The sequence below is a fragment of the Rhizobium leguminosarum genome (assembly GCF_010668065.1).
GTDB classification, from domain to species: domain Bacteria; phylum Pseudomonadota; class Alphaproteobacteria; order Rhizobiales; family Rhizobiaceae; genus Rhizobium; species Rhizobium leguminosarum_S.
In genome coordinates this window covers 1-114381 of sequence record NZ_WUEN01000010.1, presented here as the reverse complement: position 1 = coordinate 114381, position 114381 = coordinate 1, and the positions used below count along the sequence as shown (strand labels likewise).

Genomic DNA, 114381 nt, shown 5'->3' with positions numbered 1-114381 from the left:
TCCCGCCAATTCACGTCTCAACGGCGACAAGCTCGCCAGAATCTATGGAATCCGGCTGCCGGACTGGAAGCAGTCGATGAAGATTGTCATGCAGGACCTTTTGAATAAAGGTCTTTAGGGAGTTGGGCATGAAGGGGATTATTCTCGCCGGCGGCACAGGCACGCGTCTGCATCCGATCACGCAGGCCGTCTCGAAACAGTTGATGCCGGTCTACGACAAGCCGATGATCTACTATCCGCTGACGACGCTGATGCTCGCCGGCATCAGGGATTTTCTGATCATCACCACGCCTCACGACGTCGAAGCCTTCAAGCGCCTTCTCGGCGACGGCTCGCAATGGGGAATTTCGCTGACCTATGCCGTACAGCCGAGCCCGGACGGCCTCGCCCAGGCCTTCATCATCGGCGCCGACTTCCTGCACGGCGAAAGCTCGGCACTCGTTCTCGGCGACAACATCTTCTACGGGCACGGACTGCCGGAAATCATGAAATCCGGCACGAGTCGTGAGGAAGGCGCGACGGTGTTCGCCTATCACGTCACCGATCCGGAACGCTATGGCGTTGTCGGCTTTGACAAAAAGATGAATGCGCTGTCGATCGAGGAGAAGCCGAAGAAGCCAAAATCGAACTGGGCGGTGACCGGCCTCTATTTCTACGACCAGCAGGTGGTCGATATCGCCGCCAACCTGAAGCCATCACCGCGCGGTGAATTGGAAATCACCGATGTCAACCGCACCTATCTCGAGCGCGGGCAGCTTTTCGTGGAGCTGATGGGCCGCGGCTATGCCTGGCTCGACACTGGCACGCCGGACAGCCTGCTCGATGCCGCAGGTTTCGTCAGCACGCTGGAGAAACGCCAGGGCTTCAAGATCGCCTGCCCCGAAGAAGTCGCCTGGCGCATGGGTTACATCTCGCAGAACGACCTCGCCAAGCTCGCGGAGAAGCTCGGCAAGAGCGCCTACGGCCAGTATCTGACGAAGCTGTCCCCGGATTGGTGAGCTATCGGACCGGCGCCGCGTCGCAGACGTGCAGTTGGATGCGTCGACGAGAGCCTGATGTTGTTCCGCGCCCAGCATGACAGTCGTGGTGTGACCCTGGAAACCGTTACAGGTTTTTGATTCAGGTGCTCGGGAATTCCGCCAGCCGGGCGGCGTAACGCGCCATGGTGTCGACTTCGAAATTGACGAAATCGCCGGCCTTGCGATCGCCCCAGGTGGTGACCTCGAGCGTGTGGCGGATGAGCAGCACGTCGAAATCCGTGCCGTCGACGGCATTGACCGTCAGCGAGGTGCCGTCGAGTGCAATCGAACCCTTGGGCGCGACGAATTTCGCCAGATGTTCGGGCGCGCGCAGGCGGTAGCGCGTGGCGTCGCCCTCTGCTGTCACCGAGAGGATTTCCGCCTTGCCGTCGACATGGCCGGACACGATGTGGCCGCCGAGTTCATCACCGATCTTCAGCGACCGTTCGAGATTGATGCGGCTGCCCTCCTGCCAGGCGCCGATCGTCGTCAGCCGCAACGCCTCTTCCCAGGCCTCGACCTCGAACCAGCGACCATTGCTGCCTTCCTGCGGCAGGCCGGTGACGGTGAGGCAGATGCCGGAGTGAGAGATGGATGCGCCCATATCGATGGTCGCCGGGTCGTAACTCGTCGCAACGCGGAGCTTTATGCCCTCCTTCAGCGGCGAAACGGATTCGATCGTACCGATATCGGTGACTATTCCGGTGAACATCAAAGCCCTCTTTCGTATTCGTCCAGGCGATCTTCGCCGAACATCAGCGTGCCCTTATGGGCAAAACCCGATGGTATGTCGGTTGCATCAAGCGGGGATTCAATACCGCGCTCGCCGATGACAACAGGCGCCCGATAAAGCTGGATGCGGTCGACGAGGCCAGCCTCAAGGAAAAGCCGCGCCGTTTTTGCGCCACCCTCGACCAGCAGCGAGGAAATACCGCGCGTCGCGAGTGCCGGCAACAGGACTTCCGGATGATAGGGATTGCAGTAGAGCACCTCGACGCCGGCGGCCTCGAGGGCTGCGCGGCGGGAGTCCATGTCAGCGGGTGAGGCACCCCCCTCTGCCCTGCCGGGCATCTCCCCCACAAGGGGGGAGATCGGATCGGAGCCAGCGCCCTGCGCTACATTTACCGAAGGCGATTTATTGCTAACAGAAACGGGGGAATTCGGACCGCGCCTCTTGCCGATCTCCCCCACTGTGGGGGGTCCGAAGGACGGGTCGAGACCGGTGGCTCGACCCCGGTAGTCCGGCAGGGCAGAGGGGGGTAACCCCTCCGCCTCTAACAACGATGTTTCCTCGCTCGCCACCACGATGACCGGCACTTGCCGCGCCGTCGCGACGAGCTTGCTTGTCAGCGGCAAAGCCAGCGAGGGATCGAGGACGATGCGGATCGGCGATTGCGATTCGAGACCAGATGTCCGCACAGTCAGCAGCGGATCATCCGCAATCGCGGTACCGATGCCGACCAGGATTGCATCGGTTTCGGCGCGCAGCGCCTGCACCTGGGCGCGGGCCTCCGAGCCTGTTATCGCTACCTGCCCCTCCCCTTCGCGGCCGATCATGCCGTCGGCGGAAACGGCAAGCTTGAGAGTCACATAGGGGCGATTCTTCGTCTGGCGGGTGAGATAGGCGGCAAGCGACTTCTGGCCCTCCGCCTCCAGCACGCCGGCATCCACCTCTATGCCGGCTTCGCGCAGCATCGCGATGCCGCGGCCGGAGACACGCGGATCGGGATCGGTGACGCTGATGACGACGCGGGCGACGCCATAGGCGATCAGCGCCTCGGAACAGGGCGGCGTCCTGCCGTGGTGCGAGCAGGGTTCGAGCGTCACATAGGCGGTGGCGCCGCGGGCGAGCGCGCCGGCTTCAGCGAGCGCCTGAGTCTCGGCATGCGGGCGACCACCAAGAGCGGTCACGGCACGGCCGACGATGACACCGCCCCTGACGATCAGGCAGCCGACGGAGGGGTTGGTGGCGCTGCGGCCGAGATGCCAGCGCGACAGGCGGATCGCCGCCGCCATGAAACGTTCGTCATGCGGCGTGATGCTCATGGCTCACCTGTCCAGCGGGTCGCGGGCGATCTTGGCGTTGATTTCGGAAATGACTTTCTCGAAATCCTCGGCAAGCGAGAAATCCCGATAGACGGAGGCGTAGCGCACGAAGCCGACATCATCGAGGCTTTTCATGGCTTCCAGCACCTGCAGGCCGATCTGCTCGGAGGAGATCTCGGTTTCGCCGGAGCTTTCAAGCCGCCGGACGATGCCGGAGACGGCGCGCTCGATACGATCCCGCTCGACCGGGCGTTTGCGCAGCGCCACTTCGAAGGAGCGCACCAGCTTGTCGCGGTCGAAGGGCACCTTGCGGCCGGTCTTCTTGATGACCATCAGCTCGCGTAGCTGCACGCGCTCGAACGTGGTGAAGCGGCCACCGCAATCCGGGCAGATGCGCCGTCGGCGGATGGACGTGTTGTCCTCCGCCGGGCGCGAATCCTTGACCTGAGTATCTTCCGAACCGCAATAGGGGCAGCGCATCCCTACTCCTATCCCATGTAGCCGTACAGGGGGAAGCGGTCGGTGAGGCTGACCACCTTGCCGCGCACAGCGGCTTCGACGGCGGCGTTGCCTTCATCGGAATTGGCGACCTTCAGACCGTCGAGGACCTCGACGATGAGATTGCCGATCTCGCGGAATTCCGCTTCCTTGAAGCCGCGGGTGGTGCCGGCCGGCGCGCCGAGCCGTACACCCGAAGTGACGAAGGGCTTTTCCGGATCGAAGGGAATGCCGTTCTTGTTGCAGGTGACGTAGGCGCGGCCAAGCGCTGCCTCAGCGCGCTTGCCGGTGGCATTCTTCTTGCGCAGGTCGACCAGCATCAGGTGGTTGTCGGTGCCGCCGGAGACGACATCGAGGCCGCCGGCGACAAGCGTTTCAGCCAGTGCCTTGGCATTCTTGACGACCTGTGCGGCGTATTCCTTGAATTCCGGCTGCAGCGCCTCGCCGAAGGCAACAGCCTTGGCAGCGATAATGTGCATCAGCGGGCCGCCCTGCAGACCGGGGAAGACAGCCGAATTGAACTTCTTCGCCAGATCCTCGTCATTGGTGAGGATGACGCCGCCGCGCGGGCCGCGCAGCGACTTGTGGGTCGTCGTCGTCGCGACATGGCAATGCGGGAACGGTGACGGATGAACGCCACCGGCGACAAGGCCGGCGATGTGGGCCATGTCGACCATCAGGTAGGCGCCAACCGAGTCGGCGATCTCGCGGAAGCGCTTCCAGTCCCAGATGCGGGAATAGGCAGTGCCGCCGGCGATGATGAGCTTCGGCTTGGTTTCCTCGGCCTTGCGGGCGACTTCATCCATGTCGAGGAGGTTATCGCCTTCGCGCACGCCGTAGGAGACGACATTGAACCACTTGCCGGACATGTTGACCGGCGAACCATGCGTAAGGTGGCCGCCCGAATTCAGGTCGAGCCCCATGAAGGTATCGCCGGGCTGCAGCAGCGCCAGGAATACGGCCTGGTTCATCTGCGAGCCGGAATTCGGCTGGACGTTGGCGAAATTGACGCCGAACAGCTTCTTGGCGCGCTCGATCGCCAGTTCCTCAGCGATATCGACGAACTGGCAGCCGCCGTAATAACGCTTGCCGGGATAACCCTCGGCATATTTGTTGGTCATGATGGAGCCCTGGGCTTCCAGCACGGCGCGGGAGACGATGTTCTCAGAAGCGATCAGTTCGATCTCGTGCCGTTGGCGACCGAGTTCCTTTCCGATCGCGCCGAAAATGTCCGGATCGACGTCCGCAAGCGAGCGATTGAAGAAGGATTCGGTGGAAGCATTGGTCATCGGCGGGCTCCTCAACTGGAATGCGCTGAGGTATTAGCCTTCCGCCGTGGCGAGGGCAATACGGAGAACGACATTTGCTGAGCAAAGCGCGCGCGCCCGCTCTTTTACGGTCGTACGACGCCGAAGCCTGGCGCCTATACCAGGTAGCGCCTGTCTGAACATAAAAAACCGCGCCGGAAAGCGCGGTTTTCAATCACGATGCAAAAGTCGCCGCTTATTACTGAACCGGCTGTTCCATGCCGGCCGTGGTGTCGAGCGCCAGCTCGGCATTGCCGTCCATCTGATAGATGTCGTCGCGGAACTGGACAATGCCGTCGGGCATGCCCCAAGCGGAAATGTAGACGAAATAGACCGGAACTTCCGTGGCGAGTTTGACCGGCGTGTTGACGCCGGTTGCGATCACCTGCTCCATCTGCTGGCGGTTCCAGCCGGGAGTCTCGCGCAGCAGCCAGTTCGACAAGTCGCGCACGTTCTGAACGCGGACGCAGCCCGAAGATTCAAAGCGCATGAGCTTGTTGAACAGGCCCTGCTGCGGCGTGTCGTGCATATACTCGCCGTTCTTGTTGTAGAAGTTGATCTTCGTCGATGCCATGGCGTTGGTCTTGCCGGGGTCCTGACGGAACATCAGGTTCGGCGCCTCGCCGTTCCAGTCGATGGTCTCGGGGGCGACTTCGTTGCCCTTGCCGTCGAGCAGACGAATGGCATTCTTTTCGAGATAGGTCGGATCCTTGCGCATCAACGGCATGATGTCTTTCTCGACGATCGAGCGCGGTGCCGTCCAATAGGGATTGAGGATGACCTCGTAGATCTTCGAATTGACGAGATGCGTCGGGCGGCTCAAGCGACCGACAACCGCGGTATGACGCGTCGCGACACTGCCGTCTTCGACAGCCTCCACATAGGCGGCCGGGATGTTGACCATCAGGTGACGGCGGCCCAAGTCTTCAGGGAAGGTCTGCAAACGGACGACATTGGTGTTCAGCTGCTGCAGGCGGACATCGGCGGGGATGTTCATCGCCTTCAGCGTGAATTCGCCGAGAACGCCATCGGCCGGCAGGCCGTGACGCGCCTGGAAGCGCTTGACGGCGCCGTCGACATAGGAATCGAAAGCGTTGGACAGGCCGGCCTCGCGCGGCAGATCGCCGGTGATCGCAAGGCGCTGGCGCAGCGCCTGGACGGCGGGAGAGCTGACGCCGAGCTGCAGGCGCTGGTCACCGGGATTGACCTCAGGCCAGCCGCCGGCTGCCGCGATCTGCTGATACTGCATGATCGCCTGCTGGGCGCTCGCGACCGATTGGGGCCCGAGGATCGGCGTGTTGGAAACCATGGCGGTCGCCGTGCGCGAAGCCGCCTTGGCGTCGAACTGGTCGTCCCAGTTGCCGCGGCGCGGCGCATTGATCAGCGTATCGAGCGCCGATTGCGCGAATGCCGGCGCGGCAAGCGCGCTGGCGCCAACCGTTGCCGCGGACGCAAGGAAGGCGCGACGCGAGAGAGCTTCAATTCCGTTTTTCTTCGACATAGTCCCAACCACTGAATGCCGCTATAAGGAGAATCTGCGGCCTTTTGCGATATCACTGCGCTTTAACGCAGATCCCAGTCCATTCGTTGTCCCGGCGCACCGAAAAATTCTGCTTGCCCCATCACAAGATTGCGATGCGGCAGCCTGAACAGTCCTGATCGGTCTATTGAAAGCGCCGGTTGTTAGCCTTCCGCTGCCACACCAATATGGCCAATTCGTGTTGCCGGGCCCGAAGACGGACTTGCCGACTGCCGGAAACAGGACGCAACGAACCATATGACGGGGTAAAGCGTGCCGGTTAATAACGGCTAAAAAACGGCTTGAATACACGCGAGAACGCTTGGCCTGCCCTGCGTTGCAAAGATGCCACGCGAGGGCAAACGGCAAATCGGACGTGCAGGGACACGTCCGATTTTCTGCAACCCTGGAAGGAGGTCAGGGGTCTTAGAGGCGATACAGGATCTGGTCGTTCCAGAAACGGTCCAGGCGCTGGAGCAGTTTGTTCATCTGGGTGAACTCGTCGGTGCCGATGCCGCCGACCTTATCGATCGAGGCGATGTGGCGTTCGTAGAGTTTGGCCACCGTTTCGGCGATGTCCTGGCCGGTTTCGGTCAGGCTGATGCGGACCGAGCGGCGGTCGATGCGTGAGCGCTGGTGGTTGATGAAACCGAGATCGACCAGCTTCTTGACGTTGTAGGAGACGTTGGAGCCGAGATAGTAGCCACGCGAGCGCAGCTCGCCGGCGGTCAGCTCGGAATTGCCGATGTTGAAAAGGAGCAGCGCCTGGATGGCGTTGACATCGCTGCGACCCTGGCGGTCGAATTCGTCCTTGATGACGTCGAGAAGACGACGGTGCAGACGTTCAACGAGATGAAGGGATTCCATGTAAAGATCACGGATGTCGTGGTCCTGCTGGTCACGGAAGGTCGATACCGCCTGCGGCTTGATTTTCGTGTTCATATTAACTGCCTCACTGTTTGTTTGGCGGTGTGTTTTCTTCCCGCCTTGAGTGAGACCCTATCGAATACATATAAAATTCGACTTAAACCGCAGGCTTAACGGAGCCTTACCGGTAACTCCACGTTGTCTCAGGGTAAATCAACACTTACCTGGCGGCGATGCCGGCGCTTTTCCAGCCAGAGCAGCAGGCGGAAAATCAGGTAAACCACGGCGACGATGACATGCAGCAGGATGATCAGCTGGTTGGGGCCGAAAATATCCGGCAGCAGGCCATACATGAGGATTTGTCCGCCGGCGGCCAACACCCAGATGACCGGTCCCCAGGAGACGGTGAGCCAGAGGCCGAGGGAGGCGACGGGGAAGAGCACGGCGAGGCTGGTGCTCGCCACCTTCCACGGCAGGCTCAAAAGATCGAAGCGGCCGGCGCCGACCAACGAATAGCCGACGAGCATCGCCCAATATTGCAGGCCGAACCAGAAGCAGGATAAGGCAACCAGTCTCAGGAAGAGAATGAAGAGGATATCCGCCAGTGTGCGTTTCGGTATCGTCGGGGATTCGGTTTCCATAGCGCAGACATCGGTTTGGGGTTGCATCTTCATAAAGAACGCTGCGTGTCTGACAAGACGCGCTGAAGAACGCTTTATCACTTTGAGTTTGCGCATACCCCCGAAAAATCGATTCCGATTGTCGGCATCATGCGCCAGAGGTTCTTCCGCCGCGGCCAATCGTCCGGTTTGGATTTTCCAGGCGCCATGATAATGAGCGCTCCGATAAATGGAATGGGCCAGGGATAGATATCATGCAGGACAGGACGCATCTCGTCGACGACATCACCGGCCATCGCCGCATGCGGCGCAACCGCAAGGCGGATTGGACCCGCCGGCTGGTGCAGGAGAACCGGCTGACGGTCGATGACCTGATCTGGCCGATCTTCATCGTGCCGGGTTCAGGCATCGTCGATCCGATCCCGGCCATGCCCGGCGTCAACCGGATGAGCATCGACAAGGCCGTCGAGGCCGCGCGCGAAGCGGCCGGCCTCGGCATTCCGGCCCTTGCCACCTTTCCGAATATCGAGATGGAGCTGCGCGACGAGACCGGCTCGAACAGCCTCGAGGCTAACAACCTGATCAATCAGGCGACGGCGGCGATCAAGAAGGCGGTGCCTAATATCGGCATCATTACCGATGTCGCGCTCGATCCCTTCACCAGCCACGGCCATGACGGCATTCTGAGGGGCGGCGAGATCGTCAATGACGAGACGGTCGACCAGGTGGCGCGCGCCGCCGTGATGCAGGCAGATGCCGGCGCCGACATCATCGCGCCGTCGGAAATGATGGACGGACGCATCGGCGCGATCCGCATGGCGCTCGATGCAGCCGGCCACCAGAGCGTCGGCATCATGAGCTATGCGACGAAATTCGCCTCCGCCTTCTACGGTCCCTATCGCGAGGCGATCTCGACGGGCGGGCTGCTGAAAGGCGACAAGAAGACCTATTATATCGACCCCGCCAACGGCACCGAGGCGATCCGCGACGCTGCCCTCGACGTCGAGGAAGGCGCCGACATGCTGATGGTCAAGCCCGGCCTGCCCTATCTCGATATCTGCTGGCGGATGAAGGAGGCCTTTGGCCTGCCGACCTTCGCCTACCAGGTTTCCGGCGAATATACGCAGATCAAGGCGGCGGCGATGAATGGCTGGATCGATGGCGAGCGAGCGATGCTCGAAACGCTGCTGTCGTTCAAGCGGGCGGGATGCGACGGTGTCCTCACCTATTTCGCGGTCGAAGTGGCGAAAACTCTCGCAAAGCAGTGATCGGCCGAACCGGCCCAAAATCATCCGAATCTAGAGCAAATATTGCATTTTGCCCTGCCGATACCATATCAGCGGCATCGTTTTTCCGCAGGAGATTGAGATGAGCTACAACCCCAATCCGCTTTATGCCGCACCGGAGGACTGGCGCGCCTATAGCGGCGTGTTGAGCCGCCGGGTCTTCGCCTTCATTCTCGACTATGTCATCGTGGCGCTGCTCTGCATTCCCGCGGCGATCGTGCTGTTCTTCCTGTCGATCGTCACGCTGGGGCTCGGCTTCTTTCTCTACCCTGCCCTCTTCGTCATCGTCGCCGGCATTTACTTCGGCCTGACGGTGGGCGGGCCGAGCCAGGCCTCGCTCGGCATGCGCGCCATGGGGATCGCGATCGTGCGCGTCGATGGACGGCCGATGGATTTCATGACGGCGATCGTGCATCTGGCACTATTCTGGATCCTCAACTCGGTGCTGACGCCGCTCATCCTGCTTGCCGGTCTGTTCATCGAACGCAGCCGTCTCGTTCACGACCTGCTGGTCGGCACGGCGACGGTGCGTACAGCCTGAGACTTTAGCTGAGAGGCTCAAACTGACGTGGCGGAGACCAAATAAAGTCTCCGCCTTCTCTTTGCCGACGGGCGCCGGTGCTCCATATCTAAAATTAGAAGACTGATATGAAGGGCGAAAAGCGCCCCGCTGTTGACGTTTTTTATTCTTAGGTCATGCTGTCAGGAAACGGCACGGTCTCGACAAGGAAATTTCCGCGACAAATGAATACGCAGACGACGCCATCACCGCAGTTTTATCTGACGGCTCCGGCTGCGTGTCCGTACCTGCCGCATGAGATGGAGCGCAAGGTGTTCACCCATCTGGTCGGCCCGCGCGCCGCCGAGATGAACGACATCCTGACGCAGGGCGGTTTCCGCCGCTCGCAGAACATCGCCTATCGCCCGGCCTGCGAATCTTGTCGCGCCTGCGTTTCCGTGCGAATTCTCGCCCAGGAATTCGAGCCGGCGAAATCGATGAAACGGGTGCTTGCCGCCAATTCGGACGTCATCGCCACCGAATTCGCAGCCCAGCCTTCCAGCGAGCAATATTCGCTCTTCCGACGCTATCTCGATTTTCGCCACCAGCAGGGCGGCATGTCCGACATGACCGTGCTCGATTATGCCATCATGGTGGAAGACACGCATGTGAATACGAGAATCATCGAATACCGCCGGCGTGAGGAAGGCTCGGGACTGGAGCAGCGTCCGAAGGGCGAACTGCTTGCCGCCGCCCTCACCGACACGATGAGCGACGGGCTGTCGATGGTCTATTCCTATTTCAATCCGGCCCTGGAGCGGCGTTCGCTCGGCACCTTCATGATTCTCGACCATGTCCGGCGCACGAAAGCGCTGGGACTGCCGCATGTCTACCTCGGCTACTGGGTTCAAGGGTCGCGGAAAATGGACTACAAGACGCGCTTCCAGCCGCAGGAGCATCTGACCCCGCGCGGCTGGGAACGCTTCGATCCCTCATCCATGCCCGAGAGCACCCACGACTGAATGTTCCCCACCGCTCTTTCCGACCATCGGAAGGGCCTGCTGCTGACGGCGATCGGCGGGCTGGCGCTTTCCGTGGATATCCCGCTGATGAGGCTCGCCGACGGCGAGCTGTGGTCGATCCTGGCCGCGAGAAGCATCGCGACCCTTATCGTGACGCTTCTGGTCGCCACAGTGCTCAGGATCGCCAATGGGCGCTGGCCGCTGCTGGTGCCGGGTTGGCCGGGCCTCGTCACCGGTCTGCTTTACGGCCTGACGACGGTGGTCTTCCTTCTCGCCGTTTTCAACACGTCGACGGCCAATGTCGTTTTCATCGTCGCTTTCAATCCGATGTTCGCCGCGCTTCTTTCCTGGATTTTCCTCAAGGAGCGGCCGGCGCCGGCAACGCTGATCGCCATGGCGGCGATGATCTTCGGCGTCGGCCTGATCGTGCGGGACGGGCTTTCGGGCGGCCATCTCTTCGGCGATACGATGGCGCTTCTCACCGCCTTCATCATTGCCGCCGCCATCACCATCAGTCGCGCATCCCGCCGGGAGATGGGCTTCGTCTCGCTGCTTTCGACGGTGCTGCCGGCGGCGGTCGGCCTGATCTCGGTCATGCCGGCAGGCGGCTTTTCGATCGAGCATCCGGCCTGGATCCTCTTCAACGGCGCGGTGATGATGCCGCTTGCCTTCTGGTGCCTGGCAACCGGGCCGCGTTACCTCTCCGCGCCGGAGGTGGGCATGTTCTACCTGCTCGAAACCGTGCTCGCGCCGATCTGGGTGTGGCTGATCTTTGCGGAAACGCCGGCGCCGATGACGCTGGTCGGCGGCGGCATCCTGGTGGCGGCGATCGCAGGCCATTCCGTCTGGATCGTGCGGAGGAAAAGCATCGTTCAAATGGCAGGCTAGGACGTCGTCGCCTGCTCTACCTCATGTTATAACTCCGTTACCACACAGAGGATGAAGCGATGAACGTCACAATCCGCAAGATCGGCAATTCCGAGGGTATTTTCGTTCCCAAGGGAGTTCTCGACCGTCTTGGATTGAAGGCTGGCGATTCACTGGAGTTGCAGATCGAAAACGGCGGCATCACTTTGAAGCCGGCCGATGAGGATTTGTCTCGTCAGCTCGAGGCGGCGCGATATTTCATGGACAAGTATAAGGTCGCCTTGAAAAAGCTGGCCGAATAATGGCCTTCAAATTCCTGACGAGACCATTGGCGGAGAGCCTGCAAAAAATGCAGATCGAGCGCTTCGGCGGTCTCGCAGGACTGCGTGACGAAGGCGCGTTGGAATCTGCTCTCGGCCGGCCTGTACACAAGGCAAATTACGGCTGCGACGGCGTCATCGAACTCGCCGCCGCCTATCTTTTCGGTCTTGCCCGCAACCGTGCATTCGTCGACGGCAACAAGCGGATCGCGATCGTAATCGCCGCTGTGTTCCTTCTCGAAAATGGCTACGAGATCGAAACGACCGATGCCAATCTCTACGCTTTCGTTCTTGCGGTAGCCGCCGGCGAGATCGACGAAGAAGGTGCGACCCGCTTCCTGCGGGATTTCAGCCTACCGCTCAACCCGTCGCCTTGAACTGCTGCTGCTCCAGTTCCCTGCCAAGCCCCTCGACCACATGCGCCCAGCCTTGCCGGGTCTTTTCCTCGTGCTCGGCCCATTCGGCGCACATTTCGTGGGTCAGCGTCAAACGGCTGCCGCCGCCAAGAGGCTCGATGTTGATTTCGACACGGTCGCAATTGTGGTCGTGCTCCTCGACGGAAAAGCTGAAGACCATGCGTTGCGGGCGCTTCAGCTCCAGGAAAACGCCCTGATGAAAGGCGTCGCCGGTCGGGCGGCGGTCGACGACGAAGAAACGGCCGCCGACACGCGGATCGATATCGGCGCGGATGACGTGACCGTCATCGGTCGCAAACAGGAAGCGGCGGGCGATTTCGGGGTTGAGCCAGGCGTCGTAGACGACGGCGGGCGGCATCCTATAGGTGTGGCTGACATGCAGTTTGATGGTGCTGGCGGGCATCGATTTTCCTCCGGTAACGGCGCGCACACTCCTCCCGTGCGCGGCCTGCGGCCATTCCGTCCGCCTCCGGAGCCGGCCTGCTCATATTTTTGCTAACAGGATTGAGATAGAGGAATTGTCGCGCCCGCCAAGAGTCGGGCGCGGAATTTACTGCATCTAAGTTTTACAATGCCCCTTGCGCGTCTGAAAAGACGCGCGGCGCTGTCGTGCCTCAGAGCATGATGCCGAAAAGTGTGAACGGTTTTCGGACGACATCATGCTCTAACTATTTAAATTAGAACAGGATTCAGATTTTAGGCCGAACAGGCCTAAAATCATCCTGTTCTAGCCGGCGAATTTGCCGCTACGCGGGAAACCCTTCGGCACGGTGCGACCGGCGGTGGCGCGATCGGCCAGCCACTCGGCGAGCTCGTCCTTGTTCTTCGTGAAGGTGCGGCCGGCGCTGTCTTCCCAGACGAGGCCGTCTGATATCGCGAAGCAGCGGACGTCGGAAATGCCACCATCCTTGTAACGCTGCAGACGCACGCCCTTGCCGCGCGACATTTCCGGCACCTGCGCCAGCGGGAAGACCAGCAGCTTCCGGTTTTCGCCGACGACGGCGACATGGTCGCCGCTGACGGGCACGAGCAGCTGCGTTTCCTCGGGCAGCCCGACATTCATGATCTGCTTGCCCTTGCGGGTATTGGCGACCAGCTCGGCCTCCGGAACGACGAAGCCGTTGCCGGCGGTCGAGACGATCAGCTGCTTGCGCGAGGGATCATGGACGAAAGCGGTCAGCACCGCCTGGTCGTTATCCATATCGACGATGATACGCAGCGGCTCGCCGTGGCCGCGGCCGCCCGGCAGCTTGTCGCCGCCGAGCGTGAAGGCCTTGCCGCCGGTGGTGACGATCAGGATCTTCTCCGTGGTTTGCGCCGGGAAGGCGATCTTCAAGCCGTCGCCTTCCTTGAAGGTCAGCGCCGCCGTATCGGCGATATGGCCCTTCAGCGCGCGGATCCAGCCCTTTTCGGAAATGACGACGGTGATCGGTTCCTTCTCGATCATCGCCTGCTGGATCGCTTCCTCGTCGGTCTCGGGCGCGTCGGCAAACTGGGTGCGGCGGCGGCCGATCTCGGTCGCCTTGGCGAATTTCTTCTTCACTTCGCCGATTTCCCAGGCGACCGTCTGCCACTGCTTGTCGTCGGAGGAAAGCAGCGTCTCGATCTCGCCCTTTTCCTTCGTGAGTTCGTCGAATTCCTTGCGGATCTCGAACTCTTCCAGCTTGCGCAAGGCGCGCAACCGCATATTGAGGATCGCCTCGACCTGATTGTCGGTGAGATCCCAGCGCGCCATCATCACCGGCTTCGGCTCGTCCTCTTCGCGGATGATGCGGATGACCTCATCGATGTTGAGGTAGGCGACCAGCAAGCCGCTGAGGATTTCGAGGCGTCTGTCGATCGCCGCCAGACGGAAGCGCGAGCGGCGCTGCAGAACTTCGCGGCGGTGGTCCAGCCACTCCTTCAACACCTCGTTCAGCGCCATGACCCGCGGGATGCGGCCCATGGAGAGCACGTTCATGTTGAGCGGGAAGCGGCTTTCGAGCTCCGTCAACTTGAACATCGATTCCATCAGGATCGTCGGATCGACGCTGCGGGTCTTCGGCACCAGCACGACACGAATGTCTTCGGCCGATTCGTCGCGGATATCTTCCAGCAGCGGCAGCTTGCGGGCGATCAGCAGCTCGGCGATCTTCTCGATCAGCCGCGATTTCTGCACCTGGAAGGGAATTTCGGTGATGACGATCTGGTAACCGCCGCGGCCAAGATCTTCCGTCTGCCATTTCGCCCGCACGCGGAAACCGCCGCGGCCGGTGCGGTAGCTCTCTATGATGCTTTCGCGGTTGTCGATGATGATGCCGCCGGTGGGGAAATCCGGGCCGGGAATGAATTCGACGAGCTTTTCGACGGTCGCATCTGGATGTTTGATCAGATGCAGGGCGGCATCGCAAAGCTCGTGGGCATTGTGCGACGGGATTGAGGTCGCCATGCCGACGGCGATGCCGGAGGAGCCGTTGGCGAGCAGGTTCGGGAAGGCGCCGGGGAGGACGACCGGCTCGGAATTCGATTCGTCGTAAGTGTCGCGGAAATCGACGGCATCCTGATCGATGCCTTCGAGCAGCAGTTCGGAGACCGCCGTCATCTTCGATTCGGTGTAACGCATGGCGGCGGGGCTATCGCCGTCGATATTGCCGAAATTGCCCTGGCCGTTGACCAGCGTGTAGCGCTGCGAGAAATCCTGGGCGAGACGGGCAAGCGCGTCGTAGATCGATTGGTCGCCGTGCGGATGGTAGTTACCCATCACCTCGCCGACGATCTTGGCGCATTTCCTGAAGGCCGAGTTCGGCCTCAGCCCCATCTCGTTCATCGCGTAGACGATGCGGCGATGGACGGGCTTCAGCCCGTCGCGCACATCAGGCAGGGCGCGGTGCATGATGGTCGACAGCGCATAGGCAAGGTAACGCTGCTCGAGCGCCGCCTTGAGGTCGACCGGTTGGATGTGATCGTCGTCTCCGCCTGAAGGCGGCAAAATCTCTTGTCCCATAGGTTCTGACTAGCTCAGAAGAGGCCGGCGGGCAAGGAATCGGGGCCATTGCAGCTGTGGATGAAGTCTTCGGACCGACATCAAAGGATGAGACAAACGCTCCGCCGCAATTTGGACTTCGTTTGCCGTTCCTCTCAACAAAAATTTAGCGGTCGGCAAATATAAAGCAGGCCCAATCCGTAGTAGCGTCACTGCAGATTTCCAACCGCCACCACGCCACCAGAGGAATCACCCCATGAACTTTTACCGGACAACGCGGCTGATGCTGTCGAGCGCAGCCTTTCTCTCGCTCGCCGGCTCGGCTTTCGCTCTCGACGGCGCCGATCTGCTGAAGAAGCTCAATGCCGCCTATGCCGCACAAGGCGGAACGATTTCGGCTGACAGCGTCGATATCGACGGCACGACTGCGACGCTGAAGAATGTCAGCGTCAAATCTGCCGGCGGCGAAAGCCTGGCCGTTGGCGAAGTCACCCTTTCCGGCGTCGAAGAAGACGAGGATGGCGGCTATTACATCGAAGAGGCCGCCTTCCCCGATATCAACACCACGAAGGACGGCGTCACGGTCACGGCGCAGGAGCTGACGCTCGGCGGCATCTCGATCCCGGCAACGCCGGGCGGCGACACGCTCGATACCATGATGCTCTACGAAACTGCCCATACCGGCCCACTGAAGGTGGTCAAGGATGGGGCGGAATTGTTCTCGGTGCTCGAAAGCGACGTCAACCTGACGCTGCGCGAAGACGAATCCGGCTTCGATTTCGACGGCGCCTTCAAAAGCATGAAGGCCGATCTCAGCAAGGCTGAGGATCCGCAGAGCAAGGACGCGATCGAGAAGCTGGCCCTGCAGCACATCCAGGGCGACATCACCATGAAGGGCGCCTGGGAACTGGCCCCCGGCACGATCGATATTTCGGAGTTCGCCTTCGACTTCACCAACATCGGCAAGCTGAACCTTGGCTTCAAGATCTCGGGCTACACGATGGCCTTCGTGAAGTCGCTGCAGGATGCGATGAAGCAATCCGAAGCCAACCCGAACAAGGAAGAATCGCAGCAGGCGCTCGGTCTTGCCATGCTCGGCCTGATGCAGCAGCTGTCCTTCGAGGCCGCACAGGTGCGCTTCGAAGATGCCTCGATCACCAAGCGCGCGCTCGATTATGCCGGCGCACAGCAGAACATATCCGGCAAGCAGATGGCGGATTCGCTGAAGGCGATGACGCCGATCATGCTGGCGCAGCTCAATATCCCGGAACTGCAGAACGCCGTTTCGGCTGCCGTCAACACCTTCCTCGACGATCCGAAGAGCCTGACCGTCAAGGCCGCTCCTGAAAAGCCGGTACCGTTCCCGACGATCGTCGGCGCTGCCATGGGCGCTCCGAACACGCTGCCGCAAGTGCTTGGCGTCAAGGTTACCGCCAACGACTGATTGCGTCGATCTTGAGATCAAGGGCCCGGCAGTCGTGAACTGTCGGGCCCTTTCGTTTTCAGGCGCGATGACGGGCGACCTCGGCGATGGCGAGGACTGCGATATCAAGCAATTCCTCTAGCGATGCGCCGTCCCTCGCCTGCACCGACATGCCCTGGATGATGGCACCGAGGAACCGTGCCAGCGCGCGGGGGTTTGTCTCTGGCTTCATGTCGCCCTCGCGGATGCCACGCTCGATCCTCGCCGTGAAAGCGTCCAGTGACCGACGGCGCATCGCTGCAACATGGTCGGCGATCACGGCGTTCTCGCTGGCGCAGTTCAGCACGGCCGTCGAGATCATGCAGCCTTTCGGATGCTCCGGCGCCGAGAAAATCGCCGCCGAGCCCCGCAATATGCGCTCGAAGGCGGAGACGGTGTCGATCGGCTCGCCGAGCGCGGAAAACGTATCGGCGCCCAGCCCTCGGTATTGCTCCAGCGCGGCGCGGTAAAGATCGGCCTTCGAGTTGAAGGCGGCATAGAGGCTTTGCGGGGTGATGCCCATGGCGGCGGTGAGATCGGCGATCGAGGCGCCCTCATATCCATGCGCCCAGAAGGTCTCGCGCGCCGCCGACAGCACGGTCTCGCGGTCGAAAGCCGGTGGGCGGCCGCGGCGGCGAGCGGTAGAATTTTTCACGTCGGTAGTATTTTTCACAATGATCACTCTAGAAATTCGAAGCGGCTTTCTATATTCAGGAACGGTCATTGTGATTATAGAAGGTTTAATCTGATGAGTCTTCCCCTCGAAATGCCAGACGCCGACAGGAATTCATCGCTGACAGCAGCGGTCGATGCGGCCATCACAAGCGCGCTCGACGACAAACGGCTTGTGGGAACGGTGGTGTTCGTCGCCCGCAACGGAGAGATCGTCCATCGCCGTGCCGCCGGTCTTGCCGACCGCGAGAACGGTCTGGCAATGCACGAGAACACTATCTTCCGGCTTGCCTCCATCACCAAGCCGATCGTCACCATCACCGCGATGCGGCTCGTCGAGCAGGGAAGAATCGGGCTCGACGACCCGGTGACGAGATGGCTGCCGGACTTCCGGCCGAGGCTGCCTGACGGCGGCGAAGCAACCATTCGCATCCGCCACCTGCTGACCCATACGTCCGGCCTCAGCTACAGTTTCTTCGAAGAGGACGATGCCTATGCCCGCGCCGGCGTTTCCGACGGCCTCGCTGAACCCGGACTGCCGCTGGCCGAGAACCTGCGGCGGATCGCCAGCGCACCGCTGCGCTTCGCGCCAGGCAGCGACTGGCAATATTCCGTCGCCATGGATGTTCTGGGCGGCATCATCGAGGCGGAAACCGGCGTGCCGCTGGGCGAGGCCGTCGCTGATCTGGTGAAGAAACCGCTTGGCCTTGCCGACACGGCGTTTTCGGTTCGCGATCGCAGCCGGCTGGCAGCGGCCTATATGAACGCTTCACCGGAACCAGCGCTGATGGGCGAGAATGCGCTGGTGATGTCGGAGATGGGTCCCATCCGCTTCGCGCCGAACCGCATCTTCGACCCCGCCTCCTATCATTCGGGCGGCGCCGGCATGGCGGGAACGGCGGGTGAAATCCTGGCCATACTCGATATCATCCGTAGGGGTGGGGCACCGCTACTCTCGACCGAAACCGTACAGATGATGATGACGGACCAGGCCGGCGGGCGCCGCCAGCAGCACGAACCCGGCTCCGGCTTTGGCTTCGGCTGGTCTGTTATCACCAATCCGGCCGAGGCAGGCGTCCCCTTCCCCAAGGGCACGCTGAAGTGGGGCGGCGTCTACGGCCATAGCTGGTTCATCGACCCGGTCAACGGGTTGACCGTCGTTGCGCTGACCAACACGACGCTGGAGGGCATGTGGGGCAAGTTCACAGTCGATCTTCGCGAAGCAATCTACGCGGCATTGTGAGCGACCGAACCAACAGAAAAGCCCGGCGATTTGCCGGGCTTTTGCATTCGGGATCAGACGATCTCAGTCTTTCTTGACCGGCGGGATCGGCCGGATCGAGAGTTCGCGCAGCTGTGTCGGCGCTGCCGGGCTCGGCGCGCCCATCAGCAGGTCCTGGGCCTGCTGGTTCATCGGGAACAGCGAGATTTCGCGCAGGTTCTTCGCGCCGACGAGCAGCATGACGATACGGTCGATACCGAAGGCGGCGCCACCATGCGGAGGCGCGCCGTACTGGAAGGCGCGGTAGAGGCCGCCGAAACGGTCTTCGACATCCTGCTGGCTGAGGCCGACCTTCTCGAAGGCGGCGACCATGGTTTCCGGCGACTGGTTACGGATCGAGCCCGAGGCGATTTCGAAACCGTTGCAGACAGCGTCGTACTGGAACGCCTTGATGGTCAGCGGATCCTGGTTCTGAAGCGCATCGAGGCCGCCCTGCGGCATGGAGAACGGGTTGTGGGCGAAATCGACCTTCTTTTCTTCCTCGCTCCATTCGAAGAACGGGAAGTCGACGATCCAGCAGAGTTCGAAACGGTCGCGATCGACAAGGTTCAGCTCTTCGCCGGCCTTGGTGCGGGCTTCACCGGCAAACTTGTAGAACTTCGCCGGATCGCCGGCAACGAAGAAGCAGGCGTCACCGTCATCGAGGCCGAGCTGGGTACGGATCGCGTCGGTGCGCTCCTCGCCGATGTTCTTTGCAAGCGGGCCTGCGCCCTCGAGCTTGTCACCTTCCTTGCGCCAGAAGATGTAGCCGAGGCCAGGCTGACCGGTCGACTGCGCCCAGGCATTCATGCGATCGCAGAACGCTCTTGAACCGCCGGTCTTGGCCGGAATAGCCCAGATCTCGACCTTCGGGTTGGAGGCGATCATGCCGGCGAAAACTTTGAAGCCCGAGCCGGCAAAATGCTCGGTCACGGCCTGCATGACGATCGGGTTGCGCAGATCGGGCTTGTCGGAGCCATATTTGCGGATCGCTTCGTCATAGGGGATGCGCGGCCATTCCTTGGTGACCGGCTTGCCTTCGGCGAATTCCTCGAAGATCGAGGTCATCAGCGGGCCCATCGTGTTCCAGACGTCTTCCTGGGTGACGAAGCTCATTTCGAGGTCGAGCTGGTAGAATTCGCCCGGCAGGCGATCGGCGCGCGGGTCTTCATCGCGGAAGCACGGCGCGATCTGGAAATAGCGGTCGAAACCCGCCACCATCAGCAACTGCTTGTACTGCTGCGGCGCCTGCGGCAGCGCATAGAAAGTGCCGGGATGGATGCGCGACGGCACGAGGAAGTCGCGCGCGCCTTCCGGCGAGGAGGCCGTCAGGATCGGCGTCGTGTACTCCGTAAAGCCGACATTGCCCATTTCGCGGCGCATGGCCGAGATGACCTGGGTGCGCTTGACAATATTCCGGTGCAGCGTTTCGCGGCGAAGATCGAGGAAACGATACTTCAGGCGGACGTCTTCGGGATAGTCCGGCTCGCCGAAGACCGGCAGCGGCAATTCCTTGGCGGCGGAGAGGACTTCGAGCTCCTGTGCGTAGAGCTCGATCTCGCCGGTTGCCATGGTCTTGTTGACGGTGTCTTCGGTGCGGGCCTTGACGAGGCCGTCGATACGGATGACCCACTCGCCGCGCACGGTTTCCGCCATCTTGAAGGCCGGGCTGTCGGGATCTGCAACGACCTGGGTGATGCCGTAATGGTCGCGAAGATCGATGAAGAGAACGCCGCCATGGTCGCGAACGCGGTGAACCCAGCCGGAGATACGGACGGTCGAGCCGACATCCGACTTGCGGAGGGCGGCGCATGTGTGGCTGCGATAGCGATGCATGATCTCAAATCCTGGCATGTGGCTTAAGACGGCAGCAAGGGTTCCAAGACCCTCAAGCGCCGACAAGAAAATCGGGCGGAAAAGCGCATGGACGCTCCGATTTGTCAAGGCTTGGCGCGCGCGGCCGAGCGTTTGACACGCGTTTATGGCGAGGCTGCGACCGGCATGCTGCGGCAGTTTGGCTACGCTTCCTGTATTGATGAAGATGCCGGTCAACTTTAAAAGGATCGGCATTCTCACCGTGGAGCATCCGCATGCCTCTCCTTAGCCGACGCAACCTTCTCAAGGCATCCGCTGTGGCGGGCGCCTATGGCGTCGGCATCGGCATTGCCGGTAAATTCGGATTCGCCGAGGCGGCTCCCGAGCCGCAGCTGCTGACGGCGGTGAAGACCGAAGCCATGCTGACCGAGGCGGGACCGACCAGGGATATCATGAGCTGGGGCCATGACGGCATGCCGCCGATTCTCAGGATGAGGAAGGGGCGACCCTATGCGGCGCGGCTGAAAAACGGGCTCGACGAGCCGACGACGATCCACTGGCACGGGCTTCGCATCGAAAACCGCATGGACGGCGTGCCGTTCATGACGCAGCCCTACGTCTATACCGGCGACAGCTTCGACTATGCCTTCACACCGCCCGATGCCGGCACCTTCTGGTATCATCCGCATTGCAACACGCTGACGCAGATGGGGCACGGGATGACCGGCGTCATCGTCGTCGAAGATCCGGCCGATCCGGAATTCGATGCCGAGGTGGTGCTGAACCTGCGCGACTGGCGGCTCGGCGGCAACGGACAATTTATTGCCCCCTTCCGGCCGCGCGACGCTGCCAAGACCGGCACCTACGGCACGGTGCGCACCGCCAACTGGGACCAAGAGCCGCGATATGACGCGCCGGCCGGCGGGCTGGTGCGGCTGCGCATTGCCGTCACCGACGTGACGCGGATTTTCTCGCTGAAGATGGAAGGCGCCGAGGCCATCGTCATCGCGATCGACGGCAATCCGGTGCCGAAGCGTTTTTCCCTCGACCTCCTGCAGATCGGACCGGGTCAACGGCTCGATCTTGCCGTGCGCATGCCTGATGGTGAAGGCGCGGTCGCGACGCTCGAGGATATCCGCGGCACGGCGCCGAAGACGATCGCCAGCCTGCGCGCGGTCGGATCATCGTTGAAGCGCGCCATCGGCGATCTTCGGCCGCTTGTCGACAATCCCGTCCCGAAGGCCGATCTAACCGCTGCCGAGCAGATCCCGCTGGTGCTGAGCGCCACGGCCGAGAATGCCGCCGTCGAAAGCATCTGCGGCACGCTCGGCTACAGTTTCTGGGCCATCAACAAGGTACCGTGGCCAGGCGACACGCCCGATCCGACGGCGCCGCTTGCGGAATTGAAGCTCGGCAAGAGCTATGTCTTCAATCTGGAGAATACCACGCCGCATGCGCATCCGATCCATCTGCATGGGATGAGCTTCACGGTGATCTCCTCCTCGACGCGGGCGGTGATGCCGCTGGTCTCCGATACCTATCTCATCCAGCCGGACGAGAAGGTGCAGCTTGCCTTCGTCGCCGATAATCCCGGTGACTGGCTGCTGCATTGCCACATCATCGAGCACCAGAAGACGGGCATGACGAGCTATCTCAGGGTCAGCTGAGGCCGCCAGCACTTTCGCCGCGATTGCCGCCGTGCATCGCGCCGTGCCTCAGTTTGGACGTGATTCTTAGCCAACAATGCTCGAAGCGTATGCTGTTGTATTGACATATCGAACCGAAAGGAGAAGGAAGGTTTAACCGACCTTTTCCTTGCGAATGAAATGATATGATCGAAACCACCGCCGATTTGGCGGCCGCCTGCAAAGAGCTGGCCAAGTCCGACTTCATCACCATCGACACCGAATTCCTGCGTGAAACGACCTTCTGGCCGGAGCTCTGCCTGATCCAGATGGCAAGCCCGACGACGGAAGTTCTCGTCGATCCGCTGGCCAAGGGCATCGATCTCGCCCCCTTCTTCGAGCTGATGGCCGATACGAAGGTGCTGAAGGTCTTTCATGCGGCGCGCCAGGACATCGAAATCATCTTCAATCGCGGCAATCTCATTCCGCATCCGATCTTCGACACGCAGGTCGCCGCCATGGTCTGCGGCTTTGGCGACAGCGTCTCCTATGACCAGTTGGTCAGCCGCATCAAGAACGTCCATATCGATAAGTCGTCGCGCTTCACCGACTGGAGCCGCCGGCCGCTCTCGGACAAACAGCTGGATTATGCGCTGGCCGACGTCACCCACCTGCGCGACGTCTACCTGTCGCTGAAGGCGGAACTTGATCGCGAAGGCCGCACCTCCTGGCTCTCCGAGGAAATGGACATTCTCGAGTCGCGCGAAACCTACGACATGCATCCCGACGATGCCTGGCAGCGGCTGAAGATGCGCCTGCGCAAACCGCAGGAGCTGGCGATCCTGAAATATGTCGCCGCCTGGCGCGAACGCGAGGCGCGCGCCCGCAACGTGCCGCGTTCGCGGGTGCTGAAGGATGATGCGATCTACGAGATCGCCCAGCAGCAGCCCAAGGACACCGAGGCGCTCGGCCGTCTGCGCACCGTTCCGAAGGGTTGGGAGCGCTCAACTTCCGGCGCCGCGGTCATCGAGGCCGTCAACACGGCGCTTGCTCTACCGAAGGCCGATATGCCGCATGTACCACGCCAGGCGCAGGCGCCCGAAGGGGCCGCTGCTGCCGTCGAATTGCTGAAGGTGCTGCTGAAGCTGATTTCGGAAAAACACGGCGTGGCGCCGAAGGTGATCGCCAATAGCGAAGATCTCGACAAGATCGCCGCCGAGGGCGAGAAGGCCGAAGTCGCTGCCCTGCACGGCTGGCGGCGCGATCTTTTCGGCGAGCCGGCACTGCAACTGATCCAGGGCGCGATCGCTCTGCGCTTCGTCGACCGGAAGGTCGAAACCGTCAGCCTCTGAGGCGACTGCATCACGCCTTAAATCGGCATCGATTTAAGGATAATTATGCAGTCATTCAAAGTGCTGCAGCGCCGCGCGTCTGAAAAAGCCGCGCAGCGCTGTAATTTCGAATTCGCTTGACGGTTTTTTCCGGCCTGAAACAATGGAGGGAAGAAACATCACGGCGCAGAGGCGGCATGCGGGAAATAACTCCGACACAGAATTGGATCCTGATCACGATCGTCCTTGCGGCCAGCGGCGTCGTCTATGATCTGATGTTCTACTCCAATCAGACGCCGATCATCGGGGCGATCTTCGCGCTCTTCATCGGCATGCCGATCCTCGCCTTCGAGCGCAAGGTGCTGTTTCGGACGCTTTATAGACGCATCCAGAAGCTGCCGACCTTCGCCTTCATCATCACCGAGCTGCTGATCTACGAAATCCTGATGAGCATCGGCTTTGCCTGCGCCGGCCTGCTGCTCTGGTCGCTCGGCATGGTGAAGCCGGTGTCGCTCCTCGACCTCGTCATCATGCCGTTCGAAGTCTTCGTCTATGCGTTGGCAGTCTGCACGATGCTGATCTTCGTCTTGCGCGTGCGAGAACTGCTTGGTCGTGAAGTTTTCCTCAGCATGCTCATCAGCCGCTACCGCAATCCGGTCCGGGAAGAGCGCGTCTTCCTGTTCATCGACCTCGTCGATTCGACGGCTTTTGCCGAAAAGCACGGCGACCTCAGGGCGCAACAGCTGCTGAGCTCGCTGTTTGCGACCTTCGCCGAGCCCGTCAGGCGCCACAAGGGCATGATCAATGACTATGTCGGCGATGCAGCGATCATCACCTGGCCGCTTGCCCGCGGCGTCAAGAATGCGCGCTGCGTGCGCTGCATCTTCGATATCCTTGCCGATATCGAAGCCAATGCCGCCGGCTGGCGGAAAAATTACGGGCAGGTGCCGAAGCTCCGCGCCGCCCTTCACGGCGGCGAGATCATCACCGCCGAAATCGGCGTCGACCATCACAAGATCAGCTATTTCGGCGATACGGTGAACACCACCGCCCGGCTGGAGACGCTCTGCCGCAGTCTGAACCGATCGATTCTGATCTCCAGCGAGCTTGCCCGGCGCATGAAATTTCCCGATGACATATCCTGCGAGGATCTCGGCACCCATGCCGTGAAGGGGCGCGGCCAGGCGCTCGGCGTGATGGCGCTTTCCTCGCGCGCGGTCACCGTGCTGAACACGCCGGCGGTCATTCTGCACGGCTGAGCACCGTCTGACCTTACGTCACCAAAGCTTCACCCAACCGTCAATTCGCTGACACGGAAGCCCTGCTAAGCGGAAGGCCTTTGCAATCCGCTCCACGGGGATATTATGAAGAACGTCCTTTTTGCTTCCGTATCGCTTTTCATCCTGGTCGCGGGCTCCGCTTCGGCCGACCAGCAGCAGTTCCCGGCCAAGCTCGCCGGCCAGGCGATCCTGCCTGCCAACACCATGGTTCCGGCACCGGCCGATGCCCCCGAATTCCTCAAGCATTCCGGCAAGTTTACGACGCCGGACCGTAAGCGCACCGAAGCGCTCGGCACCGTTCCCGGCAAGGACGGAGCCCGCATCACCGATCTGAAGCTTCCCTTCGACGGCCAGCCGATCCAGGGTTTCTCGGGGGTCAAGACGATGGCCGACGGCACCTTCTGGACGCTCTCCGACAACGGCTTCGGCTCGAAGTCCAATTCGTCGGACTCCATGCTCTTCCTGCACCAGATGAAGTTCGACTGGGCCGGCAACAAGGCCGAAGTCGTCAAGAACCTCTTCCTCTCCGATCCGAACAAGATCGCTCCGTTCCCGATCGTTCTCGAAGGCACCGATACGCGTTATCTTACCGGCGCCGACTTCGACATCGAATCGATCCAGCCGGTTGCCGACGGCTTCTGGATCGGCGACGAATTCGGTCCCTACATCCTGAAGTTCGACACGTCAGGCCGCCTCACCGACGTCATCCCGACGACGCTCGACGGCAAACCGGTGCTTTCGCCCGACAATCCGCTTCTCTCGGTTCCGGCCAACCCGGCCGCCAAGATGCCGGTCTTCAATCTGAAGCGCTCCGGCGGCTTCGAAGGCCTTGCCATGTCGAAGGACGGCGCCAAGCTCTACGGCCTGCTCGAAGGCGCCATCTACAAGGATGACGGCACGGTGGAAACCCTCGATGGCCACACCGCCATCCGCGTCATCGAGTTCGATGTCGCCTCCAAGAAGTGGACCGGCCGCAGCTGGCTCTATCCGTTCGAAGACAAGGGTGTCTCGATCGGCGACTTCAACATGCTCGACGAAACGACCGCTCTCGTCATCGAGCGCGACAACGGCGCCGGCACGACCGACAAGGCCTGCGCCGATCCGAAGCAGCCGAAGCCGGATTGCTTCGAAGCTCCGGCCGTGTTGAAGCGCGTCTACAAGATCGAGTTCAACGACGCCAATGTCGGCAAGGCCGTCCGTAAGATCGGTTATATCGACCTGCTGAACATCCAGGACCCCGACAACAAGAAGAAGGCCGGCAGCAAGGACGGCGTCTACGACATGCCGTTCGTGACGATCGAAAACGTCGACCGCGTCGACGCCACGCACATCATCATCGGCAACGACAACAACCTGCCCTTCTCGGCCGGCCGCGCCGTCGACAAGGCTGACAATAACGAGTTCAGCCTGCTTGAGGTTGGCGAGTTTTTGAACGCGAAGTAATTCGAGCGTGATGTGAGATAGAGAGGGCGGTGCGCAGGTGCCGCCTTTTTTCGTTGACGCTGTGCCGTGTGTGCCCCCCCTCTGCCCTGCCGGGCATCTCCCCCACAGGTGGGGAGATTGGCTGGGCGTAACGGCTTCCCCAAACAATCAGCGTCCAGCACGGCGAAACGATAGATGGGCAGGACGTTCAAGCCACTTGTGATCTCCCCACCTGTGGGGGAGATGCCCGGCAGGGCAGAGGGGGGCTGGTACGGCACAACGGCCGCAAATCAAACCTATTCGAACCGAAACGCCAACCGCTTGTTCGTGAGCCTCGACAGCTGTTGCAAGCGGCCGTCCAGGCGTTCGCCGGCGAAATCGCGGTATTCGGGAGGCACGACGAATTCGAGGTCGAGGTCCGGGCTCGAGGATTTGCGGAAGGTCAGGTTCTTGACGATGCCGGGCATCGAGGCCGAGAAGAGGTAGACGACGCGCAGCATGCCGCCGAGCAGCTTGGCGCGCTCGATGAGCTGCGGCGTGGCGATCTGCGCCAGTTGACCGGTGGCGCCGTCGTCATGCAGGCCTTCGAAACGGTAATAGTTGGAAAGCGCGATAAAGGCGCGGCCGGGATGACTGATGCCGACGAAGGAAGAGTGGGCGATGACGTTCAGCGCCTGCAGGCCGCGATAGTCCGGATGGGCGCGCCAGCTGATATCGGCCAGCAGACAGGCCGCCTGACGGTAGCGGCTTTCCTCTTGGGTTTCCTGGATGCCGAAGAGGGGCATCATGCGGCCGGTCCATTCCGCCAGCTCGCGGGCATGCTCCGGCGAACGGGCACGCAGGATCGCCAGTTCGCCGGCGGCGGCAAGCAGCGGATCCAGGCGGCGCTCGGACTCCGACAGCAGCGAATAGAGATATCCCTCGCGCACACCCTGCGCCGAGAAGGAAATCACCGACGGCTTCATCGCGCTCAACACTTCCTTCATGGCGATAGCGCCGAAGGGCAGCAGTGAACGGCGGTGCTTGGAAACGGCCTGCAGCGCCGGCTCCCTGGAATCGCGCGCGGTCACCTGTTCGAGGAACAGCATCATCGCTTCGAAAGACACCTCATAGCCCTGCATCATGTGCAGCGGATAATGGGTGATTTCCATGTGCAGCTTGGCAATGTTTCGCCAGGTGCCGCCGACGGCGTAGAAGGTGCGGCCCTCGCCTTTCGACAGCAGCTTTGCCGTCTTCAGCTGCTTTCGGGCAAAAGTCTGAGCCTTGGAGAGCGAACCGCCGGCATATTCCGACAGGCGCAGGCCGCCGAGCGGCAGCGTGATGCCCTTGCCGAACTCCTTGCCCTTGATATCGATCAGCTCCAGCGAACCGCCACCGAGGTCGCCGGCAATGCCGTCAGGATTATAGAAACCGCTGATGATGCCGAGCGAGGCGAATTTTGCCTCTTCCTCGCCCGAGAGCACGCGAACCTTGCGGTTAAGGATGGTTTCTGCCTGATGGATGAAATCAGGACCGTTGCTCGCCTCGCGCGCGGCCGCCGTCGCCAGCACATACATGGTGGCAGCGCGCGCCTGGTCGGACAGAGCCTTGAAACGGTGCAGCGCCGCCAAAGCCCGAGCCACGCTGTCTTCATCCATCTTGCCGGTAAGGGCTACGCCCTTGCCGAGGCCGCAGAGGACCTTTTCGTTGAAGAGGACGGTCGGCGAACGGGACATGCCTTCGTAGACGACAAGACGAATGGAATTCGATCCAATATCGACGACGGAGACCGGGGCGATCCCCGGAAGGCGCCCCTGGGCTTCAGATTCAACCATTTAGGTCCAGTATTACTTGTTGTTGCGGCCTTCGAGCAGGCCGGCGATCAGCTTCGGCGCACTGGACTTCAGAGCTTCACCACGGCCTGATAGGCTCGGATTGGTCATGAAATACTGCTGCGCATTGAACGGTTCTTCGCCCCTGCGCACTTCCATGCGACGCGACGTACCGTCGGGCAATATCTCGTAGCTTTGTTGATTGTCAATCACGTTGCCGAGCATAATCTGTGACAAGACCTGCTCGTGAACGGTGGGATTCGTCAGCGGAACCATGGTTTCGACGCGGCGATCGAGGTTTCTCGGCATCATGTCAGCCGAGCCGATGTAAACCAGCGCCTTGTCGGACGGCAGGCCGTGGCCGTTGCCGAAGCAGAAGATGCGGCTGTGTTCGAGGAAGCGGCCGACGATCGACTTGACGCGGATCTTTTCCGAAAGGCCGGCCACCTGCGGACGCAGGCAGCAGATGCCGCGCACGACGAGATCGATCTCGACGCCGGCATGGCTGGCGCGATAGAGCGCGTCGATGATGTCGGGGTCGACAAGCGAATTCATCTTCATCCAGATCGCCGCCGGCGCGCCGTCCCTGGCGTGCTGGACCTCTTCCTCGATGTGACGCAGGATGCGCGAGCGCATCGTATAGGGCGAGATGGCAAGCTGCATGCCCTCTTCCGGCTCGCCGTAGCCGGTGATGAAGTTAAAGATGTTCGCCATGTCGTGGGCGATGACGGGATTGCAGGTGAAGTAGGAGAGATCGGTATAGATCTTCGCGGTGATCGGGTGGTAGTTGCCCGTTCCGAGGTGGCAATAGGTTCGCAGCTTGCCTTCCTCGCGCCGGACGACCATCGACATCTTGGCGTGGGTCTTGAGCTCGATGAAGCCGAAGACGACCTGCACGCCAGCGCGCTCGAGATCGCGCGCCCAGCGGATGTTCGCCTCTTCGTCGAAGCGGGCCTTGAGCTCGACCAGCGCCGTCACCGACTTGCCGGCTTCGGCGGCGTCGATCAACGCGCGGACGATCGGGCTGTCGTTGGAGGTGCGGTAGAGCGTCTGCTTTATCGCCAGGACGTCAGGATCGCGCGCAGCCTGGAGAAGAAACTGGACCACCACGTCGAAAGATTCGTAGGGGTGGTGGACGACCATGTCCTTTTCGCGAATGGCGGCGAAGCAGTCGCCGGCATGCTCGCGGACGCGCTCGGGAAATCGCGCATTATAGGGCGCATACCTGAGATCCTCGCGCGGCGCCTTGGTGATCTCGGACAGGGTGTTCAATGCCAGAAGGCCCGGCAAAACGGCGACGCGATTATCAGGGATATTGAGCGCCTGAACGACGAACTGACGCAGCGAGGCCGGCATTTCCGAGTCGGTCTCGATGCGGATGACCTTACCGCGGCGGCGGCGCTTCAGCGCCGTTTCGAAGAAGCGGACGAGATCCTCGGCCTCTTCCTCGACTTCGATATCGCTGTCGCGGATGACGCGGAACGTACCGGAGCCCTGCACCTCGTAACCCGGGTAGAGCCGATGGATGAAGATGTTGGCGACATCTTCCAGCGTGATGTAGCGGATGGTGCTTCCATCATCCGGCAGACGAACGAAGCGGTCGAGCGCCACCGGCAGGCGCAGCAGCGCCGTCATCGGCTCGCGGCCATTCTTGCTGACCAGTTGCAGACCGATCGAGAAGCCGAGATTCGGAATGAACGGGAACGGATGGGCGGGATCGATCGATAGCGGCGTCAGCACCGGGAAGATCGCTTGTTCGAATTCGGCGGCCAGCCATTGGCGGTCGGCATCGCTCAAGGCGCCGGGACGCACGATCAAGATGTCTTCCTTGGCGAGATATTGCTGCAGCACGGCGAGCGAGGCCTGCTGCTCCATCTGCAGATGGTCGATCTCCTGCAGGATCGAGTCGAGCTGCTCGGCCGGCGTCTTGCCGTCGGGGCTGCGGATGACGATGTTCTGACGCACCTGACCCTCGAGGCCGGCGACACGCACCATGAAGAATTCATCGAGGTTGGCGGCGGAGATCGACAGGAAGCGGACGCGCTCGAGCAGCGGATGCTCGGTATTCAGCGTCTCTTCCAGAACACGGCGGTTGAACTGCAGCCAGGAGAATTCCCGGTTGATGAAGCGTTCGGGGCTCTTGAGCAGCTCTTCCAGCGGGGGGACGTTATCGTTGATCTCAGGAGTAAGTTCCTGCTGTTCTGCGACTGCACTATCCATGGTCCGCTTACCCCGTTATCAACCGCAAAGGCAATTATATCAGTTTGACGACGGAACTGTGACAGTCAATCGGCCGGTTCCGAATTTCCCAATTCATTCAATACTTCGGCAGCAAGAGACCGGGTGATTTTCGTGCCCCGCGACAGGGCCAGCCGGTCAAGCCTTTCGACGATTGTCTGGGCCGCGTTCAGCGACCGCTCCATCCTGACAACGATATAGAGCACGAGTTTGTCATCTATATAAAGCTGCCGGTCGGCGAAGAGCTTGACGATCACCTGCGACAACAGCGCCTCATCGGGTTCGCCGATCTCGACGACGGTTGCCGCTTTCAGGCGCGAGCGCAGATCGGGCAGCAAAACCGGCCACGACATCGGCCAGAGACGGCTGGTGATCAACAGGCTGGTGCCGTTTTCGCGGACGCTGTTGATGACGTGGAAGAGCGCATTGTCGTCGAAGCCGAGGCGGTCGGCGTCCTCGAACAGCACCGGGCCGGCAGCGGCGGCAACCGCAGCGTCCGAGCCAAGCTCGGGATGGATATCGACGGCGCCGCTCAATTCCCGCCAGATGCGGGCGAGATGCGATTTTCCCGAACCGACGGGGCCGGCGAGCACGACGACCGGCGATGGCCATGCCGGCCAGGCATCGACGATCGAAACGGCGGCGGCGAGACGCTCCGAGATCAGGAGGTCGTCGCGCCCGCTTGCGGCATCGTGCGAAAAGACCAGCGGCAGCTGCTCTCCGGCCTTGCGCTTCGGATCGGCGTTTTTCACGTCATTCATTGGGAACTGATTTCGTCTTCCGGGCGCGGCCACTGGGCGACCCGCCAAAATAAAGATCGCTCTGAAGGTAGCGTGAAAGCGCGAAACGGACAAGGACGCCGACGGCCGCCGCCGCCGGCACGGCAACCAGAAGCCCGACGAAACCGAAGAGCGCGCCGAAGGCAAAGAGCGCAAACATCAGCCAGACCGGATGCAGGCCGACGCTGGAGCCGACGAGCTTCGGCTGCAGAATGTTGCCTTCCAGGAACTGACCGCTGAAGAAGACGACGAGCACCAGGCCGATCCAGGGATAATCGGGCCAGAACTGCACAAGCGCCACGCCGACGGCCAGCACGAGGCCAACCATCGAGCCGACATAGGGAATGAAGCTGATCATGCCGGCGAAGAGGCCGATCAGCAGGCCGAAATTCAGCCCGACGAGAGAGAGGCCGGCGGCATAATAGATGCCGAGGATAAGGCAGAGCGAGCCCTGGCCACGGATGAAGCCGGCAATCGCCTGGTCGATCTCCTTGGCGATCTGGCGAACATCGCTGACATAATCGCGCGGGATCCACTGATCGACCTTGGCGACCATGCGGTCCCAATCGAGCAGGATGTAGAAGGCGACGACGGGGGTGACGACGAGAAGCGATATGACGTCGACGATCGCCTTTCCGGAATTCCAGATCTGCGCAAAGAGCCCGGTTAGGAACCCCATCCCCTCCGACAGGATGCCCGAGAGATTGTCCTTGATCGTGCCCATCTGGTTCTCGACCCAGTCCGGCAGCAGCGAATTCTGCGCCTGCGCGATGAACTGCTGTAATTGGCTGATATAACCCGGCAGACGTTGAGCGAAATCGTTGAACTGGCTGATCAGCACCGGAATGAGGATCATCAGCGCCAGCGCGAAGACGATGACGAAGGCAACGAGAATGCCGATGGTCGCCATCATGCGGCTCAGACCCAGGCGCTCCAGCCGGTCGGCCACCGGATCGAGGAAATAGGCGATCGCCATGCCGGCGATGAAGGGCAACAGGATCGAGCTGAAGACATAAAGGAAGGCGATAAAAAAGACGAGCGCCGCCAGCCAGAAGAAGATCTGACGCTTGAGAATGTTCCCACTGACTTGCTGTGGCATTGCCTTCCCCGCTGATCGCTCGCCGCCGCCGAACGCCGCATGCGATCCGAAGCGGCCATTCAGCACATAGGATGCAGGCGCAAAGATGGTCAACCCTGTCGCGCCAAATCCCGGAAAGGCCGGAAGAAGACGCGGGAAATTGGGGGCTTTCGCCATGCGGCGCTTGCATAAAAGCCCCTGTCATGCAATTGCGACCGGCAGATGACGCGGCACGTTTGCCGCCTGAAATAGCCATCGGAGACCAGCATGAGCCAGTCTGGGAAAAACGGCCTGACATATAGCGATGCGGGCGTCGATATCGATGCCGGCAACCTCCTCGTCGAGAAGATCAAGCCGGCGGTGCGCTCGACCCGCCGTCCCGGCGCCGACGGCGAGATCGGCGGCTTCGGCGGGCTTTTCGACCTCAAGGCGGCAGGCTTTACTGATCCGGTTCTCGTCGCTGCCAATGACGGCGTCGGCACCAAGCTGAAGATCGCGATCGATGCCGACTATCACGACACCGTCGGCATCGACCTCGTCGCCATGTGCGTCAACGATCTCGTGGTACAGGGCGCAGAGCCGCTGTTCTTCCTCGATTATTTCGCGACCGGCAAGCTCGACCCCGACCAGGGTGCGGCCATCGTCGGCGGCATTGCCGCCGGTTGCCGCGAGGCGGGCTGCGCGCTGATCGGCGGCGAGACGGCCGAAATGCCCGGCATGTATTCCTCCGGCGATTACGATCTCGCGGGCTTTGCCGTCGGTGCTGCCGAACGCGGCAAGCTCCTGCCATCAGGCGATATTGCCGAGGGTGACGTGATCCTCGGCCTCGCCTCCTCCGGCGTCCATTCCAATGGCTTCTCGCTGGTGCGCAAGATCGTCGAATTGTCCGGCCTCGACTGGGATGCACCGGCGCCGTTTGCCGAAGACAAGAAGCTTGGCGAAGCCCTGCTCGAGCCGACCCGCATCTATGTGAAGCCGCTTCTGAAGGCGATCCGCGAGACCGGCGCCATCAAGGCGCTGGCGCACATCACCGGCGGCGGCTTCCCCGAAAATATTCCGCGCGTGCTGCCGAAGCATCTGGCGGCCGAGATCGATCTTGCCGCCGTCAAGGTACCGGCGGTATTCTCCTGGCTCGCCAAGACGGGCGGCGTCGAAGCCAAGGAAATGCTGCGCACCTTCAACTGCGGCGTCGGCATGATCGCCGTCGTTGCCGGTGAGGATGTCGCGACGGTTTCCGCGGCACTCGAAGCCGAGGGCGAGAAGGTTATCACGCTCGGCCGCATGATCGCCCGCGAAGAAGGCGCTGCCGGCACGGTCTACAAGGGCACGCTTACCATATGAGCTCGCCGCGCAAACGCGCCGTCGTCTTCATATCAGGCAGCGGCTCCAACATGATGGCGCTGGTTGCGGCGGCAAAGGCAGCCGACTATCCGGCCGAGATCGTCGGGGTGATCTCCGACAAGGCGGATGCCGGCGGGCTTGCCAAGGCCGCCGCCGAAGGCATCGCCACCTTCGCTTTTCCCCGCAAGGACTACGCCAGCAAGGATGCGCATGAGGCGGCGATCTTTTCGGCGCTCGACGAGCTTAAACCCGATATTCTTTGCCTGGCAGGCTACATGCGGCTGCTGACGGCGACATTCATCCAGCGTTACGAAGGCCGGATGCTCAACATCCACCCTTCCCTGCTGCCGCTGTTTCCCGGCCTGCATACGCATCAGCGGGCCATCGACGCCGGCATGCGGATCGCCGGCTGCACCGTGCATTTCGTCACCGAAGGCATGGATGAGGGGCCGGTGATCGGCCAGGCGGCCGTGCCGGTTCTTTCCGGTGACACGGCCGAAAGCCTTGCCGCGCGTGTGCTCACCATCGAACACCAGATCTATCCACAAGCGCTGCGGCTCTTTGCCGAAGGCCGTGTGACGATGGAAGGCGGCAAGGCCGTCGGCGCGGAGGCTTCGACCGCCGCACCCAAGACCCAGCTTATTTCGCTGATCGGCGACCGCGCTTAAGCTGCCAGCGCCCGCAAAGGATGCAGCGTGCCGTCGCTGTAGACGAAGCGGCCGGCGCGGAAGGTGGCGCGGATGCGATTGATATCACCCGGCTCGACCACGACCAGATCGGCGCGCTGGCCGATGGCGATCTCGCCGCGATCCGACAGACCGGCCGAGCGGGCCGCATTGCCGGTCGCCATGGCAACGGCTGCCGGCAGGCCGCCTTCCAGCATATCGGCAAGCTTGAAGATGCCGGGCACGAAGGCAGCCGGATGATAATCGGCGGCGATGATGCTCAGTAGGCCGGCCCTTGCGGCATCGAGCGCGCTGAGATTACCCGACATCGACTGGCCGCGCAGTGCATTCGGCGCGCCCATCAGCGTCCAGAGGCCACGACGGCGCGCCTCCTCCGCCGCAGGTGCGGTGACCGGAAACTCGCTGATGGTGACGCCGAGATCGTGCATTTCGGCGACTTTTTCGACGCTGTCATCGTCATGCGAGGCAAGCGACAGCCTGTGCTTCAGCGACAGCGCAACGATCTCCTTCAGCTTGGCGTCGATGTCAGGATTGCTGCGCATGGCGATGCGCTTGGCGACGATCTCCGCCGCCATTTCCTCGGAGATGGCGCGGCGCTCGGAAATGCTGAGAATATAGCTCTGCAGATTGTTGTACTGGCCCTGGCCCGGCGTGTGGTCGGTGAGCGAGACCATGTCGATCTGGTCGGCATTCAGCAGGCGTTCGAGTGCGGGCGCTGCGCCGACATTGGTGATCTCGTAGCGGGCGTGGATGCGGTGGTCGATCAGCAGGTCGTCGCGCAGGCGGTTGATACCCTCGATCACCGCAGACGTCGTCTCCAGCGAGCGGACGTGGCCGTAGACGCTTTCGGTCGCGAAGGAGACGGCGGCAAACGCCGTCGTGACACCGGCGGCGGCAAGCTTCTTGTCGAGTTCGTGGATGCCGAAATCGATCGGCATCGTCGCGTTCGGCCGCGGGGCGATTTCGCGCTCGATCATATCGCCGTGCAGATCGACGAAGCCCGGCATCAGCAGCCGTCCGCCGCCGTCGATGGCAGCACCGGCGACCGGCTCCGGCCTGATCTCGGCGATGGCGCCATCCTCAACACGCACGGAACCTTCACTCACCACCTCGTTTGGGAGAACGAGGGTGAAATTGCTGAGCCACATGGGCTTTCTCCTGACCGCATCCGATGATTGACAAACCGCAGCGGATAGAACCGCTTCGTGACAGTCGTATGAAATTTTGCGCCGTATCACCTTGAAGCGGAAACTTGCGCTTTGGAAATGATCCGACGCGCCCGCCTCGCAGATTCACGCCGTCAGATTTGCCCTGTTCAACAAAGCCCATTGCAGAAGCACGATCGTCTTGACGTCGAAGATCTCGCCGGTTTCGATCATCGTCGCCGCATCGTCGAGCGGGATCTCGAGAACTTCGATATCCTCGTGTTCCTCGTCCAAGCCGCCACCTTCAGCCACGCGATCGGCGGTGTCGATGAGGGCTGCGAAGAAATGCACGACTTCGGTGACGGCACCCGGCGAAGTATAGGATTTGAACAGGAAGCGCGCATCGCGCAGGCGATAGCCGGTCTCCTCCATCGCCTCGCGACGGATTGCCGCTTCTGGATGGTCGTCATCGAGAAGGCCGGCCGGCACCTCGATCATCCAGGCGGGATCGCCGTTGAGATGAACGGCGAGGCGGAATTGGCGGACGAGAACGACGAGGTCGCGCTTGGGATCATAAAGCAGGATGCAGGCGGCCGGCGTGCGGTGGTAGACTTCCCGCTTCAACCGTTGGGTTGCGCCCTTGCGGTCGATATAGTCGAGGAGGTAGCTGCTCAACCGCGTCCACCCATTCGACAGGGTTTCCTCGCTGGCGATCTTCACGCGTGATTTCGGCTGCATCATGCTGCGTCCCTGCGAAGCCAGACCTTGTTGTCGTGCACGGCCGCCCCGCCATAAGGCGCGACGGGGTCGGCGCCGGTCAAGATGTTGATGCCCTCGCCGTCGACATGCGCCTTGTTCGGCCAAAGCCCCTCGGCAATCAGCACGCCGGATTTCACTTCGGTCGTGATGCGGGCGTGGATGCGCAGATCGCCGCGGCTATTGCCGATGCGGACGAGATCGCCATGGCCGATGCCGTTGGCTTCGGCATCGGCCGGATTGATCATCACCTCGGGGCGGCCTTCCTTCTGGCGAGAGGTCTTGGTCTCGGAGAAGCTCGAATTCAGGAAGTTGCGCGCCGGCGACGTGGCGAGGCGGAAGGGATGCTCGATATCGGCGACTTCGATGACATCGACCTGATCGGGGAAGGCCGGAAGCGCGGCGTGCGGCCCAAGCGCGCCGATCGCCGCCGGCGGCTTGTTCGGCGCCGGCTGATTGATCCAGTCCGGGCGGAAATGGAATTTGCCATCCGGATGGGCAAAGCCGTTCAGGTAATGCGCTTCCTCAAAAGCAGGCTGGCGATCGAACCATTTATGTTCGAGGAAATGATCGTAATCCGGTAGGCCGCTCGATTCGAGGATGCGATCGACCATCTCGCGGGCGGTGAAGCCGAAGCCGGGGCGATCGGCGACCCCGAGGCGTTTGGCCAGTTCCTCGATGACGAAGAGATTGGTGCGCACGGTTGGCGGCGGCTCGACCAGTTTCGGTCCCAGCAGGATATGGTTCTGGCCGCCGGCGCGGTAGATGTCGTCGTGCTCGACGAACATCGTCGCGGGAATGACGATATCGGCGATCTCGGCCGTTTCGGTCATGAACTGCTCGTGCACGGCGACGAAGAGGTCGTCACGGGCAAAGCCGCGTCTGACGAGGCGCTGCTCGGGGGCGATGTTTGCTGGATTGGTGTTCTGGATCAGCATTGCCGTCACCGGACCGCGGTGGCGCAGCGCCACGGCATCGCCGGTCAGCACGCGGCCGAGCTGCGACTGGTCGAGCATGCGGATATGGGCATCCTTCATCGACCGGCCGGTCAGTTCGGCACTGTTCATGCGGAAGATATCGCTGTTCGAATGGAAGGCGCCGCCGCCCTCATATTGCCAGGAGCCGAGAACGGTGGCGATCGAGGCGGCCGCATGCATGGCGACCGCGCCGTTGCGCTGGCGGGTGAAGCCGTAACCCAGGCGGAAGAAGGTCTTCTTCGTCGTGCCGACGAGGCTGGCGAAGGCTTCGATCTCCTCGACCGAAAGGCCGGTGATAGCGGCGGCCCATTGCGGCGTCTTGGTTTTCAGATGCGCTTCGAGACCGGCGGGATCATCGGCGTATCTCGCCATGTATTCGCGGTCGGCGTAACCGTCGCGGAAGGCGATGTGCATGACGGCGCAGGCGAGCGCGGCGTCGGTGCCCGGCCTGACGATCAGCGCCATGTCGGCCTGCTTCATCGTCGGATTGTCGTAAATGTCGATGACGACGATCTTCGCGCCGCGCTCCTTGCGCGACCTGATGGCGTGGGTCATCACGTTGATCTGGGTCGACACCGCGTTGGTGCCCCAGATGACGACGCAATCGGTGCGGCCCATTTCGCGCGGATCGGGACCGCGCAGCGTGCCGGTCGCCATGGTGAAGCCGGTCCAGGCGGGGTTGGTGCAGATCGAGGAGAAGAAGCCGGAGTAACGCTTGGCATGACGCAGGCGATCGATGGAATCGCGCTGCACCCAGCCCATGGTACCGGCGTAGAAATAGGGCCAGATCGCCTCGCTGCCGTCCCTTGCCTCGGACTTCACAAAGGCTTCGGCGATCTCATCCAGCGCATCGTCCCAGGAAATCTGCTGCCACTGCCCTGCCCCCTTGGCACCGGCGCGGCGTAGAGGATGCATCAGACGGTCGGGATGGTAGAGCCGCTCGGCATAACGGGCGACCTTGGCGCAGATGACACCCGACGTGTAGGAATGGTCATTGGCGCCGCGCACACGGCCTATGCGGCCATCCTCCGATATCTCGACCTCCAGCGCGCAGGTGGAGGGACAGTCATGCGGACAGGCGGTGTGGCCTACCCTATTCTCCGGCTTCGATGATTTGGCGTGGATGGGGGTCGCAATGTTCATGGCATTTGTATATTCCAAGGCTTGCACGGCCAAAAGCCACAAAAATTTCCCATGACGCGAATTCATACGGACATCAGCGAAAATGAACTACCGCCACATCTATCACGCGGGCAACTTTGCCGATGTGCTGAAACATGTCGTGCTGACGCGGCTGATCCGTTACATGCAGAAAAAGGATGGCGGGTTCCGCGTGCTCGATACGCATGCCGGCATCGGGCTCTACGACCTTTCCTTGGAAGAAGCGCAGAAAACCGGCGAATGGCTCGATGGCATCGGCAAGCTGATGGAGGCAGACCTCGGCCCTCAGGTTTCCGAACTGCTGGAGCCCTATCTCGCGGCAATCCGCGAACTCAATCCTCAGGGCGGCATCCGCTTCTATCCGGGATCGCCGAAACTTGCGCGCATGCTGTTCCGGCCGCAGGACCGGCTGTCGGCGATGGAACTGCACCCCGAGGATTATGTCAGGCTGCACCGGCTGTTCGAGGGCGATCACCATGCCCGCATCACCGAACTCGACGGCTGGCTGGCGCTCGGCGCGCATCTGCCGCCGAAGGAGAAGCGCGGCATCGTCCTCGTCGATCCGCCCTTCGAGGAGGACGACGAATATCAGCGGCTGGCCGAGGGACTGGAAAAAGCCTACCGCCGCTTTCCCGGCGGCACCTATTGCCTGTGGTATCCGCTGAAAAAGGGCGCGCCGATCAAGGAATTCCACGAGACGCTGCAGGCGCTCGACATCCCGAAAATGCTCTGCGCCGAACTCGCCGTTCGCAGCGACCGCGGCATTACGGGACTGACGGGCTCAGGCCTCGTCATCGTCAACCCGCCCTTCACGCTGAAGGATGAGTTGCACCAATTGCTGCCCGCATTGAAGGACCATCTGGCGCAAGACCGTTTTGCCTCGCACCGCGCCTTCTGGCTGCGCGGCGAGAACAAGGCGGTCAAGGACGATTGACCGGGCAACTACAGCGCCGCGCGTCCTTTCAGACGCGCAAAGGACGCTGTAGCACTTTGAATTTGCGCATAATACTTTCCGAAAATCGATTCCGATTTTCGGGGTTATGCGCTAGCTTCGGGAATAGTCCGCGCCGCAGCTCCACAATCTCATCAGGTGTCCCATGAAGCTCCTTTGTTCGCCCGCCTCACCCTATTCCAACAAGGTGCGGATGGCCGCGCATTTTCTAGGCCTGGAGTTGAACGCCATCCGGGTCGACACCAATACCGGACCTGCGATCCTGGTGGACAACAATCCGCTCGGCAAGATCCCGACGCTGCTGACCGATGACGAGGTCTCGATATACGATAGCGTGGCGATCATGCATTATTTCGACCGGCTGACGAAGGGCGGGCTCTACCCTTCCAAGAAGGGCAAGCGCACGGATGTGGAAATCCTCGAGGCGCTCTGCGACGGCATCTGCGATTGCCTGCTGGCGATCGTCTACGAGCGGCGCTTCCGCGACAAGGAAAAGGTCCATCAGCCGTGGATAGACCGGCAGTGGAAGAAGGCGACGAGCGGGCTCGCTCATCTCAGCGCCAATCCGCCGAAAACAGGCAAGAAGCTCAATGGCGGACATTTCGCGCTGGCGGCGACGCTCGATTATCTCGAACTGCGCTTCAAGGACCAGTGGGAAGCCGATCATGCGCCGCTGATCGACTGGCAGCGGCAGTTCGACAAGAAATTCCCGGCCCACGGCGAGCTCAAGTCTGAGGGCTGAGCGGGCTCAGCGTCTGGAGCAACGAGCGGACAGCAAAAAGCCGGGCGACGTGCCCGGCTTTTCCATGTTCGGATATTCAACCCGCTTAGAACTTGACGCCGATACCGAGCTTGACGCTGTTCTCGTCGTAACCGCGCGAGAAGCTGCCGGAGTCGAGGTCGTAATCCTTGCTCTGGTAGTCGGTGTAGCGATATTCGAGGCGCGTCGTGATGTTGTTGGTCACGAAGGCTTCGACGCCGGCGCCGACCGTATAGCCGAAGTTCGTCTTGCTTTCGTCCGAAGTGTCGTCGGAAACCTTGACGTCGCCGATGGCAAGACCGGCCGTGCCGTAGAGCAGGAAGGGGTTCATGTCGTAGCCGACGCGGCCACGGACGGAGCCGTTCCAACCATACTTGTTCTTGACGCCGCCCGAGGAAACGTCGTCGCCGCTGTAGCCGAGATCGGATTCAACGCCGTAGACGATCTGGCCCGCCTGCCAGTTGTAGCCGGTGAAGACCTGACCACCGAAACCATAGGTGTGACGGTCGGAACCGAAGTCACCCATGTTGTAGGTGCCGGCGCCGCCGAGGTAGAAACCTTCCCAGTTGCCTGCCGGCTTGACTGGAGCGTCCTGGGCGACCGGTGCTTCCGGAACCTGGTCGACGGCATCAGCCGCCTGAGCTGCCGAGACGCCCGCAATTGCAAAAACGGAGGCCATGAGGCCAGCAATGAGTACACGCATACTTAGTCTCCTTTCAGTCCCGCGCCGCTTGTCATCTGTCTATCAGTGAAGCATTGGCGGGATATTGCCAGATGTCCCTTCCGGATCGAGACTGAAATTGGAACTCAAATGCGGATTTGAAAGAGCCAAATTGTGATATCATTGTGGCTGCCGCATGGCTGAAATTCGATGTTGCTTTAACGCAACATACACTTCATTAACCCTACTGAAGTGTTAAATCCACAATACTTATTTTAAGAAATCGCATTCTTAAATAATACATAGAATATCCAGCTCCCGGACGCAACCGCAACGGCCTATTTATATAATCTCCGTCGGCGCCTATATAGTCTGCAGACAGACTCGCGGGATCAGAAGGCAAGATTTTGAAGCACAAAGGACTTCGCTCGGCCCTTATAACAGGGGCGGCTAAAAGAATAGGCCGGGCAATTGCCGAAGACCTTGCTGCAAATGGCTTTTCCGTTGCGATCCACGCGAACGGCTCCATCGGCGAGGCCGAAGAGCTGGTGGCGGAATTGCGGCGGAAGGGATATCGAGCGACCGCCCTGCAGGCAGACCTCACCGATATCGGCGAAACGGGCGAGCTCATTACAAGGGCGTCGGAAGCGCTCGGGCCGCTCGATCTGCTCGTCAATAATGCGTCGGTCTTCCAGCATGATTCAGCGCGTAGTTTCAATGCCGCCACCTGGGCATTGCACTTCGACCTGCATGTCCGTGCGCCCTCTATCCTTGCGGCGGCCTTCGCGCAGCAGATGCCCGCTGAGGCAGCGGGGCTGATCGTCAATATCATCGACCAGCGGGTCTGGGCGCTGAGACCCAGCTTCTATTCCTATACCCTCTCCAAATCCGCGCTGTGGACGGCAACGCAGACGCTTGCACAGGCATTGGCGCCACGCATCCGCGTCAATGCAATCGGCCCCGGCCCCTCAATGCCGAGCGAGCGGCAGGCGATGGAGGACTTCCAAGCGCAGGTCTCAGCCCTTATCTTGCAGCGAGGGCCGGCGCTGGAGGAATTCGGACAAACGATTCGCTTCCTTTACGACACGCCCTCGATCACCGGCCAGATGATTGCCCTCGACGGCGGCCAGCACCTCGCCTGGCAGACGCCCGATGTGGCGGAGATTACGGAATGAACGGACGAAAGCTGCCGGATGGCGGCGTTCTCTACGACGATACGGAAGAGAGCGAAGACGATATCGAAGTTGAAGGCGACGCTTCCGTCGCCGCGCCGCTTGCGGCTGCAGTCGACTGGAATGCGGGCAGCCTCAATGAAACCGGGCTTCTCGGCGCGGAACTGATCGGCGAATTCGTCAAGCGGCTGCCGAACAGCCCCGGCGTCTACCGCATGTTCAATGCCGAGGGCGATGTGCTCTATGTCGGCAAGGCGCGCAGCCTGAAGAAACGCGTCAACAACTACGCCGTCGGCCGTGTGCATTCCAACCGCATCGCCCAGATGGTGCGCCAGACGGCGAATATGGAATTCGTGACGACGCGCACGGAAACCGAAGCGCTGCTGCTGGAAGCGAATCTGATCAAGCGCTTGCGGCCGCGCTTTAACGTGCTTTTGCGCGACGACAAGTCCTTTCCCTATATCCTCATCACCGGCGACCACCGGGCGCCTGCCATTTTCAAGCATCGCGGTGCGAGAGCGCGAAAGGGCGACTATTTCGGACCCTTCGCTTCGGCCGGCGCGGTCGGGCGGACGATCAACTCGCTGCAGCGCGCCTTCCTGATCCGCACCTGCACCGACAGCGTCTTCGAAACGCGCACGCGGCCCTGCCTGCTCTACCAGATCAAGCGCTGTTCCGGGCCGTGCACCCACGAGGTCAGCGATGGGGGGTACGGCGAACTGGTGCAGGAGGCGAAGGACTTCCTGTCCGGCAAGAGCCAGAAGGTGAAGTCGCATATGGCCGAGGCGATGAACCAGGCGGCCGAGGACCTCGATTTCGAGCGGGCGGCGATCTATCGTGATCGCCTGGCCGCACTTTCGCATGTGCAGAGCCATCAGGGCATCAATCCGGCCGGCGTCGAGGAGGCTGACGTTTTCGCCATCCACCATGAGGGCGGCATCTCCTGCATCCAGGTGTTTTTCTTCCGCACCGGCCAGAACTGGGGCAACCGCGCCTATTTCCCGAAGGCCGATCCGCAGCTTTCGAGCGCCGAAGTGCTGAATTCCTTCCTCGCGCAGTTCTACGACGACAAGCCGGTGCCGAAGCAGATCATGCTGTCGCAGACGGTGGAGGAGCTGGAGTTGCTCGCCGCAGCACTCAGCGAAAAGGCCGGCCACAAGGTTTCCATCCTGGTGCCGCAACGCGGCGAGAAGCGGGATCTGGTCGACCATGTCGTCGGCAATGCACGCGAGGCGCATGGGCGAAAGCTTGCCGAGACGGCGTCGCAGTCGCGGCTGCTCGAAGGTTTCAAGGAAACGTTCGGGCTTGCCTATGCACCGCAGCGCATCGAGATCTACGACAACTCGCATATCATGGGCACCAATGCCGTCGGCGGCATGGTGGTCGCGGGGCCGGAAGGTTTCGTCAAGAACCAGTACCGCAAGTTCAACATCAAATCGACCGACATCACCCCCGGCGACGACTTCGGCATGATGAAGGAGGTGATGACGCGGCGTTTCTCGCGGCTGATCAAGGAGGACGGCATTCCTGACCGGACGGCGCAGGTGGCCACGCCCGACGCTGCCGACATGCCCTTCCCGACCTGGCCCGATGTGATCCTCATCGACGGCGGCCAGGGGCAGATGACGGCGGTGCGCGCCATCCTTGCCGAACTCGGCATCACCGACAGCGTGACGGCGATCGGCATCGCCAAGGGCGTCGACCGCGATGCCGGGCGCGAGCGCTTCTTCCCGCCGGGGCGCGAGAGCTTCACGCTGCCGCCGCGCGATCCGGTGCTCTACTTCGTCCAGCGCATGCGTGACGAGGCGCATCGTTTCGCGATCGGCTCGCACCGGGCACGCCGCAAGAAGGAAATGATCAAGAACCCGCTCGACGAGATCGGCGGCATCGGCCCGTCGCGCAAACGCGCGCTGCTCCAGCATTTCGGAACGGCGAAGGCGGTTTCGCGCGCCGCCCTGTCCGACCTGATGGCGGTGGAAGGCATATCGGAAGCCGTCGCCAGGCAGGTCTATAACCATTTCCATGACGACGCCGCGAAATAACCGGCGTCCGTCGCAAATTCCACGCAAAGGCGGTGAAAAGACAGAAAGAATGTTGACGGTCCGCAGCCAAAGCCGTCATCTACCGCATCGGCCCGAGCATGATGCGGAGGTTCTAAAGTGTTACAGTGTCCTTGGCTCGTCCGAAAAGGCGCGCGGCGCTGTAGCGGTGCATCAATTCAGAGAAACGATCCCATGGCATCGCGTGCGTACAGCATTCCCAATCTTCTGACCTACGGCCGCATCCTCGCCGTACCGCTGATCGTTCTCTGCTTCTTCATCGAGGGCAGGCTGTCGATCAGCAATACGGCGCGTTGGGTGGCGCTGTGGATCTTCGTCATCGCCTCGCTCACCGATTTCCTCGACGGTTATCTCGCGCGCATCTGGAACCAGACGTCGAATATCGGCCGCATGCTCGATCCGATCGCCGACAAGCTGCTGGTCGCCTCGATCCTTCTCCTGGTCGCGGCCGACCAGACGATCGCCGGCTGGTCGATCTGGGCGGCGATCACCATTCTCTGCCGCGAGATCCTGGTGTCGGGACTGCGCGAATATCTGGCGGCGCTGAAGGTCAGCGTACCGGTGACGCGGATCGCCAAATGGAAGACGACACTGCAGCTCGTCGCTATTGCCTTCCTGCTCGCCGGCCCGGCCGGCGACGAGATTTTCCCCTATACGACGCAGACCGGCATCGCGCTGCTGTGGATCGCGGCGCTGCTGACCATCTATACCGGCTACGACTATTTCCGCGCCGGGGTGAAACATATCGTGGATGACGAGGAATGACGCGGCTTGTCTATTTTGCCTGGGTGCGCGAGCGCATCGGCAAAGGCGAGGAGGAGATCGACCTCCCCTCCTCCGTCGTCACCGTCGCCGATCTCTTGAATCATTTGAAGACGCTGGGCGAAGAATATGAGACCGCACTTCAATATCCCGAGGTGATCCGCGTGGCGCTCGACATGGAGCATGTCGAGCATGACGAGCCGATATCGGGGGCGAAAGAGATCGGTATATTTCCGCCGATGACGGGGGGATGAGGCGGTGATGGTGGTGCCGTGTCGCTACCCCCCTCTGCCCTGCCGGGCATCTCCCCCACAAGGAGGGAGATTGGCTGGGCGCACCGGCTTCCCCAAACAATCGGCGTTTCAGCCCGGCGAAACGATAAGTGGGCATGAAGAGCGTGCCATTTGTGATCTCACCACCTGTGGGGGAGATGGCCGGCAGGCCAGAGGGGGGCTTCCACGGCACAGCCTTTCCGCACTCTTTACATCGACATCAAAGCAGCGGAGGATTTCGCTGTGACAGTCATCCCCACCATCCGCGTCCAGCATGAGGACTTCGACCTGCAAGCCGAGGTCGATCGTCTCTCCAAGGGCAAAGCCGGCATCGGCGCCGTCGTCACCTTTTCCGGCCTCTGCCGCGATGAAGGCGGGACGCTTGCGGCACTCGAGCTCGAGCATTATCCCGGCATGGCGGAGGCTGAGATGCGGCGCATCGGCGATCTTGCCATCGCGCGTTTCGGACTTCTCGGCCTCACCGCCATCCACCGCTACGGGAAGATCGCAGCCGGCGAGACTATCGTGCTCGTCGTCGCAGCCGCGCCGCACCGGCAGGCGGCATTCGACGGCGCCAATTTCGTCATGGACTTCCTGAAGACGGCAGCCCCCTTCTGGAAGAAGGAGCACGCCAGGGATGGCGCCACCGGCGACTGGGTCTCGGCGAAGGACGCCGACGACGCAGCCCGCGACAAGTGGAAATAAGTTAGAGCACCACTCGCTCCCTGCGGCTCATCACCAAAAGCAGAACGAGCAGCGAGAAGACGACCAGATCCCGCCAGACGAAGGGGCCGTAGGCGCCCCACATGGTTTCGACGACGGCAAGCCCGGCAGCGCCGCCTGCCGAGCGCAGCGGATCGGAATGGCCGCCGACGGCGGCGATCAGCAGCACCTTCAGCCCGAACATCAGGCCGGCGCCGAAATCCATCGAGCCGTAGTAGAAAGTCGCGAGGATGCCGCAGATGGTGGCGACGAGTGCTGCGGCCCCATAGGCGACGAGAAAGACGCGGTTGGCGCTTGTGCCGCAGAGTTCGGCTGCCAGCGGATCATCGGTGACGGCGCGCCAGACGCGGCCCCAGGCCGTGCGCCTGAGGATCAGCGTACCCACCGCGACGATGGCGCACATCAGTGCCGTGTCGATCAACTGGATATGGGTGAGCGTCACCTTGAACGGGCCGTCGCTCCAAAAGACGACCGTGTCGTTCAGGAACGGCGGCAGCCAGATGGCGCGGGTATTGGCGGCAAGCCGGGCGGTCTCCATCAGCACGATCATGATGCCGAGGGCAGCGACGATGACCGTATTCGGCGATTTGCTGACCAGCGGCAGCATGATCGAGCGACCGATCCATAGGCCGGCCGCCAGCGAATAGACGATGGAAGCGCAGGCGCCGACGGCAAGGGCGGCCGGCAGCACCAGCCAGAAGCGGTTGAAGGCGAGTTCAGTGAAGAGCAGCAGGATCTGGCCCGCGAAGGCAAAGATCGCCCCATAGGTGATGTCGGCCCGCTTCGTCACGCCGAAGGCTATGGCATAACCGAAGGCAAGCGCGGCATAGAGGGCGGCCAGCGGAACCGCATTCGCCAGCTGCTGCAGAAGATAGGCCATTCCAGACACTCCACGTCACCAAAATTATAACTGGTAAAACCTATTTCACCAGTTATAATTTCGTCATGAGCTTTTCCTGGACCCCTCACCGCTTTGCCGGCGGCGCGCTGGCGCTTGATGTCGTCAACAGCGTCGTCTTGCGCCACGATGCAACGCGGCGGATCGACCGCTTTGCGGTCAGGGACCAGATGCGGAGTTTTCCAAACGCTGCGGCCGAATTCTGCGCCGAGCGCGCCCTCTTCGGCGACATCGCGCCGGTGGCGGCGGAAAACGAGGCTGATTTCATCGCGCTGCGGGAAGCGATCGACCTCTATTTCCGCGAGCGTATACTGAATGGCGACGACGACCAATTGCTGGCCAGGCTGCTGGAAGCGCTGGCGAAGACATTGCGCGACGCAGGCCCCGACAGCCTGGCCGCGGCGACCGCCCATTCGGTGCTGCGGCTGATCTCCATGCCCGATCCGGAACGCATGAAGATCTGCGGCAATTGCGGCTGGCTGTTCATCGACCGCAGCAAGAACAGAAGCCGGACCTGGTGCGACATGGCGGTCTGCGGCAACCGCGCCAAGGCGAACCGTCACTATCGCCGCAAGAAGGAGGAGACGCCATGAGAAAGCATTGTATCCTGATGGTGCCAGAGCATTTCCGTTTCTCTGCGAGGCACGGAAATGCTCTATCTTTCTGTCTTTCCGCAATTCCGGACGCAAAACCGCTGCGCACTTTTGCTGGAATTGCTCTGGTGGCCGGGCTGATGCTGTCAGCCTGCCAGCGCCAGGCTGAAAACCTGGTCGAGGTCACCGGCCATCTCTTCGTCTTCAACTATCGGGTGGCGAGCGCCACCTATCTGCTGACGCTGAAGAAGACGGGGCCTATCCCCGACGGTTCGGTCATCATTGCCGAATTCGAAAACCCGCAAGGAGGTGATCCGCTGGTGCTGAACCAGAAGATCTATCCGATCGACGACAAGATCGCGCTGCAGAGCGAAAACCTGCACTGCGTGCGCAAGGATCGTCCCTATTCCGTGAGTGTCCGGCTGGTCGACAAGGACGGCAAGGTGCTGCAGGAATTGAAGACGCAGTTCCGGTCCGACCTCGACCAGACCGTCCTGCCGAGCAAGCCGCTCGTCGTCGGCGCGCTTTATGACAAGAACCCGGAGGTCTTCAAGCCTGACGGCAGCGTCGATTTCTCGAATACCGACAAATGCCCGGCATAGAGAAATGCATGAAAAAAGCCGGAGCAAGGCCCCGGCTTTCGAGAGTCAATTCAAGGTATTGCCGGCGAATGCCGAAGCGTGGCCTCAGCCGACGATTTCGGTGTCGGAGAACCAGTATTTGATTTCCTGGGCAGCCGTTTCCGGAGCATCCGAGCCGTGAACGGAATTTTCGCCGATCGACAGAGCGTGAACCTTGCGGATCGTGCCTTCGTCAGCGTTTGCCGGGTTGGTGGCGCCCATGATCTCGCGGTTCTTGAGGATCGCGCCTTCGCCTTCCAGCACCTGGACGATGGTCGGGCCGGAGGTCATGCCTTCGACCAGTTCGCCGAAGAAGGGACGGTCCTTGTGAACGGCGTAGAAGCCTTCGGCTTCGCGACGGCTCATCCAGACGCGCTTGGAAGCGACGACACGCAGGCCGGCATCTTCGAGCATCTTGGTGATGGCGCCCGTCAGGTTGCGCTTCGTTGCGTCCGGCTTGATCATCGAGAAGGTGCGTTCAATCGCCATAGTCAAATCCTCTGTTTTCTCGGGAAAAGTGGGCGGTCTTTACCCGCCCCAACGCCCGAAAACAAGAGGTAGGCGGCAATTTCACGCCGCTGTCACAGTCCTGCCGCGGCTTTGGTGAAGATCGAGGCAGCGTTCGAACCAGGCCATGACGGGATCGTCGGCGGCTAGCATGGCGAGACCGGCGGAGACACGCAGCCATTGCAGCGCGCCGAAGACGATATAGTCGGCAAAGAGCGGTGTCTGCCCGCCGATGAAGGGTTGGAACTTCAGCATGTGCCGGAGCGGCTCCAGCTTGGCGCCGAAGGCGGCCTTCTCTGCCTCGCTGTCGGCGGCAACCACTTCCAGCGGTTTGCCGAGCCGAGCCTCGCGGCTTTCGCGGAAATAGGCTTTGTCTTCCTCGTCGAGGTTCGCATGGATGTCGAGAAGGGCGATGCGCATGATCGCCGGATGGATGATCATTTGCGAATAGCTTTCCACCATCCGCGACAGCGCCTTGCCGCCCTCGCCGTTGAACAGCGACGGCCGATCGGGATAGGCCTCCTCCAGATAAAGGGCGATGTCGAAACTGTCGGGGATCAGCCGGCCGTTGTCGTCGAGAACGGGCACGATCGACGAGACGCCGCCGCCGATCGCGCGGATGTGGGCGTAGGTCGTCGGAATCTCCTCGAAATCGAGCCCCTTATGCGCCAGCGCCATCACCGCTTTCCAGCAATGGGGCGAAAAGAAGCGCCGCTCGTCGGCGCCGCAGAGGGAATAGAGGGCTCTGGTCATAACAGTCCTTTCGAGATCGCAGCTCTATCCATTCCACGACAGAAAGCGCCTGCAATCAAATCAGGAAATTTCATGGCGTCATCACTCGGTTTTCTAAGGAATAGGGCTAGACTGCCGATACGACACGGGAGGGGACAGGATGCTCAGACATTACAGGATGTTCGCCGCCTATAATCGCTGGGCCAACACGCAAGTTTATGCGGCTGCGGCCGAACTCAGCGATGCAGAGTTCCGCAATGATTGCGGCGCCTTCTTCGGCTCGCTGCATCGCACGCTCAATCATCTGCTCGTCGCCGACCGGATATGGATGAAGCGCTTCACCGGCACCGGCGAAGCGCCGACGACACTCGATGCCGTGCTCTTCGAAGAGATGGATGCGCTTGCCGCTGCCCGCAAAGCAGAGGACGAGCGGATCATTGCCTGGACGGGCATGCTGGACGAGGCGGCGCTTGCCGCCAACTTCACCTATGTAACAGTGGTACAGCCGGCCGAGATCACCCAGCCTCTGTCGTCGGCGCTCGCGCATTTCTTCAACCACCAGACCCATCATCGCGGCCAGTGCCACATGACGCTGACGGCGCTCGGCAGGCCGAGCCTCACGCTTGATCACATCTACTTCCTGCGCAGCGAGGGCCGCGAATGGATGTGAGGCCCGATCTAAGTCAAAAGCTATAATATGATGACCACTCACAATTTTCGGTATCATGTTCCGGCCATCAAGACTGAATTAACCGCCTTTGCCGGTTCCACCCGCGAATCCCGGGCTTCCCGTTGAAAATTCAGCCTCTCTTAAAAGCTTGCGCGCATAGCGGATGTGAGAGATGAGGCCGGGCTGCGAGGGATCGTCATGCAGAATGCAAGCGCAAACGCATTGGTGCCGCGCGCCGCGCCGATGGTGGATATTCAGAAGATCGCCCAGCATATGGCGCGCCTGAACGTCGCGGCACTCCCGCGCAATTACGAACTCTTTCACGAGGCGATCGTCGGGCTCAATGCCGGGCTTGCGCAGGATATCGCGGCACTCGGGTCCCATCCGCAGCAACCGATGCTCGACGAACTCGGCCTGAAATACCGCCTCGTCGGCCATTGCGGGCTGGCGGGCGAGACATCCCGAAACGAGGCGAGCCGGATGCTGCGCGACGTGGCGGAAAGGCTTGCCGAAGGGCTGAAGCACAAGAATACCTTTGCGCGCGCCTGCGGCACGATCCTGAAATCCGTGTCCGGCCATGACGATCAAAGCCTTGCCGCCTTCCTCAGCGAGATCGACTACCTCACTGCCTCGCTTTCGACCGTTCTTGCAGCCGAGATGGAAATCGGCGCGAAGCTGCAGGACGATATCAAGACGCTGGAAACGCTGGAGCGCGGCATTTCGGCGATGCAATCGGCTGCGATCGCCGACAGGATCACCGGACTTCCGAACCGCATTGCGCTGAACCGGACGATCGCCGACCTCTACGAGCGGGAAGAAGGTGCCGCCGGCAGCGCGCTGATCATGGTCGATATCGACAATTTCACCGATCTCAACGACAAATATGGCACGCAGGCAGGCAACAAGCTCCTGAAGAAGCTCGCCGGACTCCTCCAAAAGTCGATCAAGAAAAACGATTTCATTGCCCGCACCGAGGGTGACGAATTCGCCCTGTTGTTTTCCAATGTCGGCATGCAGGATGCAATTGCTATCGCCGACCGCCTGCGCGCCTCCGTCGAGGACAATCTGGTCTTCGCGACATCCGACAAGACCGATCGCGGCAGGCTCACCATCTCGATCGGCGTGGCGCTCAGCACCGACGCGGCAACGCCGGGACAATTGCAGGCCAATGCCCGCGTGGCGCTTCTCGCCGCGCAGTCGAACCCCCGACTGCCGGTGCAGGCTTTCGGCCGCTGAGGCGGCGGACAAGCAAGTTTGCCGCGGGACAAGCAGGCTTGCGGTGGAATAAACAAAGCTTGTCCCGGGGATAAGCAGGCTTGTCAGCGCACAAGCAAGCTTGGCGCGGGGATAAGCGCTCTTGCCTTGGCGAGCGCTTTCGGCCAAAACGCCGGCCATGATCACGCTCACCGATATTTCCGCCCGCATCGCCGGGCGCCTTCTTCTCGACAATGCCAGCGTTTCGCTGCCTTCAGGCACGAAGGCAGGGCTCGTCGGGCGCAACGGCGCCGGCAAGTCCACGCTTTTTCGTGTCATCACCGGCGATCTCGGCTCGGAGAGCGGAACGGTGTCGATCCCGAAGGCCGCACGCATCGGCCAGGTGGCGCAGGAAGCGCCGGCGACCGAGGACGCCCTGATCGAGATCGTGCTTGCCGCGGACAAGGAACGCACCGCCCTCGTTGCCGAGGCGGAAACGGCAACCGATCCGCACCGCATCGCCGAGATCCAGATGCGCCTTGTCGATATCGACGCGCATTCGGCCGAAGCGCGCGCGGCGAGCATTCTTGCCGGCCTCGGCTTCGACAAGGAGGCGCAGGCCCGCCCCGCCTCCTCCTTCTCCGGCGGCTGGCGCATGCGCGTTGCCCTTGCCGCCGTGCTGTTTTCCGAGCCGGATCTGCTTCTGCTCGACGAGCCGACCAACTATCTCGACCTCGAAGGCACGCTGTGGCTGGAAGACTATGTCCGCCGCTATCCGCACACCGTCATCATCATCAGCCACGATCGCGACCTCCTGAACAACGCGGTCAATGCGATCGTCCATCTCGACCAGAAGAAGCTGACCTTCTATCGCGGCGGTTACGACCAGTTCGAGCGGCAGAAAGCGGAAGCCGACGAGTTGCAGACCAAGGCCAAGGCCAAGAACGACGCGGCACGCAAACATCTGCAGGGCTTCATCGATCGCTTCAAGGCCAAGGCTTCCAAGGCCCGGCAGGCACAATCGCGCGTCAAGGCGCTGGAGCGCATGGGAACGGTCGCCGCGGTGATCGAGGACCACGTACAGCCGATCACTTTTCCTGAGCCGGAAAAGCAGCCGGCTTCGCCGATCGTCGCGATCCAGAGCGGCGCCGTCGGCTACGAGCCCGGCAATCCGATCCTGAAAAACCTCAATCTGCGCATCGACAATGACGACCGCATCGCCCTGCTCGGCTCGAACGGCAACGGCAAATCGACCTTCGCCAAATTCATCTCCGGCCGTCTGGCGCCGGAGAGCGGTGAAGTGAAGATCGCGCCGAGCCTGAAGATCGGCTTCTTCGCGCAGCACCAACTCGACGACCTCATCCCCGAGCAATCGCCGGTGGAGCATGTGCGCCGACTGATGCCGGGCGCGCCGGAAGCCAAGGTGCGCGCCCGCGTCGCCCAGATGGGGCTTGCGACCGAGAAGATGGCGACGGCCGCCAAGGATCTTTCCGGCGGCGAAAAAGCCCGCCTGTTGATGGGGCTTGCCGCCTTCAATGCGCCCAATCTGCTGATCCTCGACGAGCCGACCAACCACCTCGACATCGATAGCCGACGCGCGCTGATCGAGGCGCTGAACGACTACGAAGGCGCCGTCATCCTGATCTCGCACGATCGTCACCTGATCGAGGCGACGGTCGATCGGCTGTGGCTGGTCAATGGCGGTACGGTTACGACCTTCGAAGGCGATATGGACGAGTACCGCGACCTCATCGTCACATCAGGTAAAAAAAAAGAAGAAAAACCGCAGCTAATTGAAGACACGACGTCGAAGGCCGACCAGCGCAAGCTCAATGCCGAACGTCGCGCCTCGCTGACGCCGCTCAGGAAAAAGATCAACGAAATCGAATCCTTGACGGCGAAGCTGGAGAAACAGATTCAGGCGCTTGACGCGGAACTTGCGGATCCGGCCCTTTACGAGAAGACGCCCGCCAAGGCCGCCGAGAAGGCAAAGCAACGCGGCGAGGCCGCGGCAAAACTCGCTGCCGCCGAGGAAGATTGGCTGATGCTGTCGGCCGAATACGAAGAAGCGATGGCGGGATAGCCACAGACCTTAGAACAGGATGTCGCCCGAAAACCGCTCACACTTTTCGGCATCATACTCTATCGAAAGCGTGGCGAAGTGCCGCGCATCAACGCGATTTCGGCCATTATCAACCGTTCGTTAACCATAATCCGAAAGGTTGTCTCAACATTCGTTACCGATTTGTTGAGCCCTTTCCATGTATCGTTTTTTCCTTCTGTCCTGCATGGCCCTCACGGCCACCCTCTCCGCCTGCAGCACTACCAGACAAGCCGCTCCCGATACTTCGATCAAGACCTCCTCGGTGATCGCGCCCGAGGGACGGGCGCTTGCCTATACCGGCGACGATGCGACGCCGCGCCTTGCCGGGCCGCATCATCTGGCCGGGCGGACGCTGGAGGTTTCCTCGCTTTCCGATCTCAAGCTGCAGGACAAGGAAGTGATCCTGAGCTTCGACGATGGCCCGATCCCTGGCCGGACCGACAAGGTGCTGGCAATCCTCGACCAATTCGGCGTCAAGGGCGCCTTCATGATGGTCGGCGAAATGGCCGAGAGGCATCCGGCACTCGCCCGCAAGGTCGCCCAGGACGGCAACACGATCGGCAGCCACACCTATGACCACGCCAATTTGAGTTCGCTGAGTTTCGACGCGGCAATGGCCGAGGTGATCAAGGGCGAATTGGCGGTGACCAAAGCGACGGGAACCGATGTCTCCTTCTTCCGCTTCCCCTATCTTGCCGAGAGCAACAGGCTGCGCGCCGCGATCGCCATGCGCGACATGGTGGTCATGGATGTCGACATCGACAGCAAAGACTATTTCACCGCGACGCGGGTTTCCGCGATGCAGCGGACGATGAACCTCTTACACAAGCGCGGCCGCGGCATCATCCTGATGCACGACATCCACAAACGCACGGTGGCGATGCTGCCGAGCCTGCTCTCGCGGCTCGAAGCCGAAGGCTACAAGGTCGTAACGCTGAAATTCAAGAAGACCGAGGTACCGAACACCGTCGTCGCCTCGGCCGATCTCGTGACGATCCGTTAAGGCTGCGGGTTGCCAAGTCGGGACCGGCTGCCTAGATCTGTCCGACGTCAACGGAAGCCAGCAGGTCGGATATGAACCTTCATCTCGAAACGGACGACGATCCGCGCACCCGCCAGTTCATCGACGAGCACAATCGGGTTTCCGACGCGGCACTGAGAACACCTGAATTCGAGAGGGATCGCGACGCGATCAAGGCGCTGATCGAGCGGCAGGACAGGCTGATCGTTCCGATGCGCCGAGGCGAGTGGTTGTTCGATTTCCGGCAGAGCAAGGACAATCCTCTCGGCATCTGGCTCCGCCTGCCGGCAGACCAGGAGCCACTGCCCGACGCCGCCTGGGAGCCGGTCTTCGATCTCGACGCCTTCTGCGTCAGGGAAGGCAAGCGCTGGAATTGGCGCGGCGCCGTTACCTGCCCATGGGAGCCGACGCGGGTGCTGCTCACGCTTTCGGACGGCGGCTCCGACCTTCTCCGGCTGCTCGAATTCGACGCCGAGCGGAAACAGGTCGTCGAGGGCGGCTTCGATACACCGGCCGCACGATCGCATGCCACCTGGCTGAGCCGCGATGAAATCTGCTATTTCGGTTCCATCGACAGATTTTCGGCGACCCGCTCCGGATGGCCGCGCGTCGGACGGCGATTGAAGCGCGGGCAGCGGCCGGAAGATGCCGCCGTCATGTTCGAAGCAGCAGACGAGGACGTCTACGGCTTCAATCTCGTCATCGACCCTGCCCTATCGGGCGCTTCGGCGGATCGCGGACTGATCGATATTTTCGTCGCCGCCCACGAGATCGGCGTCGCGAGCGCATTCCTGATCGCCAACGACGGCACACAGCGGCGCATCGATCTGCCTAAGGAAGCCGATTTCCAGTTCAATCATGATCATTGCCTTTGGCGGGCAAAGACCGATGAACGCGTTGCGACCGGCAGCCTCGTCCTGCAACGCTTCGATCCCGCCTCGGAGACGGCCCTGCTCGGGCAGGAACGGATCCTGTTTCAGCCTGGCGAGGGCCAGTCCATCGCGCAGATGATGCTGATGCAGGAGTGGTGTGTCTTCATCATCTCCGATCGGCTGCGTCCGCGTCTCATGGTGCTGGACCTGACAAGGCCCGATGCCGAGCAGCGCGAGATCGCACTGCCGGCGGATATGCAGACGGCTCACTTCAGGCCGCTCCATGCGGATCTGCATCTTGGCGACGATACGCTCCACATCGTCGGCCAGGGCTTCCTGCAGCCTCCCGTCTGTTACCGCCTCGAGCTGTCGGATCGCAGCAGAGAGGCCGAGCCGATTTTCGTCGCTGCGGCGCCGAGCTATTTCGATGCGACCGATATGTCATCCGAACTGCTGGAGGCTGTTTCCGAGGACGGAACGAGGGTTACCTACCGGCTTGTCCTGCCGAAGCAGTGGACCAAAGGGGCGCTGCCGGTGCTGCTTTACGGTTATGGCGGCTTCGATGTCCCGTTGTCGCCAAGCTATTCCGGCGTGACAGGACGCTGGCTGGAACAAGGCGGCGCCTATGTGCAGGCCTATATCCGCGGCGGCGGCGAATTCGGGCCCGACTGGTACCGCAGCGCCAAGCGACAGGGGCGAGACCGGGCGTTTGCCGATTTCGTCGCCATCGCGCGCGATCTCGTCGCCCGCGGCTATACCGTGCCGTCGCGGATCGCCTGCCAGGGCGGCAGCAATGGCGGTCTGCTGACCGGCGTGATGCTGACGCGCTATCCCGACGATTTCGGCGCCGTCTGGTGCCAGGTGCCGGTTCTCGACATGACACGCTTCCACCTGTTTACCGCAGGGCAAGCCTGGATGGACGAATATGGCGATCCGGAGACGCCGGTGGACCGGGATTTCATGCTCGGTTATTCGCCGCTTCACAATGTCGGGCCGGCGACCAAGGTCAGCTATCCGCCGATCTACATCGAAAGCTCCGCCAATGACGACCGCGTGCATCCCTCGCATGCGCGCCGCTTTGCCGCACGGCTGGAGGAAGAAGGACACCGGCCGCTCTTCCATGAATTCGGCTCCGGTGGGCATGGCGGCGACGGCAATTCCGAAGAGCGCGCCGCCCGCGCGGCGATGGGTTACAGCTTCCTTCGCCAAACCATCATGCGCTAGGATGCGATAGAATGGAGGAGGAGAGCTTGTCGGCGCGCCTCTTTCTGAATACAAACAGGTCAATAAATCATACTTTTCATACAGGCTCGAGCGAAACACCATGTCTCCTATCAACCTCGCCATCGTCGGCGTCGGCAAGATCGTCCGCGACCAGCACCTTCCCTCCGTCGCCAAGAACCCGGATTTCGAACTCGTCGCCACGGCAAGCCGCCACGGCACGGTCGAAGGCGTCAAGAGTTATACGACGATCGAGGCGATGCTCGACGCCGAGCCCTCGATCGATGCCGTTTCGCTCTGCATGCCGCCGCAATATCGCTACGAGGCAGCCTATAAGGCGCTCGTCGCCGGCAAGCACGTCTTCCTGGAAAAGCCGCCCGGCGCGACGCTCAGCGAAGTGGCCGATCTCGAAGCGCTGGCGAACAAGCAGGGTGCGTCGCTCTTTGCGAGCTGGCATTCGCGCTACGCCCCGGGCGTCGAGGCGGCCAAGGCGTTTCTTGCCTCGACGACGATCAAAAGCGTGCATGTGATCTGGAAGGAGGATGTCCGCCATTGGCATCCGAACCAGGAATGGATCTGGCAGGCCGGCGGCCTCGGCGTTTTCGATCCCGGCATCAACGCGCTGTCGATCGTCACCCATATCCTGCCGCGGCCGATCTTCATCACCGAGGCCGTGCTCGAATTTCCCGAGAATCGCGATGCGCCGATCGCGGCCGACATTCACTTCCGCAATGCGGACGGCCTGCCGGTTCACGCCGAATTCGACTGGCGCCAGACCGGCAAGCAGAGCTGGGACATCGTTGCGGAGACGGCAGCCGGCCAGATGGTGCTCGCTGAGGGCGGCGCCAAGCTTTTCGTCGACGGCGCGCTCAGCTTCGCCGAGCCGGAGCAGGAATATCCCTCGCTCTACCGTCGCTTTGCCGAAATCATCAAGGCCGGCAAATCGGATGTCGATCTCGCGCCGCTGCGCCACGTCGCCGATGCCTTCATGCTCGGCAAGCGGAAATTCGTCGACGCATTCCACGACTGAGCGTCGCAATAACGTCATAGAAACCGGCAAGATTTGCCGGCCTATGGCAATCGTGTTCGGGGGCAGCCGCTCATGAGCAATAAAATTGGCCGCAAGGGCCGATTTTCCCGCGTGTTGAAAATTGGCATCCTCGTGGTGCCGCTTCTCGGCCTTGCGGCATGTTCGGGCGAAGAGGCCGTCATGCCGCCTGATCCACCGGGCGTTTCCCGATCCGAGGAATATTCCTTCGGATCGGCGACCCAGGCCCAGGATTGGCAGGCCACCCGCAAGGTGCTGGGCCAACTGGAAGGGCGGTTCGGAGAGAAGTCCATGCGTATCCTGGCGCGCAATCTCGCCAGCACCACCGACCCGCAGACCATCAAGGTCTATTATGCCGAACGCCTTGTGCATCAAGCCGGCTGGGCGGAAATGCCGGTCAGCACCTTTGCCGACAAGGCGTGGGCATTCGCTTTGGTCAGTCCGAATGGAAAGCATGTTTTGGCAGTCGAGGCGCTCGACGCGTCGGAAAGTGCTGGCGGGATCGTACCCCTCAATATCCTGACGAACCTCGACGAGGACAAAGATTCGAAACGGTAGCGGCGCTCGCCGGCCGGGAGAGCGAAGCTGGACGGCTTCATGCCGCAATTCAAAGTGTTACAGCGTCCTTTGCGGCTCTCGAAAAGACGCGCGGCGCTGTAGCGTCCTGACGAACGCTCAGGCCTTCTTCTCCCACCGCCCTTCCGGAGTCTGCTGCCAATAGGTGAGGTTATGCCCCTCGCCTTTCAGCTTCTTCCACTGCGCACGGGCGGTGTCCAGTTGCTCCTGGTCGTGACCGTCGAACATGAAGACGATGCGCTCATAGGCATCGGCCGGCGGCGGCTCGGCGCCGTCGACGATGAAACGCACGGTCGCCGCATTGGCATTGTCCGGCGTCACCGTCAAAAGCACCGGCTGGCTTTCGGCGAAATCCGCCTCGTCGGTGCCGTGCGGCAGGAAGCTCTCCTCGCGGAAAGTCCAAAGATGCTGATCGAGAGCATCACGCCGCGCCAACTCGCGCGTCTGGACGGCAACGCGCCAGCCGCGCTCGACGCTTTTGTCGATGAGCGGCGGAAGCGCGTCCTCCAGCCTGGATTCGGTCAGATGATAGAAGAGAACGTCCGTCATCAGGATTCATAATGGGCGCGAACGAGTTCGTCGAGCAGGCGCACGCCGAAGCCGGAACCCCAGGATTGATTGATCTCGTCCTGCGGCGAGCCCATCGCCGTGCCGGCAATATCGAGATGCGCCCAGGGCGTGTCCTGCACGAAGCGCTTGAGGAAATGCGCGGCCGTGATCGAGCCGGCCTGTCGGCCGCCGGTGTTCTTCATATCGGCGAACTTGCTGTCGATCAGCTTGTCGTAATCCCTGCCGAGCGGCATGCGCCAGAGTTTTTCGTTGCTCGAAAGACCGGCTGCCGTCAGTTGGGCGGAAAGCTGGTCGTCATTGGAGAACAGGCCGGCATGCACATTGCCGAGCGCCACGATGATCGCCCCGGTCAGCGTGGCGAGATTGATCATGAACTGCGGCTTGAAGCGGTCGTTGCAGTACCAGAGCGCATCGCAGAGCACGAGGCGACCCTCGGCATCGGTGTTGATCACCTCGATCGTCTGGCCGGACATCGACGTGACGATATCACCAGGACGCTGGGCGTTACCGTCAGGCATGTTCTCCACCAGGCCGATGATGCCGACCGCGTTGACGGCGGCCTTGCGGGAGGCGAGCACATGCATGAGGCCGGTGACGGCGGCCGCACCGCCCATATCGCCCTTCATGTCTTCCATGCCGGCGGCCGGCTTGATCGAAATGCCGCCGGTATCGAAGACGACACCCTTGCCGATGAAGGCAACGGGACGATCCTTGCCCTTGCCGCCCTTCCACTGCATGACCGCCAGGCGCGGCGGACGTACGGAGCCCTGGGCGACGCCGAGAAGGGCACCCATGCCGAGGCGGCGCATTTCGCGCTCCGTCAGGATTTCCACTTCGACGCCGAGCTTTTCCAGCTCCTTCGCCTTGGCGGCGAACTCGACGGGGCCGAGCACGTTCGGCGGTTCGTTGACGAGGTCACGGGCAAGGTTGACACCACCGGCAATCGCTTCGGAATCGGAAAACGCCTTCTTGGCACCACCCGGATCGGCGGTGACGATCGTCACCTTGACTGATTTCGCCGGTTTTTCTTCCTCGTCGCCTTTCTTCGTCTTGTAGGTATCGAAGCTATAGGCGCGCAGCAGCATGCCGAGCGCGAAATCGGCAGCTGCCCGGGCGCTGGTCTCGAGCCCGGGCACATCGATGAAGACGGCGGCCTTGTCGGTGTTCTTGATTCTCGAGGCCGCAGCACCGCCGGCCTTCAGCCAGTCATGGGCGGTGAGTTCAGCAGCCTTGCCCAGCCCGATGACGACGATGCGCTCGACGGGCGCGCCTTCCGGGGCGACAATATCGAGCCCGCTCAGGGATTTCGCGGAGAATCGGGCGATCCTCGCAGCCTTGGCGATCACACCTGCCGGGTCGACCGTATCGGCGCCGGCAGCGCTGTCGGCCTCCACAGTCTTCAACAGGATCGCCAGGCCGCCATTGAGCTTTGCCGACTTCGAGAATGAAATTTCCAACTTTACTGACATGTCTTCTCCGCTGGGGATTCTTTGAAATCCGTCCCTCGCGGATAATTTCGCGTTTGGCGGGTCTGTCAATGGCTTGCGACAATTGTTATGGTCGCCCGCGGCCATCACGGCCTTCATGTTTTCGTCAGTTTCGTAGATATTCGCGTTGACAGTTTTTTCGAAAAATCGATGGCGGGGCCTGGCAATCCGCCTGCCGAAAACGACTTTCGGTGCATTCATGCTGCTGTTTTGGATGTGGTGGGCGCTGCTTGCCGTCTTCCGCGCCTTTCCCGGAATAGACATCTATTTTTCCCAGCTTTTTTTCGTGGGCGCAGATTGCGACGCGACTGCTGCTGCCGGGAGCATCTGCGGCGGCTTTCCCTATCGCGACGTCGCGGCCTTCGACCTGCTGCGCACCGTCTTCTTCCGCCTGCCCTATGTTGTCGCGATCGTGATGCTGTGGAAACTCGTCGAATGTTACCAGCAGCATGGCGCGACCTTCAACGCCGAGCGCGCGCAAAAGCTCAAAGTCGCGCTCGGAACGCTGCTGATCGGGCCGGTGCTGCTCGTCAATGTCGTCCTGAAGGAACATTGGGGCCGGCCGCGACCGATACAGACGGACATTTTCGGCGGTGCGCTGCATTTCGTCGAGGCAGGTTCGCTTGCAGGAAAATGCGTTTCGAACTGCTCGTTCGTCTCCGGCGAGGCAGCGAGTGCCGGCTGGCTCTTCTGCCTTCTGCTCTTCGTTCCGAAATCCCTGCGTTATGCGGTGGCGGCACCCCTGGCGGCGATCTCTATCCTCACCCCGGCGATGCGGCTATCCTTCGGCGCGCACTACCTTTCCGACGTCGTTCTTGGATGGCTTTCCTCGCTTGTCGTCTTCGCCGCATTGCTGGCGTTAACTGAGTCGCAACAGCATCAAAAAAATTCTGAAATTTGAATGAATTTTTGACACCAGCTTGTCGCAAAAGCGCGACAAAGAGCGTAGAGGGATTCTCCTGCAAGGCCGTTTGGGCGTGCAGGTGCTTTCAAGGGCAGGCATGAAACTACTCGAGACATACATATTGCGGCGCGTCGGCCAGATGTTTCTCGTGGCGCTCCTGCCCGTTCTGGCGATCATTTGGACGACTCAGGTTCTGCAGCGCATCAATCTGGTCACCGACAGCGGCCAGTCGATCGGCTCGTTCGCCAAGCTGGCGACGATGATCCTGCCGTCGATCATTCCCGTCGTGCTGCCCTTTGCCCTCGTTATCGCGATCACCCAGACGCTGACGACGATGAACAATGATTCCGAGCTCACCGTCATCGACGCGGCCGGCGCTCGGCGCAGCGTGCTGATCCGCCCCATCCTGCTGCTTGCCGCCGTCATCAGCGTCTTTTCCTTCTTCGTCGACAACGTCGTCGAGCCGCGCGCAAAGACCGTCGTGCGCCAGATGATCGCCGAGACCTATGCTGACCTCCTCTCTTCGGTGATCGAGGAAAAGACCTTCCGCAAGCTCGATGAAGGCCTCTATGTACAGATCTCGCAGCGGATGGCGGGCCGCATGCTGAAGGGCCTTTTCGTCGCCGACGAACGCGACCCGGCCTACGAACTGATCTATTATGCGAAGGAAGGCGCCGTCGACGACACGGGCACGACGCTGATCATGCATCAAGGCGAAGTGCACCGCAAAACGCCCGACGGCAACGTCTCGGTCATCAATTTCGATTCCTATTCCTTCGACCTCTCGGACATGACGGAGAATCGCGGTCAGGCGACGCTGCGCGCCAGCGACCGTGACCTGTGGTTCCTGTTCAATCCGGATCCGGCCGACAAGGACTATACGATCCGTCCGCAAAGCTACCGCGCCGAACTGCATCGGCGGCTGACCGACTGGATACTGCCTGTCGTCTTTGCCCTGTTTTCACTGGCGATCGCCGGCGATGCGCGCTCGCACCGCGAAGCGCGGCTGCATCCGATGGTGAGCGCGCTCGCCTATGCCTTCTCGATGCGATGGGCTGCCTTCTACGCGGCCAATCAGATCGATACCGATCCTGAATATATCGCCGTCCTCTATGCCATCCCAATCGTCAGCAGCATCGTCTCGATCGTCTTCCTCGGCCTGCACAAACGACTGGTCATGCCTTCGTTCATCCGCGACCGGATTTCGTCTTTCTGGAGACGGATGCAGGAAAGGCTGCTTGCCGCAACCGGCAGGACCGGCGGGGGCACTGCCCAATGATGTTCGGGACATTGTCGCGTTATTTCTTTCGCCGCTATCTGGTGACGACGGGCTGGTTCCTGATCGGCGTCTCGGCGATTTCTTTCCTCCTCGATTTCAGCGAGACGGCGGGCCGCATGTCCGGCCTTCCCGGCTACACGATCGGCGGCGGCGTCTTGATGACCGCCGTGCGCCTGCCGCTCATCCTGCAGCAGACGGTGCCGTTCATCGCGCTGTTCGTCGGCATGACGGTGCTGATCGGCCTCAACCGCAAATATGAACTCGTCGTCACGCGCGCCGCCGGCATTTCGGTCTGGCAGTTCATGTTCCCCTTCATCGCCGGCTCGCTGGCGCTCGGCCTGCTGACGATGGCGGCGCTGAACCCGCTTGCCGCCTGGGGACAGCGCCAGGCGCTGCTGGTCGAATCCGACTGGCGCGGCGAGAACGCAGTTCTGCGCAAGGCGCCGCAGATTCCGTGGCTGCGCCAGATCAGCGGCCGGGACGATGTCATCATCGGCGCCCAGACGGTCCAGGAGAACGGAACCAAGCTGATCGATGCGGTGCTGATCCATTTCGATTCAAGCGGTCAGGTCATTCTGAGACAGGACGCCGCCACGGCAAAGTTGGAAGATGGTTACTGGCAACTTAACACCGTTGTCGAGCGCAAGCCTGGCGAAATCCCCGTGCGTAAAGCTTCGGTTCAACTTCGCACCAATCTGAAACAGGACTTCGTCCAGGAGCGGCTGACAGCGCCGGAAACAATTGGTTTCTTTGACCTTTCCAACCGGATTGCGGCAGCCAAATCCTTCGGTATCTCGACCAAGGCGCTGGAGACGCAATTCAACTCCCTGTTGTCCCAGCCATTGCTGCTGGTGGCCATGACTTTCATAGCCGCAACAGTGTCCCTAAAATTTAGCCGGTTCAACCAATCCCGCTCCGTGATTCTGGGTGGCATCCTTTCGGGCTTCATGCTTTATGTCATCACCGTGCTTGTAAAGGCATTCGGAAGCAGTGGAGTCGTGCCCCCCTTCGTGGCGACGTGGATACCGGTGGTCGTCGCGCTGGCCTTGGGTGCGACTATTCTGCTTCATCAGGAGGACGGCTAGTGGCGGCAGGCGACCGCAAGTATTTTAGTAATCAGCTGGTTGCCCTGCTTGTCGGCGCGACTCTATGTTCCTATTTCGGCAGTGTCCCAGCCTCCTACGGCCAGGCCAACACGTCCGCTCAAGATATCGGGAAAAACATTCCGGAAGGAGCCAAGCTCCTGCTTTCGGCCAATGAACTGGTCTATAACCGTGACGCCGATCTGGTGTCGGCGGTCGGCGGCGTGCAGATCAATTATGGCGGCTATAAAATGGTCGCGCAGAAGGTCGAGTACAATCAGAAGACTGGCCGGATGATGGCGCTTGGCAATGTCGAGTTGGTCAGCCCGGACGGCAACCGTATCTATGCCGACAACCTCGACGTGACCGACAATTTTGCCGACGGGTTCCTGAACTCGTTGCGCATCGAGACCGCCGACAATACCCGCATCGTCGCCGAAAGCGGCGAGCGCGTCGGCGGCACGATGATGATTCTCAACAAGGGCGTCTACACGGCCTGCCTTCCCTGCGCCGAAGATCCGAAGCGCGCGCCCTTCTGGCAGGTCAAGGCCCAGCGAGTGATCCAGAACGGCGAGACGCATACGATCCGTCTGGAGAGAGCGCGCTTCGAGTTGCTCGGCCATCCGATCGCCTTCCTGCCGTTCATCGAAGTTCCCGACAATACGGTGAAACGCAAGTCCGGCTTTCTGTTTCCGACGATGAGCCTGTCGCAGAATCTCGGCTTCGGTCTTTCCGTTCCTTATTACTATGTGATCTCGCCGAGCATGGACGCGACGGTCACCGCCACGGGCTACACCGCCCAGGGTTTCCTCATCGAAGGCGAATTTCGCCAACGCTTCGAAAATGGCACGCATATTCTGCGCGTCGCCGGCATCGACCAGGCAAAACCGGGCAACTTCAGCTCCGGCACCAGCGATGCCGAAGCCGAGCAACGTGGCATGGTGGCTTCGAAGGCCGAATTCCGCATCAATCCGCGCTGGACGTTCGGCTGGGACGTCATGATGCAGAGCGACAACAATTTCTCGAAAACGTATAAGCTGCGGGGCCTGACCGGTACGGATCGTACCAACCAGATCTACCTGACAGGGCTCGGGAAACGCAATTATTTCGACATGCGGGCGTTCTATTTCGACATCCAGGATGCCGATCGGACGAATACCGCTGAAAAGCAGCAGGCGATCGTCTATCCGTCGCTCGACTATCACTATGTGGCGCCGCAGCCGCTTGCCGGCGGCGAGCTTTCGGCGGATGTCAACCTGACGAATATTTCGCGCACACATGATGACTTCTATACCGTCGACGGCTTCGACCGTTTCCGCGGCCTGAAGGGTCAGACTTCGCGGCTGACTGCCGAGCTGCAATGGAAGCGGACCTACGTCACGCCGACCGGCCTGGTGATCACGCCGCTGCTGGCCGCGCGCGGCGATGCCTTCGCGCTGAACATGGACGATCCGACCGGCTACACCGGCAACTATGTCGACGGCAATTCCGCCACCCGCTCGATGTTCACAGCCGGGCTGGAGATGCGTTATCCAATCCTGATGACGACTGACAATAGCACCCATATCCTCGAGCCGATCGCACAGATCTATGCCCGCCCCGACGAGCAACTGGCAGGCCGCCTGCCGAACGAGGATGCGCAAAGCTTCGTCTTCGATGCCACCTCGCTGTTCGACCGCGACAAATTCTCGGGCTACGACCGGGTCGAAGGCGGTACCCGCGCCAATGTCGGCGTTCAGTACACCGGTACATTCGACAGCGGTTACAAGCTGCACGGCATCTTCGGCCAATCCTATCAGATCGCCGGCCAAAACTCGTTTGCGACCGATGACCTCGTCAATGTCGGCGCGGATTCGGGCCTCGAAACCGATCGCTCCGATTATGTCGGCCTTGGCGGTGTCGAAACACCGTACGGCGTTTCCGTCGCAGCCTCCTACCGGCTCGACGAAAAAGATTTCGAATTCCGCCGCGGTGACCTGACGACGGCCTACCAGAACGACACCTTCTCGACGCAGCTGACCTACACTCATCTCAGCGCCCAGCCGGAATATGGCTTCGCCGAGGACAATGACGAGATCCAGACCAACAGCACCGTCAAGTTCAAGGATTACTGGTCGATTTTCGGCGGCATTGCCTGGGATCTGAACAATGATGTGATCAGTCGGCGGACGATCGGCCTGTCTTATGACGACGAATGCACGATCTTCACGATCGCCTATACGGACAGCAGAGATTCCGACGACGAGTCGGGAAGCGACTGGACGATCGGCGCACGGCTGACCTTCCGCACGCTCGGCGACATCAAGATCGGTTCCGACACCCTCGAATGACGGGCGATCGGCGCAAACATGGCCTGAAGCCATTCTTTCGCCGTAAGCCTGTGCAGGACATTGCCGCCAGTCGGTATCTGAGGCATAGGGGTTTCGCGCCGTGATGGAAGCGATTTCAGCGTGTCTCGCACTGTGGTAAGAACGCCGCGAACAACGTCTCGCGGCGCTATCGGGAGGTCAACAGATGATTGACGCGAAAAAAGCCATAACCAAGTTCCTCGCCGGGGCAGCGCTTGCATTGCTGACAGGCCTTGCCGCTCCAGCGCTTGCGGCCAGTGAAGTCAAGGCCGTGGTGAACGGCACCGCGATCACCAGCGGCGACGTCGCCAAGCGCCAGGCCTTCCTGCGCCTGCAGCATACGAAGGCCGATGCCAAGACCGCCGAGGAGCAACTGATCGATGAGGCGCTCAAGCGGCAGGAAGTCACCCGCGTCCGTATGTCGGTTTCGCAGCAGGACGTCGATGCGTCCTTCGCGCGCTTTTCGAGCGGCAACAAGCTTTCCCCCGAGCAGATGTCGCAGATCCTCGATCGCGCCGGCGTCGGCGTCGATCATTTCAAGGGTTTCATCGCCGTGCAGATGAGCTGGCCGCGTGTCGTCAACGCCCGCTACGGCTCCACCTCGCGGCTGTCGAACTATGATCTCGTCTCGCGCATGATGCAGAACAACAAGCAGAAGCCGGTGACGACGGAATATATGCTGCAGCAGATCATCTTCGTCATTCCGCAAGCCAAGCGCGGCGCCATCACCGGCAAGCGCAAGGGCGAGGCCGAGGCGTCGCGCTCCAAATTCCCGGGCTGCGATCAGGCAAAGGTGTTTGCTGCGACGATGCGCGACGTTTCCGTGCGCGATCTCGGCCGCCTGCTCGCCCCCGAAATCCCGCCGGATTGGAAGCCGCTGGTCGAGCAGGCCAAGGGCAACACGACAGGGACCCGCGTCACCGACAAGGGCGTCGAATATCTGGCAATCTGCAGCCAGCGGCAGGTCTCCGACGACCAGGCCGCCGAAATGGTCTTCCGCCAGGAAGATCTCGACAAGTCCAAGGCCGGCAAGGATGCCAGCCCGGAAAACGAAAACAGCAAGAAATACCTGGATGAACTGCGCAAAAAGGCGCAGATCGCCTATCGCTGACCGACAATGGCGATACCGTTTTCGCGACCGCTTGCGCTGAGCCAGGGCGACCCCGCCGGTATCGGGCCGGATATTACTCTGATGGCCTGGCTGAGGCGGCGAGAACTCGGGCTGCCGCCTTTCTTCCTGATCGGCGATCCCGACGTTCTGGCGTTGCGAGCCCGCCAGCTCAATCTGGCGGTCTCGATCCGCGAGACCGATGAAGCCAGCAAGGCCGCCGGCATGTTTGCCGATGCGCTGCCCGTCATGACCATATCGGCCGGCATAGAGGTCGTGGCCGGCGAACCGCATGCGGCAACGGCGAAAGGCACGATCGCGTCGATCGAGAAAGCCGTGTCGCTTGTCATTGACGGCGAGGCGCTCGCCGTCGTTACCAATCCGATCGCCAAGGCCGTGCTTTACGAGGCGGGTTTCCGGTTTCCCGGCCATACCGAATTTCTCGCCGATCTCGCCGCCAGGGCGACCGGCCGGCCGGTGACACCTGTCATGATGCTGTCCGGACCGAAGCTCCGGGCCATTCCCGTCACCATCCATATTCCGGTCCGCGACGTACCGCAGGCGCTGACGGGCGAACTGATCACGGAAACCTGCAGGATCGCACATGAAGATCTGAGGCAGCGCTTCGGCATCGAGGCGCCGCGGCTCGCCGTTGCCGGCCTCAACCCGCATGCGGGCGAAGGCGGGGCGATCGGCACGGAGGACGAGGACGTCATCCGTCCGGCGATCGAGCGCCTGCGCGACGAGGGCATCGATGCGATCGGCCCCCTGCCCGCCGATACCATGTTTCATGACGAGGCGCGGGCGCGATACGACGTTGCCATCTGCATGTATCACGATCAGGCGCTGATCCCGGCCAAGGCACTTGGTTTCGACGACAGCGTCAACGTGACGCTTGGGCTTCCCTTCGTACGCACCTCGCCGGATCACGGCACCGCTTTCGGCATTGCCGGCAAGGGACTGGCGCGCGAGCACAGCCTCGTTGCGGCGCTGAAGCTCGCCGCCCAGCTCGGCCGCAGCGCGGAAAGCCGCCGCTGATGGCAGCACTCGATGGCCTGCCGCCGCTTCGCGACGTCATCCAACGTCACGGCCTCGATGCACGCAAGGCGCTCGGGCAGAACTTCCTGCTCGACCTCAACCTCACGCAGAAGATCGCCCGCACGGCGGGAGCGCTGAAAGATGCGACCGTTTTCGAGGTCGGCCCCGGCCCCGGCGGGCTGACGCGGGCGATCCTGGCGCTCGGCGCCAGGAAAGTTATCGCCATCGAGCGCGATACACGCTGCCTGCCGGCGCTTGCCGAGATCGCCGATCATTATCCCGGCCGGCTGGAGGTGATCGAAGGCGATGCGCTGAAGACAGATTTCGAGACATTGGCGCCGGAAGGTCCGATCAAGATCATTGCCAACCTGCCCTACAATGTCGGCACGCAGTTGCTGGTCAACTGGCTGCTGCCGAAAGCCTGGCCGCCGTTCTGGCAGTCGCTGACGCTGATGTTTCAGAAGGAAGTCGGCGAGCGTATCGTCGCCAACGAAGACGACGATCATTACGGCCGTCTCGGCGTGCTCTGCGGCTGGCGGACGGAGGCACGTATGGCCTTCGACGTGCCGCCGCAGGCCTTCACGCCGCCGCCGAAGGTGACGTCGACGGTCGTGCAACTGACCCCCCGCGAAAACCCGATCCCCTGCGCTGTCGGCAATCTGGAAAAGGTGACGCAGGCGGCCTTCGGTCAGCGCCGCAAGATGCTGCGCCAAAGCCTGAAACCGCTCGGTGGCGAGAGCCTGCTCGTCAAGGCCGGGATCGATCCGGCGCGTCGGGCGGAAACCTTGTCCGTCGAGGAATTCTGCCTTCTCGCAAACAGCCTTTAGGCAACTCCTGCAACGTCCGAAGCGGCTTTCCCACACATTGCTCTAAAGTGACGGCGTCTCTTCCAGCAACTCGCGGACGAAGTCGAACATGCCATGGCGGCGGTCGCGGCGCAGGCGTTCGGCCTTGACGATCGATTGGACGGCGTCGAGGGCGGCGTTGAGATCGTCATTGACGATGACATAGTCGTATTCGCGCCAGTGGGCGATCTCGGCGCGGCTGTTGGCGAGGCGCGTCTGGATGACCTCCTCGGAATCCTCGGCACGGCGATGCAGCCGCGACTGGAGCTCGGTCATGGTCGGCGGCAGCACGAAGATCGAGACGACATCGGCCGACATCTTCTCCTGCAATTGCTGGGCGCCCTGCCAATCAATGTCGAAGAGCATGTCGCGGCCTTCGGCCATGGCCTGCTCGACCGGCTCGCGCGGCGTGCCGTAGAAATTGCCATGCACCTCGGCCCATTCGAGCAGCGCGTCGCTATCGCGCAGCCGCTCGAACTCGCGCACACTCTTGAAGTGGTAATGCACATCCTCGACTTCGCTCGGACGGCGCTGGCGCGTGGTGACGCTGACGGAAAGGCCGATTTGCCTGTCGGTCTCCAGCAGCGTGCGCGCGATGGTGGACTTGCCGGCGCCTGATGGCGACGAGATGACAAGCATCAGACCGCGGCGGGCGATCTGCACGGGCGAGGATTTCGCCGGTTTCATGTCTTACTCCAAATTCTGGACCTGCTCGCGGAACTGGTCGATCACGACTTTCAGCTCGATGCCGGCGGCGGTGACCGCCGAGGCATTCGACTTCGAGCAGATGGTATTCGATTCGCGGTTAAATTCCTGTGCAAGGAAGTCCAGTCGGCGCCCGGCGGGTCCACCTTTCACCAGGAGATCGCGCGCTGCGGCGATATGAGCCTTCAGACGATCGATTTCCTCGCGCAGATCCGCTTTGGTCGCCAACAGCGCGGCTTCGGCATGCAGCCTGTCGCGGTCGAGCGCGGCCATGCCGTCCATCAACAATGCGACCTGCGCGGCCAGCCGCGCGGCGATCTCCTGCGGCGAGCGCGATGGATCGCCCTCGATCGTACGTGTCAGGCCTTCGATCGTCGTGACGTGGTCGTGAAGAATGCGGGCCAGCGCCGACCCTTCCTGTTCGCGCATTGCTCTCAGATCGGCAAGCGCGGCCAGCAGGCCGGCAGCGATATCGGCGTCACGGGCGGCAAGCGCCTCCTCGCCATCCTCGCTTTCGCGGAATTCGACGATGCCGCGCACCAGAAGCAGCGTATCGAGCTTCAGCGGCGCCGGATCGATGACACCGTCCAGTTGCTCGCGCATGGCCAGCACGGCGGCAAGAGCCTCCTTGTTCAGCACCGCCTCGAAACGGTTCTCGTCGGCGCTGACGGATAGCGATGCCTGCAGGTTGCCGCGGCTGAAGCTTTCTCCGGCGAGGCGGCGGACCTCTGCCTCCATGCGTTCGAGACCGGGCGGCAGGCGCAGGCGCAGGTCGAGGCCCTTGCCGTTGACCGAGCGCAGTTCCCATGCCCAGCGCCAGCGGCCGCTCGTTCCCTCGCGCCGCGCAAAACCGGTCATGGACTGCAAAGCCATGCGTGCCTCCCGAAAGTCTCAGTTGATCTTCTTTTTCTTCGGCGGCGCGACGGTCGCGCCACTATCCGCCGGCTGCTCTTCCGGCTGGCCGTCGACTGCGATGTTCGGGTCCGAACCCTTGTCGGCTTCGAGCTTGCGCCAGCGCTTGACGTTGGCATTGTGCTCCTCGAGCGTCGCAGAGAAAACATGGCCACCGGTGCCGTCGGCGACGAAATAGAGATCCTGCGTCTTCCAGGGATTGGCGACGGCTTCCAGCGCATCCTTGCCGGGATTGGCGATCGGCGTCGGCGGCAGACCCTTGATGACATAGGTGTTATAAGGTGTGTCCCGCTTCAGGTCCGACTGGTAGATCGGCCGGTCGGCCGGTTTACCCTCGCCGCCGAAGAGGCCGTAGATGATCGTCGGGTCGGACTGCAGGCGCATGCCCTTGCCGAGCCGGTTCAGGAAAACGGAGGCGACGTGGGCACGCTCGTCGGGAACGCCGGTTTCCTTTTCGACGATCGAGGCGAGTGTCACGAACTCCTCCTTGGATCGCAGCGGCAGCGACGAGTCACGCTTGTCCCAGATCTGATCGACCAGCTTCTGTTGCGCAGCCGCCATCTGTTCGATGATTTCCGAGCGCTTGGTGCCGCGCGAGAATTTGTAGGTATCCGGACGCAGGCTGCCCTCGGTCGGCAGTGCCGCCGGCAAGTCGCCTTCCAGCACGGTATCCTGCAGCATGCGGTCGAACATCTGGCGGACCGTCAGGCCCTCGGGGAAGGAAACGGAATAAAGAATGGACTTGCCCGATTTCAGCAGCTCCATGATATCCCTCATGGAGGCCCTCGCCTTGATCTCGTATTCACCTGCCTTCAGGCTCTCACCGGCAGAAAGATGCGTTGCCGTGAGATAGCGGAAGATGCGGGCATCGCTGATGATCGCGTTGCGCTCGAGGTTCGAGGCGATTTCGGTCAGACCAGCGCCGCTGCGGACGATGAAATTGGTGTTGGTCTGCAGCGGACCGGGGTTCCGATAGGTCGATGTGGCATAGTAGAAGCCGATGACGGCGACGACGCAGACCAGCACCGCCATCGTCATGATGAAGTTCAGGAAAAGAACGACCTGGCCGCGGGCTTTCTTGGACCGCTTCGGCGGCTCCGGAACGCGCTCCGGACGCAGGGCTTCGCTCGGCGACTTCGGGATAATCGGTCCCTTCTGCGACTGGGTATCGTTGCTCTGGTTCGTCGTATCGCTCACCGGCAATCCTCTAAAACTTGACCCTCACTTCGCTATTTCGCGAAGCAATGCGGCAAAAGCAGGTTCTGCCGCCGTTCAACGACGCCGCTGACGGTCGTTATGCTTTCGCACGCCCCCTTACGCAACGTAGAGGACGGCCGGTTTGCGGTGCAAGGAAGACCCTTCACACCGCTTGCAGGACTCTTATTGCGCGTAACGGCGCAGTACGAGCGACGCGTTCGTGCCGCCGAATCCGAACGAGTTGGACAGCGCCACATTGATGTCTCGCTCGCGCGCCTTGTGCGGAACAAGATCGATCGCCGTCTCCCGTTCGGGATTGTCGAGATTGAGCGTCGGCGGCGCGATATTGTCGCGAATGGCGAGCGTGGTGAAGATCGCCTCGATGGCGCCTGCAGCACCGAGAAGGTGTCCTGTCGCCGACTTGGTCGACGACATGGAGATCTTCGACGCCGCATTGCCGACCAGCCGCTCGACGGCGCCGAGTTCGATCGTGTCGGCCATGGTCGAGGTACCGTGTGCATTGATGTAATCGATATCGGCCGGCGTCAGCCCGGCGCGCTTCAGCGCCATCGCCATGCAGCGGCCGGCGCCCTCGCCGTCTTCGGAGGGCGCGGTGATGTGATAGGCGTCGCCCGACAGGCCGTAGCCGACGATTTCGGCGTAGATCCTGGCGCCGCGCGCCTTGGCGTGTTCCAGTTCCTCGAGCACGACGATGCCGGCGCCTTCGCCCATGACGAAGCCGTCGCGGTCGCGATCATAGGGACGTGACGCCTTCTGCGGATCGTCGTTGTGCTGGGTCGACAGCGCCTTGCAGGCGGCAAAACCTGCAAGCGAAATGCGGCTGACAGGCGATTCCGTGCCGCCGGCGACCATGACGTCGGCATCACCCAGCGCGATCAGCCGCGCGGCATCGCCGATCGCATGCGCACCCGTCGAGCAGGCGGTGACGACCGAATGATTGGGTCCGCGCAGCTTGTGGCGGATCGAGACCTGGCCGGAGACGAGGTTGATCAGGCGGCCGGGAATGAAGAAGGGGGAGATGCGGCGCGGGCCTTTGTCGCGGAGGGTGTAACCCGCCTCGACGATGCCTTCGATGCCGCCGATGCCGGAGCCGATCAGCACGCCGGTGGCGATCTGGTCCTCATCGGTTTCAGGATGCCAGCCGGCATCGGCAAGCGCCATGTCGGCGGCGGCCATGCCGTAGATGATGAAGGCATCGACCTTGCGCTGCTCCTTCGGCTCCATCCACTGATCGACATTGAAGGTGCCGTCGGTGCCGTCACCGATAGGAATACGGCAGGCGATCTTGGCGGGAAGGTCGTCGACCTCGAATTCGGTAACGAGGCGGGCGCCGTTCTGACCGGCAAGCAGCCGGGACCACGTCACCTCGGTTCCGCATCCCAAGGGTGATACCATGCCGGTACCAGTGATGACGACACGTCTCATCGCGTGCTTTCCCCCGTCTCTTATGTTCTATGGAGAAATATGCCGAAAAGAAAAGGGCGGACTCCAGGCCCGCCCTTTCTCGAAATCACAGGATCAGGCCTGGGCCTTCTCAATAAACTTCACTGCATCGCCGACCGTGAGGATCGAGTCGGCAGCGTCGTCAGGAATTTCAACGCCGAATTCTTCTTCGAAAGCCATGACCAGTTCGACCGTGTCGAGCGAGTCAGCGCCCAGATCGTCGATAAAGCTGGCGCTCTCGACGACCTTGTCGGCATCAACGCCAAGATGATCAATAACAATTTTCTTTACGCGTTCTGCGATATCGCTCATGTCGGTTTCCTCGACCTTATGTCCTGATCGGAATGCCATCACGGCACCCCTACCCTGTTTCAGCCTGCGATGTTTTCAGACATCCTCGGCAAACTCGTTAACCCGGCTTCAGAGATGTCCCAGGCTTGCAAAAAGCCCGCCGGTCCGTCTGCTTTCTCGGGACGACTGTTCACAGTCATGGCCCGCTTAACATGCTTTATGTCTGCCGCAAAGCCAGAAAATCAACGGTTCGTGATTGCTCAACATGCTATTGGCGGAAATATTCCCATGCCAACAGTTTGTCGTTTCAGATCATCGCCATGCCGCCGTTTACGTGCAGCGTCTGGCCCGTCATATAGGCAGCCTCGGAGGACGCAAGGTAAGCGACCGCCGAAGCGACCTCGCCGCCCGTGCCCATGCGCTTCATCGGGATCGCCCCCATGATCGCTTCCTTCTGCTTGTCGTTCAGCTTGCCAGTCATGGCGCTTTCGATGAAACCGGGCGCCACGCAATTGACCGTCACGTTGCGGGTGGCAATTTCCTGCGCCAAGGACTTGGTGAAGCCGATCATGCCGGCCTTGGAGGCGCAGTAATTGGCCTGGCCCGGATTGCCGGTGACGCCGACGACGGAGGTGATATTGATGATGCGGCCATAGCGGCGGCGCATCATCGGATGCGTCAATTCGCGCGTCAGGCGGAAGGTCGCCGTCAGGTTCACTTCGATGACGCTGTCCCAGTCCTCGTCGCTCATGCGCACGAACAGGCCGTCGCGGGTGATGCCGGCATTGTTGACGAGGATGTCGACGCCTTCGAGGTCGGCCTCGGCTTTCTGGCCGAGCGCCTTGACCTCATCGCGGTCGGACAGGTTGGCCGGGAAGATCTTGACGCGCTCGCCGAGATCGGCGGCCAGCGCTTCCAGCTTCTCGACGCGGGTGCCATGCAGGCCGACGATGGCGCCCTGCTTATGAAGAAGGCGGGCGATTTCCTCGCCGATGCCGCCCGATGCGCCTGTGACGAGAGCCTTGCGGCCGGAAAGATCGAGCATGGAAACGTTCCTTATAACAGGGACACCAAATCCGGTGTCCGGGGATACCAAATCCGGTGTCCGGAGATACCAATCAGGCCATGAGGGCGGCGACGGCCGCGTCGATATCCGCCGGACCGTTGACGGAGATGCCGTTGATCGTCTTGTCGATGCGGCGGGCAAGGCCGGTCAGCACCTTGCCGGAACCGAGTTCATAAAGCGTCGTCACGCCATTTCCGGCGAACCATTCCACCGTCTCGCGCCAGCGGACCTGACCGGTCACCTGCTCGACCAGCAGGCTGGCGATCTCACCGGCGCCGGTCACCGGGGCGGCACGGACATTGGCGATGACAGGCACGACGGGATCGGACTTGGCGACTTTTGCCAGCGCTTCGCGCATGGCGTCGGCGGCAGGCGCCATCAGTGTGGAATGGAAGGGAGCAGAGACCGGCAGCAGAATGGCGCGCTTGGCGCCCTTGTCGGTCGCAAGGGCGGCCGCCTTTTCGACGGCTGCCTTCTCGCCCGAGATGACGATCTGGCCGCCGCCATTGTCATTGGCGATCTGGCAGGCGCCGAGGGCGGCGGCTGCCTCACAGACGGCAATGACGTCGGCATGTTCGAGGCCGATGATCGCGGCCATGGCACCGACGCCGACGGGGACGGCCGCCTGCATGGCATTGCCGCGGATGCGCAACAGCCGCGCGGTGTCGGCGAGCGAAAAGGTGCCGGCGGCGCAAAGTGCCGAATATTCGCCGAGCGAGTGGCCGGCGACGTAGGCGACCTTGGACTTCAGATCCAGCCCTTTGGCCTCCAGAACGCGGACAACGGCGATAGAGACGGCCATCAGCGCCGGCTGGGCGTTCGCCGTCAAGGTCAACGTATCCTCGGGACCGTTGAACATGACGTCCGAAAGCTTTTCACCGAGCGCCTCATCGACCTCTTGGAAAACGGCGCGGGCCTCCGTGAAATTCTCGGCGAGATCCTTGCCCATGCCGACAGCCTGACTGCCCTGACCGGGAAAAGTGAAAGCAATGGTCATTCTCGTGTCCCTGGCTCACGCCACTGAATACGCCCCTTGAGGCTGTTTTGCCTCCAATTGACATTCTTTCCGGCAGAGTCAAGTGGCGGCTCATTCTCCGCAAAGCCTTTCGCGCGCGCGCAAAAGCTCGGTTTTTGCTCTTGCGCTCCGCCAAATCCGGCCTAGATTTGCGCGGACCTCCCCAAGGCTTTCACCTCTCTCCCAAGGTTTTTCCATGAAGTACAATTCATTAGGCCGCACCGATATTTCCGTTTCAGAGATTTGCCTTGGCACCATGACCTGGGGCTCGCAGAACAGCGAAACCGATGCGCATGCGCAGATGGATTACGCCGTCGAAAAGGGCGTCAACTTCTTCGATACGGCCGAACTTTATCCGACCACCCCGGTTTCGGCCGCGACACAGGGCCGGACGGAAGACTATATCGGCAGCTGGTTCGAGAAAACCGGCAAGCGAGGCGATATCGTGCTCGCCACCAAGGTCGCAGGCCGCGGCCGCGATTATCTGCGCGGCGGCGAAGGTGCCGATGCGAAGAATATCCGCCTGGCGCTCGAGGCCAGCCTGACGCGGCTAAAGACGGACTATGTCGACCTCTATCAGATCCACTGGCCGAACCGCGGCCATTTCCATTTCCGGCAGAACTGGAGCTACAATCCGTTCACCCAGGATCGCGACAAGGCCGTCGCCAATATGCTCGACATTCTGGAAACGCTCGGCGCGCTGGTGCAGGAAGGCAAGATCCGCGCGATCGGCCTTTCCAACGAAACCACCTGGGGCATACAGAAATACCTGACGCTCGCCGAACAGAAGAACCTGCCGCGGGTCGCCAGCGTCCAGAACGAATACAATCTGCTTTACCGCCATTTCGATCTCGATCTCGCCGAACTCTCGCATCATGAGGATGTCGGGCTGCTCGCCTATTCGCCGCTCGCCGGCGGCATCCTGTCCGGCAAATATATCGACGGCGGCAGGCCGAAAGGTTCGCGCGGTTCGATCAACCACGATATCGGCGGCCGCCTGCAGCCGCTGCAGGAGCCGGCGACCAAAGCCTATCTGGAGATCGCCGCAACATACGGCATCGACCCGGCAGCAATGGCGCTCGCCTTCTGCCGATCGAGGCCTTTCATGGCGTCGGTCATCATCGGCGCAACGTCGATGGAGCAGTTGAAAATCGATATCGGCGCGGCCGACCTGACGCTTTCGGACGACGTGTTCACGGAGATCGCCAAGGTGCACCGGCAGTATCCGCTGACGCTTTGATCATATTTGTTTGGCGCCTGCCCGATGCCGACCATTGGCCCGCATCGGGTTCGGGTGTCCGATTGCGCTTGCCTTTGCCCAAAAAATCCGTATAAGCCGCCCTGTTCGTTAACCCGGTCTTCTGGCTGGTGGCTGAACGGAGGGCCGGTTTCCTCTTGGAAATCGTTCGGAACGGAAGCGTTCCAGCCTCCCGTGTCTCCGCTCTCGACCGTCTCGGAAACGCTTTCTTGCCTGGGTCCGCCCAATCAGGAGCAGTCGTTGAGGCTTAGCCGCCGAATATCGGGTTGAACCAAACGCAAGAAAGGCAAAGCTGTCATGGCTCTTTATGAACATGTATTCCTTGCCCGGCAGGATATTTCCGCTCAGCAGGTCGATGCCCTCGTAGAACAGTACAAGGGTGTGATCGAAGCGAATGGCGGTAAGGTCGGGCGTATCGAGAACTGGGGCCTCAAGTCCCTCACCTATCGCATCAAGAAAAACCGCAAGGCGCACTACGCCCTGATGGACATTGATGCACCGGCTGCTGCCGTCCAGGAAATGGAACGTCAGATGCGCATCAGCGAAGACGTTCTTCGCTACATGACGATCGCCGTCGAGAAGCATGAAGAAGGTCCGTCTGCCATGATGCAGAAGCGCGACCGTGACGACCGTCCGCGCGAAGGCGGCCGTGGCCCGCGTGAAGGCGGCTTCGGCGATCGTGACCGTGGCCCGCGTCCGCCGCGTGAAGGTGGCTTCGGCGACCGCGACGACCGTCCGCGCCGTCCGCGCGAAGACCGTGTATAAGGGAGATCTGAGATATGTCTGAAACTTCCTCCGCTCCGGTCCGCCGCCCGTTCCATCGCCGCCGAAAGACCTGCCCGTTCTCCGGCGCCAACGCGCCGCGGATCGACTACAAGGACGTACGCCTGCTGCAGCGCTACATTTCCGAGCGCGGCAAGATCGTTCCGTCCCGCATCACGGCCGTTTCCCAGAAGAAGCAGCGCGAACTCGCCCAGGCGATCAAGCGCGCCCGTTTCCTCGGCCTGCTGCCCTACGTCGTCGCCTGATCATCGGCCGACGCGCATACCCTTGAGGGAAGGCATTCGTGCCTTCCCTTCTCCCTTCCGCGATGGGCGCGGATCGGAACTCTTAAAACCCATGTTGAGACGTTTCTGAATTTGATTCAGCAACATCCTCTAACTGCTTGATGAAGCAGGACAGCGACCTTGAAACGACCGAACATTAAAACGCTGCTGATCGGCGCACTCGCCGGATTGACCGCCGCCCTGCTGGTGCTGGGCGCGAGCATGCAGCCGTCGTTTTTCAGCGCGCTTCTCTACACGGCCTCGGCTCTGCCGATCCTGATCGTCGGGCTCGGCTGGGGCAATACCGCCGCGATCTCGGCCGTCGTCAGCGCCGCAGCACTCGGCGCGATCTTGATCTCGCCTTCCTTCGCACTGATCATGACGATGGTGACGCTGCTGCCGGCCGGTTGGCTCAGCCATCTCGCCAATCTGGCGCGTCCGGCCGCCGAACTCGGCGGCCCCGACCATCTGCTTGCCTGGTATCCGCTCTCCGATATCCTGCTGCATCTCTGCGGTCTGGTGACGCTCGCCGTCATCGTCATCGGTGTGATCATCGGCTACGGGCCTGAGATTACCGATCCAATCGTCGATCTGCTGATCACCTCGCTCAAGCAGCAGCAGCCGGAATTCATGCCCGATCCGGCAGCCACAGCGCAGACCAAGTCGCTGATCCTGCTGATGCTGCCGGCTTTGCAGGGCGGCATGTGGGTCAGCATGCTGTTTGCCGCCTATTATTTCGCCGTGCGCATCGTTGCAGCCTCCGGCCGCGGCCTTCGCCCGCGCGAGGACATTCCCTCGTCGCTGCGGATGAACCGCAATTCGATCTTCATCTTCCTGGCCGGGCTTGCCGCCTGCTTTTTCGGCGGCGTTCCGGCACTGGTCGGCGCGACCGTGATCGGCGCCTTCGGTGCCGGTTTCATGCTTTCCGGTTTTGCCTCCCTGCATTTCCGCACGCGTGGCAAGGACTGGCGCATACCGGCCCTCATCCTCTGCTATCTGGCCTCGATGCTCATGCTGCTGCCAGCTCTCCTCATCCTCGTCCTCGGTCTCAGCGATACGCGCAAGGCGATCGCATTGACCCCGACGAAAGATGCTGATGCCTCCAAACAATCCGATACGAAAATCTGAGACACAAGAAAGGAAAAAGAAAATGCAAGTCATCCTTCTCGAACGCATCTCCAAGCTCGGCCAGATGGGCGAAACCGTAAAGGTTCGCGACGGCTTTGCGCGCAACTACCTGCTGCCGCTCGGCAAGGCGCTGCGCGCCAACGCCGCCAACAAGACCCGCTTCGAAGCCGAGCGCGCGACGCTTGAAGCCCGCAACCTCGAGCGCAAGTCGGAAGCCCAGACGGTCGCCGACGTTCTCGACGGCAAGTCCTTCATCGTCGTGCGCTCCGCCGGCGAAACCGGCCAGCTCTACGGTTCGGTTGCTGCCCGTGACGTCGTCGATATTCTCGGCGCCGAAGGCTTCAACATCGGCCGCAACCAGGTCCACCTCAACACGCCGATCAAGTCGATCGGCCTGCACAAGGTCGAGCTGCAGCTGCATGCCGAAGTCGAAATCCACGTCGAGCTGAACGTTGCCCGTTCTGCCGAAGAGGCAGAGCGCCAGTCCAAGGGCGAAGAACTCACCTCGGTCGACGCGATCTACGGCGTCGACGAAGACGCGCTGCGTCCGGAAGACTTCTTCGATCCGGAAGCTGACGGCGTCGACGAAGACGAAGCATAATTTCGTCGGAGCGATCCGCGAGAGGGAAGCCCGGCCACCGCGCCGGGCTTTTTCGTTTCCACCCCTTCGATGTGAGCTGCCGATCGGTTCGCTTTTTTAAGGGGATTTTCCGGATGTTTTTGCTGCGTGCCTTATCGCATCGCGCTAAAATAACATTCTCCGAAGCGGATGGGCTGAGTCGGCGCCATACCGTGTCGTGCGGGTGACACTGCCAGTATTTCTCCTTTGTGTCGCCCAAGACTGTGGAGAAGTCGAACAACGTGCACAGCATTCAGGATTTAGGCGAAGCGAGCCCCCGCTCCTTTCGTAGCCTCTTGATTTTCGCGTCCGGAATTGCAAATCCGGAGTTGGAAAAGACAGAACGGATGATGATGAACGACGCCGCTCGAAAGATTGCAGCTGTTGCCCCGTCGGAGCAGCACTACCGCGAAGCACCCAACAATATCGAAGCCGAGCAGGCGCTTCTGGGTGCGATCCTGATGAACAACGACGCCTATTACCGGGTGTCGGACTTCCTGAAGCCGATCCATCTCTATGAACCGCTGCACCGGAAGATTTTCGAGGTTGCCGGCGATATCATCCGCATGGGCAAGATCGCCAACCCGGTGACGATCAAGACCTTCCTGAAGGCCGACGAGAAGGTCGGCGACATGACGGTTTCGCAATATCTGGCGAGCCTCGTCAGCAATGCCGTCACCGTCATCAATGCCGAGGATTACGGCCGGGCGATCTACGACCTGGCGCTGCGCCGGGCGCTGATCACCATCGGCGAGGACGTCGTCAACATTGCCTATGACGCGCCGCTCGACATGCCGCCGCAGTCGCAGATCGAGGATACCGAACGCCGCCTCTTCGAACTGGCGGAAAACGGCCGCTACGACGGCGGCTTCCAGGCCTTCAACGATGCGGTTGCGCTGGCGATCGACATGGCGGCCGTGGCCAAGGAACGTGACGGCGGGCTTTCCGGCATTTCCACCGGCATCCATTCGCTGGATTCCAAGATGGGCGGCCTGCAGCGGTCGGACTTGATCGTGCTTGCCGGACGCCCCGGCATGGGCAAGACCTCGCTTGCTACAAACATCGCCTACAATATCGCCGCCGCCTACGAAGGCGAAGTCCAGTCGGACGGCAGCATGAAGGCGAAGAACGGCGGCGTCGTCGGTTTCTACTCGCTCGAAATGTCGTCCGAACAGCTCGCCACCCGTATCATCTCCGAGCAGACGGAAGTCTCCTCCTCGAAGATCCGTCGCGGCGACATCAACGATGCCGATTTCGAAAAGCTCGTCGCCTGCTCGATGATGATGCAGAAGGTGCCACTCTTTATCGACCAGACCGGCGGCATCTCGATCGCCCAGCTTTCGGCCCGCGCGCGCCGTCTGAAGCGCCAGCGCGGCCTCGACGTGCTTGTGGTCGACTACATTCAGCTGATGACCGGCTCGGGCAAATCCAGCGACAACCGCGTGCAGGAAATCACCCAGATCACCACCGGCCTCAAGGCGCTCGGCAAGGAGCTCAACGTTCCGATCATCGCGCTGTCGCAGCTCTCGCGTCAGGTCGAAAGCCGCGACGACAAGCGGCCGCAGCTGTCCGACCTTCGCGAATCCGGCTCGATCGAGCAGGACGCCGACGTCGTGCTCTTCGTGTTCCGCGAGGAATATTACGTCAAGAATTCGGAGCCGCGCGACATCCACGATCCGAAATATCCGGAATGGGAAGCGCTGTTCGACAAGGTGAAGGGCACGGCCGACGTCATCATCGCCAAGCAGCGCCACGGGCCAACAGGCACGGTGAAGCTCGCCTTCCAGGCGGAATTCACGCGCTTTGCCGATCTCGCCGATCCCTCCTTCACCCAATATGAAGAGCACTGATCGCGCGGATGCTGCGTGCAGCGCCGGGCTTTCCCTTGACATAGTTGACCTTTAAACTGGCCGGAGAATCCTTCTCCGGCCTCTTTTCGATGCGGATCATGAGCGAATTTTTCGACGCCCCCGAAGACGACAATTTTGCCTCGGCCGGCCTGCGGCTGACTGTCGACCTGACCGCTTTGACGGAGAACTGGCGCGACATGGCGCGCCGCTCCGGTGCGGCGCGCGCCTCGGCGGTCGTCAAGGCGGATGCCTATGGCATGGGCATCGAGGATGCCGGCGAAGCGCTCTATGTGGCCGGCGCGCGCGACTTCTTCGTCGCGACCGTCGACGAGGGCGTGACGCTTCGCCTCTATGCGCCCGAGGCACGCATCTTCGTGCTCTCCGGCATCTGGCCGGGCACCGAGCGGCGCTTCTTCGAAAACGATCTGGTGCCGGTGATTTCCTCTGACGAACAGCTCGCCTTCTGGATGGCGGTGCTTGCCGATTACGGCGACTACCCCTGCGCGCTGCATGTCGATACCGGCTTCAATCGGCTCGGACTGCATATCGACGATGCGATCGCGCTCGCCGACGACGTCTCACGGCCGGCGAGCTTCGCGCCCGTGCTTGTCATGAGCCACCTCGCCTGCGCGGACGATCCCACCCATGCGATGAACCGGCAGCAGCTCGAATCATTCCGCAGGGTTAACGCCGCTTATGAAGGCATCGATTCAAGTCTTGCCGCCTCGGCCGGCATCTTTCTCGGTGAGGATTATCACTTCGACCTGACCCGCCCCGGCATCGCGCTCTATGGCGGCGAAGCGGTCAGCGGCATGGCGAACCCGATGCGGCCGGTCGCAACCGCGGAAGCGCGCATCATCCAGGTGCGCAGCGTCGAAGCCGGCGAGACCGTCAGCTATGGGCGGGCGCTGCAGCTTCGCCGCGAAAGCCGGCTGGCGATCGCTTCGGCCGGCTATGCCGACGGCTACATGCGCAGCCAGTCGAGCGGCGGCGTGCCGCTGCGCCAAGTGGTGCCGCAAGGCGGGCAAGGTTTCATCGCCGGACACACGGTTCCGGTTGCCGGCCGGATCACCATGGACCTGACGATCTTCGATATCACCGACCTGCCTGACAATGCCGTGCGCGCCGGGGATTATGTCGAACTGTTCGGGAAGAACATGCCGGTGGACGATGTGGCGCGGGCATCCGGCACGATCGGATACGAGATCCTGACCAGCATGGGGCTCCGCCACGAGCGGCGCTACGTGGCCGAGGAATAGTGGCCTTTCTAGAACAGGATGATTTTAGGCCGGGTCGGCCTAAAATCTGAATCCTGTTCTGCATTATATAGTTAGAGTATGATGTCGTCCAAAAACCGCTCACGCTTTTCGGCATCATGCTCTAGTGGCTGCTGAGGGCGAGACGGACACCGAGCGCCACGAAAAGCGCACCGAGGCCGCGATCGAGCCAGAGGCCGATTTTTTGATTATGCCTGATTGCATCTGCAAGACGCCCGCCCAGAAGGATGAGCGGCGGTTCGATGAAGGCGGCGACAACGATGATAAGCCCGCCATGCAGCATGAGCTGCGCCCATGCCGGCCCTGCCCCTTCGAGGACGAATTGCGGCAGGAAGGCCAGGAAGAATATCGCCACTTTCGGATTGAGCAGCGACACCAGAATTCCCTGCCGATAGATTTTTGCAACCGGCAAACTTTCACCGGCGGCCTTTATCAGGCCATTGCCGCCACCGGAGCGCAAAGCCTGAATGCCGAGCCAGACGAGATAGGCGGCGCCGATCCATTTGACCGTGGAGAAGGCGACGGCGGAAGCGGCAAGTATGGCCGAGAGGCCGAGTGCTGCCATCAGCACATGCAGGCAGGCGCCGGACCAGACGCCGAACAGCGCCGAAAAACCGGCACGTTTTCCGCTTCTCATCGTGTGACCGAGGATGAAGGCGATGTCGGGGCCGGGCGAGAGGTTCAGCAAAACCGCTGCCGACAGAAATGCAAGCCAGTGCGCAAACGAATAATCAAACATTTTCCACCGTTCCGAATGAGGAGCGAAGGATAGGCATGGGTGCGCTGATGGGGAAATCATTAGTTTTGATCCTTCGCGATAGCCATTATCTCAAGCACGACAATGATTCGGTGAAGCGGCGCGTCGCTTCGCTCGGGAACCCGGACTGAAAGAGTAATTGATGGCGAAGGCCAGGACACAATTCATCTGCCAGAGTTGCGGCACGGTTCATAACCGCTGGGCCGGCAAATGCGAGAACTGCGGCGAGTGGAACACCATCGTCGAGGAAGACCCGATGGGCGGGATCGGCTCCGGTCCCGGCAAGACGCCGAAGAAGGGCCGACCGGTGGCGCTGACGGCGCTCTCCGGCGAGATCGAGGAGGCGCCACGCATCCATACCGCCATGTCGGAGCTTGACCGGGCGCTCGGCGGCGGTTTCGTGCGCGGTTCAGCGGTGCTGATCGGCGGCGATCCCGGCATCGGCAAATCGACGCTGCTGATGCAGGCAGCCGCCGCCCTTGCGCGGCGCGGCCACAAGATCATCTACGTCTCCGGCGAAGAAGCCGTGGCGCAGGTCCGGTTGCGGGCGCAGCGCCTTGCGGCGGCCGATACCGATGTGATGCTGGCAGCCGAAACCAATGTCGAGGATATTCTGGCGACGCTCGCCGAGGGCAAGCGGCCGGACCTCGTCATCATCGATTCCATCCAGACGCTGTGGAGCGAACTTGCCGAATCGGCGCCGGGGACGGTGACGCAGGTGCGCACCGGCGTTCAGGCAATGATCCGTTTCGCCAAGCAGACGGGGGCCGCCATGGTGCTCGTCGGGCATGTGACCAAGGACGGACAGATTGCCGGGCCGCGCGTCGTCGAGCACATGGTCGATGCCGTGCTTTATTTCGAAGGCGATCGCGGCCATCACTACCGCATCCTGCGCACGGTCAAGAACCGCTTCGGCCCGACCGACGAGATCGGCGTCTTCGAAATGTCCGACAGAGGCTTACGCGAAGTCGCCAACCCTTCGGAACTCTTCCTCGGCGAGCGCAACGAAAAATCGCCGGGGGCTGCCGTCTTTGCCGGCATGGAGGGCACGCGTCCCATTCTCGTCGAGGTGCAGGCGCTGGTGGCCCCAACCTCACTCGGCACGCCGCGGCGCGCCGTGGTCGGCTGGGATTCGGCACGGCTGTCGATGATCCTGGCGGTGCTGGAAGCCCATTGCGGCGTCAGGCTCGGCCAGCACGACGTCTATCTCAACGTCGCCGGCGGTTACCGCATCTCCGAACCGGCGGCCGATCTTGCCGTCGCCTCGGCGCTTGTTTCCTCGCTTGCCGGTATTGCCCTTCCTGCCGATTGCGTCTATTTCGGCGAAGTCAGCCTGTCCGGTGCCATCCGGCCGGTTGCGCACACCGCCCAGCGTCTCAAGGAAGCCGAGAAGCTGGGCTTTTCCGCAGCGCTGCTTCCATCTGCCTCCGCCGAATTGCCGAAGGGCTCCGGCGGGCGCTGGAGCGAAGTCGCAAGCCTGCCGGATCTGGTCGCGCGCATCGCCGGATCGAAGGGAGCGCTGCGTGTGGAAGACGACGTTTGATCCTTTCATTGCCAAGAGTGGTGATGATATAGGAGCACACGATAAGGCACGACACGGCCGCCAAGCGGCAGTCCTGGAGTTGAATTTACATGCCCATTACGATTTTCGACGGTATTGTCATCGGCGTCGTGCTCTTCTCCGCCGTGCTGGCGATGGTCCGCGGCTTTTCGCGCGAGATTCTTTCGATCGCGAGCTGGGGCGGTTCGGCCGCGGCTGCCTACTATCTCTATCCGTACCTGCTGCCCTATGCGAAAAAATACACCGATGACGACCGTATCGCGATCGTCGGTTCGGCAGCAGTCGTCTTCCTGATCGCGCTCATCGTCATCTCCTTCATCACGATGAAGATCGCCGATTTCATCATCGACAGCCGTGTCGGCGCGCTCGACCGCACGCTCGGCTTCCTGTTCGGGGCAGCGCGCGGCGTGCTGCTCCTGGTCGTTGCCGTCGCCTTCTGGAACTGGCTCGTCGATGCCGACCACCGTCCGGCCTGGGTCAACGAAGCGAAGTCGAAACCTTTCCTGGATTCGATGGTCGTGAAGCTGAAATCGGTTCTGCCGGAGCAATTTGCCCAGATGATACCGGAAAGCATCCGTGATAAGCTGCAGCCGCCGGCACAGGGCGCCGAAGGTACCACTCCGCCGACGGGCGACCAGGCTCCGGCGGAAGATGCACCGACCGCGCCCGCAGACGGCGCACAGCAGCCGGCGAATTGACACAGTGTTCAAGAGCTTGACCCGCCATTCGGCAATCGCCATTTGAGCGGGATCTGAAATGAGGGTCCGGCCGAGCATTCCAGCTCCGCCGGGCTCAGCTATTTCTGGAAATGCCGATCCATTCTTGTGAGAGCAGAGGCCCGCAGAAATGAACCAGTCCCATTCCTTCCCGACCGACGATCCGCTCGACGGAGATACGCTGCATGAAGAATGCGGGGTTTTCGGAATTTTGGGACATCCCGATGCCGCCGCGCTCACGGCTCTTGGCCTGCATGCTCTGCAGCACCGCGGGCAGGAAGCGGCCGGCATCGTCTCCTTCGACGGCAAGCGCTTTTATCAAGAGCGCCACATGGGCCTTGTCGGCGACCACTATACCAATCCGATGACGCTCGCCCGCCTGCCCGGCAGCATAACGATCGGTCATACCCGCTACTCGACAACCGGCGAAGTGGCCATGCGCAACGTGCAGCCGCTCTTTGCCGAACTGGAAGAAGGCGGCATCGCCATTGCCCATAACGGCAATTTCACCAACGGCCTGACGCTACGCCGCCAGATCATCGCGACCGGCGCCATCTGTCAGTCGACCTCCGATACCGAAGTCGTCCTGCACCTCATCGCCCGTTCCCGCCACGCTTCCACGTCCGACCGCTTCATCGACGCCATTCGCCAGATGGAAGGCGGCTATTCGATGCTCGCCATGACGCGCACCAAGCTGATTGCCGCGCGCGACCCGACCGGCATCCGCCCGCTGGTCATGGGCGAATTCGACGGCAAGCCGATCTTCTGCTCGGAGACCTGCGCGCTCGACATCATCGGCGCCAAGTTCATCCGCGACGTTGAGAACGGCGAAGTCATCATCTGTGAAATCCAGCCTGACGGCTCGATCAGCATCGATGCGCGCAAGCCCAGCAAGCCGCAGCCGGAGCGCCTCTGCCTGTTCGAATATGTCTATTTCGCCCGCCCGGATTCGGTCGTCGGCGGCCGCAACGTCTATACGACGCGCAAGAGCATGGGCATGAACCTCGCCAAGGAATCGCCCGTCGATGGCGACGTGATCGTGCCGGTGCCGGATGGCGGCACGCCGGCGGCGCTCGGCTATGCCCAGCAGAGCGGCATTCCCTTCGAATACGGCATCATCCGCAACCATTATGTCGGGCGCACCTTCATTGAGCCGACGCAGCAGATCCGCGCCTTCGGTGTAAAGCTGAAGCATTCGGCCAACCGGGCAATGATCGAAGGCAAGCGCGTGGTGCTGGTCGATGATTCCATCGTGCGTGGCACGACGTCTCTAAAGATCGTCCAGATGATCCGTGAAGCCGGGGCGCGCGAAGTCCATGTCCGCGTCGCAAGCCCGATGATCTTCTTCCCGGATTTCTACGGCATCGACACGCCTGACGCAGACAAGCTGCTGGCAAACCAATATGCCGATGTCGAAGCCATGGCGAAGTACATCGGCGCGGATTCGCTCGCCTTCCTGTCGATCGACGGCCTCTATCGCGCCGTTGGCGGCGAGGACCGCAACCCGGCCCGGCCGCAGTTCACCGACCATTATTTTACCGGCGACTATCCGACCCGCCTGCTCGACAAGAACGGCGAGTCCATGGGCAACAAGATTTCGATGCTTGCCAGCAACGGCTGACACGGCGCGCCGGTTTTTCCATTGTCCATCCCGAGGGGTTCATCGCACCCCTCTCCCTTCGTGAGGGAACACGACATCATGAACATCAATCTTGAGGGCAAGATCGCACTCGTCACCGGTGCGTCGCGCGGCATCGGCTATTTCACGGCGCTGGAACTTGCCAAAGCCGGCGCCCATGTGATTGCCTGCGCACGCACGGTCGGCGGGCTCGAGGATCTCGATGATGCGATCAAAGCCGTCGGTGGCACGGCAACACTCGTGCCCTTCGACCTTGCCGACATGAACGCGATCGATGCGCTCGGCGGCTCGATCTTCGAGCGCTGGGGCAAGCTCGACATCCTCGTTGCCAATGCCGGCGTGCTCGGCGTCATTTCGCCGATCGGCCATATCGAAGCGAAGGTGTTCGAGAAGGTGATGACCATCAACGTCACCGCAACATGGCGGCTGATCCGCTCGGTCGACCCGCTACTGGCCCGCTCCGATACCGGCCGCGCGGTGATCATCTCTTCGGGTGCTGCCCACAAATGCCGCCCCTTCTGGGGCGCCTATTCCGCTTCCAAGGCCGCCGTCGAGGCGCTGGCGCGCACATGGGCCGGCGAGAGTCAAAGCACCCCGCTGCGGGTCACCAGCGTCGATCCGGGGGCGACACGCACGGCGATGCGGGCGCAGGCGGTGCCCGGAGAAGATCCGCAGTCGCTGCCGCATCCCTCCGAGGTCGCAAAGGCAATCCTGCCGTTGCTGGGGCCTGGTGTGACGGAGACGGGCAAGCTGTTCATCGTCCGGGAAAATAAGCTCGTCGATTACCGGCTGCCGGAATGAGCCGGAACGCTTCAGTTCGCTGCAACGGCGGGGAACAGATGCGCCAGGCCCGCTTCCGACGGGCATAGCGCATTGAGGTCAACCGGTCCCTGGATGCCGTCCAAGGTGCCGTTATCGGCAAATTGCCAGATCGACCAACGGCTGCACTCTTCCTGCCTCGGCTCCCTGAACACGCTGCGCAGCCACAGATAGTGGTCGGGGAAGCGTGATTCATTGCCTTTCAGATATTGATCGAAGAACTCCTGGGTGACGTAGAAAATAGGCTTTTCCGGAAAAGTGCCGTTCAGCTCGGTGAAAAAGGCGTTCACCTCGGCAACAATTTCCTCGAGCGTCGGGATCTTGTTGCAATTGCCGACAAACTCCAGATCGACGGCGATCGGTAGAGTTCCCTGCTCCTTCGGCACGGTCGCCAGGACATTCTGCGCCTGATCCTTGCCCGGGCGGCAGAAGGTGAAGAAATGATAAGCGCCCCTGACCACTCCAGCATCTCCGGCGCGCTGCCAGTTGTCGGCGAACTTGGAATCCCGATGGTCTCCGCCTTCGGTCGCCTTCATGAAGGCGAAACGGACATTCGGCTGCGAGGCAACAACCTTCCAATCGATATCACCCTGGTGATGGCTGACATCGATGCCTTGGATTGGATAGTTGCTGAGAGAGGGATTGTTGAAGCGAAGCATCCCGAAATCGTATGCTAGATATGCAGCGAATGCGACCACCAGAACTGCGGTCGCTCCGATCGTCGATCGGGCAAGTCTCCGCATCCCCTCCTCCCTATTTTCAACGGTTTCTCAACTGGCTATGCGAGATTTGTGCTCCGAAAATGGCGGACAAATTTGAAGAGCGGGCCAACTGGTTTCGAAGACGTTGGTTGCTGCAATCGATTCATCGGATGGATGGATCCTGTTGCCGCTGGATCGCGCTTCGCCCCCTTGACCGGAGGCGCGAACCGGGCCATAAAACCCGCCATGAAAACGGTTATCTGCATTATCTGCCGGAAGATTATTCGCTAGCGCGAGCGCTGGCCCGGCCGTTTTCGTCTCCCAAATAGTCAAGATGCGAAACGCCCCGGTCCGCCGGTCGCGATATTTTTCTGATCTTGCATTTGGGAGAGTGAAATGGACGCGACGCCGGAACTGAAGCTATACAACACGCTGACACGGGAAAAATCGGTCTTTTCGCCGATCGATCCCACCAATGTCCGCATGTATGTCTGCGGCCCGACGGTCTATGACTTCGCTCATATCGGCAATGCCCGGCCGGTCATCGTCTTCGACGTGCTGTTCCGGCTGCTGCGCCATGTCTATGGCAAAGATCACGTTATCTACGCCCGCAACATCACCGACGTCGACGACAAGATCAATGCGCGCGCACTTCGGGACCATCCGGGCCTGCCGCTCAATGAAGCGATCCGCGCGGTCACCGAAAAGACCGAGACGCAATTTCACGCCGATGTCGCCGAACTCGGCTGCCTGGAGCCGAGCTTCGAGCCGCGCGCCACCGACAATATCGTTGAGATGACCGAGATCATCGAGAAGCTGATCAGCAACGGCCATGCCTATGTTGCATCGGGCGAAGTGCTGTTCGACACCAAATCCATGGCGGATTACGGTCAGCTTTCGAAGCGCCCGCTCGACGAGCAGCAAGCGGGTGCCCGCATCGCTGTTGACGCGCACAAGAAGAACCCGGGCGATTTCGTTCTCTGGAAGCTGTCGAGCCATAACGAGCCCGGCTGGGAGAGCCCATGGGGCCGCGGCCGGCCCGGCTGGCACATCGAATGCTCGGCGATGAGCAAGCGTTATCTCGGCGATGTCTTCGACATTCACGGCGGCGGGCTGGACCTGATCTTTCCGCATCATGAAAACGAAATCGCCCAGTCGCGCTGCGCCCACGGCACCGAGGTGATGGCGAATGTCTGGATGCATAACGGCTTCCTGCAGGTCGAAGGCCGCAAGATGTCGAAATCCGAAGGCAATTTCGTCACCATCAACGAGTTGCTGCAGACGGAAATCTTCGGCGGCCGCAGATGGCCGGGTCAGGTGCTGCGCCTTGCCATGTTGATGACGCATTACCGCGAGCCGATCGATTTTTCGATCAAGCGACTGGAAGAAGCCGAACGTCTGCTCGCCAAATGGCCGGCGGCCGAAGCCGGCGATGCGACGCCCGATGAAACCGTGCTGAATGCGCTTTCCGACGACCTCAATACGGTCGCGGCAGTGCAGGCATTACATGCGCTGGCGCAAGCAGCCCATGCGGATCCCACAGCCCGTGCCGTCTTTGCCGCAACGGCCGACCTTCTGGGCCTGTTGCCGAAAAGGATGGAGATCGACGAAGCCGTCGCATCGGCAATCGATGCGCTGGTCGCGATGCGTCTCGAAATGCTGAAGGCGAAGAACTTCACCGAGGCTGACAAGATCCGTGACGAGCTGACGGCGAAGGGCATCCAGTTGAAGGACGGCAAGGATGCGGTGACGGGCGAGCGCGTGACGACGTGGGAGGTCAAGAGATGACGACCTATACCGGCGGCTGCCAATGCGGAGCGATCCGTTTCCGCGTCAGCGGCGACATCAAGGATTCGTCGATCTGTCATTGCCGCATGTGCCAGAAGGCGTTCGGTGCCTATTATGCGCCGCTGGTCTCGGTGCGCGGCGCCGATTTCGAATGGACACGCGGAGAGCGGAAAAGATTCCGCTCTTCCAACTTTGTCGAGCGCGGCTTTTGCGGCGACTGTGGCACGCCGCTCACCTATGAAGCGCCGGATGGAATAGCGATTGCCGCCGGCGCCTTCGACGATCCTTCGGCATTTCCGCCGGTGGTCCAATTCGGGATCGAAGGCAAGATCGGTTTCGTCGATCATCTGCACGAATTGCCGGGGCACCGGACGGAGGAGGATGCGCAAGCCGCCCCCTTTGTGCTCGAGCTCGTTTCCTACCAGCATCCCGATCACGAGACGCAGGCATGGCCAATGAAGGAGCTCAGATGACAGCGGAATCAGACAGAAGCGGCGGGTGCCAGTGCGGGGCGGTGCGTTACCGCGCCAAAGGCGAACTCGGCTATCCCCATCTTTGCCATTGCCGCATGTGCCAGAAGGCGGCGGGCAATTATTTCATGCCGCTTGCCGGCGTGATGCGCAGCGATTTTGCCTTCACGCGCGGCGCGCCGAAATGGTTTCAGTCCTCGGATCTGGTGCGGCGCGGTTTCTGCGGCGATTGCGGCACGCCGCTGTTCTACGATATTCCCGAAGCGGACTTCATCAACATCACGCTCGGCTCGTTGGACGATCCCGATGCGGTCAAGCCGGTGATGCAATCCAACACCGGCCGCAAGATGTCCTGGTTTCATGCGCTTGACGGCCTGCCGCTGGAACCACAGCCTGAAACGCCCGACCGCGAGAACACGATCGCGGCAAGCAATCATCAGCACCCCGACCACGACACGAAAAGCTGCCCCCTCGGAGAAACCTCATGACGGACACGATAAAGACAGGCGGATGCCAGTGCGGTGCCGTGCGCTTCCGTATCTCAGGCAGACTGGGGCGACCCTCGATCTGCCATTGCCGCATGTGCCAGAAGCAGTTCGGCGGCTTCTTCTCCGCGCTCGTCACCGCGCCTGAGGAAGGGATGGAATGGACGCGCGGCGAGCCGAGCTACTTTCAGTCCTCGGTCAATATCGAGCGCGGCTTCTGCAGCGATTGCGGCACGCCGATGACCTATCGTCATCCGGGCGGGCTGGAGCTTGCGATCGGCACCTTCGACGACCGCAGCGACCTCGCACCGCTGATCCAGGTCAACTACGAGGCCCGCCTGCCCTGGGTCGAGAAAATCTTCGAGGCGCCGGTGCTGAAGGATCAGGATTTCTACTCCCGGCAGGAGGCGATCATCTCCTTCCAGCATCCCGATCACGACACGGAAGCCTGGCCCGCGAAAGGCGTGAAGATATGACCGAGATACTGCGCACGCTCTATCCCGAAATCGAGCCCTATGCTTCCGGCCATCTGGATGTCGGCGACGGCCATGTGATCTATTGGGAGCGCTCGGGAACGCCTGGCGCCAAGCCTGCCGTCTTCCTGCATGGCGGCCCGGGCGGCGGCATCTCGCCCGCTCATCGCCGGCTCTTCGATCCCACTCTCTACGACGTCATGCTGTTCGATCAACGCGGTTGCGGCAGGTCGACGCCGCATGCGGAACTCCACGCCAACACCACCTGGCACCTCGTTGCCGATATCGAGCGCCTGCGCGAAATGGCCGGCGTCGACAGCTGGCAGGTGTTCGGCGGTTCCTGGGGCTCGACGCTGGCGCTCGCCTATGCCGAGACACATCCAGAGCACGTCTCCGAGCTCATTCTGCGCGGCATCTATACGCTGACCAAGGCGGAGCTCGACTGGTACTACCAATTCGGCGTCTCGGAGATGTTCCCTGACAAGTGGGAGCGGTTCGTCGCGCCCATTCCGCCGGAAGAGCGGCATGAGATGATGCATGCCTATCATCGCCGCCTAACGCATGAAGACAGGAATGTGCGCATCGAGGCCGCGCAGGCCTGGAGCATCTGGGAAGGAGAAACGATCACGCTGCTGCCGGAACCTTCGACGAGCTTCAAGTTCGAGGAGCCGGAATTCGCCTATGCATTTGCGCGCATCGAGAACCATTTCTTCGTCAATGCCGGCTGGATGGACGAGGGACAGCTGATCCGCGATGCCGGCAGGCTCAAGGATATTCCCGGCGTCATCGTACATGGGCGTTACGACATGCCCTGCCCGGCCAAATATGCCTGGCTGCTGCACAAGGCCTGGCCGAAGGCAGATTTCCACCTGATCGAGGGCGCGGGCCATGCCTATTCGGAGCCCGGGATTCTCGACCAACTGATCCGGGCGACGGATAAGTTTGCCGGGAAGCAAGACTGATCGTTAGCATTGGGGGCAGCCCCTCACCCTAACCTTCTCCCCGTCATGACGGGGAGAAGGTGGCGGCAGCCGGATGAGGGGCAGCATCCGCACTTCATAACAACCCGCCTGGCGGGAGGAAACGACATGAAAGAACGCATCTACCTCTTCGACACGACGCTCCGGGACGGGCAGCAGACGCCCGGCATCGATTTTTCCGTCGAGGACAAGATTGCGATCGCCACCATGCTGGACGAATTCGGCATCGATTACGTCGAGGGCGGATATCCCGGCGCCAATCCGACGGATACGGCCTTCTTCAGCGAGAAGCGCACCAGCCAAGCCAGCTTCGTCGCCTTCGGCATGACGAAGCGGGCGGGCGTTTCGGTCTCCAACGATCCCGGCATTGCCGGGCTGCTGCAGGCAAGAAGCGACGCCATCTGTTTCGTCGCCAAGAGCTGGGATTATCATGTCGCGGTGGCGCTCGGCTGCACCAACGAGGAAAACCTCGAAAGCATCGCCGAAAGCGTCAAGGCAGCTGTTGGCGCGGGCAAGGAGGCGATCGTCGATTGCGAGCATTTCTTCGACGGCTTCAAGGCCAATCCGGCCTATGCGCTCGCCTGCGCCAAGACGGCCTATGAGAGCGGCGCCCGCTGGGTCGTGCTCTGCGACACCAATGGCGGCACGCAGCCGCCGGAGGTGCGGGCGATCGTCGAGGCGGTGATAGCCTCAGGCGTTCCCGGCCACTGTCTTGGCATTCATGCGCATAACGACACCGGCCAGGCGGTCGCCAATTCGCTTGCCGCCGTCGACGCCGGCGTCCGGCAGATCCAGGGCACGCTGAACGGCATCGGCGAGCGCTGCGGCAATGCCAATCTGGTGACGCTGATCCCGACGCTGGCGCTGAAAAGCGCCTATAACACACGTTTCGAAACGACGATCGACGAGGAGCGGCTGCTCAACCTCACCCGGCTCTCGCATGCCTTCGACGAACTGCTCAACCGCTCGCCCGACCACCAGATGCCCTATGTCGGCGCCTCCGCCTTCGCCACCAAGGCCGGCATTCATGCATCGGCCCTGCTCAAGGATCCGCGGACCTATGAACACGTGCCGCCGGAAACCGTCGGCAACTTCCGCAAGGTCATGGTCTCCGACCAGGGTGGCAAGGCGAACTTCATCAATGCGCTGAAGCGGCGCGGCATCGAGGTCGCCAAGGACGATCCGAAGCTCGACATGCTGATCTCGATCGTCAAGGAACGTGAATCCATCGGCTATGCCTATGAGGGCGCGGATGCGAGCTTCGAGCTGCTGGCGCGCCGCACGCTCGGCACGATCCCGGAATTCTTCACCATCGAAGGCTTCCGCGTGATGATCGAGCGCCGCTTCGACAGTCTCGGCCGCGTGAAGATCGTCTCGGAGGCGGTGGTCAAGATCACCATCGACGGCCAGACGCTGATGTCGGTTGCCGATGCCGAAGGCCCGGTCAACGCGCTCGACCTCGCGCTACGCAAGGATTTCGGCAAATACCAGCACGAGATCGACGATCTGGTGCTCGCCGACTTCAAGGTGCGTATCCTCAATGGCGGCACAGAGGCGATCACCCGCGTGCTGATCGAATCCACCGACAGCGACGGTGTGCGCTGGTGGACAGTCGGCGTCTCGGAGAACATCATCGACGCTTCGTTCCAGGCTCTGATGGATTCGGTCATCTACAAACTGATGAAGAACCGGCAGCTGGCGGGCAAGATCGCGGCGGAATAAACCTATTCCGCGGCTCGGCGGAGGGGTCCCACCCCTCGCCAGAATACCATTCGCTTCCTTCGGACGCCGGCTTCCAGCGCAGGGAGCCGGATCATCGCGTCGTCTCCCGCTTCAAATCCTCTCACCCTTCATTCAACGAAATGAATTGGCCTATTCACGGCGCTTAAGCTAGGCCGGATCAGAAGAAGAACAAAGATGGAAACACCGATGTCGACCGATGCATCCGTTCCGTTGGCCAAGAACGAAGACAGTCCGCGCGGGTTCGCCTTCGCGCTGACGGCCTATCTGCTCTGGGGCTTCCTGCCGATCTACATGAAGGCGGTGGCGCATATCTCGCCGGCCGAGGTGATCGCCCATCGCATCGTCTGGTCGCTGCCGCTGGCGGGCATCGTGCTGATCGTGCTGGGGCGCACGCAGGATATCCGCGCAGCACTCAGTTCGCCGCGCATGCTGGCGATGGCGGCGCTGACGGCGTCGCTGATTACCGTCAACTGGGGGACCTATGTCTGGGCGATCGGCGCCGGCCATTCGCTCGATGCGGCACTTGGCTATTTCATCAATCCGCTGTTCAGCATCTTCCTCGGCGCGGTGTTCCTCAAGGAAAAGCTGCAACCGCTGCAGATCGCCGCGATCGCGCTTGCGGCGCTTGCCGTGGCCATTCTCGCACTGGACAGCGGCGGCATCCCGTGGGTGGCGCTGACGCTGGCGGTCAGCTGGGGTTTCTACGCCCTGTTGCGCAAGACGCTGCCGCTCGGGCCGAACCAGGGCTTCTTCCTCGAAGTGCTGATCCTCAGCGGGCCGGCCCTTCTCTACATCCTCTATCTCGAATTCGGCGGCCAGGGCCACCTCTACCGCACCGGTCTTGCAGATACGACCCTACTGCTTGGCTGCGGCGTCATCACCGCCGTGCCGCTGATGATCTATGCGAACGGCGCCAAGCTCTTGAAACTCTCAACGATCGGCATCATGCAGTATATTGCGCCGACGATGATCTTCCTGATCGCGGTCTTCGTCTTCCACGAGCCATTCGGCACCGCGCGCATGATCGCCTTCCCGCTGATCTGGGCGGGGCTGTTCCTCTATAGCTGGTCGATGCTGAAGGGAAGCCGGGGGCGCTAGAGCAATTCCAGCAAAAGTGCGCAGCGGTTTTGCGTCCGGGATTGCGTAAAACAAAAGCTTGGAGCGGTTCGGCGCTTCCGTGAAAGCCGGACCGCTCCAAAGGCGCGCCCGCCTACATCTTCGAAATCACCTCGTCCTCGCCGTCACGATCGGCGGCGAGCTGGGCTGCCTGGGCCATGATCGCCGGAATGATGCCGGAGATCTCGTCGACGACGAGCGGCTGCACCCGGTGGGCGGTGTGCAGGAAGCCTTCTTCGGTCATATGGCGCATCAGTTCCATCATCGGATCCCAGAAACCATTGACGTTGGCAAAGACCATCGGCTTCTCGTGGCGGCCGAGCTGCGCCCAGGTCATGATCTCGACGATCTCCTCCAACGTACCGATGCCGCCGGGCAGCGCGACGAAGGCATCGGAGCGCTCGAACATGGTGTGTTTGCGCGCATGCATGTCAGGGGTTACAATGAGTTCGTTCAGCTGACCGAGCGAGTGGCGAGTCGCTTCCATATCGATCAGGAATTCGGGAATGATGCCCGTGACCTGACCGCCGCCTGAAAGCACGCCGCTGGCAACCGCGCCCATGATGCCTTTGGTACCCCCGCCATAGACGAGGCGCAGGCCGTATTCGGCGATCTCTCTTCCGAGAGCACGCCCGGCCGCCATGTGGGAAGGATCGCGTCCCGGCCTTGAGCCGCAGTAAACGCAGATGGATCGAATCGATACAGATTGTTCGGTCATGAGGGCAAAACAACTATTCCATTTCAATGCAGTCAAGAAAATTGACTGAAAAGCAGCGTGCCTAGCTTGCCTAATTGCTTTGAATGCTTGTGGAAAGCAACGGGAATCGCTAGCAATTTTGGGTATTACGGCAAATTGCCGCCTTGGGAGACATAATGATGAAGAACCGTGCCGGCTTGCTGGCTCTTGCAGTCCTCGCAATCGCAATCCTACTGATGGTGTTTGTCGTCATGCCGCGCATCGGCGGCGATGCAACCAAGGTCGGAGACGCCATCAACCAGGCGAGCACGGAGGTCAAGAACACGGTTAACGAGGCGGCAAAGACATCGCGCTCCGCCGTGGGCGACGCGGCTGCGGTCGCCGACAAAGTGGGTCGCCTTTCGGCCGATGCCGGCGTATCGCTCAGCGAGCTCAAGGCGCTGTTTGCCGACGGCAAAGGCCCGGCCATCGATGTCTTCACTGCCGCCAAGACCAAGGCTGTCAACGCGCTGACCGCGCTTGCCGATTTCACCATTCCCGAGGGCCTCGATCCCGCGACCCAGACCCTTGCCGCCAAGGCCAAGGACGGTGGCGCAAAGGCGCTCGCCATCGTCCAGTCGCTGCCCGAGAACATCGCCGATGCCCTTGCTGCGATCGCCAAGGCCGAGGTTGCGCTGACCGGTGCGCCGGAGACCGCCCCTGGGGCGAATACAGCAGCGGAAAATACCGGCCCGAAGCTTCCGGCCTTCGACGTATTGCGCGTCGAGCCCGACGGATCAACAGTGATTGCCGGTTCCGCCGAACCGAACGGCAAGCTCGAGGTGCTCGACGGCGAGAAGGTGGTGACGACGGCCAATGTAGATGCCAGCGGCGATTTTGCTGCCGTTCTCGACGATCCGCTTCCGGCCGGCGACCACCAGCTCGTGCTCAAGTTCACGGGCAAGGACGGCAAGAGCACGCTTTCCGAAGAAGTCGCGACCATTTCCGTGCCGAAGGATGGCAATGGCGCCAATCTGCTCGCCATGGTTTCCAAACCCGGCACGGCGAGCCGCATCATTACCGCGCCGAAGGCCGGAACCGAAGTTGCCGATGCCTCCAACCCGATGGCGCCGCCTGCGGACAAGCCGGCAACCGGCGAGCTGGCGCTGCAGACGCCGAACCTCACCGACACCCCCTCCGGCGGTGCTGATACGGCACCGGCCATTCCCGGCACCGCCGCACCGGATAAGACGAATGTGCCCGACGTGATGGTCAATGCCGTCGAGATCGAAGGCAACAAGATCTTCATTGCCGGCACGACGCGCGCCAATGCCAAGGTCATCGGTTATGCCGACGACAGCCTCGTAGGCCAGGACACCGCCGGCTCCGACGGTCATTTCGTCATCGACGGCGTGGTGGCGCTGTCGGTCGGCGACCACAAGATCCGCGTCGATGTCGTCGATCCCGCAGGCAAGGTGATCGTGCGTGCGGCGGTGAATTTCAATCGCCCGGCCGGCGATCAGGTGAGGGTCGCCGCCCAATCGGCACCCGCCGACGCCAACGGCGCTTCCTCGATGGTGCCGCTCGACGAAGGCGAGCTCGGCAAACTCAAAGTCGAAGTCGGCAAGGCCTTCGGCCTGCTGAAGGGACTGTTTGCCGATGGCAAGCTGCCAGGCGCCGAGCAGCTTGCGGCGGCGCGCTCGGCAACGGAATTCGCGCTGCGCTCCGTCGCCGATTTCCGCCCGGCCGCTGATGCGCCAGATGTCTTCAAGCAATCGTCCGGTTCCTCCTCGCAGATCGCCGGCAATGCGCTGAAGCTGCTGCAGGGCCTGCCTGGGGATGCGAAGTCCGTCGGCGCCGCACTCGTCAAGCTGGGCGGGATGATCGCCGAACTCACCGCCGCACCCGCGCCGGCAACGCCATCTGCAAACGATGTCGGAAGCAACCAGCCGAAGACGATCGAACAGGCGCCGCTGACGGCAAACAACGCGGCAGTCATCATTCGCCGTGGCGACACGCTGTGGCAGATCTCGCGCCGCACCTATGGCCTCGGCGTCCGATACACGACGATCTACATCGCCAACGAGGACAAGATCATCAATCCCGATCGCATTCGCCCCGGTCAGATCTTCGGCCTGCCGAAGGATGTGTTGCCGAATGCCGAAGAGCTGCACCGCAAGCGCATGTCCGGCCAGCATCTCTAAGCTGCAAAACAACACGACGAGGCCGGGCGAGATGAGCGCCCGGCCTCGTCGTTTCCTTACCCCCGCAATTGTTGTATTCGTCCGCCCGGCGCCTTATCTGGCGGTGGCGGCTGCGGGTTGTGGGAAGCGCTTTCAGGCACGTCCCGGTTCCGCACTCCTGCCGGCATCGAATCGCCGCAATCGCGGCAAGCCCATCCGGGCTGGAGACAAGCATGGCAAACGGCAAGACAGTCTCGGAATCCAACCTGCCGCAGACGCTTCTCAACCTCTGGCCCTATATGTGGCCGGCCGGCCGGCCCGACCTGAAGATGCGCGTCGTCTGGGCCTCGGTCTTTCTGCTGATCTCCAAATTCGTCCTGCTGCTCGTTCCCTATTTCTTCAAATGGTCGACCGATGCCCTGAACGGCAGGATGGATCTTGCCGGCTCGGTGCCGCCGCTGCTGGCCGGCGCCATCGCGCTGGTGATCGCCTATAACATCACCCGGCTGATCCAGCTCGGCCTCAACCAGCTGCGCGACGCGCTCTTTGCCAGCGTCGGACAACATGCGGTGCGCCAGCTCGCCTACAGGACCTTCGTGCACATGCACGAGCTGTCGCTGCGCTTCCATCTCGAGCGCAAGACCGGCGGGCTGTCGCGCATCATCGAGCGCGGCACCAAGGGTATCGAGACGATCGTGCGCTTCACGATCCTCAATTCCGTCCCGACCGTCATCGAATTCGTGCTGACGGCGGTGATCTTCTGGTGGGGCTACGGCTTCTCCTATCTCGCCGTTACCGCTTTTACCGTCTGGGCCTATATATGGTTCACGATCCGCGCATCCGACTGGCGCATCGCCATCCGCCGGTCGATGAACGACAGCGATACCGACGCCAACACCAAGGCGATCGACTCCCTCCTCAATTTCGAGACCGTCAAATATTTCGGCAATGAGGAGATGGAGGCAAAGCGTTTCGACAAATCGATGGAACGCTACGAGAAGGCGGCAACCGATGTCTGGACCTCGCTCGGCTGGCTGAACTTCGGCCAGGGCGTCATCTTCGGCATCGGCACGACGATCATGCTGGTGCTGTCGGCGCTGGCCGTGCAGCGCGGCGAGCAGACGGTCGGCGATTTCGTCTTCGTCAATTCGATGCTGCTGCAGCTTTCCGTACCGCTCAACTTCATCGGCTTCGTCTACCGTGAAATCCGCCAGGGGCTGACCGATATCGAGCAGATGTTCGATTTGCTTGAGGTGCAGACCGAAGTCAAAGACGCGCCCGATGCGACCGAACTTCGGATCGGCCAGGGCGCGATCTCCTTCAAGGACGTGCACTTCGCCTATGATGCGGCCCGTCCGATCCTGAAGGGCATTTCCTTCGATGTGCCGGCCGGCAAGACGGTCGCCGTCGTCGGCCCGTCGGGTGCGGGCAAATCGACGCTGTCGCGCCTGCTCTATCGTTTCTACGATATTCAGAGCGGCGCAATCACCGTCGACGGTCAGGATATCCGCACGGTGACGCAGAAGAGCCTGCGCTCGGTAATCGGCATGGTGCCGCAAGATACCGTGCTCTTCAACGACACGGTCGCCTACAACATCCGCTACGGCCGCACATCGGCCAGCGACGGCGAAGTCTTTGCCGCCGCCGAAGTGGCGCAGATCGCGCATTTCATCGAAACGCTGCCCGAGGGCTTCGAATCCAAGGTCGGCGAGCGCGGGCTGAAGCTTTCGGGCGGCGAGAAGCAGCGGGTGGCGATCGCCCGCACCATCCTCAAGGCACCACCGATCCTGATCCTCGACGAGGCGACATCGGCGCTCGACACGACGACGGAACGGGAGATCCAGGAGGCGCTCGACCTGGTTTCGAAGAACCGGACGACGCTTGTTATCGCCCACCGGCTTTCGACTGTCATCAGCGCCGATGAAATCATCGTGCTCAAAAGCGGCGAGATCGCCGAGCGCGGAACACATGCCGCCCTGCTCGAAAGGAACGGCCTTTATGCCTCGATGTGGAACCGCCAGCGCGAGGCGACACAGGCGGAGGAACATCTGAAGCAGGTGCGCGAAAGCGACGACCTCGGCGTGATAACGCGGCTTGCTCCGGCAAGCTGACAAGGAAAACCGACGCCGGCCGACTTTTGTTGTTCAGAAACCCGGCGTGGGAACCAGGGCCGAGGCCACAGCATTGCCCCAGAGACGGTTTTTCGCTAACCAGCAAAAATGAAAACGCAAGGAGACCGGCAGCCATGAGCCTGTTCAACACGGTTCGCAACACGATCGTCCCCGTGCACAAGGAGGGTTATCCCTTCGTTGCCGCCTTCTTCGTCGCGTCGCTGGTCTTAGGCTGGATCTTCGAGCCGCTCTTCTGGATCGGCATGATCTTCACGCTCTGGTGCGCCTATTTCTTCCGTGATCCGGAGCGCGTGACCCCGCAGGACGACGACCTGGTGATCTCTCCCGCCGATGGCAAGGTGTCGGCGATCCAGATGGTGACCCCGCCGGCCGAGCTCAACCTCGGCTCCGAGCCGATGCTGCGCATATCGGTCTTCATGAACGTCTTCAATTGCCATGTGAACCGGGCGCCGATGCGCGGGCGCATCGTCAGCATCAACTACCGCTCCGGCAGCTTCGTCAATGCCGAACTCGATAAGGCGAGCGAAGACAATGAGCGCAACGGGCTGGTGATCGAAACCGGCCACGGCCAGATTGGCGTCGTGCAGATCGCCGGCCTCGTCGCACGGCGCATCCTCTGCTGGGCGAACCCCAACGAGCCGCTGGATGCCGGCGAGCGCTTCGGGCTGATCCGTTTCGGCTCGCGGCTCGACGTGTTCCTGCCCGCCGGTGCTGCGCCACGCGTGTCGCTCGGCCAGACGGCGGTTGCGGGAGAAACCGTCATCGCCGAATTCGCCTCCGCCAAGGGTCCCGTTATCAGCCGCCGCAGCTAGAGCGGTTCAGCTTTTCACGGAAGTGCAGAAGCGCTACGCACTGTTGCTGGAATTGCCTTAGGAACGATTGGAACGCGATATGGAAACGCCTTTTCCGCCTTTCGAGCCCAATGGGCCGGATGATTCCGCCCGCGGCCCGCGTCTGCGCGAAATCCCGCTCCGGCTCGTCTTTCCGAACCTCATCACTATTCTGGCGATCTGCGCCGGGCTGACCGGCATCCGGCTGGCTTTCGAGAATCGTTACGAGCTCGCCGTCTCCATGGTGCTGCTCGCCGCCTTCCTCGACGGCATCGACGGGCGCGTGGCACGGCTGATGAAGGCGACCTCGAAGTTCGGCGCGCAGATGGATTCGCTTGCCGACATCGTCAATTTCGGCGTCGCACCCGCCCTCGTCGTCTATGTCTTCGCGCTCGACCAGGCGCGCTCGCTCGGCTGGATTGCCGCCCTGATCTATGCGATCGCCGCCGGGCTTCGCCTTGCCCGCTTCAATGTCATGGCCGAACGCGAGAACAAGGCGAGTTGGCAATCGGAATATTTCGTCGGCGTGCCGGCGCCGGCCGGCGCCATGCTGGTGCTGCTGCCGGTCTATCTCGGCTTCCTCGGGTTGGCGACGGACCGCACCTTCGCCTATCTTTCGTCGATCTACACCGTGCTCATCGCCTTCCTGCTAATCAGCCGGCTGCCGGTCTGGTCGGGCAAATCGGAAGGCAACCGCTTGCGGCGCGATCTCGTACTGCCGATGATGCTCGGCGTCGTGCTCTATGTGGCTCTGCTAATGAGCTACACCTGGGAGGTGATGGTCTTCACCGTTGCCGCCTACCTCATATCGCTTCCCTTCGGCGCACGGAAATGGCGGCGGAAATACGGGACGCTGACGATCGAGGAACCCGGCATCGGCGACGACGATATCGGCCGGCACATCTGATCTGCTAGCATTTCCGGATCTCTTCGAATGACGGAAATGCTTCTCTCCCTTCGTTCTGACGTATCCCCGGGAAAAGCACGCGCTTTATCCGGGTGAAAACCGTTGCGCGCTTTTCCCCAGAAAACCGCTCTCGGACTTTTATTGGAACTGCTCTCTTCAGTAAGTATTAACCAACGTAGGCTTCAGTTAAGCCTCGCGAATTATGGTGGGCGTTTACAAATCCTGATAAGCTACGCCCCCGTTTTGTCGCTATTCGTGACGAAACATCAAACTAGAAAATACCCAGGGAAGAACCACGCAAGGAGAGTATCGTGACTTCGAAGAAGAGCAGTACCGGCGAACAGCAGGCGGCCAAGCCAGACCTCGCCGCCAACTATCGCCCCGTCGGCCTGAAGGCTGTTGCCGCAGCATCGCTGATGGCGAAGCATAAGCCGACCAGCGTAAAAAAATCCGCTTGAGGCGGAAGGCTTCAAATCGGAATCATGCGTGCTTTCGGGTTACATGCGTTAGGCACCGCTGACGAAGTCAATGACGAGGCGATCGCCGGAAGACTTCCGACCACGCTCTGGCGACATAAGTACAACCCGAAAAACCTGATTGGACGAAGCGACGCATCGCCGCCGCCTATGTGAGACGTGGGCGCCGATCGGTCGCCGACGGGCCCACAGATGCGACCGATCCCGTTTCAGAAGAAGCTGAGCTGGCCGTCCTCAGACTTTTGCTTGTCGGGCGCCTTCAGCGGTTTTTCGATGGCGACCGGCTCCTGCAGGTCGGGACCCATATTGGCAACCTTGTTGACCTTGTTGGAGACCGGGACGGCCTCGAAGAAATCATCCTGAACCGGCTGCATCAGGTCGACCACCTCGCGCGGTTCCTGCGTCTTGCAATCGAGCCAGCGCGTGAAATCCTCAGGTCTGATGACGACCGGCATGCGATCGTGGATCGCCGATATGGCTGAATTGGCCGATGTCGTCAGGATCGCGCCGGTATCGACCTCGGAGCCGTCGGCCGAGGACCATGTCTCCATCAGCCCGGCAAAGGCGATGACCCCGCCCTGGCGCGGCCTGATCCAGTAGGCCTGCGGCTTCTCACCGCTTTCTTTCGACGGGCGATGCCATTCATAGAAACCGGAGGCCGGAATGAGCACGCGGCGATGACGCATGGCGGCGCGGAAAGAGGCCTTGCCGATCGCGGTTTCGGCGCGCGCGTTGATCAGCAGCGGGAAATCTCTCGGATCCTTGACCCAGCCCGGCGTAAGGCCCCAGCGCACGAGCACGGCGCGCCGGTCGGCCAAGTTGCTGCCCTGCTCCCTGCCCTCGCCTGATATGACGACGAGGATCGGCTGCGTCGGCGCGATGTTGTAGCGCGCCGGAAAATCGTCGAGATCGAGACCGGAGAAGACGTCGCTCAAGTCGACGCTGGAGACTGTCAGGGCGAAACGTCCACACATCGGCTTGTCTTTGCACCCGGCTCGTATCCGGTCAAGACGCCTCAGCCTCTCGGCGCAAAGAGGATGAGGCTGGCGCCGGCAAGGCAGATCAGCGCGCCGCCGATATCGTAACGATCAGGCACGCGGGCTTCGACCAGCCAAAGCCAGAGCAGCGAGGCGAGGATGTAGATGCCGCCATAGGCCGCAAAGGTACGGCCGGCGGCCTCGCTCGGCACCAGCGTCAGAAGCCAGGCGAAAAGCGCCAGAGAGACCATGCCCGGCGCCAGCCACCAGATGGGTTTTTCGAGCTTCAGCCATGCCCAGAAGGCAAAGCAGCCGGCGATCTCGAAGAGGGCAGCAAACGCAAAAATGATGTAGGTCACGGAAGCACCTTTCGAATCCCGTCGCACTATTCCTCCGATAAGATGGGCCATCACAGCAAGAGCAGCCTCCGATGATCTCCACCGCCAAAGCCGCCTCCTCCGCCATTCTCGAACGCGACGGACGATTCCTCCTCGTGTTGCGGCGCAACCCGCCTTCCACCGACATGTATGCCTTTCCCGGCGGGCGGGCCGAGCCCGGCGAAACGCCGGAGCAAACGGCATTGCGCGAACTCCATGAAGAGACCGGCATTTCGGCACGTAATCCGCGGCTGTTTTCGACCTACGACCTGAAGACGCATGCGGCCGACGGCAGCGTCAAGAGCCATTTCCTGCTGTCGGTCTTTCGCGTCGATGCGGATCGGGATGCCGTAGCGGAAGCCGCCGACGATGCGGCAGCCCTCGGCTGGTACACGGTGGAGGAAATCCGGCAATTGCCCGTGCCGCAAAGCGTGCTCGAATGCGCGGAGCGGCTGGCGGGCGGCGAATAGACGTGGAAACTTTGAAGCACGCCTTGTTGCCGTCATGCTGAGCGTATCAACTGTGAGCATGATTCCCGTTCGACGCGTTTTTCTGTCCCTGCTCGTGCTCGCCGGCCCCACGATGGCGCAGGGCAAGAATACGCCGCCTCCACAGGAGGAGGAGATTGCACCGCCGGTCGTGAGCGTGCCCTATGACGACAAGCTGGCACGGTTCGCCGAGGTGCTGGGTTCGGTGCATTATCTGAGAACGCTCTGCAAGGCGGCGGGTGGCGACGAGTGGCGAAACGGCATGCAGCAGCTGCTCGATTCGGAGACCGGCAACGAGCCGCAGCGCAAAGAAAAGCTGACAGCAGCCTTCAATCGCGGCTATCGCGCCTTCGCCTCGGTCTATACGGATTGCACCCCGGCGGCCATCGTGGCAGAAGAGCGCTACCGTAACGAAGGTGCAACACTTGCCACAGAAATTACCTCGCGCTTTGGAAATTGACGTTTAATTAACCTGTTTTCGCAAGCGGACGTGTCGTTTTGGGAAAAGGCTGTTAGTGTTGTTAACGGTGCAGTAAGACATGAGAAGTTCTGAGGAAAAAACAATGGAAGCAAGCCTCAACGACATCGACGACATGATCGTCCACGAAAAGATGCAGGCAGCTCTGGAGTACCAGAACGAAGCTTGGGCCGACGGCATGGCCGACGGAATCGAGCCTGAAATCATCGCTGATGCTGCCATTGCACATGCGCTGCGCGAGACGATCAGATTGCATGGGGAAAAGAGCGCCGAAGCCCTGCTGGATTCGCTGCGTGAGCGCATGCTTGCCGGCGAATTCTCCGCGAACCGCACCCTGCAATAATTGTTATCAGAGAGTTTGATGCACACCGGTAAAGAGAAAGTTTCGCGAATTTCGCTCGCGCCGGTGCTGCTTGCGTTCAGCCTCGCCGCCGGCAATGTTTTCCTTGCGCCGGCAGCCTACGCGCTTTCCGAACTGCACAAGATCCCCGGCCAGGCGGCCAACGAGACGCCCGCACAGGGAAGCGCCCAGGGACAGAGCCAGCCGCAGGGCGGGTCCACTCCCGGTGTTCCCATGGCCGATCCACTGGTCAACAGCCAGAACAATCAGGGTGTCGACAAGACGCCGGGCGCTCAGGACAATTCCAAGCCCACCGAGGTAATCTACGATATCAGCAAGGTGCCAGAGCCGGTTCGCAAGATGCGCGAGCAAATCGTCGAGGCGGCCGCCTCCGGCGATCTCGAGCGGCTGCGGCCGCTGATGGGCGCCGGCGCCGACCAGACGCAGGTGACTGTGGGCGAACCGACCGACGATCCGATCGGCACGCTGAAGGATCTGTCGGGCGATCCTGACGGCGACGAGATCCTTGCCATCATGCTCGACATCATCTCGACCGGCTTCGTGCATGTCGGCCAGGGCACAGCAGACGACATGTATGTCTGGCCCTATTTTGCCGAGAAGGACCTGAAGTCGCTGACACCGCCGGAGCGCGTCGAGCTGCTGCGCATCGTCACCGCCGGCGATCTCTCCGACATGCAGGAATTCGGCGGATATAATTTCTATCGCCTCGGCATTACGCCTGAGGGTAAATGGAAATTCTTCACAGCGGGCGATTGATGCCCGTCTCGCCTGCGCTTTTCACGTTTCGCATGGCGCTTGCGATCCACCTCATGAAGACATACCTCTGAGCGATAACCAACGCGACAGGTTCCGTCATGCCAGCCGTATTCCTGAAAGACCGCTCCTTGCTCTTCGTCAGCGGCGCGGAAGCCCAATCCTTCCTGCAGAACCTGATCACCACCGATATCGCCGCGCTCGGCGCCGACGAGGCGCGGCCCGGGGCATTGCTGACGCCGCAGGGCAAGATCCTGTTCGACTTCATGATCTGGCAGGACGGCGACGGCTACATGATCGAAACCGATGCCGACCAGCGCGACAGCATGCTGAAGCGGCTGACAATGTACAAGCTGCGCGCCGCCGTCACACTTGCGCCAAGCACCGAAGAGGGCGTCACCGTTGCCTGGGGCGAAGATGCCGAGGACAGCCAAGGCGTCCGGGGCAGCCAGGGCGCCCGGGGCAGCCAGGGCGCCCGAGACAGCCGCTTCGCCAAGGCGGGCGTCACGCTCACCCGTCGGCCCGGCAAACACGGCGATGGTGCAGAAGCGCTCTACGACGCGCTGCGCATCAGCCACGGCATCGTCACATCAGGATCGGACTTCGCCCTGCAGGACGCCTTCCCGCATGACGTGCTGATGGATTTCAACGGCGGCCTCTCCTTCAGGAAAGGCTGCTATGTCGGCCAGGAGGTCGTCTCGCGCATGCAGCATCGCGGCACTGCGCGCCGGCGCGTCGTGACGGTGTCCGCCGCAACGGATCTGCCAGGGACCGGGACGGAGATTACCGCCGCCGGCAAGCCTGTGGGAACACTCGGTTCGGTCGACGGCGGCAATGGACTTGCGATCGTGCGCATCGACCGTGCCGGCGCCGCAATGGCGGCAGGCACGCCACTGCTCGCCGGCGACACGCCTGTTTCCCTCGTCCTGCCGGCATGGTCCGGCCTTGTCTTTCCTACAAGCGGCGACGAGGCCAGCGCGTGACAACAACGAAAGCTCCGCGTGCCTGGCAACGCATGCTGTCCGGACGCAGGCTCGACCTGCTCGACCCCTCGCCGCTTGATGTCGAACTTATCGACATCGCGCACGGGCTTGCGCGCGTGGCCCGCTGGAACGGCCAGACCTCCGGCGATCATGCTTTTTCGGTGGCGCAGCACAGTCTCGTCGTCGAGGATATCTTCCGCCGCTTCAACGATGCGCGGCCGCAGGAGTGCCTGATGGCGCTGCTGCACGATGCGCCCGAATATGTGATCGGCGACATGATCTCGCCGTTCAAATCGGTGGTCGGCGGCGGCTATAAAACGGTGGAAAAGCGGCTGGAGGCCGCCGTGCACCTGCGCTTCGGCCTGCCGCCGCATCCCTCGCGCGATCTCAAGGACCGGATCAAGAAGGCCGACACGATCGCCGCCTATTTCGAAGCGACCGTGCTTGCCGGTTTCACCCCCGCCGAGGCACAGAAATTCTTCGGCCAGCCGCGCGGCATCAGCAAGGACATGCTGATGATCGAGCCCCTGCCGGCGATCGAAGCGCAGCGGTTGTTCTGCGAGCGCTTCGCGGCGATCGAGGTCGAGCGGGAGATGGTATCGTGACCTTCATCGTCGTCTCGCCGCTGTCGCGCATCGCGGAAATGGCGGTGCGCCACAAGGCGCGTGACATGATCAGCCTGATCGCCAAGGAGCAGGCCTTTCACCGGCCGGGCGTGATCGCGGCCGAGCGCCATCTGACACTTGCTATGAACGATATCGTCTTCAAGGGCACCGGCGATCTCGTGGCGCCTGACGAGACGCATGTTCGCGGGATTATCGACTTTACCGCTTCGTGGCGGCAGGAGACACCGCTGCTCATCCATTGCTGGATGGGCGTGTCGCGATCGCCGGCCGCTGCGCTCATTGCCGCGCTGTCGCTGGCACCCGATCAGAGCGAGGAGACGCTTGCCCGCCGGCTGCGGGCCGCCTCGCCTTTCGCGACGCCGAATGCCCGGCTGATCGAGATCGGTGACGCGCTGCTCGGCCGCAGCGGCCGACTGGTCGCGGCGGTGCGGGCAATCGGGCGCGGTGCCAATGCCGACGGCAATGCGCCCTTCGTGCTTGCGATCCGAGACGCCGCCTGCGGTTGACGCTGCCGCCAGCCGCTCCATCTAGCCCCCGACCAAGCACAATCGACAGGGCCAGATCATGGAACAACAGGCAGCCGATGTCCTCCTCGCCACGCAAACGGCGCTCAGCCAGGCAAGCGCACTTGCCGTGCAATATTCCTTCTCCGTCCTCGGAGCGGTGATCCTGCTCGTCCTTGGCTGGACGCTGGCCGGTTTTACCAGCCGCTGGGCTTATGAAGGCCTGTCGCGGGTTCATGGTATCGATGAGACGCTGGCGCGATTCTTCACCAATGTGCTGCGCTATGCGCTGCTCATCCTGGTGTTCATCACCGTGCTCGGTCAATTCGGCGTCCAGACCGCCTCGATCATCGCCACCCTCGGCGCGGCAGGCCTGGCGATCGGACTGGCGCTGCAAGGGACGCTGCAGAATATCGCTGCCGGTATCATGCTGCTGATCCTCAGGCCGTTCCGCGTCGGCGAATATATCGAGACCAGCAACGTGGCCGGCACGGTGCGCGAAATCGGATTGTTTGCGACCGAACTCAGAACCGGCGACGGGCTCTACCGACTGGCGCCGAATTCGACGCTCTGGAACACGCCGATTACCAATTTCAGCCGCGAGCCCACCCGACGGGAAGAGTTGAAAATCAGCGTCCCCCATGACGATGACATGGATCTGGCGATGGAGAGGCTGATGGGCCTTGCCAAAGCCGATTCCAGAGTGCTGACGTCACCGGCACCCAGCGTCTTCATCGACAGCCTCGGTGACAGTGCGATCTCCGTAACGCTGCGCTATTGGGCAAAGACCGGCGATTGGTGGCTGGTCAGCCGTGACATGGTGAAGCGCGTGAAACTCGCCTTCGACAAGAATCCTGCCGCTGAGGCGGATGCTTCAGATGCCGCGCCACCAAAAAAGTCCAACGGCAAGGCAACGGCCGAAAAGTCGACTCAGACGCGGCAGTAAGACATTGCAGCGCCGCGGATCTTTTAAGACCAGCGGCGCTGTGCGCACATTGAATTGCTGCATGGTTTTGTCCCTCAATCGATTCCGATTTAAGGAATTGTGCCGTAGCTATTGGATGACGCCGCAGGAGAGTCTTTCCCCGGCATCACCCGAAGGCTGGCTGCGATAATCATCCGAATTGGCGTGCACCATCAATGCGCGCCCACGAATGCCGTCGGTTTTGCCGTCGAGCGTGACCATGCTGTCGAAGATCTGTGCCCGCAACACGCCATCCTGCCCGACATATTGATTGGGCATGTCGCCGGCGTGCGGACCTTTGGCAGCAAGAATGCCATGCTCCGCCTTCTCAGGATTGAAATGACCGCCCGCCGATTCGTGATGGGTCGCGGCGTCGCAGCGGCCGGTCTCATGCACATGGAAGGCCACCCATTTATTCACAGGCAGTCCCGATATCTCGACTTCGATCAGGACGCCGCCAGTGGCAGCAGCCGTCAGCTGCGCGCGACCGTCTTCCTTGCCGTCCTTGCCGACGAAATTGGCGACCGCCGTCTGCTTGTCCTGAGCGCCCGCCGGCAATGCGACCGCAAGCAGGCTCAGGGCGGCGATAATGCGCATGGCTTTCATGGAGATCTCCTTCCGTCCGGTTGTCCTTCTGAACGTGTCAAACCGGAAGGTGTTCCTGACCGAGGAAGATCGAACGAAGAAGACGGAACGAGAAAAGCCGGCCAAACGGCCGGCTTAATCACCTGAATCGGCGCGCCGTTCAGGCGACGGCGTCGAAATCGAACTGGCCGTAAGTCTTGCGGTAGAGATCCTCGGGCTGATCGCCTGTCGCCGGCGCGGTCTGCTGCAATGGATAGGAAACAGCGATGCTGCTTGCCGCGGCACTGCCACGCGTGTCCATCATCAGCGCGATCAGGCTGCCAGAAAACTTCGGCTGCGTCTCGCTGGCCTTGTCCTCTTCCAGGAGTTCCTTGATGATGCCAGGCTTCTCATCGGCGGCACGTTCGCCGCGGCTGAGGACGCCATCGCCATTGGCATCGAGACGCGAAAGCGTCGCCAGATATGCATATGAGGTGTCTGAAACGGATGTGGTGCTGGTCATACAAACCTCCATTCACCGCCTTTTGCCGGTGGTGTTTGTACGCAATACGAAACGTGGAAAATCAGTGCTGACTCGGTGGTTAAACTGATTTGCGCAGTGCGTCAATAAGTTGTTAACTTCTCATTAACGATGATTGACAAAAGTTAACGGAATGCCGCGAAGCCGCCTGCGCCAGCCGGCCGATTTCCCCCATATTTCAGCGATTTTTCACATAGAGACAATTGTCTGACCTAGTGCCCGTCGTTGTTGCACTGCAACCGAATATTAATTCGACCCATAGAAAATGGGCGTCACGCATTGCCACCAGACAGTCCGGCTATAAAAAGCAATTTCTGTGTTCATTTGAGAAAGGTTTTCATGTCCGGCGTAATGATGCACGTACGTCAATCGAAGGCACCTTCCCCCGAGGCCGCGGCAGCTGCCGCGCAAGATGCATCCACATGAAAGCCGAAGCGCTTTTCTGGCAGCAATGCACTCAGGCCGTTACGGACGATGGATCGATCGATGCGCAGCGTCTGATGGATCTCGTGATCGCGACCTATCGCGTCCATGAAAGCAACTATGACGAAATCGAGAGAAGCTTAGAAACGCTGCTGAAGGAAAACCATGTGCTGAGAGGCAATATGTCAGCCCTCAGCCAGGCATTCGACGGACAGAAAAAACTCTTCGAAATCATTCTCAACAACCTGCCGCTCGGTCTCAGCGTCTTCGACGCCGACCAGCGGCTGACGCTTTCCAACATCCGCTTCCGTCAGCTCTTCGGCCTGACGCAAGAAGATCTCACTGCCGGCGCGACAATCGCCGATCTCACGGACAAAATGCGTGGTACGGAGAGCACCAAGCCCGGCCGGCGGACCGGGCGACATTCCGCCGCAACCGCAAGAAGCAGTGGTCTCCGTCGGCGCGAGTGGTTGATGGATGATGGCCGCATCATCCAGAGCATGGTGACTATCCTTTCCGACGGCAGCAACATTTCCATTCATGCCGATATCACCGAGGATCGAAGGGCGGCCGAGCGCATCACCTATCTCGCCCACCACGACCCGCTGACCGGCCTTCCAAACCGCATCCATTTTCGCGAACAGGTCGATGCGACGCTTGCGGAACGCAAGCCGGATGAGCAGATTGCCCTCGTTCACCTCAATCTCGACCGATTCAAATCGATCAACAATACGATGGGCGTTTCGGCCGGCGACAAGATCCTGCAGCAGGTCGCAGAGCGCGTCCGAGCCTCGGCCGGTTCGGAAAACACCCTGGCGCGCCTCGGCTCGGACGAATTCGCCATCCTGCAGACGGGCAAGCAGCAGCCGTGGAACGTGACGGCGCTTGCCGACCAGATCCGCCGGGAGCTTTCCGAGCCATTCTTCTATGGCGAGAAACAGGTGGAGCTCAGCGTCTCCATGGGCATCGCAATCGCCCCTGAGGATGGCGAGGAAACCGATATCCTGCTGAAAAATGCCGGCGTGGCGCTGTCACATGCCAAGGCGGACGGGCGCAAACGCGAGCGCTTCTTCGCCAGTGAGATGGAAGCGCAGATGCAGCTGCGCCAGGCGCTGGAGGCGGACCTCAAAGCAGCCGTTGAGAACGAGGAATTCGAGCTGCACTACCAGCCGCTTTATGACCTCTCACAGCGGCGCATTTGCGGCTTCGAAGCTCTGATCCGTTGGAACCACCCGGTTCGAGGCCGCGTTCCGCCGATGGATTTCATTCCGCTTGCCGAAGAAGTCGGCCTCATCGTCGATATCGGCCGTTGGGTTTTGCGCCGGGCCTGCAACGATGCAGCGTTATGGCCGGAGGGCATCAAGGTCGCTGTCAACGTTTCGGCGATCCAATTCAGCAGCAGCGACCTGACGCGCGATGTCGGCGAGGCGCTTGCCGCCGCTGCGCTGTCGCCGTCGCGGCTCGAACTCGAAATCACCGAGAGCGTGCTGATGGAAAATCTGAGCGAAGTGCTGCCGATCCTGCATGCGCTGAAGGAGCGTGGCATCCGCATCTCGATGGACGATTTCGGAACCGGCTATTCCTCACTGAGCTACCTCTCGAGCTTCCCCTTCGATAAGATCAAGATCGACAAATCCTTCGTCAACGACATCGTCCACAACAAGGAAGCGCATGCGATCATGCACGCGATCATCCTGCTTGGCGATGCGCTCGGCATGCGCGTCACCGTCGAGGGCGTCGAGACGGCCGCGCAGCTGGCGCTGCTCGAATGCGAGGAATGCGACGAGATCCAGGGCTATCACATCAGTCCGCCGAGACCGGCGCGTGACGTGGCCGATCTTCTCTCCCTGCCGCCGAAGAACGGCGGCATGATGCGCTTTCCTGAAGCCAAGCGCTGAGATCACCCTCGATTGCGACTCGCACGGCAAGCCGCTAGAACAGGATGATTTTAGCCGGGTCGGCCTAAAATCATCCTGTTCTACAATATATAGTTAGAGCATGATGTCGTCCGAAAACCGCTCACACTTTTCGCCATCATGCTCTAGAAAATCGGCTGCGATTCCGAGATCTGGTTGTGGCATTCTCTTACCCGTCCGCATCCACTTCCGCGCCGATGCTCTATCGGCGGAAAACGATCTTCCTCATGACAGGTGGCGCTATGTTCGCGGCTGAAGCCTTCTCCCCGCACGAAACGCTTGCCGCGGCGCTGATTGCGCATGCGGCCGACGGCGACGACGGCTCGCACGACCTTGCTCATATCCTGCGCGTCTTCAGGAATGCCATGCGCATCCATGCGGGAGAAGGCGGCGACGGGCGGGTTCTTGCCGCTTCCGTGCTGCTGCACGACTGCGTCGCCGTCGAGAAGAATTCGCCGCTGCGGGCAAAAGCATCGGCTTTGGCGGCGGAGAAGGCATCGGCGATCCTGGCGGAACTCGGCTGGAGCGGCGCGGATATCGAGGCCGCGGCCCACGCAATCACCGCGCATAGTTTCTCGGCCGGGGTGGCGCCGCAGACGCTGGAAGCGAAGATCCTGCAGGATGCCGACCGGCTGGACGCGATCGGCATGATCGGCGTCGCCCGCTGCTTCTATATCGCCGGGCGACTGGGATCCGGGCTCTACGATCCGTTCGATCCGGCGGCGGCACACCGCCCGCTCGATGACAAGCGTTATGCCATTGACCATTTCCAGACGAAGCTATTCAAACTGGCGGAAGGATTCCAGACCGAGACCGGCCGCAGGCTGGCGGCCGCGCGTGACAAGAGCTTGCGCGATTTTCTCTCGGAATTCATGGACGAAATCTAGGAGAACGGCATGCGTGTCAGCGACCTCTTCATCTACCCTCTCAAAAGCGCACGCGGCATTGCGCTGCCCGCCGCCGACATCGACGCCTATGGGCTTCCCGGCGACCGTCGGGCGATGATCACCGATGCGCAAGGGCACTTCATTACCCAGCGCGAGTTGCCCGACCTCGCACGCATCGAGGTACGACCGGAAGCGAGTGCCTTTCGGCTGCTGATGCAGGGGAAAACGGACATATCGGTACCACCGCCTCAGCCTGAAGCCCGCATGGATGTGATCGTGTGGAAATCTGCCGTCAACGCCGCCGTCGCCGATCCCGAGAGCAACCGGCAGCTTTCGGAATGGCTTGGCCGCGAGGTGCGCCTCGTCTTCTTCGACGGGCAGGCACGGCGGACGGCGAATGCCGAATGGGCCGGCGAAGCCACGCCCGTCACCTTTACCGACGGCTACCAGATCCTAGTGACGACGACCGGTTCGCTGAAGGCATTGAATGCCGATCTCGCCGCCCATGGCGAAGGCAGTGTCGGCATGGAACGCTTCCGTCCGAACATCGTCATCGATACCGACGAGGCCTGGGCGGAGGACCGCTGGGCGGCGATCGAGATCGCCGGCATCCGCTTCGATCTCGTCAAACCCTGCTCCCGCTGCATCATGACGACGCAGGACCAGTTGACCGGGTCCCGCGAAGGACCAAACCCGATGCCGGCCATGGGCCGCATCCGCATGTCGGCCGACCGGCGCGTGCCGGGCCCGCTCTTCGGTTGGAACGTCACGCCACGCGGCAGCGGCAGGATCACGATCGGTGATACCGTCCGTATCGTTGAAGAGAGGCCGGAAGGCTGGGCGCTCAAGCGTCGCGCCGCAGCATAAAGCAATTCCAGGAAAAGTGCGAAGCGGTTTTCCGTCCGGAATTGCGTGAATACAAAGAGTTAGAGCGGTTCTGCGCTTCCGTGAAAAGCTGAACCGCTCTAGGCTCCAGACTCAATCATGCCCACCAAATGACGAGAGCAGCGATGTAGCAAGTTGCCTCGAAGTTGATCATGAGCTTGTCGTATCGTGTTGCGATGCGCCTCCAATCCTTCAGGCGGCAGAAGGT

At 61.5% G+C, this 114381-nt stretch carries 112 protein-coding genes and 1 pseudogene (1 of these 113 only partly in view); 74 read left to right on the top strand and 39 right to left on the bottom strand.

What is annotated here, in order from left to right; all coding sequences use genetic code 11:
• Both rfbD and rfbA read left to right on the top strand, forming a co-directional pair.
• On the top strand, window positions 1–118 hold the final stretch of the coding sequence (gene rfbD / locus GR198_RS24580) for a dTDP-4-dehydrorhamnose reductase (RefSeq protein WP_029872908.1). It extends 770 nt beyond the left edge of the window; 118 of the gene's 888 nt are visible here — the last part of the coding sequence; the start codon falls outside the window, past its left edge; its stop codon occupies window positions 116–118.
• A 10-nt stretch (window positions 119–128) separates the two neighbouring features.
• Window positions 129–998 (top strand): glucose-1-phosphate thymidylyltransferase RfbA, encoded by an 870-nt coding sequence (gene rfbA / locus GR198_RS24575; protein ID WP_026158619.1) that lies wholly within the window; start codon window positions 129–131, stop codon window positions 996–998.
• A 121-nt stretch (window positions 999–1119) separates the two neighbouring features.
• Here rfbA and GR198_RS24570 read toward each other — a convergent pair whose 3' ends face one another.
• The 7 genes from GR198_RS24570 to GR198_RS24540 all read right to left on the bottom strand — a co-directional run bounded on the left by GR198_RS24570 (window position 1120) and on the right by GR198_RS24540 (window position 7897).
• Complete coding sequence (locus tag GR198_RS24570; RefSeq protein WP_026158618.1) at window positions 1120–1731, bottom strand: riboflavin synthase; 612 nt, start codon at window positions 1729–1731, stop codon at window positions 1120–1122.
• Window positions 1731–3065, bottom strand: coding sequence for a bifunctional diaminohydroxyphosphoribosylaminopyrimidine deaminase/5-amino-6-(5-phosphoribosylamino)uracil reductase RibD (gene ribD, locus GR198_RS24565; protein WP_029872909.1), 1335 nt, complete (start codon window positions 3063–3065; stop codon window positions 1731–1733). Before ribD ends, GR198_RS24570 begins: the two co-directional genes overlap by 1 nt.
• Window positions 3066–3068: 3 nt before the next feature.
• Window positions 3069–3545: a transcriptional regulator NrdR gene (gene nrdR, locus GR198_RS24560; protein WP_003547190.1), complete on the bottom strand. Its 477-nt coding sequence runs from the start codon at window positions 3543–3545 to the stop codon at window positions 3069–3071.
• A gap of 8 nt (window positions 3546–3553) precedes the next feature.
• Window positions 3554–4852: a serine hydroxymethyltransferase gene (gene glyA, locus GR198_RS24555; protein ID WP_164069722.1), complete on the bottom strand. Its 1299-nt coding sequence runs from the start codon at window positions 4850–4852 to the stop codon at window positions 3554–3556.
• A gap of 217 nt (window positions 4853–5069) precedes the next feature.
• Window positions 5070–6371 carry a L,D-transpeptidase family protein gene (locus GR198_RS24550; RefSeq protein WP_012756884.1) on the bottom strand — a complete coding sequence of 434 codons (1302 nt, stop codon included), beginning with the start codon at window positions 6369–6371 and terminating at the stop codon, window positions 5070–5072.
• A 444-nt stretch (window positions 6372–6815) separates the two neighbouring features.
• A complete protein-coding gene (gene ldtR / locus GR198_RS24545) occupies window positions 6816–7331 on the bottom strand; it encodes a transcriptional regulator LdtR (RefSeq protein WP_003547156.1) in 516 nt (171 codons plus the stop codon).
• 128 nt (window positions 7332–7459) lie between these two features.
• Window positions 7460–7897, bottom strand: a complete 438-nt coding sequence (locus GR198_RS24540) for a DUF6163 family protein (RefSeq protein WP_025394019.1) — start codon at window positions 7895–7897, stop codon at window positions 7460–7462.
• A gap of 233 nt (window positions 7898–8130) precedes the next feature.
• Between GR198_RS24540 and hemB the strand changes: the two genes are divergently transcribed.
• The 6 genes from hemB (at window position 8131) to GR198_RS24510 (ending at window position 12247) form a co-directional block, all read left to right on the top strand.
• The gene (hemB, locus tag GR198_RS24535; protein ID WP_029872911.1) at window positions 8131–9144 is read left to right on the top strand and encodes a porphobilinogen synthase; all 1014 of its coding nucleotides are present in this window, start codon (window positions 8131–8133) and stop codon (window positions 9142–9144) included.
• A gap of 100 nt (window positions 9145–9244) precedes the next feature.
• A complete protein-coding gene (locus GR198_RS24530) occupies window positions 9245–9703 on the top strand; it encodes an RDD family protein (RefSeq protein WP_003547150.1) in 459 nt (152 codons plus the stop codon).
• 203 nt (window positions 9704–9906) lie between these two features.
• The gene (locus tag GR198_RS24525) at window positions 9907–10683 is read left to right on the top strand and encodes an arginyltransferase (RefSeq protein ID WP_029872912.1); all 777 of its coding nucleotides are present in this window, start codon (window positions 9907–9909) and stop codon (window positions 10681–10683) included.
• Window positions 10684–11571: a DMT family transporter gene (locus GR198_RS24520; RefSeq protein WP_029872913.1), complete on the top strand. Its 888-nt coding sequence runs from the start codon at window positions 10684–10686 to the stop codon at window positions 11569–11571.
• A 59-nt stretch (window positions 11572–11630) separates the two neighbouring features.
• Entirely contained in the window at window positions 11631–11852 is a 222-nt protein-coding gene (locus GR198_RS24515; RefSeq protein ID WP_164069721.1) for an AbrB/MazE/SpoVT family DNA-binding domain-containing protein, read from the top strand.
• Entirely contained in the window at window positions 11852–12247 is a 396-nt protein-coding gene (locus GR198_RS24510) for a type II toxin-antitoxin system death-on-curing family toxin (RefSeq protein WP_029872915.1), read from the top strand. Before GR198_RS24515 ends, GR198_RS24510 begins: the two co-directional genes overlap by 1 nt.
• Here GR198_RS24510 and GR198_RS24505 read toward each other — a convergent pair.
• Entirely contained in the window at window positions 12231–12689 is a 459-nt protein-coding gene (locus GR198_RS24505; RefSeq protein ID WP_029872916.1) for an SRPBCC family protein, read from the bottom strand. The genes GR198_RS24510 and GR198_RS24505 overlap by 17 nt on opposite strands.
• A gap of 324 nt (window positions 12690–13013) precedes the next feature.
• The gene (gene parC / locus GR198_RS24500; protein WP_029872917.1) at window positions 13014–15269 is read right to left on the bottom strand and encodes a DNA topoisomerase IV subunit A; all 2256 of its coding nucleotides are present in this window, start codon (window positions 15267–15269) and stop codon (window positions 13014–13016) included.
• A gap of 235 nt (window positions 15270–15504) precedes the next feature.
• Between parC and GR198_RS24495 the strand changes: the two genes are divergently transcribed.
• Window positions 15505–16692, top strand: a complete 1188-nt coding sequence (locus GR198_RS24495) for a hypothetical protein (RefSeq protein ID WP_029872918.1) — start codon at window positions 15505–15507, stop codon at window positions 16690–16692.
• 58 nt (window positions 16693–16750) lie between these two features.
• On the opposite strand, the gene GR198_RS24490 is transcribed toward GR198_RS24495, so the two are convergent.
• Window positions 16751–17392 (bottom strand): TetR/AcrR family transcriptional regulator, encoded by a 642-nt coding sequence (locus GR198_RS24490; protein WP_029872919.1) that lies wholly within the window; start codon window positions 17390–17392, stop codon window positions 16751–16753.
• A gap of 66 nt (window positions 17393–17458) precedes the next feature.
• On the opposite strand from GR198_RS24490, the gene GR198_RS24485 reads away from it, so the two are divergent.
• On the top strand, window positions 17459–18625 hold the full coding sequence (locus GR198_RS24485) for a serine hydrolase domain-containing protein (protein WP_164069720.1): 1167 nt from the start codon (window positions 17459–17461) through the stop codon (window positions 18623–18625).
• Window positions 18626–18688: 63 nt separating this feature from the next.
• Here GR198_RS24485 and aspS read toward each other — a convergent pair whose 3' ends face one another.
• The gene (gene aspS / locus GR198_RS24480) at window positions 18689–20479 is read right to left on the bottom strand and encodes an aspartate--tRNA ligase (RefSeq protein WP_164069719.1); all 1791 of its coding nucleotides are present in this window, start codon (window positions 20477–20479) and stop codon (window positions 18689–18691) included.
• An 87-nt stretch (window positions 20480–20566) separates the two neighbouring features.
• On the opposite strand from aspS, the gene GR198_RS36155 reads away from it, so the two are divergent.
• The 5 genes from GR198_RS36155 to GR198_RS24460 all read left to right on the top strand — a co-directional run bounded on the left by GR198_RS36155 (window position 20567) and on the right by GR198_RS24460 (window position 26137).
• Window positions 20567–20701: a hypothetical protein gene (locus GR198_RS36155; protein ID WP_261315226.1), complete on the top strand. Its 135-nt coding sequence runs from the start codon at window positions 20567–20569 to the stop codon at window positions 20699–20701.
• Between the two features lie 32 nt (window positions 20702–20733).
• Complete coding sequence (locus GR198_RS24475) at window positions 20734–22125, top strand: multicopper oxidase family protein (RefSeq protein WP_029872922.1); 1392 nt, start codon at window positions 20734–20736, stop codon at window positions 22123–22125.
• Between the two features lie 164 nt (window positions 22126–22289).
• On the top strand, window positions 22290–23435 hold the full coding sequence (rnd, locus tag GR198_RS24470; protein ID WP_029872923.1) for a ribonuclease D: 1146 nt from the start codon (window positions 22290–22292) through the stop codon (window positions 23433–23435).
• Window positions 23436–23611: 176 nt separating this feature from the next.
• Entirely contained in the window at window positions 23612–24673 is a 1062-nt protein-coding gene (locus GR198_RS24465) for an adenylate/guanylate cyclase domain-containing protein (RefSeq protein WP_029872924.1), read from the top strand.
• A gap of 105 nt (window positions 24674–24778) precedes the next feature.
• Window positions 24779–26137, top strand: a complete 1359-nt coding sequence (locus GR198_RS24460) for an esterase-like activity of phytase family protein (RefSeq protein ID WP_029872925.1) — start codon at window positions 24779–24781, stop codon at window positions 26135–26137.
• 275 nt (window positions 26138–26412) lie between these two features.
• Here GR198_RS24460 and ppx read toward each other — a convergent pair whose 3' ends face one another.
• The 4 genes from ppx to GR198_RS24440 all read right to left on the bottom strand — a co-directional run bounded on the left by ppx (window position 26413) and on the right by GR198_RS24440 (window position 32043).
• Window positions 26413–27930 (bottom strand): exopolyphosphatase, encoded by a 1518-nt coding sequence (gene ppx, locus GR198_RS24455; protein WP_029872926.1) that lies wholly within the window; start codon window positions 27928–27930, stop codon window positions 26413–26415.
• A gap of 12 nt (window positions 27931–27942) precedes the next feature.
• Window positions 27943–30147 carry an RNA degradosome polyphosphate kinase gene (locus GR198_RS24450; RefSeq protein ID WP_029872927.1) on the bottom strand — a complete coding sequence of 735 codons (2205 nt, stop codon included), beginning with the start codon at window positions 30145–30147 and terminating at the stop codon, window positions 27943–27945.
• Window positions 30148–30212: 65 nt separating this feature from the next.
• Window positions 30213–30926 carry a DnaA regulatory inactivator HdaA gene (hdaA, locus tag GR198_RS24445; protein WP_029872928.1) on the bottom strand — a complete coding sequence of 238 codons (714 nt, stop codon included), beginning with the start codon at window positions 30924–30926 and terminating at the stop codon, window positions 30213–30215.
• A complete protein-coding gene (locus GR198_RS24440) occupies window positions 30919–32043 on the bottom strand; it encodes an AI-2E family transporter (protein WP_029872929.1) in 1125 nt (374 codons plus the stop codon). The genes hdaA and GR198_RS24440 overlap by 8 nt, the downstream gene beginning before the upstream one ends.
• Window positions 32044–32289: 246 nt before the next feature.
• On the opposite strand from GR198_RS24440, the gene purM reads away from it, so the two are divergent.
• Complete coding sequence (gene purM / locus GR198_RS24435) at window positions 32290–33363, top strand: phosphoribosylformylglycinamidine cyclo-ligase (RefSeq protein WP_029872930.1); 1074 nt, start codon at window positions 32290–32292, stop codon at window positions 33361–33363.
• Window positions 33360–34031, top strand: coding sequence for a phosphoribosylglycinamide formyltransferase (gene purN, locus GR198_RS24430; protein ID WP_029872931.1), 672 nt, complete (start codon window positions 33360–33362; stop codon window positions 34029–34031). Before purM ends, purN begins: the two co-directional genes overlap by 4 nt.
• Here the strand turns inward: purN and GR198_RS24425 are convergent.
• The 3 genes from GR198_RS24425 to GR198_RS24415 all read right to left on the bottom strand — a co-directional run bounded on the left by GR198_RS24425 (window position 34028) and on the right by GR198_RS24415 (window position 38136).
• Window positions 34028–35197, bottom strand: a complete 1170-nt coding sequence (locus tag GR198_RS24425; protein WP_029872932.1) for an alpha-D-ribose 1-methylphosphonate 5-triphosphate diphosphatase — start codon at window positions 35195–35197, stop codon at window positions 34028–34030. The two genes, purN and GR198_RS24425, sit on opposite strands and share 4 nt — an antisense overlap.
• 144 nt (window positions 35198–35341) lie before the next feature.
• Window positions 35342–35935, bottom strand: a complete 594-nt coding sequence (locus GR198_RS24420; protein ID WP_029872933.1) for an NUDIX domain-containing protein — start codon at window positions 35933–35935, stop codon at window positions 35342–35344.
• Window positions 35932–38136, bottom strand: a complete 2205-nt coding sequence (locus GR198_RS24415) for a molybdopterin oxidoreductase family protein (protein ID WP_029872934.1) — start codon at window positions 38134–38136, stop codon at window positions 35932–35934. The genes GR198_RS24420 and GR198_RS24415 overlap by 4 nt, the downstream gene beginning before the upstream one ends.
• A 16-nt stretch (window positions 38137–38152) precedes the next feature.
• Between GR198_RS24415 and GR198_RS24410 the strand changes: the two genes are divergently transcribed.
• Together GR198_RS24410 and GR198_RS24405 are read left to right on the top strand one after the other, a co-directional pair.
• Complete coding sequence (locus GR198_RS24410; RefSeq protein WP_029872935.1) at window positions 38153–39022, top strand: 23S rRNA (adenine(2030)-N(6))-methyltransferase RlmJ; 870 nt, start codon at window positions 38153–38155, stop codon at window positions 39020–39022.
• A 163-nt stretch (window positions 39023–39185) separates the two neighbouring features.
• Complete coding sequence (locus GR198_RS24405) at window positions 39186–39782, top strand: glutathione S-transferase (RefSeq protein WP_029872936.1); 597 nt, start codon at window positions 39186–39188, stop codon at window positions 39780–39782.
• Window positions 39783–39867: 85 nt separating this feature from the next.
• Here the strand turns inward: GR198_RS24405 and GR198_RS24400 are convergent, their stop codons facing one another.
• Window positions 39868–40503, bottom strand: a complete 636-nt coding sequence (locus GR198_RS24400; protein WP_025570209.1) for an outer membrane protein — start codon at window positions 40501–40503, stop codon at window positions 39868–39870.
• 365 nt (window positions 40504–40868) lie between these two features.
• On the opposite strand from GR198_RS24400, the gene GR198_RS24395 reads away from it, so the two are divergent.
• The 5 genes from GR198_RS24395 to GR198_RS24375 all read left to right on the top strand — a co-directional run bounded on the left by GR198_RS24395 (window position 40869) and on the right by GR198_RS24375 (window position 45432).
• Window positions 40869–41636 (top strand): SDR family oxidoreductase, encoded by a 768-nt coding sequence (locus tag GR198_RS24395; protein ID WP_029872937.1) that lies wholly within the window; start codon window positions 40869–40871, stop codon window positions 41634–41636.
• On the top strand, window positions 41633–43675 hold the full coding sequence (uvrC, locus tag GR198_RS24390) for an excinuclease ABC subunit UvrC (protein WP_029872938.1): 2043 nt from the start codon (window positions 41633–41635) through the stop codon (window positions 43673–43675). Before GR198_RS24395 ends, uvrC begins: the two co-directional genes overlap by 4 nt.
• Window positions 43676–43867: 192 nt before the next feature.
• A complete protein-coding gene (pgsA, locus tag GR198_RS24385; protein WP_003547103.1) occupies window positions 43868–44458 on the top strand; it encodes a CDP-diacylglycerol--glycerol-3-phosphate 3-phosphatidyltransferase in 591 nt (196 codons plus the stop codon).
• Window positions 44455–44709 carry a molybdopterin converting factor subunit 1 gene (gene moaD / locus GR198_RS24380; RefSeq protein ID WP_029872939.1) on the top strand — a complete coding sequence of 85 codons (255 nt, stop codon included), beginning with the start codon at window positions 44455–44457 and terminating at the stop codon, window positions 44707–44709. Before pgsA ends, moaD begins: the two co-directional genes overlap by 4 nt.
• A 261-nt stretch (window positions 44710–44970) precedes the next feature.
• Window positions 44971–45432 (top strand): molybdenum cofactor biosynthesis protein MoaE, encoded by a 462-nt coding sequence (locus GR198_RS24375; protein ID WP_029872940.1) that lies wholly within the window; start codon window positions 44971–44973, stop codon window positions 45430–45432.
• 1 nt (window position 45433) lies between these two features.
• On the opposite strand, the gene GR198_RS24370 is transcribed toward GR198_RS24375, so the two are convergent.
• Entirely contained in the window at window positions 45434–46330 is an 897-nt protein-coding gene (locus GR198_RS24370; protein ID WP_029872941.1) for a branched-chain amino acid ABC transporter permease, read from the bottom strand.
• A gap of 65 nt (window positions 46331–46395) precedes the next feature.
• On the opposite strand from GR198_RS24370, the gene GR198_RS24365 reads away from it, so the two are divergent.
• Window positions 46396–46941 carry a CGNR zinc finger domain-containing protein gene (locus GR198_RS24365; RefSeq protein ID WP_164069718.1) on the top strand — a complete coding sequence of 182 codons (546 nt, stop codon included), beginning with the start codon at window positions 46396–46398 and terminating at the stop codon, window positions 46939–46941.
• Between the two features lie 140 nt (window positions 46942–47081).
• Window positions 47082–47543 (top strand): hypothetical protein, encoded by a 462-nt coding sequence (locus tag GR198_RS24360; RefSeq protein ID WP_050573683.1) that lies wholly within the window; start codon window positions 47082–47084, stop codon window positions 47541–47543.
• Window positions 47544–47627: 84 nt separating this feature from the next.
• Here the strand turns inward: GR198_RS24360 and ndk are convergent, their stop codons facing one another.
• Together ndk and GR198_RS24350 are read right to left on the bottom strand one after the other, a co-directional pair.
• On the bottom strand, window positions 47628–48050 hold the full coding sequence (gene ndk / locus GR198_RS24355; protein WP_003547097.1) for a nucleoside-diphosphate kinase: 423 nt from the start codon (window positions 48048–48050) through the stop codon (window positions 47628–47630).
• A gap of 81 nt (window positions 48051–48131) precedes the next feature.
• A complete protein-coding gene (locus GR198_RS24350; protein ID WP_029872944.1) occupies window positions 48132–48821 on the bottom strand; it encodes a glutathione S-transferase family protein in 690 nt (229 codons plus the stop codon).
• A gap of 139 nt (window positions 48822–48960) precedes the next feature.
• On the opposite strand from GR198_RS24350, the gene GR198_RS24345 reads away from it, so the two are divergent.
• From GR198_RS24345 to GR198_RS24315, 7 genes are all read left to right on the top strand, one after another.
• Window positions 48961–49470, top strand: a complete 510-nt coding sequence (locus GR198_RS24345; protein WP_029872945.1) for a DinB family protein — start codon at window positions 48961–48963, stop codon at window positions 49468–49470.
• Between the two features lie 198 nt (window positions 49471–49668).
• A complete protein-coding gene (locus GR198_RS24340) occupies window positions 49669–50706 on the top strand; it encodes a GGDEF domain-containing protein (protein WP_029872946.1) in 1038 nt (345 codons plus the stop codon).
• Window positions 50707–50863: 157 nt separating this feature from the next.
• The gene (locus GR198_RS24335) at window positions 50864–52747 is read left to right on the top strand and encodes an ABC-F family ATP-binding cassette domain-containing protein (RefSeq protein WP_029872947.1); all 1884 of its coding nucleotides are present in this window, start codon (window positions 50864–50866) and stop codon (window positions 52745–52747) included.
• Between the two features lie 178 nt (window positions 52748–52925).
• Entirely contained in the window at window positions 52926–53771 is an 846-nt protein-coding gene (locus GR198_RS24330) for a polysaccharide deacetylase family protein (RefSeq protein ID WP_029872948.1), read from the top strand.
• Window positions 53772–53806: 35 nt separating this feature from the next.
• On the top strand, window positions 53807–55885 hold the full coding sequence (locus GR198_RS24325; protein WP_280806294.1) for a prolyl oligopeptidase family serine peptidase: 2079 nt from the start codon (window positions 53807–53809) through the stop codon (window positions 55883–55885).
• Window positions 55886–55985: 100 nt separating this feature from the next.
• A complete protein-coding gene (locus tag GR198_RS24320; RefSeq protein ID WP_029872950.1) occupies window positions 55986–56912 on the top strand; it encodes a Gfo/Idh/MocA family protein in 927 nt (308 codons plus the stop codon).
• A gap of 72 nt (window positions 56913–56984) precedes the next feature.
• Window positions 56985–57488, top strand: a complete 504-nt coding sequence (locus GR198_RS24315) for a hypothetical protein (protein ID WP_029872951.1) — start codon at window positions 56985–56987, stop codon at window positions 57486–57488.
• 117 nt (window positions 57489–57605) lie between these two features.
• On the opposite strand, the gene GR198_RS24310 is transcribed toward GR198_RS24315, so the two are convergent.
• Both GR198_RS24310 and GR198_RS24305 read right to left on the bottom strand, forming a co-directional pair.
• Window positions 57606–58055 (bottom strand): DNA polymerase III subunit chi, encoded by a 450-nt coding sequence (locus GR198_RS24310; RefSeq protein WP_029872952.1) that lies wholly within the window; start codon window positions 58053–58055, stop codon window positions 57606–57608.
• Window positions 58055–59545 (bottom strand): leucyl aminopeptidase, encoded by a 1491-nt coding sequence (locus GR198_RS24305; RefSeq protein ID WP_029872953.1) that lies wholly within the window; start codon window positions 59543–59545, stop codon window positions 58055–58057. Before GR198_RS24305 ends, GR198_RS24310 begins: the two co-directional genes overlap by 1 nt.
• A 145-nt stretch (window positions 59546–59690) precedes the next feature.
• Here GR198_RS24305 and GR198_RS24300 point away from each other — a divergent pair, with 145 nt between their 5' ends.
• The 7 genes from GR198_RS24300 (at window position 59691) to rsmA (ending at window position 68149) form a co-directional block, all read left to right on the top strand.
• Window positions 59691–60464 (top strand): phosphatase PAP2 family protein, encoded by a 774-nt coding sequence (locus GR198_RS24300; RefSeq protein ID WP_029872954.1) that lies wholly within the window; start codon window positions 59691–59693, stop codon window positions 60462–60464.
• Between the two features lie 100 nt (window positions 60465–60564).
• The gene (lptF, locus tag GR198_RS24295; protein WP_164069717.1) at window positions 60565–61746 is read left to right on the top strand and encodes an LPS export ABC transporter permease LptF; all 1182 of its coding nucleotides are present in this window, start codon (window positions 60565–60567) and stop codon (window positions 61744–61746) included.
• The gene (gene lptG / locus GR198_RS24290) at window positions 61743–62831 is read left to right on the top strand and encodes an LPS export ABC transporter permease LptG (protein WP_011651253.1); all 1089 of its coding nucleotides are present in this window, start codon (window positions 61743–61745) and stop codon (window positions 62829–62831) included. Before lptF ends, lptG begins: the two co-directional genes overlap by 4 nt.
• Window positions 62831–65158 carry an LPS-assembly protein LptD gene (locus GR198_RS24285; protein WP_164069716.1) on the top strand — a complete coding sequence of 776 codons (2328 nt, stop codon included), beginning with the start codon at window positions 62831–62833 and terminating at the stop codon, window positions 65156–65158. Before lptG ends, GR198_RS24285 begins: the two co-directional genes overlap by 1 nt.
• Before the next feature lie 184 nt (window positions 65159–65342).
• A complete protein-coding gene (locus GR198_RS24280) occupies window positions 65343–66287 on the top strand; it encodes a peptidylprolyl isomerase (protein WP_029872958.1) in 945 nt (314 codons plus the stop codon).
• Window positions 66288–66293: 6 nt separating this feature from the next.
• A complete protein-coding gene (gene pdxA / locus GR198_RS24275) occupies window positions 66294–67322 on the top strand; it encodes a 4-hydroxythreonine-4-phosphate dehydrogenase PdxA (RefSeq protein WP_163883204.1) in 1029 nt (342 codons plus the stop codon).
• On the top strand, window positions 67322–68149 hold the full coding sequence (rsmA, locus tag GR198_RS24270) for a 16S rRNA (adenine(1518)-N(6)/adenine(1519)-N(6))-dimethyltransferase RsmA (protein WP_164054364.1): 828 nt from the start codon (window positions 67322–67324) through the stop codon (window positions 68147–68149). Before pdxA ends, rsmA begins: the two co-directional genes overlap by 1 nt.
• A 42-nt stretch (window positions 68150–68191) precedes the next feature.
• On the opposite strand, the gene gmk is transcribed toward rsmA, so the two are convergent.
• The 7 genes from gmk to fabD all read right to left on the bottom strand — a co-directional run bounded on the left by gmk (window position 68192) and on the right by fabD (window position 74799).
• A complete protein-coding gene (gmk, locus tag GR198_RS24265) occupies window positions 68192–68854 on the bottom strand; it encodes a guanylate kinase (protein WP_025393970.1) in 663 nt (220 codons plus the stop codon).
• Window positions 68855–68857: 3 nt separating this feature from the next.
• Window positions 68858–69745 carry a YicC/YloC family endoribonuclease gene (locus tag GR198_RS24260; protein ID WP_164069715.1) on the bottom strand — a complete coding sequence of 296 codons (888 nt, stop codon included), beginning with the start codon at window positions 69743–69745 and terminating at the stop codon, window positions 68858–68860.
• Between the two features lie 18 nt (window positions 69746–69763).
• Window positions 69764–70981 (bottom strand): endolytic transglycosylase MltG, encoded by a 1218-nt coding sequence (mltG, locus tag GR198_RS24255; protein ID WP_164069714.1) that lies wholly within the window; start codon window positions 70979–70981, stop codon window positions 69764–69766.
• Window positions 70982–71164: 183 nt separating this feature from the next.
• Window positions 71165–72427: a beta-ketoacyl-ACP synthase II gene (gene fabF, locus GR198_RS24250; protein WP_164069713.1), complete on the bottom strand. Its 1263-nt coding sequence runs from the start codon at window positions 72425–72427 to the stop codon at window positions 71165–71167.
• Between the two features lie 93 nt (window positions 72428–72520).
• On the bottom strand, window positions 72521–72757 hold the full coding sequence (locus tag GR198_RS24245; protein WP_003547058.1) for an acyl carrier protein: 237 nt from the start codon (window positions 72755–72757) through the stop codon (window positions 72521–72523).
• A 286-nt stretch (window positions 72758–73043) separates the two neighbouring features.
• The gene (fabG, locus tag GR198_RS24240) at window positions 73044–73781 is read right to left on the bottom strand and encodes a 3-oxoacyl-[acyl-carrier-protein] reductase (protein WP_011651245.1); all 738 of its coding nucleotides are present in this window, start codon (window positions 73779–73781) and stop codon (window positions 73044–73046) included.
• A gap of 73 nt (window positions 73782–73854) precedes the next feature.
• A complete protein-coding gene (gene fabD, locus GR198_RS24235; protein ID WP_164069712.1) occupies window positions 73855–74799 on the bottom strand; it encodes an ACP S-malonyltransferase in 945 nt (314 codons plus the stop codon).
• 214 nt (window positions 74800–75013) lie between these two features.
• Between fabD and GR198_RS24230 the strand changes: the two genes are divergently transcribed.
• From GR198_RS24230 to alr, 7 genes are all read left to right on the top strand, one after another.
• The gene (locus GR198_RS24230; protein WP_164069711.1) at window positions 75014–76057 is read left to right on the top strand and encodes an aldo/keto reductase; all 1044 of its coding nucleotides are present in this window, start codon (window positions 75014–75016) and stop codon (window positions 76055–76057) included.
• A 315-nt stretch (window positions 76058–76372) separates the two neighbouring features.
• On the top strand, window positions 76373–76840 hold the full coding sequence (gene rpsF, locus GR198_RS24225; protein WP_003547040.1) for a 30S ribosomal protein S6: 468 nt from the start codon (window positions 76373–76375) through the stop codon (window positions 76838–76840).
• Window positions 76841–76854: 14 nt separating this feature from the next.
• Entirely contained in the window at window positions 76855–77103 is a 249-nt protein-coding gene (gene rpsR / locus GR198_RS24220; RefSeq protein ID WP_003547038.1) for a 30S ribosomal protein S18, read from the top strand.
• Window positions 77104–77262: 159 nt separating this feature from the next.
• A complete protein-coding gene (locus GR198_RS24215) occupies window positions 77263–78249 on the top strand; it encodes a DUF2232 domain-containing protein (RefSeq protein WP_164023025.1) in 987 nt (328 codons plus the stop codon).
• A gap of 22 nt (window positions 78250–78271) precedes the next feature.
• Window positions 78272–78850: a 50S ribosomal protein L9 gene (rplI, locus tag GR198_RS24210; RefSeq protein ID WP_011651241.1), complete on the top strand. Its 579-nt coding sequence runs from the start codon at window positions 78272–78274 to the stop codon at window positions 78848–78850.
• A gap of 371 nt (window positions 78851–79221) precedes the next feature.
• On the top strand, window positions 79222–80718 hold the full coding sequence (locus tag GR198_RS24205) for a replicative DNA helicase (RefSeq protein WP_012756827.1): 1497 nt from the start codon (window positions 79222–79224) through the stop codon (window positions 80716–80718).
• An 89-nt stretch (window positions 80719–80807) separates the two neighbouring features.
• On the top strand, window positions 80808–81977 hold the full coding sequence (gene alr, locus GR198_RS24200; protein WP_172643820.1) for an alanine racemase: 1170 nt from the start codon (window positions 80808–80810) through the stop codon (window positions 81975–81977).
• Between the two features lie 121 nt (window positions 81978–82098).
• On the opposite strand, the gene GR198_RS24195 is transcribed toward alr, so the two are convergent.
• Window positions 82099–82734 (bottom strand): LysE family translocator, encoded by a 636-nt coding sequence (locus GR198_RS24195; protein ID WP_029872968.1) that lies wholly within the window; start codon window positions 82732–82734, stop codon window positions 82099–82101.
• Window positions 82735–82894: 160 nt separating this feature from the next.
• Between GR198_RS24195 and radA the strand changes: the two genes are divergently transcribed.
• From radA to GR198_RS24175, 4 genes are all read left to right on the top strand, one after another.
• A complete protein-coding gene (gene radA, locus GR198_RS24190; RefSeq protein ID WP_003547017.1) occupies window positions 82895–84295 on the top strand; it encodes a DNA repair protein RadA in 1401 nt (466 codons plus the stop codon).
• Window positions 84296–84384: 89 nt separating this feature from the next.
• Window positions 84385–85011: a CvpA family protein gene (locus GR198_RS24185; protein WP_029872969.1), complete on the top strand. Its 627-nt coding sequence runs from the start codon at window positions 84385–84387 to the stop codon at window positions 85009–85011.
• 148 nt (window positions 85012–85159) lie between these two features.
• The gene (gene purF / locus GR198_RS24180; protein WP_029872970.1) at window positions 85160–86650 is read left to right on the top strand and encodes an amidophosphoribosyltransferase; all 1491 of its coding nucleotides are present in this window, start codon (window positions 85160–85162) and stop codon (window positions 86648–86650) included.
• A 78-nt stretch (window positions 86651–86728) separates the two neighbouring features.
• Complete coding sequence (locus GR198_RS24175; RefSeq protein ID WP_029872971.1) at window positions 86729–87469, top strand: SDR family NAD(P)-dependent oxidoreductase; 741 nt, start codon at window positions 86729–86731, stop codon at window positions 87467–87469.
• Between the two features lie 11 nt (window positions 87470–87480).
• Here GR198_RS24175 and GR198_RS24170 read toward each other — a convergent pair whose 3' ends face one another.
• The gene (locus GR198_RS24170) at window positions 87481–88230 is read right to left on the bottom strand and encodes a glycoside hydrolase family 25 protein (RefSeq protein ID WP_029872972.1); all 750 of its coding nucleotides are present in this window, start codon (window positions 88228–88230) and stop codon (window positions 87481–87483) included.
• Between the two features lie 354 nt (window positions 88231–88584).
• On the opposite strand from GR198_RS24170, the gene cysS reads away from it, so the two are divergent.
• The 7 genes from cysS to rarD all read left to right on the top strand — a co-directional run bounded on the left by cysS (window position 88585) and on the right by rarD (window position 95225).
• A complete protein-coding gene (cysS, locus tag GR198_RS24165; RefSeq protein ID WP_164069710.1) occupies window positions 88585–89976 on the top strand; it encodes a cysteine--tRNA ligase in 1392 nt (463 codons plus the stop codon).
• Window positions 89973–90449 (top strand): GFA family protein, encoded by a 477-nt coding sequence (locus tag GR198_RS24160; RefSeq protein ID WP_029872974.1) that lies wholly within the window; start codon window positions 89973–89975, stop codon window positions 90447–90449. Before cysS ends, GR198_RS24160 begins: the two co-directional genes overlap by 4 nt.
• Window positions 90446–90934, top strand: a complete 489-nt coding sequence (locus tag GR198_RS24155; RefSeq protein WP_029872975.1) for a GFA family protein — start codon at window positions 90446–90448, stop codon at window positions 90932–90934. The genes GR198_RS24160 and GR198_RS24155 overlap by 4 nt, the downstream gene beginning before the upstream one ends.
• On the top strand, window positions 90931–91407 hold the full coding sequence (locus GR198_RS24150) for a GFA family protein (protein WP_029872976.1): 477 nt from the start codon (window positions 90931–90933) through the stop codon (window positions 91405–91407). The genes GR198_RS24155 and GR198_RS24150 overlap by 4 nt, the downstream gene beginning before the upstream one ends.
• Entirely contained in the window at window positions 91404–92366 is a 963-nt protein-coding gene (gene pip / locus GR198_RS24145; protein ID WP_164069709.1) for a prolyl aminopeptidase, read from the top strand. The genes GR198_RS24150 and pip overlap by 4 nt, the downstream gene beginning before the upstream one ends.
• A 126-nt stretch (window positions 92367–92492) precedes the next feature.
• A complete protein-coding gene (gene cimA, locus GR198_RS24140; RefSeq protein ID WP_029872978.1) occupies window positions 92493–94106 on the top strand; it encodes a citramalate synthase in 1614 nt (537 codons plus the stop codon).
• Between the two features lie 207 nt (window positions 94107–94313).
• Window positions 94314–95225 (top strand): EamA family transporter RarD, encoded by a 912-nt coding sequence (gene rarD / locus GR198_RS24135; RefSeq protein ID WP_003546993.1) that lies wholly within the window; start codon window positions 94314–94316, stop codon window positions 95223–95225.
• Between the two features lie 112 nt (window positions 95226–95337).
• Here rarD and GR198_RS24130 read toward each other — a convergent pair whose 3' ends face one another.
• A complete protein-coding gene (locus tag GR198_RS24130) occupies window positions 95338–95961 on the bottom strand; it encodes a TIGR00730 family Rossman fold protein (protein ID WP_003558142.1) in 624 nt (207 codons plus the stop codon).
• 155 nt (window positions 95962–96116) lie between these two features.
• Between GR198_RS24130 and GR198_RS24125 the strand changes: the two genes are divergently transcribed.
• The 5 genes from GR198_RS24125 to GR198_RS35520 all read left to right on the top strand — a co-directional run bounded on the left by GR198_RS24125 (window position 96117) and on the right by GR198_RS35520 (window position 102429).
• Window positions 96117–98123: a LysM peptidoglycan-binding domain-containing protein gene (locus tag GR198_RS24125; protein WP_029872979.1), complete on the top strand. Its 2007-nt coding sequence runs from the start codon at window positions 96117–96119 to the stop codon at window positions 98121–98123.
• Window positions 98124–98335: 212 nt separating this feature from the next.
• Window positions 98336–100213 (top strand): ABCB family ABC transporter ATP-binding protein/permease, encoded by a 1878-nt coding sequence (locus tag GR198_RS24120; protein ID WP_029872980.1) that lies wholly within the window; start codon window positions 98336–98338, stop codon window positions 100211–100213.
• Complete coding sequence (locus tag GR198_RS24115) at window positions 100111–101046, top strand: phosphatidylserine decarboxylase (RefSeq protein WP_280806279.1); 936 nt, start codon at window positions 100111–100113, stop codon at window positions 101044–101046. Before GR198_RS24120 ends, GR198_RS24115 begins: the two co-directional genes overlap by 103 nt.
• A 79-nt stretch (window positions 101047–101125) precedes the next feature.
• On the top strand, window positions 101126–101971 hold the full coding sequence (pssA, locus tag GR198_RS24110; protein WP_003558134.1) for a CDP-diacylglycerol--serine O-phosphatidyltransferase: 846 nt from the start codon (window positions 101126–101128) through the stop codon (window positions 101969–101971).
• 311 nt (window positions 101972–102282) lie between these two features.
• Window positions 102283–102429 (top strand): hypothetical protein, encoded by a 147-nt coding sequence (locus GR198_RS35520; protein ID WP_003558132.1) that lies wholly within the window; start codon window positions 102283–102285, stop codon window positions 102427–102429.
• A 227-nt stretch (window positions 102430–102656) separates the two neighbouring features.
• Here GR198_RS35520 and GR198_RS24105 read toward each other — a convergent pair whose 3' ends face one another.
• Together GR198_RS24105 and GR198_RS24100 are read right to left on the bottom strand one after the other, a co-directional pair.
• Window positions 102657–103421, bottom strand: a complete 765-nt coding sequence (locus GR198_RS24105) for an SOS response-associated peptidase (protein ID WP_029872982.1) — start codon at window positions 103419–103421, stop codon at window positions 102657–102659.
• A gap of 41 nt (window positions 103422–103462) precedes the next feature.
• Window positions 103463–103783 carry a YnfA family protein gene (locus GR198_RS24100; RefSeq protein ID WP_003558128.1) on the bottom strand — a complete coding sequence of 107 codons (321 nt, stop codon included), beginning with the start codon at window positions 103781–103783 and terminating at the stop codon, window positions 103463–103465.
• A gap of 71 nt (window positions 103784–103854) precedes the next feature.
• Between GR198_RS24100 and GR198_RS24095 the strand changes: the two genes are divergently transcribed.
• The 8 genes from GR198_RS24095 to GR198_RS24060 all read left to right on the top strand — a co-directional run bounded on the left by GR198_RS24095 (window position 103855) and on the right by GR198_RS24060 (window position 108939).
• Window positions 103855–104271 carry an NUDIX hydrolase gene (locus tag GR198_RS24095; RefSeq protein WP_029872983.1) on the top strand — a complete coding sequence of 139 codons (417 nt, stop codon included), beginning with the start codon at window positions 103855–103857 and terminating at the stop codon, window positions 104269–104271.
• 34 nt (window positions 104272–104305) lie between these two features.
• Complete coding sequence (locus tag GR198_RS24090; RefSeq protein ID WP_029872984.1) at window positions 104306–104749, top strand: TIGR02301 family protein; 444 nt, start codon at window positions 104306–104308, stop codon at window positions 104747–104749.
• A gap of 103 nt (window positions 104750–104852) precedes the next feature.
• Complete coding sequence (locus GR198_RS24085) at window positions 104853–105110, top strand: hypothetical protein (RefSeq protein ID WP_003546972.1); 258 nt, start codon at window positions 104853–104855, stop codon at window positions 105108–105110.
• Between the two features lie 18 nt (window positions 105111–105128).
• Window positions 105129–105884, top strand: a complete 756-nt coding sequence (locus tag GR198_RS24080; protein ID WP_029872985.1) for a hypothetical protein — start codon at window positions 105129–105131, stop codon at window positions 105882–105884.
• Between the two features lie 98 nt (window positions 105885–105982).
• Window positions 105983–106864 (top strand): CAF17-like 4Fe-4S cluster assembly/insertion protein YgfZ, encoded by an 882-nt coding sequence (ygfZ, locus tag GR198_RS24075; protein WP_164069708.1) that lies wholly within the window; start codon window positions 105983–105985, stop codon window positions 106862–106864.
• On the top strand, window positions 106861–107469 hold the full coding sequence (locus tag GR198_RS24070; protein ID WP_029872987.1) for a YfbR-like 5'-deoxynucleotidase: 609 nt from the start codon (window positions 106861–106863) through the stop codon (window positions 107467–107469). The genes ygfZ and GR198_RS24070 overlap by 4 nt, the downstream gene beginning before the upstream one ends.
• Window positions 107466–107996, top strand: a complete 531-nt coding sequence (locus tag GR198_RS24065) for a tyrosine phosphatase family protein (RefSeq protein WP_029872988.1) — start codon at window positions 107466–107468, stop codon at window positions 107994–107996. The genes GR198_RS24070 and GR198_RS24065 overlap by 4 nt, the downstream gene beginning before the upstream one ends.
• Before the next feature lie 58 nt (window positions 107997–108054).
• Window positions 108055–108939, top strand: coding sequence for a mechanosensitive ion channel family protein (locus GR198_RS24060; protein WP_029872989.1), 885 nt, complete (start codon window positions 108055–108057; stop codon window positions 108937–108939).
• Between the two features lie 108 nt (window positions 108940–109047).
• Here the strand turns inward: GR198_RS24060 and GR198_RS24055 are convergent, their stop codons facing one another.
• The gene (locus tag GR198_RS24055; protein ID WP_029872990.1) at window positions 109048–109563 is read right to left on the bottom strand and encodes a superoxide dismutase family protein; all 516 of its coding nucleotides are present in this window, start codon (window positions 109561–109563) and stop codon (window positions 109048–109050) included.
• Window positions 109564–109702: 139 nt separating this feature from the next.
• On the bottom strand, window positions 109703–110056 hold the full coding sequence (locus GR198_RS24050) for a hypothetical protein (protein ID WP_172643819.1): 354 nt from the start codon (window positions 110054–110056) through the stop codon (window positions 109703–109705).
• 428 nt (window positions 110057–110484) lie between these two features.
• Here GR198_RS24050 and GR198_RS24045 point away from each other — a divergent pair, with 428 nt between their 5' ends.
• The 3 genes from GR198_RS24045 to GR198_RS24035 all read left to right on the top strand — a co-directional run bounded on the left by GR198_RS24045 (window position 110485) and on the right by GR198_RS24035 (window position 114155).
• The gene (locus GR198_RS24045; protein WP_029872992.1) at window positions 110485–112383 is read left to right on the top strand and encodes a putative bifunctional diguanylate cyclase/phosphodiesterase; all 1899 of its coding nucleotides are present in this window, start codon (window positions 110485–110487) and stop codon (window positions 112381–112383) included.
• Between the two features lie 245 nt (window positions 112384–112628).
• The gene (locus GR198_RS24040; RefSeq protein WP_029872993.1) at window positions 112629–113288 is read left to right on the top strand and encodes an HD domain-containing protein; all 660 of its coding nucleotides are present in this window, start codon (window positions 112629–112631) and stop codon (window positions 113286–113288) included.
• Window positions 113289–113297: 9 nt separating this feature from the next.
• Window positions 113298–114155, top strand: a complete 858-nt coding sequence (locus GR198_RS24035) for an MOSC domain-containing protein (RefSeq protein WP_029872994.1) — start codon at window positions 113298–113300, stop codon at window positions 114153–114155.
• Window positions 114156–114270: 115 nt separating this feature from the next.
• On the opposite strand, the pseudogene GR198_RS24030 reads toward GR198_RS24035, so the two are convergent.
• Window positions 114271–114381, bottom strand: a pseudogene (locus GR198_RS24030) (IS5/IS1182 family transposase); the annotation flags it as partial.

Coding starts and splice junctions, on each gene's coding strand:
- rfbA (WP_026158619.1), top strand. CDS start 129: ATGAAGGGGATTATTCTCGCCGGCGGCACAGGCACGCGTCTGCATCCG.
- GR198_RS24570 (WP_026158618.1), bottom strand. CDS start 1,731: ATGTTCACCGGAATAGTCACCGATATCGGTACGATCGAATCCGTTTCG.
- ribD (WP_029872909.1), bottom strand. CDS start 3,065: ATGAGCATCACGCCGCATGACGAACGTTTCATGGCGGCGGCGATCCGC.
- nrdR (WP_003547190.1), bottom strand. CDS start 3,545: ATGCGCTGCCCCTATTGCGGTTCGGAAGATACTCAGGTCAAGGATTCG.
- glyA (WP_164069722.1), bottom strand. CDS start 4,852: ATGACCAATGCTTCCACCGAATCCTTCTTCAATCGCTCGCTTGCGGAC.
- GR198_RS24550 (WP_012756884.1), bottom strand. CDS start 6,371: ATGTCGAAGAAAAACGGAATTGAAGCTCTCTCGCGTCGCGCCTTCCTT.
- ldtR (WP_003547156.1), bottom strand. CDS start 7,331: ATGAACACGAAAATCAAGCCGCAGGCGGTATCGACCTTCCGTGACCAG.
- GR198_RS24540 (WP_025394019.1), bottom strand. CDS start 7,897: ATGGAAACCGAATCCCCGACGATACCGAAACGCACACTGGCGGATATC.
- hemB (WP_029872911.1), top strand. CDS start 8,131: ATGCAGGACAGGACGCATCTCGTCGACGACATCACCGGCCATCGCCGC.
- GR198_RS24530 (WP_003547150.1), top strand. CDS start 9,245: ATGAGCTACAACCCCAATCCGCTTTATGCCGCACCGGAGGACTGGCGC.
- GR198_RS24525 (WP_029872912.1), top strand. CDS start 9,907: ATGAATACGCAGACGACGCCATCACCGCAGTTTTATCTGACGGCTCCG.
- GR198_RS24520 (WP_029872913.1), top strand. CDS start 10,684: ATGTTCCCCACCGCTCTTTCCGACCATCGGAAGGGCCTGCTGCTGACG.
- GR198_RS24515 (WP_164069721.1), top strand. CDS start 11,631: ATGAACGTCACAATCCGCAAGATCGGCAATTCCGAGGGTATTTTCGTT.
- GR198_RS24510 (WP_029872915.1), top strand. CDS start 11,852: ATGGCCTTCAAATTCCTGACGAGACCATTGGCGGAGAGCCTGCAAAAA.
- GR198_RS24505 (WP_029872916.1), bottom strand. CDS start 12,689: ATGCCCGCCAGCACCATCAAACTGCATGTCAGCCACACCTATAGGATG.
- parC (WP_029872917.1), bottom strand. CDS start 15,269: ATGGGACAAGAGATTTTGCCGCCTTCAGGCGGAGACGACGATCACATC.
- GR198_RS24495 (WP_029872918.1), top strand. CDS start 15,505: ATGAACTTTTACCGGACAACGCGGCTGATGCTGTCGAGCGCAGCCTTT.
- GR198_RS24485 (WP_164069720.1), top strand. CDS start 17,459: ATGAGTCTTCCCCTCGAAATGCCAGACGCCGACAGGAATTCATCGCTG.
- aspS (WP_164069719.1), bottom strand. CDS start 20,479: ATGCATCGCTATCGCAGCCACACATGCGCCGCCCTCCGCAAGTCGGAT.
- GR198_RS36155 (WP_261315226.1), top strand. CDS start 20,567: ATGGACGCTCCGATTTGTCAAGGCTTGGCGCGCGCGGCCGAGCGTTTG.
- GR198_RS24475 (WP_029872922.1), top strand. CDS start 20,734: ATGCCTCTCCTTAGCCGACGCAACCTTCTCAAGGCATCCGCTGTGGCG.
- rnd (WP_029872923.1), top strand. CDS start 22,290: ATGATCGAAACCACCGCCGATTTGGCGGCCGCCTGCAAAGAGCTGGCC.
- GR198_RS24465 (WP_029872924.1), top strand. CDS start 23,612: ATGCGGGAAATAACTCCGACACAGAATTGGATCCTGATCACGATCGTC.
- GR198_RS24460 (WP_029872925.1), top strand. CDS start 24,779: ATGAAGAACGTCCTTTTTGCTTCCGTATCGCTTTTCATCCTGGTCGCG.
- ppx (WP_029872926.1), bottom strand. CDS start 27,930: ATGGTTGAATCTGAAGCCCAGGGGCGCCTTCCGGGGATCGCCCCGGTC.
- GR198_RS24450 (WP_029872927.1), bottom strand. CDS start 30,147: ATGGATAGTGCAGTCGCAGAACAGCAGGAACTTACTCCTGAGATCAAC.
- hdaA (WP_029872928.1), bottom strand. CDS start 30,926: ATGAATGACGTGAAAAACGCCGATCCGAAGCGCAAGGCCGGAGAGCAG.
- GR198_RS24440 (WP_029872929.1), bottom strand. CDS start 32,043: ATGCCACAGCAAGTCAGTGGGAACATTCTCAAGCGTCAGATCTTCTTC.
- purM (WP_029872930.1), top strand. CDS start 32,290: ATGAGCCAGTCTGGGAAAAACGGCCTGACATATAGCGATGCGGGCGTC.
- purN (WP_029872931.1), top strand. CDS start 33,360: ATGAGCTCGCCGCGCAAACGCGCCGTCGTCTTCATATCAGGCAGCGGC.
- GR198_RS24425 (WP_029872932.1), bottom strand. CDS start 35,197: ATGTGGCTCAGCAATTTCACCCTCGTTCTCCCAAACGAGGTGGTGAGT.
- GR198_RS24420 (WP_029872933.1), bottom strand. CDS start 35,935: ATGATGCAGCCGAAATCACGCGTGAAGATCGCCAGCGAGGAAACCCTG.
- GR198_RS24415 (WP_029872934.1), bottom strand. CDS start 38,136: ATGAATTCGCGTCATGGGAAATTTTTGTGGCTTTTGGCCGTGCAAGCC.
- GR198_RS24410 (WP_029872935.1), top strand. CDS start 38,153: ATGAACTACCGCCACATCTATCACGCGGGCAACTTTGCCGATGTGCTG.
- GR198_RS24405 (WP_029872936.1), top strand. CDS start 39,186: ATGAAGCTCCTTTGTTCGCCCGCCTCACCCTATTCCAACAAGGTGCGG.
- GR198_RS24400 (WP_025570209.1), bottom strand. CDS start 40,503: ATGCGTGTACTCATTGCTGGCCTCATGGCCTCCGTTTTTGCAATTGCG.
- uvrC (WP_029872938.1), top strand. CDS start 41,633: ATGAACGGACGAAAGCTGCCGGATGGCGGCGTTCTCTACGACGATACG.
- pgsA (WP_003547103.1), top strand. CDS start 43,868: ATGGCATCGCGTGCGTACAGCATTCCCAATCTTCTGACCTACGGCCGC.
- moaD (WP_029872939.1), top strand. CDS start 44,455: ATGACGCGGCTTGTCTATTTTGCCTGGGTGCGCGAGCGCATCGGCAAA.
- GR198_RS24370 (WP_029872941.1), bottom strand. CDS start 46,330: ATGGCCTATCTTCTGCAGCAGCTGGCGAATGCGGTTCCGCTGGCCGCC.
- GR198_RS24365 (WP_164069718.1), top strand. CDS start 46,396: ATGAGCTTTTCCTGGACCCCTCACCGCTTTGCCGGCGGCGCGCTGGCG.
- GR198_RS24360 (WP_050573683.1), top strand. CDS start 47,082: ATGCTGTCAGCCTGCCAGCGCCAGGCTGAAAACCTGGTCGAGGTCACC.
- ndk (WP_003547097.1), bottom strand. CDS start 48,050: ATGGCGATTGAACGCACCTTCTCGATGATCAAGCCGGACGCAACGAAG.
- GR198_RS24350 (WP_029872944.1), bottom strand. CDS start 48,821: ATGACCAGAGCCCTCTATTCCCTCTGCGGCGCCGACGAGCGGCGCTTC.
- GR198_RS24345 (WP_029872945.1), top strand. CDS start 48,961: ATGCTCAGACATTACAGGATGTTCGCCGCCTATAATCGCTGGGCCAAC.
- GR198_RS24340 (WP_029872946.1), top strand. CDS start 49,669: ATGCAGAATGCAAGCGCAAACGCATTGGTGCCGCGCGCCGCGCCGATG.
- GR198_RS24335 (WP_029872947.1), top strand. CDS start 50,864: ATGATCACGCTCACCGATATTTCCGCCCGCATCGCCGGGCGCCTTCTT.
- GR198_RS24330 (WP_029872948.1), top strand. CDS start 52,926: ATGTATCGTTTTTTCCTTCTGTCCTGCATGGCCCTCACGGCCACCCTC.
- GR198_RS24320 (WP_029872950.1), top strand. CDS start 55,986: ATGTCTCCTATCAACCTCGCCATCGTCGGCGTCGGCAAGATCGTCCGC.
- GR198_RS24315 (WP_029872951.1), top strand. CDS start 56,985: ATGAGCAATAAAATTGGCCGCAAGGGCCGATTTTCCCGCGTGTTGAAA.
- GR198_RS24310 (WP_029872952.1), bottom strand. CDS start 58,055: ATGACGGACGTTCTCTTCTATCATCTGACCGAATCCAGGCTGGAGGAC.
- GR198_RS24305 (WP_029872953.1), bottom strand. CDS start 59,545: ATGTCAGTAAAGTTGGAAATTTCATTCTCGAAGTCGGCAAAGCTCAAT.
- lptF (WP_164069717.1), top strand. CDS start 60,565: ATGAAACTACTCGAGACATACATATTGCGGCGCGTCGGCCAGATGTTT.
- lptG (WP_011651253.1), top strand. CDS start 61,743: ATGATGTTCGGGACATTGTCGCGTTATTTCTTTCGCCGCTATCTGGTG.
- GR198_RS24280 (WP_029872958.1), top strand. CDS start 65,343: ATGATTGACGCGAAAAAAGCCATAACCAAGTTCCTCGCCGGGGCAGCG.
- pdxA (WP_163883204.1), top strand. CDS start 66,294: ATGGCGATACCGTTTTCGCGACCGCTTGCGCTGAGCCAGGGCGACCCC.
- rsmA (WP_164054364.1), top strand. CDS start 67,322: ATGGCAGCACTCGATGGCCTGCCGCCGCTTCGCGACGTCATCCAACGT.
- gmk (WP_025393970.1), bottom strand. CDS start 68,854: ATGAAACCGGCGAAATCCTCGCCCGTGCAGATCGCCCGCCGCGGTCTG.
- GR198_RS24260 (WP_164069715.1), bottom strand. CDS start 69,745: ATGGCTTTGCAGTCCATGACCGGTTTTGCGCGGCGCGAGGGAACGAGC.
- fabF (WP_164069713.1), bottom strand. CDS start 72,427: ATGAGACGTGTCGTCATCACTGGTACCGGCATGGTATCACCCTTGGGA.
- GR198_RS24245 (WP_003547058.1), bottom strand. CDS start 72,757: ATGAGCGATATCGCAGAACGCGTAAAGAAAATTGTTATTGATCATCTT.
- fabG (WP_011651245.1), bottom strand. CDS start 73,781: ATGCTCGATCTTTCCGGCCGCAAGGCTCTCGTCACAGGCGCATCGGGC.
- fabD (WP_164069712.1), bottom strand. CDS start 74,799: ATGACCATTGCTTTCACTTTTCCCGGTCAGGGCAGTCAGGCTGTCGGC.
- GR198_RS24230 (WP_164069711.1), top strand. CDS start 75,014: ATGAAGTACAATTCATTAGGCCGCACCGATATTTCCGTTTCAGAGATT.
- rpsF (WP_003547040.1), top strand. CDS start 76,373: ATGGCTCTTTATGAACATGTATTCCTTGCCCGGCAGGATATTTCCGCT.
- rpsR (WP_003547038.1), top strand. CDS start 76,855: ATGTCTGAAACTTCCTCCGCTCCGGTCCGCCGCCCGTTCCATCGCCGC.
- rplI (WP_011651241.1), top strand. CDS start 78,272: ATGCAAGTCATCCTTCTCGAACGCATCTCCAAGCTCGGCCAGATGGGC.
- GR198_RS24205 (WP_012756827.1), top strand. CDS start 79,222: ATGAACGACGCCGCTCGAAAGATTGCAGCTGTTGCCCCGTCGGAGCAG.
- alr (WP_172643820.1), top strand. CDS start 80,808: ATGCGGATCATGAGCGAATTTTTCGACGCCCCCGAAGACGACAATTTT.
- GR198_RS24195 (WP_029872968.1), bottom strand. CDS start 82,734: ATGTTTGATTATTCGTTTGCGCACTGGCTTGCATTTCTGTCGGCAGCG.
- radA (WP_003547017.1), top strand. CDS start 82,895: ATGGCGAAGGCCAGGACACAATTCATCTGCCAGAGTTGCGGCACGGTT.
- GR198_RS24185 (WP_029872969.1), top strand. CDS start 84,385: ATGCCCATTACGATTTTCGACGGTATTGTCATCGGCGTCGTGCTCTTC.
- purF (WP_029872970.1), top strand. CDS start 85,160: ATGAACCAGTCCCATTCCTTCCCGACCGACGATCCGCTCGACGGAGAT.
- GR198_RS24175 (WP_029872971.1), top strand. CDS start 86,729: ATGAACATCAATCTTGAGGGCAAGATCGCACTCGTCACCGGTGCGTCG.
- GR198_RS24170 (WP_029872972.1), bottom strand. CDS start 88,230: ATGCGGAGACTTGCCCGATCGACGATCGGAGCGACCGCAGTTCTGGTG.
- cysS (WP_164069710.1), top strand. CDS start 88,585: ATGGACGCGACGCCGGAACTGAAGCTATACAACACGCTGACACGGGAA.
- GR198_RS24160 (WP_029872974.1), top strand. CDS start 89,973: ATGACGACCTATACCGGCGGCTGCCAATGCGGAGCGATCCGTTTCCGC.
- GR198_RS24155 (WP_029872975.1), top strand. CDS start 90,446: ATGACAGCGGAATCAGACAGAAGCGGCGGGTGCCAGTGCGGGGCGGTG.
- GR198_RS24150 (WP_029872976.1), top strand. CDS start 90,931: ATGACGGACACGATAAAGACAGGCGGATGCCAGTGCGGTGCCGTGCGC.
- pip (WP_164069709.1), top strand. CDS start 91,404: ATGACCGAGATACTGCGCACGCTCTATCCCGAAATCGAGCCCTATGCT.
- cimA (WP_029872978.1), top strand. CDS start 92,493: ATGAAAGAACGCATCTACCTCTTCGACACGACGCTCCGGGACGGGCAG.
- rarD (WP_003546993.1), top strand. CDS start 94,314: ATGTCGACCGATGCATCCGTTCCGTTGGCCAAGAACGAAGACAGTCCG.
- GR198_RS24130 (WP_003558142.1), bottom strand. CDS start 95,961: ATGACCGAACAATCTGTATCGATTCGATCCATCTGCGTTTACTGCGGC.
- GR198_RS24125 (WP_029872979.1), top strand. CDS start 96,117: ATGATGAAGAACCGTGCCGGCTTGCTGGCTCTTGCAGTCCTCGCAATC.
- GR198_RS24120 (WP_029872980.1), top strand. CDS start 98,336: ATGGCAAACGGCAAGACAGTCTCGGAATCCAACCTGCCGCAGACGCTT.
- pssA (WP_003558134.1), top strand. CDS start 101,126: ATGGAAACGCCTTTTCCGCCTTTCGAGCCCAATGGGCCGGATGATTCC.
- GR198_RS24105 (WP_029872982.1), bottom strand. CDS start 103,421: ATGTGTGGACGTTTCGCCCTGACAGTCTCCAGCGTCGACTTGAGCGAC.
- GR198_RS24095 (WP_029872983.1), top strand. CDS start 103,855: ATGATCTCCACCGCCAAAGCCGCCTCCTCCGCCATTCTCGAACGCGAC.
- GR198_RS24090 (WP_029872984.1), top strand. CDS start 104,306: ATGCTGAGCGTATCAACTGTGAGCATGATTCCCGTTCGACGCGTTTTT.
- GR198_RS24085 (WP_003546972.1), top strand. CDS start 104,853: ATGGAAGCAAGCCTCAACGACATCGACGACATGATCGTCCACGAAAAG.
- GR198_RS24080 (WP_029872985.1), top strand. CDS start 105,129: ATGCACACCGGTAAAGAGAAAGTTTCGCGAATTTCGCTCGCGCCGGTG.
- ygfZ (WP_164069708.1), top strand. CDS start 105,983: ATGCCAGCCGTATTCCTGAAAGACCGCTCCTTGCTCTTCGTCAGCGGC.
- GR198_RS24060 (WP_029872989.1), top strand. CDS start 108,055: ATGGAACAACAGGCAGCCGATGTCCTCCTCGCCACGCAAACGGCGCTC.
- GR198_RS24055 (WP_029872990.1), bottom strand. CDS start 109,563: ATGAAAGCCATGCGCATTATCGCCGCCCTGAGCCTGCTTGCGGTCGCA.
- GR198_RS24050 (WP_172643819.1), bottom strand. CDS start 110,056: ATGGAGGTTTGTATGACCAGCACCACATCCGTTTCAGACACCTCATAT.
- GR198_RS24045 (WP_029872992.1), top strand. CDS start 110,485: ATGAAAGCCGAAGCGCTTTTCTGGCAGCAATGCACTCAGGCCGTTACG.
- GR198_RS24040 (WP_029872993.1), top strand. CDS start 112,629: ATGACAGGTGGCGCTATGTTCGCGGCTGAAGCCTTCTCCCCGCACGAA.
- GR198_RS24035 (WP_029872994.1), top strand. CDS start 113,298: ATGCGTGTCAGCGACCTCTTCATCTACCCTCTCAAAAGCGCACGCGGC.